106 protein-coding genes and 1 pseudogene (1 of these 107 running past the window's edge) are annotated in these 115343 nt (G+C 41.0%); 59 read left to right on the top strand and 48 right to left on the bottom strand.

Annotation, left to right across the window (positions count from 1 at the left end; genetic code table 11):
- Positions 1-232: 232 nt before the first annotated feature.
- Both CWB80_RS13775 and CWB80_RS13780 read right to left on the bottom strand, forming a co-directional pair.
- Positions 233-1270, bottom strand: a complete 1038-nt coding sequence (locus tag CWB80_RS13775; RefSeq protein WP_138602306.1) for a methionine synthase — start codon at positions 1268-1270, stop codon at positions 233-235.
- Positions 1271-1281: 11 nt separating this feature from the next.
- Positions 1282-2259: a DUF1852 domain-containing protein gene (locus CWB80_RS13780; protein ID WP_138602304.1), complete on the bottom strand. Its 978-nt coding sequence runs from the start codon at positions 2257-2259 to the stop codon at positions 1282-1284.
- Between the two features lie 642 nt (positions 2260-2901).
- On the opposite strand from CWB80_RS13780, the gene CWB80_RS13785 reads away from it, so the two are divergent.
- Positions 2902-3711, top strand: a complete 810-nt coding sequence (locus CWB80_RS13785) for a sulfite exporter TauE/SafE family protein (RefSeq protein WP_138602302.1) — start codon at positions 2902-2904, stop codon at positions 3709-3711.
- Positions 3712-3841: 130 nt separating this feature from the next.
- Positions 3842-4978, top strand: a complete 1137-nt coding sequence (locus tag CWB80_RS13790) for a serine hydrolase domain-containing protein (protein ID WP_138602300.1) — start codon at positions 3842-3844, stop codon at positions 4976-4978.
- Positions 4979-4992: 14 nt separating this feature from the next.
- On the opposite strand, the gene CWB80_RS13795 is transcribed toward CWB80_RS13790, so the two are convergent.
- Positions 4993-5991, bottom strand: coding sequence for an AraC family transcriptional regulator (locus CWB80_RS13795; protein ID WP_138602298.1), 999 nt, complete (start codon positions 5989-5991; stop codon positions 4993-4995).
- Between the two features lies 1 nt (position 5992).
- On the bottom strand, positions 5993-6775 hold the full coding sequence (locus CWB80_RS13800) for an SDR family NAD(P)-dependent oxidoreductase (protein WP_138602296.1): 783 nt from the start codon (positions 6773-6775) through the stop codon (positions 5993-5995).
- 176 nt (positions 6776-6951) lie between these two features.
- Between CWB80_RS13800 and CWB80_RS13805 the strand changes: the two genes are divergently transcribed.
- From CWB80_RS13805 to CWB80_RS13840, 8 genes are all read left to right on the top strand, one after another.
- A complete protein-coding gene (locus tag CWB80_RS13805) occupies positions 6952-7716 on the top strand; it encodes a metalloregulator ArsR/SmtB family transcription factor (RefSeq protein WP_054553499.1) in 765 nt (254 codons plus the stop codon).
- Between the two features lie 9 nt (positions 7717-7725).
- On the top strand, positions 7726-8748 hold the full coding sequence (gene arsB / locus CWB80_RS13810) for an ACR3 family arsenite efflux transporter (RefSeq protein ID WP_138602294.1): 1023 nt from the start codon (positions 7726-7728) through the stop codon (positions 8746-8748).
- 13 nt (positions 8749-8761) lie between these two features.
- Positions 8762-9262, top strand: coding sequence for a phosphatase domain-containing putative toxin (locus CWB80_RS13815; protein WP_138602292.1), 501 nt, complete (start codon positions 8762-8764; stop codon positions 9260-9262).
- 2 nt (positions 9263-9264) lie between these two features.
- Positions 9265-10275 (top strand): ArsJ-associated glyceraldehyde-3-phosphate dehydrogenase, encoded by a 1011-nt coding sequence (locus CWB80_RS13820; RefSeq protein ID WP_138602290.1) that lies wholly within the window; start codon positions 9265-9267, stop codon positions 10273-10275.
- 5 nt (positions 10276-10280) lie between these two features.
- Positions 10281-11489, top strand: a complete 1209-nt coding sequence (gene arsJ / locus CWB80_RS13825) for an organoarsenical effux MFS transporter ArsJ (RefSeq protein ID WP_138602288.1) — start codon at positions 10281-10283, stop codon at positions 11487-11489.
- A gap of 140 nt (positions 11490-11629) precedes the next feature.
- On the top strand, positions 11630-12811 hold the full coding sequence (locus tag CWB80_RS13830) for a MerR family transcriptional regulator (protein WP_138602286.1): 1182 nt from the start codon (positions 11630-11632) through the stop codon (positions 12809-12811).
- A complete protein-coding gene (locus CWB80_RS13835; RefSeq protein ID WP_138602284.1) occupies positions 12808-13347 on the top strand; it encodes a GNAT family N-acetyltransferase in 540 nt (179 codons plus the stop codon). Before CWB80_RS13830 ends, CWB80_RS13835 begins: the two co-directional genes overlap by 4 nt.
- A 5-nt stretch (positions 13348-13352) precedes the next feature.
- The gene (locus tag CWB80_RS13840; RefSeq protein WP_200909100.1) at positions 13353-13490 is read left to right on the top strand and encodes a hypothetical protein; all 138 of its coding nucleotides are present in this window, start codon (positions 13353-13355) and stop codon (positions 13488-13490) included.
- A 49-nt stretch (positions 13491-13539) separates the two neighbouring features.
- On the opposite strand, the gene CWB80_RS13845 is transcribed toward CWB80_RS13840, so the two are convergent.
- Together CWB80_RS13845 and CWB80_RS13850 are read right to left on the bottom strand one after the other, a co-directional pair.
- On the bottom strand, positions 13540-13941 hold the full coding sequence (locus CWB80_RS13845) for a hypothetical protein (protein ID WP_054553506.1): 402 nt from the start codon (positions 13939-13941) through the stop codon (positions 13540-13542).
- Positions 13916-14800 (bottom strand): alpha/beta hydrolase family protein, encoded by an 885-nt coding sequence (locus tag CWB80_RS13850; RefSeq protein WP_054553507.1) that lies wholly within the window; start codon positions 14798-14800, stop codon positions 13916-13918. The genes CWB80_RS13845 and CWB80_RS13850 overlap by 26 nt, the downstream gene beginning before the upstream one ends.
- A gap of 74 nt (positions 14801-14874) precedes the next feature.
- On the opposite strand from CWB80_RS13850, the gene CWB80_RS13855 reads away from it, so the two are divergent.
- Positions 14875-15237: a MerR family transcriptional regulator gene (locus tag CWB80_RS13855; RefSeq protein WP_054553508.1), complete on the top strand. Its 363-nt coding sequence runs from the start codon at positions 14875-14877 to the stop codon at positions 15235-15237.
- 127 nt (positions 15238-15364) lie between these two features.
- Here the strand turns inward: CWB80_RS13855 and CWB80_RS13860 are convergent, their stop codons facing one another.
- Positions 15365-16264: a LysR family transcriptional regulator gene (locus tag CWB80_RS13860; RefSeq protein ID WP_054553509.1), complete on the bottom strand. Its 900-nt coding sequence runs from the start codon at positions 16262-16264 to the stop codon at positions 15365-15367.
- Between the two features lie 101 nt (positions 16265-16365).
- Between CWB80_RS13860 and CWB80_RS13865 the strand changes: the two genes are divergently transcribed.
- The 4 genes from CWB80_RS13865 to CWB80_RS13880 all read left to right on the top strand — a co-directional run bounded on the left by CWB80_RS13865 (position 16366) and on the right by CWB80_RS13880 (position 20608).
- Positions 16366-17265 (top strand): EamA family transporter, encoded by a 900-nt coding sequence (locus CWB80_RS13865; RefSeq protein WP_138602282.1) that lies wholly within the window; start codon positions 16366-16368, stop codon positions 17263-17265.
- A 63-nt stretch (positions 17266-17328) separates the two neighbouring features.
- Positions 17329-18297, top strand: a complete 969-nt coding sequence (locus CWB80_RS13870) for a hypothetical protein (RefSeq protein ID WP_054553511.1) — start codon at positions 17329-17331, stop codon at positions 18295-18297.
- Between the two features lie 467 nt (positions 18298-18764).
- On the top strand, positions 18765-19736 hold the full coding sequence (locus CWB80_RS13875; RefSeq protein WP_138602280.1) for a calcium/sodium antiporter: 972 nt from the start codon (positions 18765-18767) through the stop codon (positions 19734-19736).
- A gap of 35 nt (positions 19737-19771) precedes the next feature.
- Entirely contained in the window at positions 19772-20608 is an 837-nt protein-coding gene (locus CWB80_RS13880) for a mechanosensitive ion channel family protein (RefSeq protein WP_138602278.1), read from the top strand.
- A gap of 54 nt (positions 20609-20662) precedes the next feature.
- Here the strand turns inward: CWB80_RS13880 and CWB80_RS13885 are convergent, their stop codons facing one another.
- Positions 20663-20998: a zinc ribbon domain-containing protein YjdM gene (locus CWB80_RS13885; RefSeq protein ID WP_054553514.1), complete on the bottom strand. Its 336-nt coding sequence runs from the start codon at positions 20996-20998 to the stop codon at positions 20663-20665.
- A 172-nt stretch (positions 20999-21170) separates the two neighbouring features.
- On the opposite strand from CWB80_RS13885, the gene CWB80_RS13890 reads away from it, so the two are divergent.
- The 5 genes from CWB80_RS13890 (at position 21171) to CWB80_RS13910 (ending at position 24380) form a co-directional block, all read left to right on the top strand.
- Complete coding sequence (locus tag CWB80_RS13890; RefSeq protein ID WP_054553515.1) at positions 21171-21623, top strand: TlpA family protein disulfide reductase; 453 nt, start codon at positions 21171-21173, stop codon at positions 21621-21623.
- Between the two features lie 82 nt (positions 21624-21705).
- Positions 21706-22293, top strand: a complete 588-nt coding sequence (locus CWB80_RS13895; RefSeq protein WP_138602276.1) for a DUF4202 domain-containing protein — start codon at positions 21706-21708, stop codon at positions 22291-22293.
- A 20-nt stretch (positions 22294-22313) separates the two neighbouring features.
- Positions 22314-22829: a TFIIB-type zinc ribbon-containing protein gene (locus CWB80_RS13900; RefSeq protein WP_054553516.1), complete on the top strand. Its 516-nt coding sequence runs from the start codon at positions 22314-22316 to the stop codon at positions 22827-22829.
- A gap of 65 nt (positions 22830-22894) precedes the next feature.
- Positions 22895-23638 carry a hypothetical protein gene (locus tag CWB80_RS13905; protein WP_054553517.1) on the top strand — a complete coding sequence of 248 codons (744 nt, stop codon included), beginning with the start codon at positions 22895-22897 and terminating at the stop codon, positions 23636-23638.
- Positions 23625-24380 carry a hypothetical protein gene (locus CWB80_RS13910; RefSeq protein WP_054553518.1) on the top strand — a complete coding sequence of 252 codons (756 nt, stop codon included), beginning with the start codon at positions 23625-23627 and terminating at the stop codon, positions 24378-24380. The genes CWB80_RS13905 and CWB80_RS13910 overlap by 14 nt, the downstream gene beginning before the upstream one ends.
- Positions 24381-24476: 96 nt before the next feature.
- On the opposite strand, the gene CWB80_RS13915 is transcribed toward CWB80_RS13910, so the two are convergent.
- The 11 genes from CWB80_RS13915 to ndk form a co-directional block, all read right to left on the bottom strand.
- Positions 24477-24776, bottom strand: a complete 300-nt coding sequence (locus CWB80_RS13915; RefSeq protein WP_054553519.1) for an MDR/zinc-dependent alcohol dehydrogenase-like family protein — start codon at positions 24774-24776, stop codon at positions 24477-24479.
- A gap of 148 nt (positions 24777-24924) precedes the next feature.
- The gene (locus CWB80_RS13920) at positions 24925-25305 is read right to left on the bottom strand and encodes a VOC family protein (RefSeq protein WP_054553520.1); all 381 of its coding nucleotides are present in this window, start codon (positions 25303-25305) and stop codon (positions 24925-24927) included.
- A gap of 115 nt (positions 25306-25420) precedes the next feature.
- Positions 25421-26890 carry a ribosome biogenesis GTPase Der gene (gene der / locus CWB80_RS13925; RefSeq protein ID WP_054553521.1) on the bottom strand — a complete coding sequence of 490 codons (1470 nt, stop codon included), beginning with the start codon at positions 26888-26890 and terminating at the stop codon, positions 25421-25423.
- A 75-nt stretch (positions 26891-26965) separates the two neighbouring features.
- Positions 26966-28144 carry an outer membrane protein assembly factor BamB gene (bamB, locus tag CWB80_RS13930; RefSeq protein WP_138601964.1) on the bottom strand — a complete coding sequence of 393 codons (1179 nt, stop codon included), beginning with the start codon at positions 28142-28144 and terminating at the stop codon, positions 26966-26968.
- Positions 28145-28153: 9 nt separating this feature from the next.
- Complete coding sequence (locus CWB80_RS13935; RefSeq protein ID WP_054553523.1) at positions 28154-28774, bottom strand: YfgM family protein; 621 nt, start codon at positions 28772-28774, stop codon at positions 28154-28156.
- Between the two features lie 24 nt (positions 28775-28798).
- Positions 28799-30073: a histidine--tRNA ligase gene (hisS, locus tag CWB80_RS13940; protein WP_138601962.1), complete on the bottom strand. Its 1275-nt coding sequence runs from the start codon at positions 30071-30073 to the stop codon at positions 28799-28801.
- A gap of 133 nt (positions 30074-30206) precedes the next feature.
- Complete coding sequence (gene ispG / locus CWB80_RS13945; protein WP_054553525.1) at positions 30207-31325, bottom strand: flavodoxin-dependent (E)-4-hydroxy-3-methylbut-2-enyl-diphosphate synthase; 1119 nt, start codon at positions 31323-31325, stop codon at positions 30207-30209.
- A 5-nt stretch (positions 31326-31330) separates the two neighbouring features.
- Positions 31331-32215, bottom strand: a complete 885-nt coding sequence (locus CWB80_RS13950; RefSeq protein ID WP_138601960.1) for a RodZ domain-containing protein — start codon at positions 32213-32215, stop codon at positions 31331-31333.
- Positions 32212-33987 carry a type IV pilus biogenesis/stability protein PilW gene (pilW, locus tag CWB80_RS13955; RefSeq protein ID WP_138601958.1) on the bottom strand — a complete coding sequence of 592 codons (1776 nt, stop codon included), beginning with the start codon at positions 33985-33987 and terminating at the stop codon, positions 32212-32214. The genes CWB80_RS13950 and pilW overlap by 4 nt, the downstream gene beginning before the upstream one ends.
- 114 nt (positions 33988-34101) lie before the next feature.
- Positions 34102-35232: a dual-specificity RNA methyltransferase RlmN gene (rlmN, locus tag CWB80_RS13960; RefSeq protein ID WP_054553528.1), complete on the bottom strand. Its 1131-nt coding sequence runs from the start codon at positions 35230-35232 to the stop codon at positions 34102-34104.
- 170 nt (positions 35233-35402) lie between these two features.
- Complete coding sequence (ndk, locus tag CWB80_RS13965) at positions 35403-35834, bottom strand: nucleoside-diphosphate kinase (RefSeq protein WP_036972405.1); 432 nt, start codon at positions 35832-35834, stop codon at positions 35403-35405.
- 761 nt (positions 35835-36595) lie between these two features.
- Here ndk and trhP point away from each other — a divergent pair.
- Complete coding sequence (trhP, locus tag CWB80_RS13970; protein WP_138601956.1) at positions 36596-37981, top strand: prephenate-dependent tRNA uridine(34) hydroxylase TrhP; 1386 nt, start codon at positions 36596-36598, stop codon at positions 37979-37981.
- A gap of 38 nt (positions 37982-38019) precedes the next feature.
- Here the strand turns inward: trhP and CWB80_RS13975 are convergent, their stop codons facing one another.
- From CWB80_RS13975 to CWB80_RS14020, 10 genes are all read right to left on the bottom strand, one after another.
- Entirely contained in the window at positions 38020-38925 is a 906-nt protein-coding gene (locus CWB80_RS13975; RefSeq protein ID WP_138601954.1) for an AraC family transcriptional regulator, read from the bottom strand.
- A 15-nt stretch (positions 38926-38940) separates the two neighbouring features.
- On the bottom strand, positions 38941-39561 hold the full coding sequence (locus tag CWB80_RS13980; protein ID WP_138601952.1) for a flavodoxin family protein: 621 nt from the start codon (positions 39559-39561) through the stop codon (positions 38941-38943).
- Positions 39562-39669: 108 nt separating this feature from the next.
- Positions 39670-40605: an alpha/beta hydrolase gene (locus CWB80_RS13985; RefSeq protein WP_138601950.1), complete on the bottom strand. Its 936-nt coding sequence runs from the start codon at positions 40603-40605 to the stop codon at positions 39670-39672.
- Between the two features lie 57 nt (positions 40606-40662).
- Positions 40663-41577, bottom strand: coding sequence for an alpha/beta hydrolase (locus CWB80_RS13990; protein ID WP_054553534.1), 915 nt, complete (start codon positions 41575-41577; stop codon positions 40663-40665).
- Positions 41578-41964: 387 nt separating this feature from the next.
- Positions 41965-42378, bottom strand: coding sequence for an Rrf2 family transcriptional regulator (locus CWB80_RS13995; RefSeq protein ID WP_054562624.1), 414 nt, complete (start codon positions 42376-42378; stop codon positions 41965-41967).
- Position 42379: 1 nt separating this feature from the next.
- Complete coding sequence (locus CWB80_RS14000; protein WP_138601948.1) at positions 42380-43300, bottom strand: DMT family transporter; 921 nt, start codon at positions 43298-43300, stop codon at positions 42380-42382.
- A 98-nt stretch (positions 43301-43398) separates the two neighbouring features.
- Positions 43399-44109 (bottom strand): helix-turn-helix domain-containing protein, encoded by a 711-nt coding sequence (locus tag CWB80_RS14005; protein ID WP_349304225.1) that lies wholly within the window; start codon positions 44107-44109, stop codon positions 43399-43401.
- 59 nt (positions 44110-44168) lie between these two features.
- Entirely contained in the window at positions 44169-44771 is a 603-nt protein-coding gene (locus CWB80_RS14010) for a LysE family translocator (protein ID WP_138601946.1), read from the bottom strand.
- Positions 44772-44797: 26 nt separating this feature from the next.
- On the bottom strand, positions 44798-45628 hold the full coding sequence (locus CWB80_RS14015; protein WP_138601944.1) for an AraC family transcriptional regulator: 831 nt from the start codon (positions 45626-45628) through the stop codon (positions 44798-44800).
- Between the two features lie 94 nt (positions 45629-45722).
- On the bottom strand, positions 45723-46499 hold the full coding sequence (locus CWB80_RS14020) for a DeoR/GlpR family DNA-binding transcription regulator (protein WP_138601942.1): 777 nt from the start codon (positions 46497-46499) through the stop codon (positions 45723-45725).
- Positions 46500-46699: 200 nt separating this feature from the next.
- Here CWB80_RS14020 and CWB80_RS14025 point away from each other — a divergent pair, with 200 nt between their 5' ends.
- Positions 46700-47848, top strand: a complete 1149-nt coding sequence (locus CWB80_RS14025; RefSeq protein ID WP_054553540.1) for an MFS transporter — start codon at positions 46700-46702, stop codon at positions 47846-47848.
- Positions 47849-47975: 127 nt separating this feature from the next.
- Positions 47976-48830 (top strand): DUF417 family protein, encoded by an 855-nt coding sequence (locus CWB80_RS14030; RefSeq protein WP_138601940.1) that lies wholly within the window; start codon positions 47976-47978, stop codon positions 48828-48830.
- 37 nt (positions 48831-48867) lie between these two features.
- Here CWB80_RS14030 and CWB80_RS14035 read toward each other — a convergent pair whose 3' ends face one another.
- From CWB80_RS14035 to CWB80_RS14060, 7 genes and pseudogenes are all read right to left on the bottom strand, one after another.
- Entirely contained in the window at positions 48868-49752 is an 885-nt protein-coding gene (locus tag CWB80_RS14035) for an alcohol dehydrogenase catalytic domain-containing protein (RefSeq protein WP_249362587.1), read from the bottom strand.
- Positions 49753-49812: 60 nt separating this feature from the next.
- A pseudogene (dkgB, locus tag CWB80_RS22945) lies at positions 49813-50619 on the bottom strand (2,5-didehydrogluconate reductase DkgB); the annotation flags it as partial.
- A gap of 9 nt (positions 50620-50628) precedes the next feature.
- The gene (locus CWB80_RS14040) at positions 50629-51531 is read right to left on the bottom strand and encodes a TIGR03571 family LLM class oxidoreductase (protein WP_054553542.1); all 903 of its coding nucleotides are present in this window, start codon (positions 51529-51531) and stop codon (positions 50629-50631) included.
- Between the two features lie 169 nt (positions 51532-51700).
- Complete coding sequence (locus tag CWB80_RS14045; RefSeq protein WP_054553543.1) at positions 51701-52903, bottom strand: low temperature requirement protein A; 1203 nt, start codon at positions 52901-52903, stop codon at positions 51701-51703.
- A 12-nt stretch (positions 52904-52915) separates the two neighbouring features.
- A complete protein-coding gene (locus CWB80_RS14050; RefSeq protein WP_228482482.1) occupies positions 52916-53281 on the bottom strand; it encodes a cupin domain-containing protein in 366 nt (121 codons plus the stop codon).
- A 9-nt stretch (positions 53282-53290) separates the two neighbouring features.
- Positions 53291-53839: a redoxin domain-containing protein gene (locus tag CWB80_RS14055; protein ID WP_054553544.1), complete on the bottom strand. Its 549-nt coding sequence runs from the start codon at positions 53837-53839 to the stop codon at positions 53291-53293.
- A gap of 9 nt (positions 53840-53848) precedes the next feature.
- The gene (locus CWB80_RS14060; RefSeq protein WP_054553545.1) at positions 53849-54430 is read right to left on the bottom strand and encodes an NAD(P)H-dependent oxidoreductase; all 582 of its coding nucleotides are present in this window, start codon (positions 54428-54430) and stop codon (positions 53849-53851) included.
- 127 nt (positions 54431-54557) lie between these two features.
- Between CWB80_RS14060 and CWB80_RS14065 the strand changes: the two genes are divergently transcribed.
- Positions 54558-54914, top strand: a complete 357-nt coding sequence (locus CWB80_RS14065; RefSeq protein ID WP_054553546.1) for a winged helix-turn-helix transcriptional regulator — start codon at positions 54558-54560, stop codon at positions 54912-54914.
- Between the two features lie 21 nt (positions 54915-54935).
- Positions 54936-55388 (top strand): hypothetical protein, encoded by a 453-nt coding sequence (locus CWB80_RS14070; protein ID WP_138601938.1) that lies wholly within the window; start codon positions 54936-54938, stop codon positions 55386-55388.
- Positions 55389-55432: 44 nt separating this feature from the next.
- On the opposite strand, the gene CWB80_RS14075 is transcribed toward CWB80_RS14070, so the two are convergent.
- Together CWB80_RS14075 and CWB80_RS14080 are read right to left on the bottom strand one after the other, a co-directional pair.
- Positions 55433-56494 carry a fatty acid desaturase family protein gene (locus tag CWB80_RS14075; protein ID WP_138601936.1) on the bottom strand — a complete coding sequence of 354 codons (1062 nt, stop codon included), beginning with the start codon at positions 56492-56494 and terminating at the stop codon, positions 55433-55435.
- Positions 56491-57534: a flavin reductase family protein gene (locus CWB80_RS14080; protein WP_138601934.1), complete on the bottom strand. Its 1044-nt coding sequence runs from the start codon at positions 57532-57534 to the stop codon at positions 56491-56493. The genes CWB80_RS14075 and CWB80_RS14080 overlap by 4 nt, the downstream gene beginning before the upstream one ends.
- A 323-nt stretch (positions 57535-57857) precedes the next feature.
- On the opposite strand from CWB80_RS14080, the gene CWB80_RS14085 reads away from it, so the two are divergent.
- From CWB80_RS14085 to CWB80_RS14100, 4 genes are all read left to right on the top strand, one after another.
- On the top strand, positions 57858-59972 hold the full coding sequence (locus CWB80_RS14085; RefSeq protein WP_138601932.1) for an EAL domain-containing protein: 2115 nt from the start codon (positions 57858-57860) through the stop codon (positions 59970-59972).
- 87 nt (positions 59973-60059) lie between these two features.
- Positions 60060-61328 (top strand): ABC transporter substrate-binding protein, encoded by a 1269-nt coding sequence (locus tag CWB80_RS14090; protein ID WP_054553551.1) that lies wholly within the window; start codon positions 60060-60062, stop codon positions 61326-61328.
- Between the two features lie 9 nt (positions 61329-61337).
- Complete coding sequence (locus tag CWB80_RS14095) at positions 61338-63599, top strand: ATP-binding protein (protein ID WP_138601930.1); 2262 nt, start codon at positions 61338-61340, stop codon at positions 63597-63599.
- 17 nt (positions 63600-63616) lie between these two features.
- Positions 63617-67081 (top strand): ATP-binding protein, encoded by a 3465-nt coding sequence (locus tag CWB80_RS14100; RefSeq protein ID WP_138601928.1) that lies wholly within the window; start codon positions 63617-63619, stop codon positions 67079-67081.
- Between the two features lie 296 nt (positions 67082-67377).
- On the opposite strand, the gene CWB80_RS14105 is transcribed toward CWB80_RS14100, so the two are convergent.
- The 5 genes from CWB80_RS14105 to exbB are packed head-to-tail and all read right to left on the bottom strand — an operon-like array spanning position 67378 to position 70599.
- Positions 67378-67794, bottom strand: coding sequence for a YbaN family protein (locus CWB80_RS14105; protein ID WP_249362583.1), 417 nt, complete (start codon positions 67792-67794; stop codon positions 67378-67380).
- A 13-nt stretch (positions 67795-67807) separates the two neighbouring features.
- Positions 67808-68413, bottom strand: a complete 606-nt coding sequence (locus tag CWB80_RS14110) for a biliverdin-producing heme oxygenase (RefSeq protein ID WP_138599161.1) — start codon at positions 68411-68413, stop codon at positions 67808-67810.
- A 23-nt stretch (positions 68414-68436) separates the two neighbouring features.
- Positions 68437-69291 (bottom strand): energy transducer TonB family protein, encoded by an 855-nt coding sequence (locus CWB80_RS14115; protein WP_138599162.1) that lies wholly within the window; start codon positions 69289-69291, stop codon positions 68437-68439.
- Positions 69291-69722, bottom strand: coding sequence for a biopolymer transporter ExbD (locus CWB80_RS14120; protein ID WP_054553556.1), 432 nt, complete (start codon positions 69720-69722; stop codon positions 69291-69293). The genes CWB80_RS14115 and CWB80_RS14120 overlap by 1 nt, the downstream gene beginning before the upstream one ends.
- Before the next feature lie 4 nt (positions 69723-69726).
- The gene (gene exbB / locus CWB80_RS14125) at positions 69727-70599 is read right to left on the bottom strand and encodes a tonB-system energizer ExbB (RefSeq protein WP_138599163.1); all 873 of its coding nucleotides are present in this window, start codon (positions 70597-70599) and stop codon (positions 69727-69729) included.
- Between the two features lie 286 nt (positions 70600-70885).
- Here exbB and CWB80_RS14130 point away from each other — a divergent pair, with 286 nt between their 5' ends.
- From CWB80_RS14130 to CWB80_RS14250, 25 genes are all read left to right on the top strand, one after another.
- The gene (locus CWB80_RS14130; protein ID WP_200909101.1) at positions 70886-71389 is read left to right on the top strand and encodes a sigma-70 family RNA polymerase sigma factor; all 504 of its coding nucleotides are present in this window, start codon (positions 70886-70888) and stop codon (positions 71387-71389) included.
- 6 nt (positions 71390-71395) lie between these two features.
- The gene (locus tag CWB80_RS14135) at positions 71396-72361 is read left to right on the top strand and encodes a FecR family protein (RefSeq protein WP_138599164.1); all 966 of its coding nucleotides are present in this window, start codon (positions 71396-71398) and stop codon (positions 72359-72361) included.
- A gap of 101 nt (positions 72362-72462) precedes the next feature.
- Positions 72463-74967 carry a TonB-dependent receptor gene (locus CWB80_RS14140; RefSeq protein WP_138599165.1) on the top strand — a complete coding sequence of 835 codons (2505 nt, stop codon included), beginning with the start codon at positions 72463-72465 and terminating at the stop codon, positions 74965-74967.
- Positions 74968-74984: 17 nt separating this feature from the next.
- The gene (locus CWB80_RS14145; protein ID WP_138599166.1) at positions 74985-76931 is read left to right on the top strand and encodes a choice-of-anchor tandem repeat GloVer-containing protein; all 1947 of its coding nucleotides are present in this window, start codon (positions 74985-74987) and stop codon (positions 76929-76931) included.
- A gap of 106 nt (positions 76932-77037) precedes the next feature.
- Positions 77038-77676 carry a heme acquisition protein HasA gene (locus CWB80_RS14150; RefSeq protein WP_138599167.1) on the top strand — a complete coding sequence of 213 codons (639 nt, stop codon included), beginning with the start codon at positions 77038-77040 and terminating at the stop codon, positions 77674-77676.
- 54 nt (positions 77677-77730) lie between these two features.
- Positions 77731-79626, top strand: coding sequence for a hypothetical protein (locus CWB80_RS14155; protein ID WP_138599168.1), 1896 nt, complete (start codon positions 77731-77733; stop codon positions 79624-79626).
- Entirely contained in the window at positions 79623-81335 is a 1713-nt protein-coding gene (locus CWB80_RS14160) for a type I secretion system permease/ATPase (protein ID WP_138599169.1), read from the top strand. Before CWB80_RS14155 ends, CWB80_RS14160 begins: the two co-directional genes overlap by 4 nt.
- Positions 81332-82615 carry an HlyD family type I secretion periplasmic adaptor subunit gene (locus CWB80_RS14165; protein ID WP_138599170.1) on the top strand — a complete coding sequence of 428 codons (1284 nt, stop codon included), beginning with the start codon at positions 81332-81334 and terminating at the stop codon, positions 82613-82615. Before CWB80_RS14160 ends, CWB80_RS14165 begins: the two co-directional genes overlap by 4 nt.
- Before the next feature lie 112 nt (positions 82616-82727).
- Positions 82728-83243, top strand: coding sequence for a sigma-70 family RNA polymerase sigma factor (locus tag CWB80_RS14170; RefSeq protein WP_054553565.1), 516 nt, complete (start codon positions 82728-82730; stop codon positions 83241-83243).
- A gap of 5 nt (positions 83244-83248) precedes the next feature.
- Positions 83249-84229: a DUF4880 domain-containing protein gene (locus tag CWB80_RS14175; protein ID WP_138599171.1), complete on the top strand. Its 981-nt coding sequence runs from the start codon at positions 83249-83251 to the stop codon at positions 84227-84229.
- A gap of 77 nt (positions 84230-84306) precedes the next feature.
- Positions 84307-87009, top strand: coding sequence for a TonB-dependent receptor (locus tag CWB80_RS14180; RefSeq protein WP_138599172.1), 2703 nt, complete (start codon positions 84307-84309; stop codon positions 87007-87009).
- 29 nt (positions 87010-87038) lie between these two features.
- Complete coding sequence (locus CWB80_RS14185; protein ID WP_138599173.1) at positions 87039-89474, top strand: PKD domain-containing protein; 2436 nt, start codon at positions 87039-87041, stop codon at positions 89472-89474.
- Positions 89475-89874: 400 nt separating this feature from the next.
- Positions 89875-91173, top strand: coding sequence for a methyl-accepting chemotaxis protein (locus tag CWB80_RS14190; protein ID WP_138599174.1), 1299 nt, complete (start codon positions 89875-89877; stop codon positions 91171-91173).
- A gap of 515 nt (positions 91174-91688) precedes the next feature.
- Complete coding sequence (locus tag CWB80_RS14195; RefSeq protein WP_171041538.1) at positions 91689-92021, top strand: type IV pilin protein; 333 nt, start codon at positions 91689-91691, stop codon at positions 92019-92021.
- Positions 92015-92476, top strand: a complete 462-nt coding sequence (locus CWB80_RS14200; protein ID WP_171041539.1) for a pilus assembly FimT family protein — start codon at positions 92015-92017, stop codon at positions 92474-92476. The genes CWB80_RS14195 and CWB80_RS14200 overlap by 7 nt, the downstream gene beginning before the upstream one ends.
- Entirely contained in the window at positions 92460-92876 is a 417-nt protein-coding gene (locus CWB80_RS14205; protein WP_138599176.1) for a type IV pilus modification PilV family protein, read from the top strand. The genes CWB80_RS14200 and CWB80_RS14205 overlap by 17 nt, the downstream gene beginning before the upstream one ends.
- A complete protein-coding gene (locus CWB80_RS14210) occupies positions 92873-93478 on the top strand; it encodes a PilW family protein (protein WP_138599177.1) in 606 nt (201 codons plus the stop codon). The genes CWB80_RS14205 and CWB80_RS14210 overlap by 4 nt, the downstream gene beginning before the upstream one ends.
- A 13-nt stretch (positions 93479-93491) precedes the next feature.
- Positions 93492-95738 carry a hypothetical protein gene (locus CWB80_RS14215; RefSeq protein ID WP_138599178.1) on the top strand — a complete coding sequence of 749 codons (2247 nt, stop codon included), beginning with the start codon at positions 93492-93494 and terminating at the stop codon, positions 95736-95738.
- Between the two features lie 500 nt (positions 95739-96238).
- On the top strand, positions 96239-99589 hold the full coding sequence (locus CWB80_RS14220) for a glycosyltransferase family 2 protein (protein ID WP_171041540.1): 3351 nt from the start codon (positions 96239-96241) through the stop codon (positions 99587-99589).
- Positions 99590-99592: 3 nt separating this feature from the next.
- Positions 99593-100651, top strand: coding sequence for a riboflavin biosynthesis intermediates N-glycosidase (gene ybiA, locus CWB80_RS14225; RefSeq protein ID WP_118845496.1), 1059 nt, complete (start codon positions 99593-99595; stop codon positions 100649-100651).
- A complete protein-coding gene (locus CWB80_RS14230; RefSeq protein WP_138599180.1) occupies positions 100639-102075 on the top strand; it encodes an asparagine synthetase B family protein in 1437 nt (478 codons plus the stop codon). Before ybiA ends, CWB80_RS14230 begins: the two co-directional genes overlap by 13 nt.
- Positions 102072-102761: an arylamine N-acetyltransferase family protein gene (locus CWB80_RS14235; protein ID WP_118845500.1), complete on the top strand. Its 690-nt coding sequence runs from the start codon at positions 102072-102074 to the stop codon at positions 102759-102761. The genes CWB80_RS14230 and CWB80_RS14235 overlap by 4 nt, the downstream gene beginning before the upstream one ends.
- A gap of 506 nt (positions 102762-103267) precedes the next feature.
- The gene (locus CWB80_RS14240; protein WP_054553587.1) at positions 103268-103513 is read left to right on the top strand and encodes a YfhL family 4Fe-4S dicluster ferredoxin; all 246 of its coding nucleotides are present in this window, start codon (positions 103268-103270) and stop codon (positions 103511-103513) included.
- Positions 103514-103601: 88 nt separating this feature from the next.
- Positions 103602-104921 (top strand): methyl-accepting chemotaxis protein, encoded by a 1320-nt coding sequence (locus CWB80_RS14245; RefSeq protein WP_054553588.1) that lies wholly within the window; start codon positions 103602-103604, stop codon positions 104919-104921.
- Between the two features lie 276 nt (positions 104922-105197).
- Entirely contained in the window at positions 105198-106514 is a 1317-nt protein-coding gene (locus tag CWB80_RS14250; RefSeq protein ID WP_138599181.1) for a methyl-accepting chemotaxis protein, read from the top strand.
- A 2-nt stretch (positions 106515-106516) separates the two neighbouring features.
- On the opposite strand, the gene CWB80_RS14255 is transcribed toward CWB80_RS14250, so the two are convergent.
- Complete coding sequence (locus CWB80_RS14255) at positions 106517-106768, bottom strand: TIGR03643 family protein (protein ID WP_054553589.1); 252 nt, start codon at positions 106766-106768, stop codon at positions 106517-106519.
- 45 nt (positions 106769-106813) lie between these two features.
- Complete coding sequence (locus CWB80_RS14260) at positions 106814-107698, bottom strand: LysR family transcriptional regulator (RefSeq protein WP_138599182.1); 885 nt, start codon at positions 107696-107698, stop codon at positions 106814-106816.
- Between the two features lie 102 nt (positions 107699-107800).
- Between CWB80_RS14260 and CWB80_RS14265 the strand changes: the two genes are divergently transcribed.
- The 3 genes from CWB80_RS14265 (at position 107801) to CWB80_RS14275 (ending at position 110237) form a co-directional block, all read left to right on the top strand.
- A complete protein-coding gene (locus tag CWB80_RS14265; RefSeq protein ID WP_138599183.1) occupies positions 107801-108430 on the top strand; it encodes an NAD(P)-dependent oxidoreductase in 630 nt (209 codons plus the stop codon).
- 68 nt (positions 108431-108498) lie between these two features.
- Positions 108499-109521, top strand: coding sequence for a Kelch repeat-containing protein (locus CWB80_RS14270; protein ID WP_138599184.1), 1023 nt, complete (start codon positions 108499-108501; stop codon positions 109519-109521).
- Positions 109518-110237: an SIR2 family NAD-dependent protein deacylase gene (locus CWB80_RS14275; protein WP_119853140.1), complete on the top strand. Its 720-nt coding sequence runs from the start codon at positions 109518-109520 to the stop codon at positions 110235-110237. The genes CWB80_RS14270 and CWB80_RS14275 overlap by 4 nt, the downstream gene beginning before the upstream one ends.
- 35 nt (positions 110238-110272) lie before the next feature.
- Here CWB80_RS14275 and CWB80_RS14280 read toward each other — a convergent pair whose 3' ends face one another.
- Complete coding sequence (locus CWB80_RS14280; protein ID WP_138599185.1) at positions 110273-111865, bottom strand: carboxylesterase/lipase family protein; 1593 nt, start codon at positions 111863-111865, stop codon at positions 110273-110275.
- Between the two features lie 253 nt (positions 111866-112118).
- On the opposite strand from CWB80_RS14280, the gene CWB80_RS14285 reads away from it, so the two are divergent.
- Complete coding sequence (locus CWB80_RS14285; protein WP_054553595.1) at positions 112119-112730, top strand: MarC family protein; 612 nt, start codon at positions 112119-112121, stop codon at positions 112728-112730.
- Positions 112731-112770: 40 nt separating this feature from the next.
- On the opposite strand, the gene CWB80_RS14290 is transcribed toward CWB80_RS14285, so the two are convergent.
- Positions 112771-113769: a DUF4382 domain-containing protein gene (locus CWB80_RS14290; protein ID WP_138599217.1), complete on the bottom strand. Its 999-nt coding sequence runs from the start codon at positions 113767-113769 to the stop codon at positions 112771-112773.
- Between the two features lie 229 nt (positions 113770-113998).
- On the opposite strand from CWB80_RS14290, the gene CWB80_RS14295 reads away from it, so the two are divergent.
- The gene (locus tag CWB80_RS14295) at positions 113999-114439 is read left to right on the top strand and encodes a hypothetical protein (protein ID WP_054553598.1); all 441 of its coding nucleotides are present in this window, start codon (positions 113999-114001) and stop codon (positions 114437-114439) included.
- A gap of 37 nt (positions 114440-114476) precedes the next feature.
- Here CWB80_RS14295 and CWB80_RS14300 read toward each other — a convergent pair whose 3' ends face one another.
- A protein-coding gene (locus CWB80_RS14300) for a methyl-accepting chemotaxis protein (protein WP_138599186.1) crosses the window boundary here: on the bottom strand, positions 114477-115343 show its 3' portion. The gene runs 822 nt beyond the window's last position; the window shows 867 of its 1689 coding nt (coding positions 823-1689); its start codon lies beyond the right edge, outside the window — the gene reads right to left on this strand; its stop codon occupies positions 114477-114479.

Raw genomic sequence — 115343 nt, forward strand, 5'->3', positions numbered from 1 at the left:
AAACGATAAATTAGAAACTAGCATAATATTTACAGCAAAAACGCGATGTGAAATCGCTGCTACACAAGCAGGTTCAGACTAAATTTAAAATCTGACGGGCTAAAGCCCGACCTACCATGTAGGTCGCTATTTATGGCGACAAGGCTCGAGGGAGATGCGCACCTCGCCTCTCGAACCTCGCACCTCGCAACTTTCCTCTTTCACCTAGTAACTCGCTAACTACCTCTAGAACCTAGCTCCTCGCCCCTAAAACCTCGCCTCTTACAATCTCTGCACCTTTACTTAGCGCACTGAGTTTGGCGCTTGCTATCTGGCGAGGGAGGGGAGCCATACCGCAGTTTGTGCATGGGTAAAGCTTGTCGGCATCAACGTATTTCAGAGCTTCGCGTAATGTGTGTGCGACCTCTTCAGGGGTTTCAATTTCATTGCTCGCTACATCAATGGCGCCAACCATCACTTTTTTTCCGCGTATCAGTGCTAATAGCTCAATAGGTACGCGAGAGTTGTGGCACTCAAGTGAAATAATATCGATATTCGATTTTTGAAGTTTTGGGAATACTTCTTCATATTGACGCCATTCATTGCCCAGTGTTTGTTTCCAATCAGTGTTAGCTTTAATGCCGTAGCCGTAGCAAATGTGTACGGCGGTTTCGCACTTTAAGCCTTCAATTGCTCTTTCGAGGCACTTAATGCCCCAGTCATTAACATCATCGAAAAACACATTAAACGCAGGCTCATCAAATTGAATAATATCAACACCTGCAGCTTCGAGCTCTTTCGCTTCTTGATTGAGGATTTTGGCAAATTCCCATGCTAGTTTTTCACGGCTTTGATAGTGGGCGTCATACAAGGTATCGATCATGGTCATTGGCCCTGGCAATGCCCATTTTATAGGTTGCTTGGTTTGCGAACGTAAAAACTTGGCGTCTTCAACAAACACGGGTTTGCTGCGTGATACTGGGCCAATCACACTTGGTACACTGGCTTCGTAACGATTACGAATGGTCACTGTTTTACGGTTCTCAAAATCAACGCCATTTAAGTGTTCGATAAAGGTCGTTACAAAGTGCTGGCGGGTTTGCTCGCCGTCGCTCACGATATCAACACCAGCTTGTTGCTGCTCTTGTAAGGCAACACGCAGCGCGTCTTGTTTGCCGTCGATAAGTTCTGCACCTTGCAATTTCCAAGGTGACCATAAGGTTTCAGGCTCAGCAAGCCAAGCTGGTTTTGGTAAACTGCCTGCTGTTGATGTAGGTAATAACTTTTTCATTTTTAATCTCATTAAATTGCGTAGTTGGCAGACCATTTTTCAAGTACTGACTGATAAGGCTTAATAAAGTGCTGCTCAGTAAATTTACCTTGCGCAATCGCCAGTCGGCTGCGCTCTTCACGGTCGTAAACGATTTGCGTGATCGAGTGATCGGCGTTTCTTAAATTTGGTTGATAGCAACTACCCGCCACAGCATTGGCGTTATAAATTTCTGGACGGTAGATTTTTTGGAATGTTTCCATAGTGCTAATCGTGCTGATCAACTCTAAGTTGGTGTAATCGTTCAGCAAGTCACCAAAGAAATAAAACGCCAGCGGAGCAACTGTGTTTGGTGGCATAAAATAGCGCACCTGCAAGCCCATTTTTTTAAAGTATTGCTCGGTTAATGAGGACTCATTTGGTTGGTACTCAACACCTAAAATTGGGTGTTGGTTTTCTGTGCGGTGGTACGTTTTGTTATCAGACACGCTTAAACAAATAACCGGTGGCTTTTTAAAGTGCTGTTTGTAAGTTTCTGAGTCAATAAAGTATTTAAAGAGTTTACCGTGTAAGTCACCAAAGTTTTCGGGAATGCTGAATTCGCTTTTCGCTTTGTTATGATCAAGCAGCAGTACGCTAAAATCATAATCGCGCACGTAAGATGAAAAGTTATTACCAACAATACCTTCGATACGTTCATTAGTTTGGTGATCAATGATATTAGTTTTTAGTACTTCAATTGACGGGAATGCCTCTGTGCTTTGTGCAATTTCTAGATCAACAGAGATGATCTCAAGCTCAACGGAGTAGCGGTCGCCTTGCGGGTTATCCCAGTTTGCTAGCGCATTAAAGCGACTATCAATCATTTTTAATGCATTACGTAAATTTTGTTGGCGACTTTCACCGCGAGCTAGGTTCGCAAAGTTTGTAGTCAGTCGTGTGCTATTTGACGGATGATAATTTTCGTCGAGGCTAATGCTTTTAATTGTAAATCTGAAGTCGTTGTTCATGGCAATGTATCCAAAAGTCCTGAGATAAATGATTGCTGCTCACCTTCCTTAAATCGCTAGGTCATTAACCTTAGGTTGCTCTGCAGCGTAAAATACCCAAACAACCTCAAGATGCGAGTTTCAGTTGGAATTAAAAGCGATTTAGACAAGGCATTGGTTGCAAGTAATAGTGGTTCTATTGTTAAAATCAATAACGCAGTATAAATCGCTTTTAAAACAACCCTTTGGGCGCTTCACAGGCACTCACTCTCATCGTTGTTACTTCTTAAAAGGGACTGCCATTCTTGCAAAGTAACGCCTTGATATTAAGCACCTGTGAAACGCTGAATTCTGCATCTTGAGGTGGCTTGGGTATCTATTTATACGTTCTTACTATCATGAAGAAAAACGTTTTTATTTCAGGTAAAACATGAGGCAGATTCATGCTGCTTTGTTGTCTTAGTTCTAAAAACAGCAACTGGGAATGAAAAAATGCTTTAAAGTTATTTTGGACGTCTAGATTTCTAAAGTTATATGTTGAAGTTGCAGTAATTTCATATAAAACGTGAGTAATATTCACTAGTTAACAGGACTTTTGAGAGCAACCCCGTACTTTATTGTTGTTATACTCGGTTTCACAAATCAACAACACAGACAAATACAATGAATGAATTAATCGTGCTTATTATCGCTTGCGCCATACTTGGTAGCGGGGTTGGCTTTTTAGCTGGGCTGTTAGGAATTGGTGGAGGCCTAGTGATCGTGCCTATATTAAGCATGATCTTGCTGTATTTTCAGGTGTTACCCGCAGAGCAAGTGGTGCTGGTGGCGATTGCTACATCGCTCGCCTCAATTCTTTTTACTTCAACGTCATCAGCTATCGCTCACCACAAAAATGGTAATGTGCCTTGGCAATTGGCTCCGTGGGTAATGACAGGGGTTGCACTAGGCGCACTTATCAGTGGCTTTTTGGCTTCGCTATTACCCGCAAATGTGGTGCGAATTGTATTCGCTGTGAGTGTGGTGCTTATTGCATTAAAAATGATTTTCAGCAGTAAAAACGACAGCCAAACATCACGAACGCTACCTAATAAAGGCCTTTTGACACTTTATACAACCATCACAGGGGGTCTATCTGCCATGATAGGTATTGGCGGTGGTGCGGTACTTGTGCCGCTACTGACGTTTTTCTCGGTTGATATGAAAAAAGCCATTGGCTGTGCTTCGGCGTGCGGTATTGTCATTGCGCTATTTGGCTCTGTGGGTTACATCAGCTCAGGCAGTCAGTACTTTACATTAAAAGAGGGCTTTGCTGGTTTTGTTTATTTGCCAGCCTTGTTTGGCATTGTGTGTACTTCGTGGTTTACTGCGCCATTAGGTGCAAAAGCAACGCATCATTTACCCGTCTCTACTATTAAAAAAATATTTGCTGGGCTGTTGGTTATTATGGCTGTGAATATGCTTACAAAATAGTGTTAACTTATTAATTCGACAACACGAAAGTCGTTTGTTAATGTCAGTTAAGTAGTAATTAGGCTGCTTAACTGCGCGCTTATTTTGGCTTTAGGCGCTAATAAAGGATTCATTTTTTAAGGAACCTGTTATGGATCGTCGGTGCTCTCTAGCAAGTAAAAAAACGCTAAGCTCTTTATTTGTTGCTCTATCAATGTTGGCTTTGCCAGTGACTGCTGAGCCTATAAAGCCACTCGAAACTCACCACGCTTTAATGGGCCAAGTTCTCAATGCACACCAACAAGCTCCCCTTACAGGTTTTGCACTTCATGTGATTGTTGATGATGGACATGCTTTTTCAACGGTAAAGCAAAGTAAAGAAAATGCGCCGCAAGTTATTAACCCCAACAGTTTATTTAGAATTGCCAGCGTGACTAAAACCTTCACTGCAGCAACGGTGCTACGTTTGCAGGAAGAAGGTAAATTAAACCTTGATACAACACTTGATAAGTTAATTTCTGACGACTTTTTTGCGCTTCTTGAAAGCGATGGCTATGTCCTTGATAAAATGACGCTTAAGCAAGTGCTGAGTCATACAGCAGGGCTATACGATCACGCTCAAAGCGATCAGTATTTAGCTGGCATAATGGCAAATCCGCAGCAAGATATTACGATGCGCGAGCAAATTAAAGGGTGTGTAGAGTGGGGCGACCCAGTTGGCAAACCTGGCGAGCTTTTTTCATATTCAGATACCGGATATGTGTTACTCGGCCATATTATTGAAAGAGTGACAGATTTACCCTTGCCTGAAGCGGTTCGTAAATACTTAAGTTTCGACAAAAATCATATCGAAAATGTGATCTGGGAACGGGGTGATTCGGTTGCTGTAGATGAGTCTCGTCGCGTACATCAATACTTGCACGGCACCGACACCTTTAATTGGAGCCCAACAGTCGATTTATATGGTGGCGGTGGGCTTGTGGCCAGCCCTATCGGTATGGCTAAATTTTATCAGGCTTTATTTTCAGGGAAGGTCTTTAAACACCCAGAAACGCTCAAACTCATGCTCTCTAATAAAGGCTTACCTGCAGGTAGCCCTTATCGTTTAGGTGTATTTGCAAAAGAATATAACGGCACTTTGGTTTATCAACATGGTGGCTTTTGGGGCACTTTGGTGATGTATGAGCCAACAACACAGGTGGTGGTCGCAGGAGCTGTTACTCAGCAGAAAGACTACGCCCAACTTGAAAAAGTGATGAGTGACTACCTCACCCTACAGGCAAATTAGCTTCACAAAGCTAATTAATGCTTTACTTGTATGCGCTTATGGGCGGGAGAAACACCCGTCCAGCTACTGTAAGCACGAACAAACGAATTTGTTTCGCTAAAACCGAGTAAAAAGGCGATTTCGATAATTGGTAACTCAGTTTGCATTAAGTAGTGCTGCGCAAGATCTTCTCGTACTTGTTGTAAGACTTTTTGATAACTTTGCTTTTCAGCTGTTAGTTTTCGTTGTAGAGAGCGTTTGCTTAGTGCCAGCTCTGAGGCAACATGCTCAATGTTACTTTGCCCTTGAGGTAGGGATTTAAACAAAATACTTGATACCTTGTCAGTAAGGCTTTGTTCGCTGATAACATCTTGCAGCTTACGTTTTAAATCTCCCTCAAAGCATGACAACATCACCTGATTACTGGTTAAAAATGGCGCTTTTGCATCTTCTGCTAAAAATGTCACGCTAGGGGTACTCCCCACTTTCAACGGGCAACCAAAGTAGGCTTCGTATTCCATAAGCTTTTCAGGTAGCTCTGGCACAATAACCGTAACAGGGTTAATTTGTTTTCGAGTAGCAAGGCGAGTTAATTGTGTAAAAAATACCAGTTCAGCCAAGCTGTAGCACTTGGGCAGCGTATCAATAAAACCATAACAGCTTACTTGGGCTTTTGTATGAGTATTGGTAATTTCAAGTGCTAGCTCCATAGGGCCAATTAGTGGTTTGTACTGTTGTAACCTCGCTAAAGCAGCATTTAAGTTTGGGCTACAAATCGCGGCAAAAATTGGTACGTCAAATGATTCTATTGTCATGACTTCGGCAAGTTTTAAGGGTAACTCAATGCCGTTTGCTGCTGTCTCTACACCCTGCCATAATTGGAAGTATTGAGCGGGCGTTAAGTATACTTTATCTTGAGAGAATAAACCTGAAGGCAACTGGGCATAAGCCAGTGCCTCTTCTAGGTTGATTTCTAAATCATTGAGTAATACTTGCCAGTTGGGAGGGATCAAAAACTTGCTGGCTCGTTTCATATTAGTTTCCGCTTTTTTCCATAAACTGACGAGAAATTTTTAACACAGTTTTGCGAGGCAATAAAGGGATCACCCAATTGAGCATAAATTTAAGCGGCGCTTCATTAAAAGCAATTAACTGACCTTTTTGCATTGCCTTGTAACCACACAGTGCCACAGAATGCGCTGATTTAGCATTCTTCCAAGCATCTACCCCTTGTAGATCACCTGCTTCAACAAAGCCTGTTGCTACTGTTCCTGGGCATAACGCGGTGACCGTAATGTTTTTATCTTTTACTTCTTCTGCAATTGCTTGACTGAATGAAGTCACAAACGCTTTCGTTGCATAATATACCGCTTGCAGTGGGCCTGGCATAAAGGAAGCTGTAGACGAAATATTTAAAATTTTGCCACGATTTCGCTCAACCATGCCTTGTAAGTAATAGTGGCTTAGGTTTGTTAATGTCACAATATTAAGTTGCATCATCGTTTGTTCTGCACTGAGATCACGCTCATGAAACTTGCCATGTCCGCCAATGCCTGCATTATTCACCAAAATATCTATGTGCAAACCAAGTGCCTCAGTACGTGTAAAAACATACTCAGCTGAATCTGGCTTAGATAAATCGGCAGCAATAACCGTAACCTTTACGTTGTGTTTTGATTCAAGCTGTTGCTTAAGATCATTCAGTTTGTCTTCTGAACGAGCTACCAGCACTAAATTATCGCCATGCTGTGCGTGAATATGCGCAAGTTCTAAACCAATCCCGTTTGAGGCGCCAGTGATCAATGCTGTTGCTGTCATATTTGTACTCCATTAATTTGAGCTGTTGTTTTGTTATATGCATGGTAGGCCATCTATTGGTGCCACATGACATCAGATCGCGCCATCGTTATTGCAAAACGCGCCATTTATAAAATTCAGCTTGCAAATGGTATATAACAAAAATATTATATAATGAAATTGTTATGGAGTAAGCCGTGAAAGTCCTCTTTTTATGTACAGAAAATTCAGCCCGTTCAATTATGGCTGAAGCATTGCTTAAACATCATGGTAAAGGTGAGTTTGAGGTATTTAGTGCGGGCACAGAACCTTATGCGGTAGACCCTCGTACGCTTGCTACGATTGAGCATTTTGGCCTAAAAACCGATGACTTACACTCAAAGCACTTAAATGATGTAACTAACCTGCATTTTGATTATGTCATTACATTGTGCGACAAGGCAGCTAAAGAATGTGCAAATCGTGTTGATGGCACACATTGTTTAGGCTGGGACTTTGTTGATCCAAAAACTCGCCCTGAACCTCATGCCTTTGAAAAAACCTTGCAAGAGATCAATGAGCGAATTAAGCAGTTTGTGCAATCCCATAACAAAGAAAAACCAGTATCGATTTCGCCAACTACATTTTATAAAGCGCTTGCAGATGATATTCGTTTAAAAAGCTTATTGCTTATCGCTGTTGAGCAAGAGGTTTGCGTATGCGAACTAATGACGGCACTTAACGAGCAGAGCCAACCAAAGGTTTCAAGGCATTTAGCGCAACTTAAAAAGCAGGGCATTTTGTCGGATAGAAAACACCAGCAGTGGGTGTTTTACTCTTTAAACCCGACTCTACCTATGTGGATGAAACAAACAATTACCTCGACCGTGGTAAACGAACCAAATTTCATAGAAAACGAGTTAGCAAGGCTAAATGCGATGGGCGATGATCGCCCAACCCGTGTTGCTCGTTGCTGCAATTAAGGACTAAAAATGGGTGTTTTTGAACGGTATTTATCTGTATGGGTTGCTGCTGCTATTGCCATTGGTGTGGCGCTTGGGGTGATGTTTCCACCTTTATTTGAGCTAATAGCGAAAGCCGAAGTGGCGCATGTAAACATTGTTGTTGCACTGTTTATTTGGGTAATGATCTACCCGATGATGGTGCAAGTTGATTTTTCAACGATTAAAGAAGTCGGTAAGAATCCAAAAGGGCTGATGCTCACTTTAATCATTAACTGGCTAATCAAACCGTTTTCAATGGCCGCATTAGGTTGGTTATTTTTTGAAGGGTTATTTGCTGATTTTGTTAGCCCTGAAACGGCGCAAGAATATATTGCAGGGATGATTTTACTCGGTGTTGCACCTTGTACGGCAATGGTGTTTGTGTGGTCACAACTAACCAAAGGCGATGCAAATTATACCTTAGTGCAAGTATCTGTGAACGACATCATTATGATTTTTGCTTTTGCACCTATTGCGGGGTTATTGCTGGGTGTATCTGATATTCATGTGCCTTGGCTTACACTAATGATTTCGGTTGTGTTGTATGTATTACTGCCACTTATTGCTGGTGTATTAACACGAAAAGCTCTTAATAATTCAGCGCAAAATGAAGCTGCTGTGCAGTCATTTTTAGAGAAAGTTAAACCTTACTCAGTTATTGGTTTACTGGCCACAGTGGTCTTGCTATTTGGGTTTCAGGCCAACACGATTTTAGCCCAACCGCTTAACATTGTACTGATTGCCATTCCGCTTGTTTTGCAAACCTACGGTATTTTTGCAATCACCTATTTCATTGCGTTAAAGCTTAGGCTTAAGCACAACATTGCAGGGCCAGCCTGTTTAATTGGTACCTCTAACTTTTTTGAGTTAGCGGTCGCAGTGGCTATTTCATTATTTGGTTTGCACTCGGGTGCAGCATTAGCAACCGTTGTTGGGGTGTTGGTCGAAGTACCTGTGATGCTGTCGTTGGTTGCAATCGTTAATAAAACAACACATTGGTTTAAAGAGTAATTGGGGAATCATAATGCAATCACATCCATTTGATATTTTACAGCTAGAAACTGGGGCATTTATTTTTACCCCTTGCCCTGGCACAAAAGGCGTTGGCTTATCACAGTCTGTTGCTGAGTTAAAAGCGGCAGGTGCAAAAGCCATTATTACGCTAATGTACGATGAAGAGCTTGTTAAAAATGGGGCGCAGCAGCTTGTAATCGAATGTGAGCAAGCCGGCCTTAGCTGGTTTCAGTTACCTATTTTGGATGATGACGCGCCAAACGAAGCGTTTAGTCTCGCTTTCAACAAACACCTCAACGACATTCTTGCCATCATAAAAAGTGGTGGTAGCGTGGCTGTACATTGTAAAGGCGGCTCAGGCCGTACAGGCTTAGTTATTGGTTTATTAATGCATGAGCTTGGCTATGCTAAAAACGACATAGTTACTCAAGTGCAGGCTATTCGCCCTAAATCGTTGCATAACCCAGTACAACGTTCATTTTTCGACAATTTTCAAAAAGTAGGAGCTTAACAATGGCAATTAAAGTAGGCATTAATGGTTTTGGCCGTATGGGTCGTTTATCGCTAAGAGCAGCGTTTGCATGGGACGACGTTGAGTTTGTGCAAATTAATGACCCAGCGGGTGATGCAGCTACACTGGCTCACTTACTAAAGTATGATTCGGTACACGGTATTTGGCCTCATGAGGTTGAAAGTAACGACAATGCTGTGATTATCGATGGCCACGAAATTAACGTTACGCAAAATAAAGCGATTGCAGACACTGATTGGTCTGGTTGCGATATCGTTATTGAAGCCTCAGGTAAAATGAAAAAAACCGAATTACTGCAAGCCTACCTTGATCAAGGTGTGAAAAAAGTTGTTGTCACTGCGCCTGTAAAAGAAGACGGCGTGTTGAACGTTGTAATGGGTGTAAACGATGATTTATATGATGTACAGCAGCACGATATTGTGACTGCAGCATCATGCACTACCAACTGTTTAGCGCCTGTGGTTAAAGTTCTGCAAGAAAAAATTGGTATCAAACATGGTTCAATGACGACCATTCACGATATTACTAACACGCAAACTATCTTAGATGCGCCCCATAAAGATTTACGCCGTGCTCGCGCATGTGGAATGAGCTTAATTCCAACTACAACCGGCTCTGCAACGGCGATCACACATATTTTCCCTGAACTTAAAGGCAAATTAAACGGCCACGCAGTTCGTGTGCCATTAGCAAATGCATCAATCACTGACTGTGTGTTTGAAGTTGAAAAGCCGACCACTGCTGAGCAAATTAACCAATGGATGCAAGAAGCTGCAGAGGGCGAGCTAAAAGGCATTTTGGGCTATGAAGAAAAGCCACTTGTTTCTATCGATTACAAAACTGATCCACGCTCAAGCATTGTTGATGCGTTATCAACCATGGTTGTCAACGAGACTCAAGTTAAGCTGTATGTTTGGTACGATAACGAATGGGGTTATGCAAACCGCACCGCCGAACTTGCCCGTAAAGTTGCGCGATCACTACAAGGTTAAAAGTAATGACGCGTTTGGCTAATCTTCCCGCTGATATAAAGCAGTACTTAATTGTCACCGGGAATTACTGGGCATTTACGCTAACAGATGGCGCATTGAGAATGTTGGTGGTACTGCATTTTCATGCGCTTGGCTACTCGCCTTTGAGTATTGCCATGCTGTTTTTGTTTTATGAGATTTTTGGTGTTGTCACTAACTTAGTGGGCGGCTATTTAGGCGCAAGGCTTGGTTTAAACAAGACCATGAACATTGGCCTTGCCATACAGGTTGCAGCCTTGTTCATGCTGGCAGTCCCTCCTGAATGGCTGAGTGTTGCCTATGTGATGATGGCGCAGGCGCTGTCGGGCATTGCCAAAGATCTCAATAAAATGAGCGCTAAAAGCTCAATTAAAATGCTGGTTGCCAGTGGCCAAGAAGGCACCTTGTTTAAATGGGTAGCGATACTAACAGGCTCTAAAAACGCCTTAAAAGGTGTGGGCTTCTTTTTAGGTGGCTTACTACTGACATTAATGTCGTTTAAAGGCGCAATGTTAACCATGGCTGCCACCTTGCTGGTGGTGTGGTGTTTTAGTATTTATGCACTTAAAAATGATTTAGGCAAAGCTAAAAACAAACCTAAGTTTAACGAGATATTTTCAAAGAGTAGTTCAATCAATATCTTGTCGGCCGCTAGGTTGTTTTTGTTTGGTGCGCGTGATGTTTGGTTTGTAGTTGCACTTCCGGTGTTTTTATCACAAGCCTTTGATTGGGATCACTGGACTGTGGGTGCCTTCTTAGCGAGTTGGGTCATTGGCTATGGAGCTGTGCAATCTTTTGCTCCCAAAATCATTAAGCTCAATAAGCAAACATCACCAAGCGCAGAAACAGTTAAGTGGGCATCCTTGCTTGCTGTAGTCACCTTAGCCATTGCCCTTGCTATTGGCTTTGAGTGGGCTGTAAAACCAATGCTGATAGGCGGGTTGATGTTATTTGGTGTGTTATTCGCGATTAACTCATCTTTGCACAGCTACTTGATTGTGAGCATGGCTGACGCCGATGGCGTATCACTTGATGTTGGGTTTTACTATATGGCTAATGCCATGGGTCGCTTAATTGGCACTGTGTTGTCGGGCTTAGTGTTTCAGCTTTATGGCTTAGCAGCTTGTTTAGCTATCTCACTGTTATTTATTGTAATTACCGCCCTTATATCGACTAAATTGCCAAAACAAATTTAGTTGAATCTAAACACGCCCTATAAAGGTAAGCTTTCTTGCTTACCTTATTTTCTTAAATTATTTTGCAAAAATATTTGACCTGTCTACAGCTTTACACTTCATACTTATTGTATTCAAAAGCCTTATAGGCCTATTTCATCATGTATTTAATTTCAGAGTTAGCTGCAAAGCTGGGTTTGTCGCGCACGGCTGTGTTGTATTACGAGAAGCTTAAAATCATTCAGGGCCGCAGGCTTGCAAATGGTTATCGCTATTACAGCGAGGCTGATTTACAACGCTTGGTTTTGATCCAGCAGTTACAAAGCGCGGGGTTAACCTTAAAAGAATGTCAGAGCTGTTTAGATGTAGAGCTAGATAAAGCGATTTTGCAACAGCGCTTAGCGCAACTTGAAGCTGAAATTACCGCTAAGTTACAAGCCAAAGATTTATTACTGAGTTTGCTTGGCGAACGCTCTCAAAAACACTTACATGATGAGCTGAATAAGCGTGCGCCAAGTGCGCATTTAAATTGGTTGTTAAAGCAAGGATACACAGAAAAAGAGGCATTGCGGCTTCGTTGGTTATCAAAAGATATGAGTGACCATGAAAGCTACATGCACGATTTTATGACTGTGTTTGAGCCATTAGAGCGATGGGGGCCTGGTAGCGAAGAAGCTACATTAAAAGCCATTGCTGCTGTTCCTAACAATGCCAACCAAATTTTAGAAATTGGCTGTGGTAAAGGCTCATCAACATTACTAATCGCCAAGCAAACTGATGCCAAGATCACAGCTTTAGATAATGAGTCATCGGCACTTGCTTATTTAGAGGAGCGATTGCACAAAGAGCAATTGGATGAGCTCGTGTCTTTGACGTGCGCATCGATGACAGCACTGCCTTTTAAAGCAAATTCATTCGATGTTATTTGGGCAGAAGGGTGCGTGTATGTCATGGGGATGCAAAGCGCATTATCAAGCTGGAAACCGTTTCTTCGCCGTGATGGGGTGATTGTGGTCAGTGATTTAGTTTGGCTTAACAGCCAGCCTGAAATGGCGGTTAAAGAGTACTGGCAAGCGAATTACCCAGATATGCAATCAATCGAAAGCCGCATAGCCTTATTTGATGAGCTTGGTTATGAGCTTATAGAGCAGTTTTCGCTGGATCAGCAAGCTTGGAAAAACTATTGGCAACCACTCAAGGCGCGCCTTGCTGAGTTAGCGCCATCGATAAGTGAGTCTCAAGCTGTGAAAGACATACAAACAGAAATTGCCCTTTACGAAAATGAAACCGGGCAAAACTTTACTTATCACTATTTTATTTTAAAACTTAAGGAGTCTAAGTGAATTTTTCAATTTACGAACAGAGCCAAAAAAACGAGATTATTGCGCTTTACTTGGCAACATTTAGTGCATCAGAGTCAAAACAAGAAGGCGAGCAAGTTGCCCGTTTAGTCACTGACTTTTTAGCTGAGCCATATCCATCAACTGATTTATATGTGTTTGTCGCGACAGATGAGCAACGGATCGTGGGCGCTATCGTGCTGTCGCGTTTACAGTTTGCGCACGCTAAAGAGGTGTTTTTACTCTCACCTGTTGCAGTGGCAACGAATTGGCAGGGACAAGGCATAGGACAAAAGCTGATCCAATTTGGCTGCGATAAGTTAGCTGAACAAAATGTCAGCCTAGTGATGACCTATGGTGACATCAACTTTTATGGAAAAGTCGGTTTTTCCGTTGTGAGTGAAGAAATTATTCAAGCTCCTCATAGCTTATCATACCCAAAAGGCTGGCTTGTTAAACCGGTTTTAGATGACGAAATTTTGCCAATTACTGGTAAGCCAAGTTGCCTAAAACCACTCGATAATCCACAGCTTTGGTAAACACTATGCAAACACCTTCACTGATAGAATTAGGCATGCGACCTTTCTTTCAACAACAGTTGAGTTTAGATGAGCTGGAAAACAGCCATTTAGGACGTGTTGTTGAGCATAACAAAACAGAGGTCGTTTTCAAAAATGGTTAATACTGTTCAAAAGCAAAATAGGTCAATTAAAAAGACTCAAGAGTGACCGCTAGTTGGATGTTGCTAAGCGTGTTTTTGCAACGAAAATAATGAGCCAAATAGCAACAACGGTTTCCAGCCAAATTAATACATGCATTGCGGTTGTCATAACGTTATCGCTATCAACCGCATAATGCAGTACCGATAACATGTTCATCGCAGCATAAAGATGGAGCAGCCACATGGCGTGTTTAATGCGTTGCTTAGCTAAACAGAGCAGCGCATATAAGCCAACAAAAGTCATGATAAACCAAAAGTAGTCGACCACGTTTGCTGCAAGCCAATCAGGTTCAGGATAGTGCTCAAAATACATAATATTGTGCACATAATGCAAAATACTGGCGATAAAGTTCGCGAGTACAATAAAGAGTAAACGAGCGTGTTGTTTAAATAGCACTGCTTTGTTTGGCATTATGAGTCTCATTTAACGCGGTTAATATGTCATGCCAAATTGCTTGATTATGTTTTCTGAAATAGCCAAAGTGGCCTACTTTTTTAGCGGGTAATTGTGCAGATTGATAACGCTTAAAAGCAATTGGGTGTTTGCTGGTTACATTGCGCCAAAAGTTATGCACGTTTTGCTCGGTACAGATTTCATCATCGTCAGCGGTAAAGACATAGGTAGGAATATCAAAGTTTTTATAGGTACCTTCGGCAATCGATTTACCGTAAAATTTATTCGAGAAAAACAACTGCTTTTCTCTACACCACGCTGACCATTCACGCGTAAAGCCAACGGGTAAGTCTTCCATAAAATTCATTTTTTTAGCAGGCACGTATTTAAATAATGCCCCCGTAATCGGCGAAAATAAACGAAAGAAGAAGTTAGCTTTAATACGGTAACCGGTTGGCATATAACCAAAGTATCCGGCAGAAACTGCAACCGCAACAAGGGCATCAAGCTTTTGGTAATTGGCAGCTAAACCTATTTGCTGACCGCCAGCACTATGACCAACGCAATAAAGTGGCAGAGAAGGATTGATGCTTTTAGCTTTATCAATCATGGCAGGCATATCAAAGCGGCCAATGTCTGAATATTGATAAATACAGCCTTTTAACTGGCTTGTTTTCGATTCGCAAAAGCCACGGTAATTCCAAACAACCACATCGAAACCTTGGCTGACTAAGAACTCCGCAAACGGTAAATAGTAGGTGGTTTTTGTTGCTGTACCTGGGTTTAATAGCACCGTTGCTTTAGGGTTGTTGGCCGCAAAATGAGTGCCATTTAAAGTGACGTTATCGGCTGTTTTAACACTAATCGATGTATTCATTTTTTTATTAGTATTGATAGAAGAATGCGTTGAGCATAAACTGTGGAGCTTACTCTACAGTCAAGCGTATTTTTATGAAAACCAAGCAAGTCACGCAATTAACCGGCCTCACAAAAGACACCATTCGTTTTTATGAAAAAGAGCAGTTGATCCCGCCACCTTCAAGAGATGTGAATGGCTATCGTATTTATAGTGAAAAAACAGTTGAGCAGCTCAACATGATCACAATGGCTAAAAACCTAGGCTTCACTTTAAAAGAGATTAAAGATCTCACACAGCTACTTGGCAAAAACAACTTAACTCAGCAAGCTATGGCCGCCAAATTGATTGAAAAAAGTAAAGAAATAGACGCCAAAATCACTGAGCTGACGAACATAAAAACCTTAATCGACCATGCGTTAAAAGGCATGTGTGAGTATAAAGATAAGTTAAGCTAATCACGTTTGGCATATAACTAGCTCTAAATAAAATAGTTTTGAATTGGTCTTTATTGCTGGTGCTATATAAATGATTCAATGTAAAGCAATCAATTCTACGCGATATAAAATCGTCGCTACAATTTTGCTAACTTGCTAAAAATTCATTTTTTAGCCATGCGATCAATTGTTGAATGCTGGTATGCTTTAATTTGTCAGCTTTGCAGGCATAGAAAAATGACTGCTGCGGATGGATTACTGCACTGCCTAGCTGCACTAATTCGCCATATTCGAGCTTTTCTAAAACAAATTGCTTATGGGTAACCAGTAGGCCAAGTTCTCTCGTTACAGCTTGCAATGCTTGAGCTGTGGTTTCAAAAGAGCGGTTTTTCTGTGCTTTAGGGCTGGCAATGTGGTTATGCTCTGCCCAAATCTGCCAGTTATTGTTTCTGCGTGCATTAAGCACTTGAATGGCGGGAAAGCGGTTTAATAGTTCATTGATGTTGTTTGTAGTTTCTGGCTTTAATAATGACGGGCTGCAAACTAAAACAAGTTCATCATCTGCTAATTTCTCACAGTGGTACTTTTGCCAATTTTGCGGATCGCCCTGAAAAATAGCCATATCGATATTGCGTCTTTCGAGATCAACATCACCTACAAAGTTTGATAAGCGAATATCTAACTCAGCATAACAATTTTGTAGCTTATCAACTCGTGGTATCCACCAATGTAATGCCAAAGAATTCACCATGTTGAGTGAAATTGAATGATGATCTTTGTCTTTATTTTTAACCTCTTCGCTTGCTGAAATGATGGCCTGAACGGCGGGCGAAACGCGCTGATAATAAAGTTTCCCAGCATCATTTAAATACACTTGTCTGCCAACCCTATCGAAAAGTTTTACCTCAAGCTGTTGCTCAAGAGACTTGATAGCTTGGCTGATAGCCGAGTGACTAACGTGAATTGAATCTGCGGCTTTAACCATGCTGCCAGTCTCTGCAACAGCAATGAAACTGTATAAGGATTTGAGCGGGATATTGTGTTTCATGTGTTAGTTTTTCTTACATATTAATGCGGTTTTATTCGCTTTTTTATAATTTCAGCAGAGCGTATCGTGAGTGTCATCTACTCGCTTTATAAACAATGTAAATGAATATTAGTCACCGCTCTAGTGCGTTAATGCTGCTATCTACCCTCACTCTAGCACTGAATGGACTGGTTACCCAGCTGTTAACCCCCATGCTGCCAATTATTTTACTGTTATTCTTAAGGTTGCTCTTACCTGGTTGTTTAATGTTAGCAACAGCGCGAGCACGGTTTTGGCATTATGTTAGTTTTTCTGCATTAAAAAATGTGATGCTACGCGCTGTTTTTATCACCTTGTGCCAAGGGTTTTTTATTTTAGCGCTTTACAAACTTACGTTAATTGAGGCGGTTGTGTTATTTAGCACCGGGCCTTTGTTTATCCCACTGCTTGAAAGTGTGGTGTATAAGCGAGAAATCGACTTGTTTGTCGTGCCGACTTTGTTGTTAATGATGATAGGGCTGATCATTCAAAGTATGACCGACCAAGGGATTACGTTACGTTGGGAGCTATTAATTGGTCTGGCGGCTGGCTTTTTTAATGCTTGCTCGCAATTGTGTTTATTTCAAATTAGTAAAGAGAAAACCCCGGTTCTGGTTGCCAATGGTTTTTGCTTTTTAATTGCAGCACTATTCAGTATGCTATTTTTCATTCTGCCGCTGTTTGTTGGAGGGCTAAATGCTGAACTCGCAGCAGGCAGCTTGGTGTTTGAGAGTGCTTGGTTATTATTAGGCTTATTAGTGTTATTAGCGGTATTTAGTAGTGCTACGCAATACTTTAGAAGCTCTGCATATAAACTAGTTACTACCGGCTCTGAACTAGCGCCGCTGATTTATACGTCAGTGGTGTTTTCATACCTTCTTCAGTTAACCATTCTAGATAGCCCGGTAAATGGGCAGCAATTAGTTGGGATTAGTTTTATTGTTATTGCTTGTTTAATGCAAACAAAGCGAAACCGCAGTTAAGTTTCGCTTTCATCACTGTTTTCTTGTAACTTACTGAGCAACAAAAATAATAAGTAGGTTGTTATGTCTGGGTATGCTTTTGTTAGGCAAGGAGTAAAGCCATTTTTAATTGTGGTATTGTTGTTCGTTATTTATATATATTCTTCACGAGAAGCTGCAATCTTTGCAACCAATTCAGAGTCATCAAATGATACAACAGCTTCGCAGCACGTTGAGGCACAAGTAAACATATCAGCCACAAAGCCTGATACGAGTTTGTTACCTGATGAATCTGCTGAGCAAGTGAGTGAAGCCAATGATAGCCGTGAATTTATTATCAAAAATGCACCGAAATGGCGTTTTGATGGTGTGTTTATTGACCATTTTACTGAGCTAAAGCAACGCGCTAAGCAAGGTGATGCTGAGGCTAACTATCTCATCGCACAAAATCTTAAGTATTGCTTTAATGCTCCTTTAGATGCTGAGGCGCTTGAGGCAACATTAGCCGAAAGCTATGAGTTTAGCGATGCTGGTGATACGCAAAACCGTGTTTTTGAAAAATATGAGTATTGCCAAGGGTTAGATTTAGCAACGCGGCGGTCTTTTTACCGTTATTTGGCAATGGCAGCAGAACAGGGCTCTGCCTTTGCGCAGCAAACGTTTGCTGGGCTAACTCCCGAATTTTACATGAAGTCGCAATTTCCTGAGAAGTTGTCACGTGCCGAGTTCATCAAAAATCGTGATGGTTTTAAAGAGCGTAAAACCGTATTTTTAGAGCAAGCAGCGAAGCAGGGCAGTGAACAAGCGCTGATGAGTTTAGCGAGCATGTATTACAGCGAACAAGTTGGTGAGCATAGTGCAGCAAAAGCCTACGCTATAAATCGACTCATTATGGAAATCACGCAAAATAACGATGTGTATAATCGTTATGCGTGGTTTGATCAAAGACAATACCCGACACTTTCAGATGAAGAGCTGAGTATCGCGAACAATTTGTTTGATCAATGGCTTTTGCAAATAAAGCAAAATGGTACATTATATCTAAAGCACTGAGTACCCAAAGAATTAATAACCCAAAGCAAGGATGGCAATGATGTTTGAACCAAACTATGCAAGTTACACTCTTGAAGAGTTGTGAACATTGTGAAGTTACAGGGATTGTTGTAGAACATTTGAGCTTCTAAATAACAAGTAAAAAAGGAACAATTAGAGCTTTAATTGTATGACTTTTAGTTATATAGTCTTTACCTAACCTTAGGGGAGTAGTCTCTTAGATTAAGATGAACGTCAACAGTCTCCGAACCAATGTTCGTGGCGTTCATGTCCGCAAGCCGGATTGACAAGACCTAAGGCACGTATTGGGTTCAATGGGCGACCTTGATGCGTGTCTTATTGTTCTTCGCCCTAAGGAACCGTCTCGTGCTTGTTACATTTCTAGACCATTTATATGGTTATTTCTGTCCTCTTAAATCGGTTTATTTATCACATTTTGCTTTGCAACGCTTCTGTTGGAGAGCACTATGACCTTGTTTATCCTTGCCATTTTAGTTGGTTTTGTATTGCTGATTTGGAGCGCTGATCGCTTTGTTGATGGTGCAGCTGTAAGCGCAAAATATGCAGGTATGCCTAGTTTACTCATTGGTATGATTGTGGTTGGGTTTGGTACGTCAGCTCCTGAGATGTTGGTATCGGCCATGGCTGCTGCTGATGGCAGCCCAGAGCTTGCTTTAGGTAATGCGCTGGGGTCAAACATTGTCAATATTGGGCTTATACTAGGAATAACAGCGCTGATTGCCCCGATTGCTGTTCACTCTAATATCGTTAAAAAAGAACTCCCATTATTGCTTGTGGTGAGTGTGCTATTTGCATTACTGATTGTTGATGGTGGCTTATCACGTTTTGACGCAGGTGTATTGTTACTTGGCTTTTGCAGTTTTATGGGGTGGAGTATTTATTCTGGCCTTAAAAGCAAAAATGACAGCTTAGCAACAGATGTTGAGCAAGAACTTAACGTGCAAACAATGTCACTTAAAGCGGCTATTATCTGGCTAATTGTTGGGCTTGTAGTTCTCATTGCAAGTTCAAGGTTATTGGTATGGGGGGCAGTCAGTATTGCTGAGATTATGGGCATTAGCGACCTCATAATAGGTCTCACAATCGTGGCACTTGGCACTTCGCTCCCTGAACTTGCAGCTTCAATTGCCGCAGCCAGAAAAGGTGAACACGACATTGCCATTGGTAATGTGATTGGCTCAAACATATTTAATATCTTGGCCGTCACAGGTATTGCAGGAATGATAGCGCCTGCTGTTAACCTTTCACCGGATCTATTATCGCGAGATTGGCTGGCGATGCTCTCTCTTTCAATTTTTTTATTAATTTTTGCTTATGGGCACCGAGGTATTGGCAGGGTAAATCGCGCTGAAGGTATTGGTTTATTGCTGATTTTTATTGCCTATAACGCATGGCTTTTCTTTTCAATTTATCAATAAATGCAATTTCGAATTTAAAAAAATCAAGGATCTTTATGAAACAAACCCTCAATGAATTTTGGCTCAATAACTCAGAAACAATCATAGCGCTAGGGTATAAATTGATACTCGCAATTGTTATTTTAATTGCCAGTGCAGTACTTGCTAAGTCAGTGAAAAAGGCTATCAAAAACTCCAACGCGACGCTTAAAAAAGTTGATAATACCCTGCTGCCTATTTTGTCGTCTGTGGCAGGCTATGCGGTGTATATTATTGGCGGGGTATTTATTTTAGATATCTTTGGCGTGAATACGGCAAGCCTTATTGCCCTAATGGGGGCGGCAGGTTTGGCGATAGGTTTAGCCCTTAAAGACACTTTAAGTAATATTGCAGCAGGCATGATGTTACTTATATTAAGGCCGTTTAAAGTTGGTGACTTTGTTGAAATAGGCTCGATGCAAGGTACTGTCTCTGAGGTAAACCTATTCACCAGTGTTTTTCAAACCATTGATGGTCTTTATATCGCATCACCTAATGGCATAGTGTGGGGAAATAATATTAAAAATTTCACCCGAAATGGCAAACGCCGAATGGATATTGTTGTGGGTATTTCATATGCCGATTCAATCGATGATGGCTTTGCGGTGCTAAAAGATATTGCCGCGAACGAAAGCCGTTTACTGAGTGAACCGGCGGCGCAAGTGATGGTGACAGCCATGGCTGAGAGCTCGGTGAATATTCAGCTAAGAGCATGGGCTAAAAATGAAGACTATTGGCAAACCTATTGGGATTTAAACAAACGTGTCAAAGAGTCAATCGAGAAAGCAGGCCTGACAATTCCTTTCCCGCAACGTACTTTACACATACCTGAAGGCGTGGTGACAAAGAAGTAACTTTACTAATGTTAGTAAGTAAATCTGGTTAGTCGATTTACTTACTATGCTTCTTTAAGCTTTTTTAACAAACTTAGCGGTCACCATCATTTCACCAACGCCATCGACTTTACAGTCTAATTCGTGGTCTTTTTTATCTAGCACACGGCGGATCACGGCTTTGGTGCCAATTTTAATAACTTGCGAGCTGCCTTTAATTTTTAAATCTTTAGCAACGGTCACTTTGTCGCCATCAGCCAATAAAGTGCCGTTAGCATCTTTCACATTGATCACATCATCGGTATCAACCGCATTGGGGTCCCACTCGTGAGCACACTCTGGGCAAACTAAATTGTTTTGATCTTCATACACGTATTCAGAGTTACATTGTGGGCAAGGAGGAAAAGACATAAATGGCACCATGGTTAATTATAAAAGCGTATTTTAATGGCTTATTCACAGCATTGCGAGTTTATCTAAAGCACCTCATAGAAAGTAAGTATGTGCAAACTCGCAATTGTAATGCTGGAGTGTTTTCGATAATTTGGTTATTGTGAGTTAATTAGAACAAAGAGCACTCACAATGAAAAAAGTTATTTATTTCGTTACCTTATTATTCTCATCATTCACATTTGCAACGACGTCGCCGTACAGTGGGGAAATTACCGCTGAGGATTTACTCGCACAGTATCCTGCTTTTGCTAAAGAGTATAAAAACTATTCACCATCTGAGGATGATTTAAACACAATTAAAACGCTCAGTGGTAAACAAGTATTAGTATTTTTAGGTACGTGGTGTCATGACTCTAAGCGTGAAGTGCCTCGTTTACTAAAGTTACTTGATGGTTCGGGTGTAAAGCTGAAATCACTCCAATTAATTGCGGTTGGTTACGATAAGCTTGACCCTGATGGTTTAGCTAAGCAGTACGACCTTCGTTATACCCCAACGTTTATTGTAAGCTCTAACGGCAAAGAGTTACTTCGAATGATTGAAAAGCCTAAGCACAGCATCGCGATGGACCTTACTCGTTTGTAATAGAGTTGTTTGCTAGAGCAAAGTAGCTAAAGTAGTTATTGCTCATTATAATCATGGCTATAAACCAACTAGAGAATGTTATATGTCTCAAACTGTTATAGAAGCCATAGATGCAGCGAATGCTGCAGATCCCAATCGTGTTAAGCATGCTGGGCAAGCGTTAGCTAAAGAATCTTTATATTCTATGCGTATGACCGATATGCTTAACCGTTTTAATCCGCAAGCCGATGAACTAATGCACATTGCTGCACGGGGCCAACATATTGAACGCTGGCGCTCTCCTCGCAGTGACTTCCCTATGGGTAAGCAAGGTTATTATCAATGGCGCACTGCTTTATATGATTTTCATGCCGAGCGTGTAACAGCCCTTATGAAAACCGCTGGTTACTCAACGGGTGAATGTGAGCGCGTATACGCAGCCGTGGCTAAAAAGAATATAAAGCGAAACCCTGATAGCCAATTAATTGAAGACATCGCAAGCCTTGTGTTTATCGAACATTACATGCTTGATTTTGCAACTAGCAAGCCTGATTACGATGAGCAAAAATGGTTGGGTATTATTCGTAAAACTTGGCAAAAAATGTCAAACGAAGCACATGAATTTGTGTTAGCTGGTAACATCAGCTTACCTGAGCCGCTTAAACCGATAATTACAAAAGCGCTAAGTTAAATTTAAAACAAGGAAGGTCTATGTTTTGCCCGCGTACTAAAACAGCACTTGAAGCAGTGAGCATTGGCGATGTTAACGTGTATTTATCAAAAAGCGGTGGTGTATTTTTTGATAATCGACAAATATTCCACTTTAGCGATCCAAGTTTAAAACCAGCGCAAGTGCTGGTGGCTCATTTACAAACTCTGCCAACAGAATGCGTTGATTTAGCAAAGCGAATTAATTGCCCGAAGTGCCCTGACGTGGTGATGATGCGACGCTTTTTCACGCCACTAAAAGTGGTTGAAATAGACGAATGTCCAAATTGTGCGGCTATTTGGCTTGATCATGGCGAACTTGAAAAGATCCATGAAAATCATTTAACGCCAAAAGAGCGTGAAATGCTGCGTATTGATATGGCCAATAATCATGGTTTTATTCAAGTTAAAATTCCCAAAAGGCGTTACTCGGTTCATGCTAAAAAGCCTGAGTCTAATGCAACGTCACCTTTAGAAAAACTAGCAGAACTTGCCTATTTATCGATTTTGAATGACTAGGAAGAGAATATTTAAAAGCTCCCATTATTAGCGCTAAATAATTTTTAAAATATAAGGTCAATAGTGTGAAAAAATTAGTGGTGTTTATGAGCGTGTTACTGGCCTGTTTGTTTACAACAAGTTGCACTACAGTACTCGATAAGGCCCATGGTTATCGCGGACCCATCGTTGTGACAATTAAAACAGAAGATGGCTCTGTGTCGGAGTTTCCTTTTTTAATAGAGTCTGTGTACACAGAGTCGTGTGGTCATAGTAGTTGTGGCATAGACTCTGGTTATAGATATCTAAAAACGAGCTATGCCAATGAGCCAATCACCTTCCCGCGAGAGCGGTTAGACCTATTGCAAGCTAATGCCTACGCAACAATTCTTTTTAAAGTTACTCATCCTAATTATCACTACAACGTCTTTACTCGAGGTTTTGCACCTACCGATGCTGATGACCCCATTTATGTAACGTTTACTGTTAAGCCGTTTGCTGAACAAATGAACAAAGTGGCTGGCTGGGCGGAAGGCCCTAAACAAGACATGCAAAAATTCGCACCAGATAGCAGAGAGTTTAAAAAAGCAGATATTAGGTATCGCCAAGCGCGTTTTAATTTAGGACAGATGATTGCAAGGCATATCACGTTGACTAAAACGGTTTACTTACCCCATTTTTCAGAAAGCATGCAACAACGTGTGATTGAAAAGTATCAACCTATTTTTAAAGCGTGGTATTACGGCGTACCTGAAACAGATTGTTGGGATATGGTTGACTGCAGAAAGCAAATTTTAAAACCAAGGGAAGCTAAATATGAAGGATTATAAGCGCAAGGTGGTGCAATTTTATTGCGTGTTACTGGCCTGTTTGTTTACAACAAGTTGCACTACAGTACTCGATAAGGCGCATGGGTATCGCGGGCCCATCGTTGTGACAATTAAAACAGAAGATGGCTCAGTGTCGGAGTTTCCTTTTTTAATAGAGTCTGTGTACACAGAGTCGTGTGGTCATAGTAGCTGTGGCATAGACTCCGGTTATAGATATCTAAAAACGAGCTATGCCAATGAGCCAATCACCTTCCCGCGAGAGCGGTTAGACCTATTGCAAGCTAATGCATACGCAACAATTCTTTTTAAAGTTACTCATCCTAATTATCACTACAACGTCTTTACTCGAGGTTTTCCGCCCACCGATGCTGATGACCCCATTTATGTAACGTTTACTGTTAAGCCCTTTGCTGAACAAATGAATAAAGTAGCTGGCTGGGCTGAACAGGGCAAAGTGATAATGCAAAATGCGGCGCCAGATAGTGATGAGCATTTCAATGGAAAAATGCTATTTTGGCAAGAGCGTTTTAATTTAGGACAGATGATTAAAAGGCACATTACGTTGACTAAAACGGTTTACTTACCCCATTTTTCAGAAAGCATGCAACAACGTGTGATTGAAAAGTATCAACCTATTTTTAAAGCGTGGTATTACGGCGTACCTGAAACAGATTGTTGGAATAAGATGACTTGTCAGGAGCAAATATTAAAACCAAGGGAAGCTGAATATGAAGGTTTGTAAGGGCAAGGGATGCTTGTTTCGGCAATCGTATTTTTTAAACTTGCTTAATAAGAAGCCTGTACCAACTCAGATACAGGCTTTATTGGTTATTAAGTGTTATAGCTTAACCAGCATTTTTCCTTTATTTTTACCTTCGAACAGACCAAGAAATGCATCAACGGCGTTTTCGATGCCGTGGTATACCGTTTCTTCAGATTTAACTTTGCCTTCGCTGATCCATTCGCTCATTTGCTCTACAAATTCAGAGAATTGAGAAAAATAATCAATCACGATAAAGCCTTTCATGGTGAGCTTTTTCGAGTTGATGTAAAAGAGGTTGCTCGGGCCTGGTTGTGCAGTGTCGTCATTATAACCTGAGATCATGCCACAAACAGGAATACGGCCGTAATCGTTCATTACATTGAGTGCAACTTAAAGTTGATGCTGAAGAATTAACAGCTAAGTTAATGGCACGCTCAAATATGAGTTTGGAGCGAATCGAGTTATTACGCGAGTTAACGCTTGAGCTGCATTCTGACCTAACAAAAGCGGACCTTACAAAAAGCTAATCTTCTACTAAACACACTAAAGTGCCCTCAATAGCCCGAACATACGCATAATGCTGGGCGTCTTTTTTAGTTGGCGGGCACAATGGCTCAGCGCCAGCAAGCACAGCTTTATCGTAACTTTCGACTAAATTATGGCAGCTGAATCTTAGCTCAAAACCAAGAGCAGGCTGCTTAGGATGGGCGCGAATATACCCTTGCTTGAAATATGCTTGCGCATGCGGGTGGGTCGCAAAGGCAAGTTTAACGGAACCTGTAACAAGCTCACCGTATTCGGCATCGTCACTGATATGGTTGGTATTTAAACCAAATGCTTGATAGTAAAAGTCGAGTACTTCTTCTACGTTATCGACGTAAATAACCTGACTTAAAAAGTCCATTTATGCTGCTCTATTTATTATTCGTTTATTAAATAAAGCATAGTTTCAGCAATAAAAAAACCTTGTAAGTCATACTTACAAGGTTTTTGCAATACTTAAAGCTTAGTCGTAGTAACTAAGACTTGTTGCGGTTTTCCTTCGCAAATGCACGAATCTTACGTTTTTGCGATAAAGTCACTTTATTAGTGCGACCCGCGTACGGGTTGTCGCCTTCTCTAAATTCAATTTTGATTGGCGTGCCCATAATACCTAATGCTTTACGGTAGTAGTTCATTAGGTAGCGCTTGTAGCTATCTGGTAAGTCATGAACTTGGTTACCGTGGATCACGATACGTGGAGGGTTATAACCACCTGCGTGAGCATATTTAAGTTTTACACGACGACCGCGAACAAGTGGCGGTTGGTGATCGGCCTGTGCCATATCCATGATACGACGCAGCATCGCTGTGCTAATACGTTTAGTGGCTGATTCGTACGCTTCGTCTACTGATTCAAATAAATGACCCACACCGGTGCCATGTAAAGCAGAGATAAAGTGTAAACGTGCGAAATCGATGAAACCTAAACGACGGTCAAGTTCTGACTTAATACGTTCTTTAACGTAATCGTCTAGGCCGTCCCATTTGTTAACAGCCACAACCAATGAACGACCTGCGTTTAAGGCAAAACCTAGTAAGCTCAAATCTTGATCAGAAATACCTTCGCGCGCATCAACCACAAGCAATACCACGTTAGCATCTTCAATCGCTTTAAGGGTTTTGATCACAGAGAATTTTTCTACAACATCGCTTACTTTCTTACGTTTACGAACACCTGCGGTATCAATAAGAATGTACTCTTTGTCGTTACGTGTCATCGGAATATAGATAGAATCACGGGTTGTACCCGGCATATCGTAAACGATTACACGTTCTTCGCCTAAGATACGGTTTGTAAGTGTTGACTTACCAACGTTAGGACGACCGATAATTGCAAGCTTTACTGGCTTATCAGCAAAGGCTTGCTGGTTGTCTTCGCCTTCTTCATCTTCGCTGTAAAGATCAACTAATTCGTCATCACTTTCTTCAAGCTCTTCAGCTTCGCCTGCAAGTTCGGCAATGACTGGCTGTAAAGTTGTTTCAAGTAGCTGCGTGATACCACGGCCGTGAGCCGCTGCAATGTGATGTACGTCACCTAAGCTTAACTGGTAGAACTCAGCACAGTACGAGTCTGCATCAATACCATCGACTTTGTTTGCCACAACAAAACATTTCTTTTGTTGTTTACGAAGGTGATTCGCAATTGCTTGGTCAGCGGCGGTCATACCTGCGCGGGCATCAACTAAAAATAACACGATATCGGCTTCTTCAATTGCCAGAAGCGATTGCTCAGCCATTTCAGTTTCGATACCTTGCTCAGAACCGTCAATACCACCCGTGTCTACCACGATAAATTCATAGCCATCGTAATCAGCTTGGCCATATTTTCTATCTCGTGTTAAGCCTGGAAAGTCGGCTACGAGGGCGTCACGAGTACGTGTTAAACGGTTAAATAATGTGGATTTGCCCACATTGGGTCGCCCAACAAGAGCGATCACGGGAAGCATAAACTACCTCTTAAAAAAACAACAAAAGGCTTCGCCAAGCGAAGCCTTAGAAAAATAACGTTTACTATTAGTAAGTTAGTTTGGAATTTTAACCGCGCTAACTTCACCATCTCGGGTGTATAAAATTAATTTGTCACCGGCAACAACAGGCTCAATAAAGAAACCTGAGCTGTCAAAGTCTTCGCGCGATACAAGCTCGCCCGTTTCTTTGTCTAACCAATGTAGGTTACCTTCTTGGTCACCTAGTGCTAAATATTTACCAGCCACAGTCGGGCCTGTTAAGTACCAGCCGCGCAGTGCTGGTTGGCTCCAGCGCTCAATACCTGATGTTTTATCTAGACCGTAAATAACACCATCGCTATCAACAACATAGATAGACTGGCTATCCATCGATAAATCACGGTAGCTGCTATATTCACGTTTCCAAACAACATTACCTGAACGAATATCAACGGCTGCTAAGTTACCATTATAAGCGATTGCATAGGCGTATGGGCCGCTAATTAATGCTTGTGTATCTACATCAACTAAACGTTCAAACTCAGATGCACCCTTTGGAGAGGCAATTTCAGCACTCCATGCAGAGTAGCCGTTTTCTGAAATTAATACGCTCAGTTTACCTGTTTCAAGACCTAGTAATACACCGCCGTTTGCCACAGTTGGTGAACTTTGACCACGTAATGTCAGTGGTGGTACTTCTTGTTCGAAGCGCCAACGTTCTTCACCTGTATCTGGGTGCACTGCTAATAATTTACCAGAGCCTAGGTTTACAAAGATTAAGCCGTCGCCTGCAGCAGGTTTAGCAAGTACTTCGCCAGGCATCGTTTTACGCCAAACAATTTCACCTGTTTCACGGTCTAGCGCGGTTAAGTAACCATGCTCAGAACCAACAAAAATTTTGCCGTAAGCTTGTAATATACCACCCGATAACTTGGCACTTTCTGTGGTTTCCCAAGGCCAAAAGGCAGGGTTTTCACGCACATCGGTTTGCCATAGCGTATCGCCATTTTCAAGCGAAAGGGCTTCAACTTCACCTTCGCGGTTTGCTACATACACAACATCGTTATGAATAGCCGGCGTTAAGCGCGAGAAATAATGCTGAACACCGTCACCAATTGATTCTTGCCATACTACGTCTGTCTCAAACTGATTAACAATTTCAGGCAGTACCAGTTCTTCTTCGTCATCACTTGACGAACACCCAGTTAGGGTTGCGATACACAGAGCAAGTGTTGCCGCTGTTAACTTCTTCATCTTAACCCCTTACGCCGCTGGGCTAGTTTGTGCTAAGTCATCAAGTTTAATTTGTAATAACGGGTTGTTTTCAAGGCCGCCATTATCCGCAGCAGCTTGGTATTGGCTGCGTGCTTGGTCTTTGTCGCCTTGTGCAGCATAAACATCGCCTTTTAATTCAGCGACTGCAGCAGTAAATGATGCAGGAAGCTGGGCGTTTAGCGTTGTTAGCGCTTGCTCATATTGCTTTTGCGCAAGGTGAACACGAGCAAGGCGCGTTGTTGCCGTTGCTTTAAGCTCAGGGTTTTGCTCGTTGGTGATGATCCAGTTAAGCTTTTCGCTTGCCGCATCAAGGTCATTTTTTTCTACGGCTTCTTTTGCCGCAACAAATGCTGTTAGCGTGCTGTAGCTTGACTCGTTATTTTCTTTAATAAACGTATCCGCTTTTTCTAGCACGGCACCGCTTTCAACAAGTTGTGTGAAAGAGTCAGATGCTTTCTCAGCTGTGGTGATTTGGTTTTGGTTATAAGCTTTCCAACCATATAAACCACCTAAACCTGCAACAATACCAATTGCAAGTGCTAAACCATTTTCACGGAAAAAGCGTTTGATCGCTTCTTCTTGTTGTTCTTCTGTTGAATAAATTTCCATGCTTACCTCTGTTGCTAGCTGGGCTTAAATAAGTTCAGCTAGTAGCGTTTTCGCTTCTTCTAGTTTTAAGGTGACTTGTTCTTTACGCTCACGTAAGTACTTAATAGTCACAACGCCTTGTTCTAATTCATCTTCGCCGATAATAACTGCGACTAGCGCATCGCTTTTATCTGCGCGTTTTAATTGCTTTTTAAAGTTGCCACCGCCTGCGTGCACCATAACACGAAGACCTGCAACATCTTTACGTAACTGAGCGGCAATGATAGGCGCTTGAATGCTGGCTTTATCGCCCATGGCTGCCAAATATACATCAGCACTACGGCGGATGTCACCTACACTTTCTAGTGCTTGAAGTAATAACACTAAACGCTCAAGACCCATTGCAAAACCTACCGCTGGTGTTGCTTTACCGCCAAGTTGTTCAACTAGGCCATCGTAACGACCACCGGCACAAACGGTTCCTTGTGCGCCTAGGCTATCGGTTACCCACTCAAAAACGGTGCGGTTGTAATAGTCAAGGCCACGTACAAGCTTTTCATTTACCGTGTATTCGACGCCAGCAGCGTCTAAACGTTCACATAAATTTTCAAAATGTTCTTTTGATTCAGCATCTAAGTGCTCAGATAGTTTAGGCGCATCAGTTAAAATGGCTTGTACATCAGGGTTTTTGCTATCTAACACACGTAAAGGGTTGCTGTGCATACGACGCTTAGAGTCTTCATCAAGTACATCGACGTGTTGCTCTAAGTAAGCAACAAGTGCATCACGGTAGTCTGCACGCGCTTCATTTGAACCCAATGAGTTAAGCTCAAGACGAACGTGCTCACTGATACCAAACTCTTTCCATAATTGGGCTGTCAGCAAAATAACTTCTGCATCAATATCAGCAGTGGCAATGCCGAATGTTTCTAAACCAAATTGGTGGAATTGACGGTAACGGCCTTTTTGTGGACGCTCGTGACGGAACATCGGGCCCATATACCATAAACGTTGTTCTTGGTTGTACAGTAAACCGTTTTGATTACCTGCACGTACACACACTGCGGTACCTTCAGGGCGAAGAGTTAAGTTATCGCCATTACGGTCTGCAAAGGTGTACATTTCTTTTTCGACGATATCGGTTACTTCACCGATAGAGCGTTTGAATAGGTCGGTTGATTCAACAATTGGAAAACGAATTTCTTGATAACCAAACGATGAAACTGTTTCACGTAAAATGTCTTCTACTTTCTGCCAAATTTGCGTATCGCCTGGCAGACAATCGTTCATACCACGAACTGCCTGAATTTGTTTTGCCACTGATAAATCCTAAATACTGTACGTGCGCTGAAAAAAGTCGCGCCTCAAGAAAAACTAAAAATTGACCCGCTATTATACCGTTTGGGCTCTAAAGGTAAACGGCAAACCCAAGGGTTTGCCGAGTATATGCGAATTATTCAACGATTTTGATGTCGATTGGCGTTTCTTTCTCTTTTTTAGCGATAAAGTCGCGCACATAGCCTTCAAGTTGGTCGACAATGTTATCGTTATCGATACGTGCTTTTTGACGCTCACCATTGATGTATAAGCCAGAGCGACGGTTCGCACCAGCAAGGCCGATATCACTAACCAGCGCTTCACCAGGGCCATTTACCACACAACCAATCACCGACACTGACATAGGCTCAACTACGTCTTCAAGGCGCTCTTCAAGTTGGTTCATGGTGCTTACCACATCAAACTCTTGGCGTGAGCAGCTCGGGCAGGCAATAAAGTTAATGCCGCGTGAGCGAATGCGTAATGATTTTAAAATATCAAAACCTACTTTGATCTCTTGTACCGGATCGGCAGCAAGTGATACGCGTAATGTGTCACCAATACCTTCGGCAAGTAGCATACCTAAGCCAACAGCTGATTTAACAGAACCTGAGCGCATACCGCCTGCTTCGGTAATACCTAAATGCAGTGGCTGGTCGATTTCTTTCGCAAGTAGACGATATGCACCAACCGCTAAAAATACATCTGACGCTTTTACGGATACTTTAAATTGATCAAAGTCTAAACGTTGTAAGATCTCAACATGGCGCATAGCTGATTCAAGCAGTGCTTCTGGTGTTGGTTCGCCGTATTTTTCTTGTAAATCACGCTCTAATGAACCGCCATTCACACCAATACGAATAGGAATATTATGCTCACGGGCTGAGTCTACAACGGCACGAATACGCTCTTCGCTACCTATGTTACCCGGGTTAATACGCAAACAATCCGCACCATACTGAGCCACTTTTAACGCAATACGGTAATCAAAGTGAATATCTGTTACTAGTGGAATTGTGACTTGTTCTTTAATGCTCTTAAATGCTTCAGCTGCTTCCATGGTTGGTACAGACACACGCACAATATCGGCGCCAGCATCTTGAATAGCTTGAATTTGTGCAACCGTTGCATCGATATCTAGGGTGTTGGTGTTAGTCATCGACTGAACGGCAATTGGTGCACCATCACCAATTGGCACATTACCTACGTTAATACGGGTCGATTTTCTGCGTTTAATAGGAGATTCTGAAAACATTGCGGTTACTCTGATAACGGTAAAGTAAATTTAGCTAAGCGATTTTTGGCAAAATGTGAGGTATCGACAGCTTGACCTTGAAAAGTAATATCGACTACTTGGTGTTTGCCGAGCACCACACTAAACGGCTGTGGGCCGGTTACTGTCATAACGTAACCAGCTTTTTTAACACCAAAAGCAATACGATCGCCGTTGCCATCGTGAATTTCTACCCAGCTATCTTCATTGAAGTGCATCACCACTTCGCTGTGCTCAGGATCAGCTTTTTTTGTTTGCGGCTGAGCAGTTAATTGGCTTTGTGACGCAGCCTGATTTGCTGCTTCGTTGTTAGTTATTGGCACAGTTTCTTGTGGCTCAATAACTTCTTTGTCTTCTGTAGGCAATTGAACTGTTTCTTCAACTGGCGCTTCGTCTGCTAAATTAGTGGTTAGCTCATTACTTTCAAGCTGATTTGGCATCGCCGTTGTTACCGGCTCTTCGATACTTTGATTACTATTTTGCCACCACCAAACGACCGATGAGCCTATAATGACAGCTAAAATAAAATAACTGAATAGCATTAAACGGCTATCGTTTGCTTCTTTTTCGGTGCGACGAGAGAAGCTCTGCATATTAGATTTTTTAGCTGGCTCAACATGCTCAGGTAACAATTCAAGCATGGCTTGGCTATCTATTTTTAGCTCGCGACAATAGCTTCTGATATAACCTTTTACGAAGGTTGCAGGGCCTAGTAATTCATGTTCGTCGTTTTCTAATCGTTGTAATTGTAAAACTGATAATTTTAATGCACCAGCAAGCTGCTCAAGGCTCATTCCTGCTTCTTCGCGGCGTTTTTTTAGCGCCTGGCCGAGCTTTTCTTGTGGTTGTTCTAAATTGTTTTCTTCATTCATAATGCGTATGAGTCTGGATCTACCAATAAAAGTCTATGCCCAGGCTTAAGGGCAACATCTGGGCTCAATTTGTTCCAGCGCATTAATTGATCGATTAATACGCTATGCTGCGTGGCAATGTCGTACAAAGTATCACCAGCATTAATGTCGTGATAAATATTCGGATCATTTAAATAGATGCGAGTACCGTTTTGTACGCGATCCGATTCTTTTAAGCCATTCCACAGCAAAATCTTCTGTAGTTTAACATTGTATCGCACTGAAATGCTAAATAGGTTTTCACCATTTTCAATAATATGGTAGGGGATATTCAGCGCAGGTACACGTGGGTTGAGCATGGGTAATTGTATTTGTTCAGAAGTCACTGAGTACGAGGTTTGACTCGTTTGGCCTGCATAGTTGGATTCTTCGCCAAAGACATTTTCATCTTTTTCAGGCTGATAAAATATCACTGTGCTTTCATTTTTGCTGACAGCTTTTGCAGAAGTTGAAGTTTGTTGCTTAATCTCAGGAGATGTGGGTGCCCCAAAAGATACAATAGTGACTTCATCGTTAGCAGCTTTAGGTGTTGATATACTTTTCTTTTGTTCTGGTGTTTTTATTGCAAGCGCATTAACAACAGCTTCAGTATCGACAGGCTCAGTTGCGGTTGATGCTACTTCAGTCTTAAAGCCTGAAGCTTCAGGCTGAGTCTTTGCTTGCTCAACAACTTGGGCTGGCATGTTTGCAACAGATTGGGTTGATTCGACAGTTTCTTGTTCATTAATTGCAGGCACTTCTGACTTTTGCTGATTCGTAGCATATACTTCTTTTGCATTAGAAGTTTGTACATCTGTCTTATCTACAATTACTGTTTCATTCGCCTTTGTTGGGGCTTTTCTTTTTACGATTCGGATCTTTGGTTGGTCTTTGCTAACCGATGAGTTATCGCTTGAAATCTGGAGCTCTTCGAGTTGAGCTTGACGATATTTTTCTCGTAATATTTCAAACTCTGAACGTTTAACCTGCCCAGAAGTAATGGCTTTAGCTTCGTTTGAGCCGGGGTAAGTTTGTAAAATGATACCTGCAGTTGCTTCGGCTTTTTCTATGTGTCCCATACGTTGCTGGATAAGATAGCTGAGCATAAGTGCACGAGGTGTTACGCGGCCTGTTGATTCGTATTTTTCAATAATATCTTCAGCTTTGTGTAGATCGCTTTTTGCGTAATACAAACCAGCTAAGCTTATCATTGAAGAAGGGCGCTGCGAGCTGTGATTAAGTGCTGATTTTAGGTATTTTTCCGCATTTTCGAAGTCATCAAATTCAATCGCACATAAAGCTAAGTTTTCGTAACTTTCAGCTACACGGATATAGCTAGGAATTGAAATCGCTTTAAGAAGCTCTTCTGCAGCGCGGTCATACTCACCAATACCACACAAAAATACACCATAATTGTTCAAGGTATTTGGATCATTAGGGGCAATTTTTAATGCGCGCTGATAGGCTTTATCGGCAAGTTCTGGTTCATCAACCTGTTGATAGTAATAAGCTAAAGAGTAATGAACTTCAGGGAGGTCAGGTGCAAAATCTGCGGCGCGTTCTAAATTATATTTTGCTTGTGAGTTATTGCCTGTTTTTAAGTACTGTAACGCAAGGGCGATACGGGTACGGGCAGCACCGGTATTGTTAACTTGTTTTTCAACAACGGGTCTGTCGCTACCTTCGTAGCTGTTTTCTGTAACACACCCTGTTAATGCAAATACACTAACAGTAATGGCAAGTATAGAACGCATTACCTAATCTCTTCTTTGATTCCGTATGCCTATCTTACCGAAAAGCCTTTGTGTTGCATCTATTATTTTAAAAATAACGAGTTTGCCACAAAGGCTTAACTTCAAAAGTTACGCTTATGCTTGGTGAATGTTTACCGCAATTGCGTTATCTTCGCGCATTTTCTTTTTCGCTAAACGTTTAGTACGGTCAACGACATCACCCACTAATTGACCACAAGCTGCATCAATATCATCACCACGAGTACGGCGAACGATACAGGTAATACCTGCTGCTTGTAATACTTTAGAGAAGCGGTCGATACGGCTGTTACTCGAACGGCCATATTCATTACCCGGGAATGGATTAAACGGGATCAGGTTCACTTTTGAAGGTGTACCTTTAAGTGTTTTAACCAATTCGTGGGCTTGATCGGTACTGTCGTTCACACCTTGTAGCATAACGTATTCGATAGTCACATCTTTGTTTGCTTTAGAACCATCGATATATCGACGACATGCGGCTAAAAACTCTTCAATTGGGTACTTTTTATTAATTGGTACTAGTACATCTCGCAGCTCATTGTTTGGCGCATGCAGTGAAATAGCCAATGCTACGTCAATTTTTTCTTTTAATAGATCAAGCGCAGGAACCACACCTGAGGTACTTAATGTAACGCGACGTTTTGATAAACCAAAACCCCAATCGTCCATCATAAGTTCCATTGCTGGTACGACGTTTTTAAGGTTAAGTAATGGCTCACCCATACCCATCATTACAACGTTAGTTACAGGGCGCTTAGTGCTGTCGCCGTCTAAACCAATATCTTTCGCGACACGCCAAACTTGGCCGATGATCTCAGACACCGCTAAGTTACGGTTAAAGCCTTGTTGAGCCGTAGAGCAGAAGGTACATTCAAGGGCACAACCTACCTGTGATGAAACACATAAAGTTGCACGGTCTTTTTCTGGGATCCAAACAGCTTCTACTTCTTGGCCACCTTGTAGCATCAGGGCGTATTTAATAGTGCCATCAGTCGCTACTTGTTTAACTGAGATCTCAGGAGCAACAATTTCACATTCAGCTTTTAGCTTTTCTTTCAGCTTTTTGTTGACGTTTGTCATGTCGTCAAAATTGTCTACGCCAAAATGATAAATCCATTTCATCACCTGATCGCCACGGAATGGCTTTTCACCGAATGATACAAAAAGCTCACGCATTGCATCTCGGTTTAAATCTAATAAATTAATCTTTTTTTCAGTGGTCATGAAACAACCTCAATCAGTGACGGTGGTAAGTAGTTTGGGTGCGCGATTGTACATTATTTAATCGACTTAGTCATTAGCTAAATAGATTAACAATAGGCTTAGCTAATGACTAAAAAAGGGCCCGAAAGCCCTTTTTCTTCTGCATCACAGACTTAGCTGTGAACTCGAAATTAACGAGTACGTGGGCAGATTTCTTCGTCAGCGAAGAAGTATGCGATTTCACGTGCAGCTGATTCAACAGCGTCAGAACCGTGAACAGCATTTTCGTCGATGCTGTCTGCGTAGTCAGCACGTAAAGTACCCGCTAGTGCTTCAGCAGGGTTAGTAGCACCCATGATTTCACGGTTTTTAAGTACTGCGTTCTCACCTTCAAGAACAGTAACCATTACTGGACCAGATGTCATGAACTCAACTAAAGCACCGAAGAAAGGACGCTCGCTGTGCTCAGCGTAGAAACCTTCAGCTTTTTCTTTTGAAAGGTGAACCATTTTAGCTGCAACGATTTTAAGACCCGCAGTTTCGAAACGGTTGTAGATAGCACCGATGTGGTTTTTAGCAACTGCATCAGGTTTTACGATTGAAAAAGTACGCTCTAAAGCCATCTTTATGCTCCAATAATTTTAAATTTAAAAGGTTAAATATTAACGGGCGCGAATTATACGCGCTTTACGTGAAAATTCCTAATTTAATTAAATAGTCATTTGATGGCATTTTCATGAATCTAAAAATGTTCAGCAAAATGAGTATAAAATGCGAACACCTTTTACAGTTAAGCACTTGTTTCCACAATGAACTCAGCGTGGTTACGAGTATACATAGCGTGTGTGATATCACAGAAGTGTTTGTTAATGATTTTGATTATTACAGTGATGGCAACTATGCCTGTGTAGAGGACTTCAAAAGCGTATTACCCATTACAGCCCCTATATTTATTGAACTAGACCAAACCAAGCTCCTGAAGTTGGAAGTAGTCATATTTTTTATATCGCTATTCGTTTTGCAAACGGCAAAACCTTTGCGCTTGAAACTGAAGAAGTGCTGTTGTTTTTGTAATCAAAAAATCACATTTAGCATATAATATAACTACATAATTATTAAAGAATATATGTTGTAGCTTTTTGGGCTGTTAACATTAACAAATCCAAACCAATTACCCTGGATAGTTAATTGAGTTTGATCAAAAAAGGTGGCCATTGGATTGGTCACCTTTTTTCTTTTTATAGGCTCACAGCTGGTTTGCTGAGTTTCTATCAAGCATGATCTAGATCAATAAAATTACTGGGCAGGTTATTATACTGCCGCGCTTCATTATCGTATTAATTCATGCAACCGACTTGTACTCGGTTCGATGTGTGGAGCTTTCATGTCGTCACCTATTTTGACCCCTCGTCCTTTTACGCCTGAGTTGTTATCACCTGCGGGTAGTTTAAAGAATATGCGTTATGCCTTTGCTTATGGTGCTGATGCTGTTTACGCTGGCCAACCTCGTTACAGCCTTCGTGTTCGTAACAATGAGTTTGACTTAGATAACCTGCAAATCGGTATTAACGAAGCCCATGCGCAAAATAAAAAGTTGTATGTGGTCTCGAACATTGCTCCTCATAATGCCAAGGTAAAATCGTACTTACGCGACATTGAGCCAGTTATTGAGATGCAGCCAGATGCGCTGATCATGTCTGATCCAGGCCTAATTATGCTAGTGCGTGAAAAATGGCCAGATATGCCTATTCACTTATCTGTGCAGGCCAATGCGGTAAACTATGCCACAGTGAACTTTTGGGCTCAGCAGGGTATTGAACGAGTCATTTTATCGCGCGAATTATCCCTTGAAGAAATCGCTGAAATTCGTGAACTATGTCCAAATACAGAGCTTGAAGTGTTTGTTCACGGTGCACTTTGCATGGCATATTCTGGCCGTTGTTTGTTATCGGGTTATATTAATAAACGCGATCCAAACCAAGGAACGTGCACTAATGCATGTCGTTGGAACTACGATGTGAAACCAGGCACCGAAAATGAAACCGGCGAAATGGTACATAAAATCGACCCTAAAGCGGTGATCCCAACCCTAGGTGATGGTGCTCCAAGTAACGAAGTATTCATGCTTGAAGAGCAGGGGCGCCCTGGTGAGTATATGCCTGCTTTTGAAGACGAGCATGGTACTTACATAATGAACTCAAAAGATTTACGTGCAGTTCAATATGTTGATCAACTAACGAAAATGGGCGTACATAGTTTAAAAATTGAAGGCCGCACCAAGTCTTTCTACTATGTTGCTCGTACTGCACAAGTGTATCGTAAAGCCATTGATGATGCCGTTGCTGGTCGTCCATTTGACGCAAACTTATTTAAAACGCTCGAAAACTTAGCGCACCGAGGCTATACCGAAGGGTTTTTAAAACGCCATGCACATCAAGACTATCAAAACTATGAGTATGGTCATTCGGTGTCAGATAAACAGCAGTTTGTGGGTGAAGTATTAGGCCGCAACGATAATGGCTTAGTTGAAATTGATGTGAAGAATAAGTTCTGTACTGGTCATTCACTTGAGCTTATGACGCCAAAAGGGAATATTAACTTCAAGCTAGATTTTATGGAAAACAAAAAAGGCGAAGCCATTAGCGATGCAAAAGGTTCGGGCCATATTGTTAAAATCCCTCTGCCAGAAGATATCGATTTAGGGCACGCAATCTTGATGCGGAATCTCGATGCCGACCAAGATACCCGTAACCCATTTAATAAAGCTTAATAGAAGGTGCGCTAAGTCATACTTAGCGCATTTATCTCTTATAACTGTTGTTGCCTTAACCTTTGCATATCTTTTTGCGGAGGCAGGCCAAATAAACGGCTGTACTCGCGACTAAATTGCGAAGGGCTTTCGTAACCAACCACACCACTTGCTTGACCAGCATCAAGACCATTGATCAGCATTTGATCGCGAGCCTCTTGCAGGCGTAAGGTTTTTAAATACTGCAATGGGCTGGTGCCAGTAATGGTTTTAAAGTGCTGGCGAAATGTTGATGAGCTCATATGCGCTTGTTTTGCTAACTCGTCAATTTGTACTGGGCGCATAAAGTTGGTTTTAAGCCAGCTCACAACTCTGACAATATGACTACTTGGTGACCCCTCTGATGCCAGTTTTCTAAGGTGAGGCCCGTGAGGTCCCTGTAAAAGACGAATAACAATTTCTTTTGTGAGTAATGGCTGTAAGCCGTCGCGAAGTGCAGGGTTATATTCAAGCTCAAATAACCGAGTGAGTGCATCAGTGAGTCCTGCATCGATATTATGAATAGAAATCGGCTCAAACGTTTCGTTGCGTGATTGTTTTGGCAGCTTAAGTTCTGCGGCTGTTTGCAAAATTAGGTTGTAATCAAGCTTTAGCACCATGGCAACAAATGGCTGGTGGCGTGTCGCTTCGGTCACATGGGATACCACAGGTAAGTCGAAAGTGGTTAACATGGTTTGCCCACCAGAGCAGGGCAGTACACTGTTTTCCACTGAAAGCAATTTTGCACCTTGCAGCACCACCGCAAGGCTTAATGTGTAAATACAATGCAAGGGGTCGGTTGGTGCATTACGAATGTGCAATGTGAGCTCTGGTGTATGAGAGGTAATATCACCCGCTTTATTAGCGAATAACATAATCTTTTGCGCGAGTGGTTTAGCAATCTCTTGATGGTTGGTGTCTATCATGTTTAAAACTCACGGTTAGTTATCTTGGCTGTCAAATTTATCAAGCATATCTTGGCTGCTTATTTGAGAGCCCATACGGCCACGATTCACGTACCTGTGAGAAAACGTTTTTGCGCCATTTTCCCGAACTAGCTTTTCAAAATCATCAATAAAATGCTGTTCGAACTTACTATTAAAGGTATTAAATAAAATCACATTTTTACCTGAAAAGTCATTATTTTTTGCAAACTGCCAAATCGGTGGGGCAGGGCTATAAAGCCAAATAGGCGAGCCTAAATAAATGGTTTGATACTTCTCAAGGTTTATATTGCTCGGGGTTATTGTTGCTACCTTGCTTCTGGCATCGTTTAGAGCGGCTATCCAACCAGGAATACCTAGTTCGTAATCGGTAGCCGTTATTTCAAACAGCTCCGCGTTATGCTTTTGTGCTATGTGATCTGCTAAAACCCCAGTATTACCAGAGCGAGAAAAAACCACGACGGCTGTTTTGGCATCAAGCGTGATTTTCGGCTCAGCGTTTTGTAGACGTAAGCTGTTTTTAGCATACTGTGATTTTTCGGTTTGTGTGACCCAAATGGCAACAGATAAAAGCCCTAATATTACAACTGCGAGTATTATAAATAGCCATTTAATCATTGTGTTAACTCCTAAAATCACAAATTCAAATCAACAACAAAAGTAAGTTAGGCCAAGCATGAGGCCTAACTTCTTTGCTTTATGCATGCTCAGCTTACAAGTGCCTTTTTATAAATGCTTGGTTAAAAAAGGCAGTATTTGCTGCATCGCTAACGCAACTGGTTCGGGCTTATCGTACAGGTCATAGTGCGACCAATCTTCTAGTTCAACGAGTTGTCTGTCTTTTGATGCAAATGATTTTCCGTAAATTTCTTTACCGTCACGGTACGCGCCAAAAGCCCCTACTTTTTGACCAATTACAGCCATCATAGGTTGAGTCATTAATGTTTCGGCAAACGCGAAAGCATCCCAAGTGAGGGTTTTTTGTGCATGAGAAAATAACATACGTGTTGCGCCACCTTCACTTTGACCACGCGGTGTTTTGTAGTAATCAGTCGCTTCGAAAACATCACGTTCAGTCAGGCCATTGTCGCGGGCAAACTCAATGCTTGGTGGGAGTAATTCGTTAACTTGTAAATCACCACCAAGTGCTTCAGCAGTTCGTTGTGCCGCCATCGCTTCAAGTGCGCCAAGCGGGTTAAATTCGGTGAATGCTTCTCTAAATAAACGACCTAAATTAACTGGTGTGATACCGACCACGGCTTTTACGCGTTTTTCAGTCAGTGCAGAGTTAAATACATAAGCACCCCCACCACATACCCCAATGCTACCAATACGCTCGTTATCGACATAAGGCAGTGTCACCGCATAATCAATAACATGGCTAATATCTTCAACGCGTTGTGATGGGTTTTCAATAAAGCGGGGTGTACCGCCAGATTGACCTTGATAGCTCGCATCGAAGGCAATAACCACATAACCTGCTTCAGCAAGTGCTTTACCATAAACACTACTTGAGGTTTGTTCTTTACAGCTACCAAATGGGTGAACACTGATCATGGTTGGGTAGGTTTTTGACTCATCAAAATTAGCAGGCGTTAAAACAAGTGCTGAGATTTCCCACGCCATATCGTGGTTTTGAATACTAACTGTTTGAATGTTCATGTTTGCTCCTAAATGCTTTTAGTAATGAGCCCTATTCGGGCTCATACAGATCAATAATTACAAGTTGCTTGTAAAGAAAGGTGCTAATACGCTGATTGCTTCAGTGATTTCACTTTCGCCATCGTATAGGTCCATGTGGTTTGCACCTTCAACGATGTACATGTTTTTGCTGCTTGATGCTGCGCGCGCCATTAGGTCATCGCTCATCCACTTGCTGCCTGCATTGCTGCCGACGACGGTCAGTAATGGTTGTGTTAAAAATGCTTCAGCTTTAAAGAATGCATCATAAGTGATGATTTGATTTAAGCTGCGTGCAGTCGCAAAACCCGGTGCAGTGCAATAAGCTGCGCGGTCTGTGTGGTAGTATTCCCACGCTTGGCGAAGTTCTTCGTTTGGTGCATCTTCTTCTTTCAGCGGTGCCATTGGAATAGTCGCAATCTCGTTACCACTTGCATCCGATGTGCGAGAATCAGAGCCAGCTTGGATATATGGGATAGCGTCGCTGTCTTTTACATTGTTATCCCAGCCATTACGGAACATTTGGCCAATATTTACCATGCTTACTGTGCCAACGGCTTTAATACGGCGGTCGTTAATTGCAGCATTTGCGGTGTAACCTGCCCCCGCACAGATACCCATGGCGCCAATGCGATCATTGTCTACATAAGGTAAGGTCGTTAAGTAATCGATTACTGCACTCACATCCTCGGTACGAACATGTGGGTTTTCAAGTTGGCGTGGCTCGCCTGTGCTTTCACCTTGGTAAGATGCATCGTATGCAATAGCGACAAAACCTTGCTCAGCTAGTTTACGTGCGTAAGTCCCTGCTGTTTGCTCTTTAACACCACCACCTGGGTGCGATACGACAACGGCTGGGTAGGTTTTTGTTTCATCAAAATCAGCTGGTAAATTTAATAAGCCAGCGATAGTAATATCTAAACCGTTAGTGTTTGGAAAAGTAACTTTGTTCATGAGCGTAAATCCTCTTTGGGTTAATGAGTAAGGACAGAGACTATTCTCGATTGCAGAGCTGTTTGCTTTGCGTCCTTGATTGAGATTAAGTATAGAAGTCGGCTGAAACGAATGTTTGCCTAAAATGACAGGGTGTTTGTCTAAAATGCCGAAAAAGCCCTATGGCAGGCAATCGGAAAATGACCAGAATAGATTAAGAATTTACTTAATTGCTTGAAATGCTAGGGTTTGCAGGGTGTTTAGAGTACTTGTTCTACATGATGATAATGATGAGATTTTATTTCTAAAATCGAAATGCCGCTTGCTTTATAAGTATAAGGCTCGCTATGAGGCTATTATTGCCTATTTTTATTGCTGTAAGCCAATTAATAGGCAGTGTAACGACATTTATTTTTTAAATTGACTGGCAAGCTCTGCAAGCGACACTTCAGCAAAACGTTTTAATAACAGTGCTTCTGCATCATCCATTGCGTTTTGCAGGGCACTGTTAACTGCATGCTCGATAGGGCAGTTGCTGTGCTCATCGGTTAGACCAATTACAAACAGGTTCTTTTCGCCAAGCGCTTGGTGAATATCAAATAAGGTTATGTCTGTTAAGGGAGTGGCCAGTAGCCAGCCGCCATTGTGACCTTTTATTGCCGACACATAACCTGCTTGACGCAGTAGTGCCATTGTACGACGCACAACCACAGGGTTGGTCATTAACATGTTTGCTAATGTCTCTGATGTAACAGGGTGGCTGTAACTGTTTAAATGGATCAGCACATGCAAAACCCGTGATAGTCGGCTGTCTTTTCTCATCTTAAATCGTCAATATGCGTTTTTTGCAGTGTATCACGAACTGCTTAATATTGACCGTTTGAATTACCAAGCTAATGCTCACTAAACCAATGCCAAGCCAGCCAATTTGCTGAAATTGCTCATTTAAAATCACAATAGCTAATACGGTGGCGATAATAGGCTCAAGTAACGTAATGAGCACAGCTTGGCTAGCCGCGATGGTTTTTAAACCAATACTAAATAGCCAATAACCTAAAAACATCGGCACAATGGCCATGTAAAGCGCCACGCTGGTATTGGTAACTGTGGCAAAAAGCGCATCTCCAGTGATTAATAACGAAGGCAAGAGTACACATGCAGCGCCACCAAATAGGCTTGCCATGGTCGCTCTTGAATGAATGCCGTAGCTAATTAAGCGTTTGGCAACCCATGAATAACCCGCATAGGTAAGCCCTGCAATTAAGCCAAGTATAATGCCGATGTTTTGGCTAAACAGCCCCTTAGCGGCAAGGTTATGCTCTTTACTTGACGCGATTAAGCCAATGCCTATTGCACCAAAGCAAAAGCTCACTAGCCAGCGAGTTGAAATGGGCTTTTTCTCAATTAAGTATTCTAATAAGACGGTAAATAAAGGGGCGCTGGCAATCGAAACAACGGTGCCAATTGCCACACCAGCGCTATTCATTGAGGTATAAAATGCCAGCGGATAAATAGCAACACAAGCTGAACCTAGTAGGGTTAGGCGGTAGTGCTTACGCAGTGCAGTGGCATTGTTTATTAGCTGAGTTAGTGAGGTTAGGCAAAGTAATACCCCGCCAAACCCCATCGCAAAGGCACCTATTGCAAAAGGGCTAATGTCTGGTGCAAAGCTTGCGGCTGTGCCTGTTGTGCCCCAAAACACACTGGCAACTAAAACGGCAATGGTCGCGATGGTATGGTTCATTGATGATTCGCTTTAAATTTAAGATATCAAAAGCATAATCAAAATTGATGTGCAGTTTTTGACAAAAAGGACGGTTTTGTTGGCGTTAAAAACTAAAGTTACTTTTTGAATTTACTCGGTGATAAGCCAAAGTACTTTGAAAAACTGCGGCTAAAAGATGAAAGCTCATTGTAACCAACTAACTCACTAATGCGTTGCAACGGGTAGTCGGTATGACTGAGTAAGGCTTGGGCTTTTTCCATTCGCTGTTTGGTTACATAGTTCATGACAGTCAATCCGGTTTGTTGCTTAAACAGCAGCTTAAATTGCGTTGGGCTTAAACAGGCAATGCTGGCAAGGTGTTTGATATGAAGAGGAGTGCTTAAGTGACTGTCAATATAAAGCAGTGCCTCGCTAATACGGCTGTCGACCTTAGGCTGCATAATTTGCTCAGCTAACAGCAAGTCGAAGGTGTTAAACATGGCAAGTTCTAATTCACGATTAACCGCTTGCTCAAGCTGCTTTGCCACAAACTGCAAAAATGCCCAAAGTGATTGATTAATAGCAAACACGCAGCGCTCAGCAGTGGCCAGGTTATCTGGTAACTTTGGCATATCGGCCACCACAAATCGCGCCTCTGGCATTGCGGTAAAAAGATGCGTTTGCGAGGCTTTGACAACCACGCATTCACCGGGGGCGACTTTACCTTGAAAATCACCGACACTAATGGCAATCACACCTTTTAAGGGCAGTACAAGTTGATGATAGTCATGGCTATGACTAACAGGCTTAGTACTGTATGAGCGGATAGATAGATTGCCTTGCATCATTTTGTGATAGCCGTTTGCTGAATAAGGCTATTATGCCTGTTTGCGAGGGATGGTCAATTTTAGGCCATTAACGGGGTTAGCACATGCTCGTAGGCAATCATCAGCGCAACATAAACCAACAAAATAGCCATCAGTTTATTAAACACATAAAAAACACCCGGCCGTGATACTTGTTTGCCAAGCACTAAGCCCGCTAACGAGTAACTTGTTGGCGCACCAAAGGCAAGGATGGCTAAAATAAAAGACCAAAATACGATTGCAGCGCCAGTAATATCGGCGCTTGGGAATTGAATCGTAGCAATTGGCAAAGTGGCCACCAAGGCTTTTGGATTTAATAGCTGCATAAACAGGCCATCGAAAAAGCTAAGTGAGGCATCTGCTGAGGTATCACTCACCTGTACATTTGCTTTTGCGACTTTCCAAGCAATATACAAAATATAGCCGCAACCAATTAAGCTCACATAAGGCAAAAACTGCGGATTGATCACTTGCAAGCCAAGGTAGCCAAGCAGCACAAATAAGATAAACATCGCGCTACCCACGCCGATAAAAAAACCAAGGTGTGAACGAGTTTGTTTATTTAAGCCGCTGCTTAAACCGAGTAAATTGATTGGCCCAGGGGTGTACATAATGCCAATAGCATATGCAAAGATATCTGCCATAACAGCTCCAAATCAGTAATTCAGCTCTATCTACGAGCCCATTGCAGTTGAAATTGTTTTGGTGTCATACCAAATGCTCGTTTGAAGTTACGATTGAGGTGGCTGGCATCAGCGAAGCCAGATTCAACCGCCACGCTGGTGGCATCACGGCCAACCTGTAACGCTTTACGGGCATAATTAATACGACAGTTCAAAACATATTGATGTGGAGTAATACCGAAGTGCTCGCGAAAGCGGCGGATAAAATGAAATTTCGACATGGTGGCAGCATGGGCAATGTCATCAATAGAAATGTCATTGTCGATATTTGCCAAAATGTAGTCTTTTGCACGCAGAAGCAAGCTATCAACTCGGGTGCTTAAAGTTGGCAAATCAAGACTGTCGTTGAGCCTGACTAAAGACTGCGCCATTTGCAACACTGCTGCTTCTCGCTCTATTTTGCTGGTGCTATTGGTTTGTAAAAGCCTTGATAAGTGAATCACTTGATTACGCAGTAATGGATCAGCATACAAGGTGTTTGCCATACGTAATGTGCAATCTTGCTTATACCCAAGTGCTTTGAACAACGGCTTAAATTCATCGGGATGAATGTACAGCATAAGATACTCTAGGTTTTGCTCAGTGCCAGAGTGACCATCGTGAATATCTTCAGGGTTAAACAAAATGACATTGCCAGGTACGCTTTTATAAAACGCATTACGACAAAAGAAATCTTGCCGCCCTTGTAGAGTAATACCAATTGAATACTCTTCGTGAGCATGTTTTGCATAGGTAAAATCACTCATAGTCGCAGTCAACATCGAGATGCTCTGATGCTGTTCGTTGTTAATGTACTTAAAGTGATTGTCTTTGCTCACAGGTGCTCCTGAAGGGTGTGCGCTTCGTTATTATTCCTACGCCAATATAGCGAAGCTGGTAACCTAAAAACTTGAACAAAATTGCTGTTTTAATTTATTCAGAGGTACAGACAAGTTCTAATTCAGTGTCTTTAAATTCAGCGAGTTTTATATCGTTTTTCTTGGCATCAGTAACTAAAACAGAAATAGCGTCTAACGCTGTCACTTTATGCCTTGCGACTGAAGACAGTTTTTCTTCAGTAACGGCGATTAATACATTATTGCTTTGTTTTACTATAGCGTGTTTAAACTGTGCATCTTCAACGTCAAACGCTGAAACACCCACCTCGGCATCGATTGCGCAAGCACCTAAAACTGCTAGGTCAAAATGCATTGTTTGTAATTGCTTTAACGAGCAACTACCAATTGCAGCGCCTTGTTGCTTACTTATTTTTCCACCTAACAGAATCACATCACATTGTTGATGTGATTGTAGTGCAATAGCAATTGCAGGCGTGTGGGTAACCACCGTTAAGGCAAGATCGTGTGGGATCATACTTGCAATGGCTAAATTGGTACTGCCAGAATCAATAAAAACAAATGCATGCTCTTTAAAGTAAGGAATACACGCTTTAGCTAAAAGCTGCTTACGGTCACTATTTAAAACCATTCGTTGCACTAAACTGCCATCATTTTGTGCATTAATGACAGCGCCGCCATACACTTTTTTACACACCCCTTGATTTGCTAATTCTTGCAGATCTCGGCGGATCGTATGTTCTGAGACATTAAGTTCTTTGGCTAATTGAACACACACAACTCGGCCGGTTTGTTGTAAATGATCTTTGATCAGTGCTTGCCTCTGATCTGGGAATGAAGCATAATCGAGCATAAATAATCACAATTGAGCAGTTTAAACTGAGTCTAATGTAGCATTGCATGCTCGTTTTAGCAATTTTGTGATTATTTAGAGTTAAATAGCTCAATAACTAAGCCTTAGTTTAGTTATAAACTGGAATGAGGGAAGGTGACGGGTTTTAACCTAGTCACTTACCCTGCTCGATTGTGATGTTTTATGTAAGCTTTTGTTTGATGTTGTTAGAAAGGTATCCGTTTAAAAAGCGCGAAGTACTCGTTACAAGGTTACTATTTTTGTGTGCAGGTTTAGCCACGGCTACGTGGGCATCGCTCATACCAGTAATTAAAGCGCATATTGGCATAGATGAGAGTACTTTAGGGTTGTTGCTTTTGTGTCTTGGTGCAGGTGCAATATTTGCTATGCCTGTATCAGGTGCGCTCGCAACTAAGTATGGTTGTAAACGTGTATTACAGCTCTCAACGATGATGATTATTTTTTGCCTACCATTTTTTGCTTTAGTAAATAGTGTGGCTAGCTTGGCAACTTTACTGGTGATTTTTGGCCTTTCTATCGGAGCAACTGATTGTGTTATGAACATTCAGGCTGTGTTGGTTGAAGAACGTTCTAAGCTTTCACTTATGTCTGGTTTTCATGGCTTTTACAGTTTAGGTGGTATTTTAGGGGCGGGTGCTGTAGCAATGCTGCTAATTGCTGGTTTTTCGGCATTCGAAATCTGTATGCTAATGGCGGCGATAGTATTACTGTGTTTGATCTTCGCAAAGAGAGACTTACTTCCTTTTGCAAGCCCCAATGAAGGTCCTGCATTTGCGCTCCCAAAAGGCCCGGTGATTTTAATTGGCATTATTTGCTTTGCAATGTTTCTCGCAGAGGGAACCGTTTTAGATTGGAGCGGAATATATTTAATTGATTATCAAAATGCATCAACAGGAATGGCGGCATTAGGGATTTTTAGCTTTTCAGTCACAATGACTTTAGGGCGCTTATTTGGCGATCGCATTATTGCAAAGCATGGGCAAAGGGCTGTTCTGACTATAAGTGGTTTAGTAGCAAGCCTTGGCTTGATAATCGCTATTGTATCAATGAGCTTTTATGTTGCGCTATTTGGTTATGTGTTAATGGGAATAGGTTGTGCCAACGTTGTACCAATTATGTTTTCTGCGGCAGGGAAGCAAACCTACATGTCGCAAGCTACGGCAATTCCTGCTGTAACGACATTTGGTTATTTAGGTGTATTAATGGGGCCTGCAAGTGTCGGTCAAATTGCACATTTTTCTTCACTTGCGTCTGCATTGGTCGTAATAGCGATGTTAATTGCTTTGGCGACTATCTTTTCACTCTTTGTGAAAGTTTCACAAGACTAACTTTATAATTGTTATTATTCAAAAGGTTATATGTATTTAACAGGAAAAGGTGATAGTAAATTATAAAATGGTGAATGTTTTTATCCCTAACTTAGGTCTTCTAATTGAGTTTTATAGAGGGGTTTAAATGAATTTACGTACATCAAATAATTTAGTGATTGCACTTATTACTATCAGTTTTTCTTTATTGGGTTTGTCTTTTATTTTGGGGGCAAACCCCAATGCTATTGGCAGTATATTTTCGTTTTATGGTTTAGAGACTCAGGTACCTGACCATCTCATGAGTATGATTGCAGGCTTTGCACTTTGTTTTGTAGGTATTACCAGCCTTCATTCTCATTTAGGATTTATTAATAGGGCGCTTCCCACCGTGACAGCTCTTATTATTGCACTTACCTGTTTACTTACATTGTTCAGTGCAAATCGTTGGCTTGCAAGTGAAGGGGGTTTTCCAGTAATTGGTTCGGGGCAGGGTATTATTAAGTATTTTGCTGTTATTCCTTTATTTTTATTTGTGTTTTACAAAGATGTTTTGAGTGATAAAGCGCATGTTGCTTTGAATTATGCATCGGTGGCATTAGTGTTGGTTTGGATTGGCGCAATGAAGTTTTTTGCTTTTGAAGCAAATGCGATTGTTAGCCTTGTTGAGTCTTCACCGTTTATGTCTTGGTTGTATATTGTTTTTAGCGTGCAAGGGGCATCAAATGCGATTGGCATATTTGATATTTTGAGTGTGGCGCTGTTAGGTGTTGGCTTGTATATCAGAAATGCGAAACTTATTTTACTTGCTGGACTAGCCTGTTGCTCGGTATTTATCATGACACAAACATTTTTAATTACCGCACCTAATGCGCTTAGCAGCGTTACAGTGTTTGAGCGATTAGGTCAGTTTGTAATTAAAGATCTGTGGTTTATAGCGAATTTAGTGATTATTTATCATTTAGCTGTATTCAACAATACACCTAAAGAAACAGCAGAATAAAATAAAAAGGCCTCAGAAGAGGCCTTTTAAATGATAACTAAACAACTACAACGGCTTTTTGCTTTTGAACTTTAGAAAACTCAAGGGCATCATTGAGATTGTTAAATTCAAAGTCAGTGGGTTCTTCAACATTTAAAGTACCCGACGCAATGTCATTAAGGAGCTTTTCGCCATCACTTACAAGACGTTGCCATTGCTGTGAATCACCATAATCGTGTAATGCACCAAGGGCAATTTCATGATAAGAAATAGTGCGCGTGAATGGTTCATCGACTGGGGTTTCAATGCGTCCTAAAATACTGATCACATGACCATTTGCCTGTAGAAGTGGCACTAACTTTTTAGCTTCTTCAGGGCCATTAGCATCAAAGAGTGCAAAGTAGCCACCTTCAGATGGTGCGTCGCGTAATATTAACTTAACGCCAAGCTTTTCGGCTTGCTCAGTCGTTAGGCTTTTTGATAAAGCATGTACTTCAAAGCCACTGTGATTCAGCATTTGTGTCAGCAGTTTATTAACAGCTCCCATGCCGGTTACTAATACTTTTTCGTCTTTGCGTAATGGTATTTTGCTAAAAGCTTGCCATGCAGTAAGCAGTGGGCAAGGTAATGCAGCAGCAACATTGACAGCTAACCCTTTTGGCACCTGCATAACACGGTCTGCATAAAGTACTGTGTGTTTAGCAAAGCTGCCGTTTTCACTCAAGCTATGATGATAAGCGACTGTTTTACCTATTAGTTTGGTATCGACGCCATCGCCTACCTGCTCAACAACCCCAGCACCGTCTACGCCAGGTGTATGTGTATCTGCCCAATTTATAGGGTCAGCTTGAATAAACTTCCAATCAACTGGATTAATACCAACCGCTAGGTTTCGGACCAAAATTTGCCCTGCTTTAAGTGCTGGTACAGCTTTCAATCCCAAAGCGAGTGCTTTATCAGCACCTTGAAACTGCCAAGCATGAGTTGTCTTTACTTCATCATGATCCCAGTCAGGAGCAAAATCCGGGTTTGCTTGCCTGTCGCCGCAACTAAGGGCATCAATTTGATTGATCTCGTCTTGGCTTAAGCTAAGCGAAAGGGCTTTTAAGTTGGTAGCCATATTTTCGCGTTTGGTAGATGACGGTATCGTCACCATGTCATGCGTTAACTCCCAAGCAATGACTACTTCAGCGGTGCTCACTTGGTGTTTGTCTGCAATCGCTTTGATGGTTGGATCTTTAAGTACTTTACCTACCGCAAATGGCATATAGCCGGTAACGAGAATGTCGTTTTGGGCACAAAAATCACGTACCTTTTGATTGGTTAGGTAGGGGTGAACTTCAACTTGATTGGTAAATAATGCGCCTTTTGGCAAAATACTTAAGGCTTCTTCCATTTGTGCAATGGTAAAGTTTGAAACACCAATTTCTTTCGTTAAACCAAGCTCTTTTGCTGATTGTAATTCACTCAAATACTCATGCATGCTTTCGCCATTGGCTGGGCTTGGCCAATGAATAAGCAGTAAGTCGACGTAATCTAGTTGTAGTTTAGTCAGGCTCTCTTTTACGCTGTTAATAAAGTCCGTTTTATTTAACTTATCATTCCATACTTTGGTGGTAATAAATAACTCACCACGTGCAACACCACTGTCTTTAATCGCTCGGCCAACAGCTTCTTCGTTACCGTAAATTTGCGCAGTGTCGATGTGTCTAAAGCCCTCTTCAATAGCTGTTAGCACACTTTGATATGCAACTTCGTCTTGTAATCTAAATGTACCAAAACCCAGTTTTGGCATAATTGATTGTGACATCATAACTCCTTAATTATGGAACGTGGGCAAAACATGTTCGCCGATGTGCTTTAATGCCCATTCAATGGGTAATTCGTTACGTCTAAAGTGCAGGCCAATGTGATTCACACCGGCATTTCTCATTGCCTTTAGCTCTGAGATGAGTCCGTTGACGCCTGTTTCAACCCCAAAACGGTGACGTTTTATAGGTGCATCAGGATCATCTAATAAATTTAAATGAATAAAACTAACGTACGGCTTATTTCCTGCGACCTCTCGCCACAAAGCGACACGCTTTTGCTGATCATCTGGTGTGCCTGGGTAAGCAAGCCAGCCGTCCATGTTTTCGCCAACCCATTGAGGGCTTTGCTGAGCAAGACCTGCTACATAAAGTGGGAAATCTTTCACTTCTGGTAGTAGCTTTTGACCCGCTTCTAAAGGTCGCTTAGGGGCGCCTTTAAGTAGCGAAACAGATTCACGTAGTTGCTCACCACGGCTTGCAAAATCAATATCGAATAAAGGGTATTCAATGGGTCTATCACCACTGGCAACACCTAAAATTAGCCGATCATTACTTAGCGCTTGCACAGTATTTGCTGCCTTTTTAACAAGCCAAGGTTGGCGCAATGGCAATACCACCGCTGCGGTGCCAAGTAATATATTCTTGGTTTTAGCTGCTAAGTAGCCAAGGTAACTGAAGGTTTCATAAACTTGGGCGGCATCACCAAATTGCGGGTCATAAATCGGTACGTCGCGAACCCATGCCGCTGCGTAGCCAAGCTCATCAGCAAGTTGAACACGTGATTCATGGTTAGCTAAATTAGGGATCCCAAATGATTGATTTGATTGTTGATTGAAATGTGCCCAATCATTATCAAGTGGAAGTTCAACCCCAATTGAGAATGGTTTTTGCGCTAATTTATCAAAACTCATTATGACTCCAAACTTTAAGGGACATAGCTAAGCAATACTTAACAATTTAATGCCGCCCTGAAAGTGATTTATGATTAAGTAATGAGGGTATTGTGGCGCTAAATTTATTTGCGAAAAACAGCAAGGATAACAAAACACCTTTGTCGTTTTTGCAAAGGTGTTTTAATCGTTATGAATTAGCTTCTTCTTTTGAAAGGGTAAAGTATGCGCGAGTGACTGGGTAGGCAATTTGTGAAATCAGTGCAGTGCCCCAAAGTAAGTTGCCAATGAGCGAAGGCACATGGGGTAAAATGGGAATGGTAACTAAAGCAAGTATGACGCCAAACATCCTTACTTTGGCTGTAGCAAAACGATGGGCTACGCGATGTTCGATCATTAGCTGGATCCACAATAAGCTTAATAAGTAGCCTGCTAACCCTACACAACCAATGACACCATATTTTAGGGGGTACGGCTGCCAGAACCCGGCTTTCACTTCGCCGGCGAGTGCAACGCCAACCATAACTGCACATAGCATTAAAAATAGGTGAGCTAACCACCAACTTACGAGTGTCCATTTGTGTTGATTTTTAGGTTTACCATTGCCAACAAAATCAAAGTAAATCCAGCATTGCACAAATACCGCAATACCACCAAACATAAAGTTAGCCAGTACAGTGGGGTCGACTTTATAAACTCCTTTTTCAGATAAAGTAATCACCAATTTAAAGAAACCTTCGCCTACGACAATAAGTAGTAAAAGGGCGAAGCGCTCAGACATATGCCCAAGGCGTGGTAAAAAGCGTTTATTTTCAAGTACACCAATTTTTGGAGCCATATATAAAACTTGGATAGCGGCAATCGCAGCGCCAAACACCCAATAACGATAGGGGGCAGGCATAAATGCTGTGGTAGCAAAAATGATGGCAAGAGCAAAGTAGTTACGGCTCACACTGCGTGCTAATTTTGTTGATTCGACCCCCAATTGATTGGTGCGATGAAATAAATAAGCTGTAATAAGGCGATTAGCAGCATAGGCTAATGCAAAATATGTCCAACCTTTATCAAGTACATGAGGGATCGAGGCAGCCATAACCATGGCGGTAACAATTTGGCAGGCCATGATCAGCCGGTGTTTTACATCAGTACTGACATAGAGTGAATTAAAAACGCTGGAGTCAGCCCACGCAAACCATACGGTGATGAACAAACCTGCAAATGTAAGAAAACCACTTAAATGTAAGTGGTCGCTCAAAAAATTACCTAGCAAAAAAATGATTACCACATGGATAAGGTCATAAAATAATTCAACCCAATGAACATGGTCATGTGAACTTTTTAAATCTAGGTGATGCTTAGGTAAGCGCCACATTGGGTGGTTTTCTAATGCCATAATTGATCCTACCTATTTCCTTTCGACAATAATTGCAGTGATGGTGGTTTCACCCTCATTTTTGACTTGATGAGTCCATGCGTCATGCCACATCACATAGCCATTAGGGATCTCAATTGTTGTTTGTGACTCTTTAGTACTGATGGTCGCTTTACCGCCTGTCTCAAAATAGACTGTTTCAGCATTATGCTTATGCCAATTATCTTGCTCACCTGGTGCTAAAGTCATACGTAAAACAAGTACTTCACTGTTATCTAGCAATACTTCATAGTGATTGGGTGAAGCAATATGTGCATGGGGAAGTTGTGCTGAAAAAGCATGTTGTGAGCACATAATTGTGCTCACCAAGCCAATCAGCAAAGCTGTCATTTTGCTCATGGCTACACTCTACTTATGCATACCGCGAATTGGGTAATTATTTTTTGGGTCGCGTATCCAATTAAGCCCGCTTACCAAAGTTGCTAAATCAGGTCTTACAAATGGATTATTAGAATAATCAACCACATGTACTTTACCTTGCTCGTTAACCACAAACAGTGCGGGCTCTGCGAAAGGGTGATCCGTTTCTTGTGGTGAACGGGGATCAGAAATGTAAGTACCTAATGCTTGCATTTGCTCTGTAGTCAAACCGTAAGCAAGTGGAAATGACACAGATAGCTGCTCTAAATGCGCTTCTAGCTGCTCTTTGCTATCACCTGAAACAGCAATTACATCAACACCCGTTTCTAATAGCGCCGCTTTGTACTGCTCGAGGCTATTTAAATAGCGGGTACATAAAGGGCAATGCTTACCACGATAAACAACAACAAGCTGCCAGCTTGCACCGTGTTGAGGTTGACCAAGAACAGCCTCTTCACCATTCAAAAGTGCAGCACTGATACTAGGAAATGCACTGCCCGGATGGAGTTTATTGCTATAAACAGATTCGTTACTCATGAGTGTTCCTTAAAAGTTCTCGTTTAAGTGTTTTTCAAAGCGCGCAAAGTCGCTGTCGATGTCTGCATTTTTCATCACGTCATAACAGGCGAAAGTTGGCATCGCTTGCATACCGAAAAACTTAAAGTTCATATGCATTGGGAAAACAAGGTCATCAACACTTTTACCTTCAAAAAAGTCAGCGGCATCTGCAAATGATTCTGCAGGCGCATTTAAAGTCAGCGACATCATATATTGAGTGTTAGTCAAGGTGCCGCCTTTACCGTAATTGGCTTTTGGATTGTCTTGATGACGACCATCACCATGGCAAAGCGCTCCCCCCATACCCGCTGTGTACACTTCATCCATGTATTTTTTGAATGACCATGTCATGCCCATCCAATTAATAGGTGATTGCAAAAAGACGATATCTGCCCATTGATGGTTCTCAAGTTCAGTTTCTACATCAAATTCGTCTTGTGTATTAACCACGCGAGTTTGATAGCCTTTTGCTTTAAAAAAAGCGTCAGCTTTTTCGATTAAAGCAGCATTTAACTTACCTTCAGAAAAAGGGTAATAGTGATGTGCGTTAAGAATTAATACGTTTTTCATAGTTGAGTATCCGTTTGTTAATTACTTTATCGTGTTCAAAATATATTCTGTGGTATATAATAGTAACCTAGATTATTAAATCAACCAGTCACCTTTTTGTAACTAGTCTGAAAAATGCGAGGATGTTTTGGAAAGTTCAGTAGAAACAGATAGTAAGGGTAGAAAAAAAGTTTTAAATGCTTGCATGGAACCGTGTGCAATTGAAAAAGGCATGCGTTTGATTGGCGGTAAATGGACGGGATCTATTATCTATCATTTAAAAGATGGCCCTGTGCGTTTTAATGATTTAACGCGCATGCTCGGTGGCGCAAGTAAAAAGATGATAGATCAACGTCTAAAAGAGCTTGAAAGTAGAGCGATGATCACCCGTCATGTTATTAGCACGCGCCCGATAGCGGTGACCTATGAGCTAACTGACTTTGGCCGCTCAGCACTGCATATACTCGATGAGTTACGGGTTTGGTCTGAATCGAATGAGATTTAATTAGCTTAGAGAGGGCAGGGAATGCATAAGGCACAATTTGGAGAAGTTGAATCAATTAAAAAGCCACCTCATTATGAGGCGATTCATCAACTTGCGCTTGATATTGTAAATGCTCCAAATAAACAACAAGAGTGGGCGGCGTACAATCAAATAAAAGAAATATGCGACAAGTTTGCAGGCACACCGCTTGATCATCCGTTTCAATGGGAAACGCTCGCTGACTTTACCTATCAAAGGCCAGAGGTTGCACTTAGCTATTATTTTAAAGCGCTAGAGTTAGCAATGTTACTCGAACTAGAGGATTATTTAGCGTCGATTAATTTTGCGATTGCAGAGAATTACCTAGAGAAAGCTGATAAGGCCCAAGCCCTAAACTTTGCCAATACAGCTTTAACTTTCGTGGAACAAGCAGCAGATGATGAATTACAGTCAGATATTAACGAGCTGATTCTCGCAGCTAATTCCTTGCCATAAAATTATTTATAAAAAAGCCAGCGTTATGCACTGGCGTTTATCAATTACGGAAAAGAGTAGCGCACAATTCGTTTTACGACAGAAAAGTACTGGCGAAAGAAGCCGTCGGTATTGTAGTGGATGCCGTGCTCTTTAAAGATAGCTTGCACCTTAGGGGCAATTTCGCGGTAGCGTTTTGCGGGTAAATCTGGGAATAAGTGATGTTCTATTTGATAGCTCAAGTGCCCAGTCATTACATGAAACAGGTTACCCCCTTTGATATTTGATGAGCCTAACGCTTGGCGGTAATACCATTGGCCTTGTGATTCATTTTCGCAGTCTTGTTGGTTAAATGTTTCAACTTCACCGGTAAAGTGCCCACAAAAGATAATGGTTGAGGTCCATAGGTTACGTAATAAATTAGCCGCTAGGTTGCCTGTTAAAACCCACAAAAATAAAGGCCCAGCAAGCATCGGAAAGAGCAGGTAGTCTTTCACTAGCTGGCGTGCACCCTTACTAAAAAAGCGCTTTTTCAGTTCGCTGTGCGATACCGTGTAATCTCGGTCATCTTTTTTCTTGCCAAAAAATACTCGCTCGGCTGCCATTTCATGGTACGACACCCCCCATTGAAACAGCACACTGAGCAATAGGTAAGTGACAAATTGCCACAGGTTTTTTATCCGCCAACGAAAGTCATTCGATAAGCGCAGTAATCCATAACCGAAGTCGCGATCTTTACCAATAATATTGGTATAGGTGTGGTGCTCGTAGTTGTGAACGCGGTTCCAGCTAGCCCCATCGCACGCTATATCCCACTCGTAAGACCTTGAATTTATGTATTTATCATTCATCCAATCGTATTGGCCATGCATCACATTGTGGCCAATTTCCATGTTATCGAGGATTTTTGCAGTGGCTAAACTAAGCACACCCACGAGCCATAAAACAGGCTGAATAAAGCCTAGTATTAATAGAATTCGGCCACTCCATTCAAACACTCGCTGGCAAACAATAACGCGGCGAATGTATTTCGCGTCTTGCTCACCGAGTTTTGATTTTACATCTGCTTTAACGCTATCGAGTTGAGCTGCTAATTTTTCATAATTGACTGTTTTTGTTGTGTTCATGCTGATAACTCCACGTCACTGACTGGTTGAGATATACAAAGTTGAATTAACTGCTCTGAGCTATCAGAGAGCTCACCGGTGCGAATATCACGTACGACGCCTTGCTTTTTAACGCATTGGCATTGATGGCAAATTCCCATACCACAGCCAACTGTTACAGGTTGCTTATTCGCTTGTAAGTGGGTCAGTAAGGTTTGTTGGTTATCAATCGTGAATGTTTTGCCCTGATGAGTGAGTGTTAATTCGTGCTTATCAGAGGTTGCTAAAACAGCAGGGACTGCACTGAAATGCTCACTGTCTATCGGCGTATTTAATTGCTTAGCTAAAGCGGCTGCTTGCTTATACAAAGCAGCAGGGCCGCACACTAACCAGTGTTTATGCGCATTTGTTGTCAGCCATGTCGTCGCATCACCGTCTTTGCCGCGCTCAAGTAAGTGATAATCAAAATTGCTCAGTGATTGCTTTAATTGCTCAAGCTCATCTTTAAGCCAGTGGCTGTTTGGCTTTGCATAATAAAGCAGGGTAATAGTTTGTTTGCTGTATGAAGGTAAAGATTTAAGCATGGCTATAAATGGCGTAATGCCTGAGCCACCGGCAAGCATGATTAAAGAACGCGCGGTATTTGGCATAACAAACTGGCCTTTAGGCTCAGAAATATTAAGCCATTGCCCTGGCCTCAACTTTGTTAGCTTTGATGTAAATGCGCCGAACTCTTGGCTGCGGATCAATAAACGAATTTGTCGCTGCTGCCTTGCTAATTGTGGTTCGCTTGCGATGGTAAATACACGCGTTAGCAATCGTCCATTCGTTTGGATTGTTAACGTAATGTGCTGGCCTGCTTGATGAACTGGCCATGTTTTTTCTGGCTCAATAATCAACTCAACGCTTTGTTCAGCAAACACCTGTACATGTTTTACTTGTGCACGAAAGTAGCCTTCGCGCCAGCCTGGTTTAAAGCACTGAACCACCGGCTCCCAGTATCCTGCCCATGACTGATGATGCAATAAATGTTTTGATAATGAATTTAATAACGCTCTCATTTTTCGCCTTTAGCTTACAAGTGTACGCCCATTTGGCGCACAAGTGTAAGCTGAAGTGTGATAATTGCAAGTCTAATTTGAGTAATTATTCTAAAAAGCAGTTGACCAAGGCTTTTAAAAGCGGCATCGAAGCAAGACTATTTAGAGTAAGGCCAAGCAAAGCGCTCCTTTAGCTAGTTAAAAGGAATTGGCTTTGGCTTAGAAAGTTAAAGCAGTTAATGAAAATGGATTTAATTTTAATTTTTCTAATGAAAAAGTGTTGCCGCTTTTTTGATTTTCGAACTATGTTTAATCAGGTACAAATACGTAGTAGAGGGAAAAAGATGGTCGATAATTGCACTATTCTTATCATTGATGATGAAGAGATTAACACTTTACAACTTGAACACGCACTAGAAGATGTTGGTAACATAATCACCTTAAACGACAGTACCCAAGCACTAGAGTTAATCCATAAAGCAAAACCTGATGTTTTGTTACTTGATTTAGAAATGCCAAAAATTAGTGGCTTTGATATTTTACAAGAACTTCAATTCAACCCAGAGTTTGAACAGCTACGAATTATTGTTATTACTTCACATGGTGATCCACAAATTGAAGAATCAGCATTGTCTTTAGGCGCAATTGATTTTATTTCTAAACCTCTGAACTTAAAGTTATGTCGATTGCGAATAGAAAATCACGTTAAAGTTAAAGCGCAAGAGAATATTTTACAAAATACCCAAGCTGCTTTATTTGCTGAAAAAGAGCATTTACGTATTACAATTGATTCGATAGCAGACGGCGTTATTTCAACGGATCAACATGCCCAAATTACTTATATGAACCCTGTAGCGCAAAGGCTTACGGGCTGGTCTCAAACTGCTGCAAAGGGTCGTCATATTGAAGAGGTGATGAAATTAACTGACTCCACAACAAAAACACCTTCAATAAATCCACTTACTATTGCTCTAAAGGAAAACCGCCCTGTGGCGATGGCAATAAACACGCAACTAACGAGTAAACAAGGGGTTGAACACCGAGTTGAAGATAGCGCAGCACCAATTTTAAATGAAAAAAAACAACAATGCGGTGCTGTTATGGTTTTTCAAGATGTTAGTGAAACGCTCGCTATGTCGGTTCAAATGACGTACTTGTCACATCATGATCAACTAACCTCACTACCAAACCGCGTATTACTGCATGATAGATTAACTCAAGGTATTGCCAGAGCCTCTTTTAATGACACTAAGCTAAGTTTATTACTGCTCGATTTGGACAAATTTAAGTTTATAAATGATGCGTTAGGCCATCATATTGGAGACGAAATTATTGCTCATATTGGCCACTCTTTAGATTGCTTTGCTTGTAACGATATTACAGTTGCACGTGTCGGGGGGGATGAATTTGCGCTTGTTGTCCCTCATGAGTCACATTCTTTGAGTCTAGAGCCTTTGATAAATCAAGTGCTTAATGTAATTAGTAAGCCATTTCGCTCTGGTGGCGAACAACATATTCTTTCTGCAAGCTTAGGCATAAGTGTTTACCCTGATGATGCTAATTGTGTTGAAGAAATGCTTCGCCATGCAGACTCCGCTATGTATAAGGCAAAGAACGAAGCGGCAAATAGTTATTGCTATTTCAGCACAGACTTACAGGTTGAAATGAATAAACGCCTTGATGTAGGTAATAAGTTAAGAAAAGCCCTCGAAAATAACGCCCTTGATGTGCACTATCAACCTAAATACGATTTACGTAGTGGCGAAATGGTTGGCGTAGAAAGTTTAGTTCGTTTAAGTGATGATGAGGGCGGGTTTATATCACCACTGAATTTTATTGAGTATGCTGAAGAAACGGGCTTAATTTTTAGGTTAGGCGAGCAAGTTTTAGAAAAAAGCTGTATTAGTGCAAAACGCTGGTTAGATGCAGGTGTGCCGACAAAAGTGGCCGTAAATATTTCCGCTAAACAGTTTACCGACTCAAAACTTGTAGACACAGTCGCGATGATTTTAGAGAAAACTCAGCTACCAAGTAAATATTTAGAGTTAGAAGTGACAGAGTCAGCGCTAATTGAAAACTATGAGTATGCGGTCAACCAACTTAAATTAATTGCCAAAATGAAAGTGAGTATTGCCCTTGATGATTTTGGTACAGGGTATTCTAGCTTGTCGTATCTAAGGCTGTTTCCTTTAAATGTATTGAAGATAGATCAGTCCTTTGTACGTGATATGCTAACTGATTCGCAAGCGCTTGATATTGTTTCAACGATTATTGAACTTGCGCACTCTCTTCATCTTCAAATTGTTGCTGAAGGAATAGAAACGGCTGAGCAAAAAAACAAACTAGATGAGTTGGGCTGTGCCACAGGGCAAGGCTACTTGCTTGGTAAGCCAATGAATTATGAAAGCCTAACGCAATTGCTTTTACCCTCGTTGCACAATAACGACCAGTATGTTTGAGCTTAAGTTTATCTTTTGTATGTCTTTTGAATCAATTTTTGAAATTTATTCTACACTTTAAAAACTATAAATTCGTTGGAACTTCAAATGACTAACTCAGTTGATCGTCGGCGTTTTCTTAAAGGTTTAGGAGCTGGCGCGGCCGTCTCTACTCTTGCATTTAAAGCACCTTATGTTTTTGCTAAAAATAAAGTCACATTAAGGGTGCTTGGCACACATGTTACATTGCAAGAAGAACTCAGAAGCAGGGCAATGCGTGAATTAGGCATTAACCTAGAGTTTACGCCAATGGGAAGCGCCGCCGTTTTACAAAAAGCAGCAGCAAATCCAAGTTCATTTGATTTGTACGAACAATGGTCAGACTCAATTAATATTTTATGGCAAGCGGGGGCAATTCAACCTATCGATATAGATAGGCTTGTTTATTGGGATGAAATAAACCCATTAACAAAAACCGGAAAAATAGTCCCTGAAGCTAAACTTGGCGCGGGCGACTCTCCTAATAAACTGCTTTATGTTCAAGACGACGGTACGCTATCGCAAACTCCGAGCAAAGCAATTAGCTTTATGCCTTATGTTCATAATGTTGACTCATTCGGATACAACACCCAAGTGATAGAGCAAGGGATCCCTTATCAAACTGAATCATGGGCTTGGTTACTTGATGAAAAACACAAAGGAAAAGTTGCGCTAGTAAACGCCCCTACAATAGGTATCTTTGATGCGGCCCTTGCTGCGCAGGGTCAGGGACTAATGACTTTTAATGACATGGGCGATATGAGTATTGCCGAAATTGATCAACTTTTTGCTATTTTATTAGAAAAAAAACGACAAGGGCATTTTTCTGGCTTTTGGACATCGGTTCCACAATCGGTGGACTTTATGAAAACAAAACGAGTAAACATCCAAAGTATGTTCTCGCCAGGGGTGAGTGCGTGTCGTGGAGCAGGCATTCCCGTGGTTTATGCATCTCCAAAAGAAGGCTACCGAGCTTGGCATGGTGTTATGTGCTTATCAGCCAATACACAAGGGCATGTAAAAGATGCAGCATACGATTATATGAATTGGTGGTTATCTGGTTATCCAGGAGCTTTTATCGCAAGGCAAGGGTACTACATTTCAAACCCAGAGCGAAGCCAGCCCTTAATGTCAAAGCCGGAGTGGAGTTATTGGTATGAGGGTAAAGAAGCCGTTGTAGATTTACGCGGTACCGATGAAAAGGTATCTGTAAAAGCGGGTCAAAAGCGTGATGGTGGTAGCTATATTCAGCGATTTTCAAATATCGCAGTATGGAATACTGTGATGCCTAATTACGATTACAGCTTAGATAAATGGTTTGAATTGTTAAATTCATAAGGGCTTAGATTGCTTAACATCTTTTCTAAATCAATTGCTGCAAAGATGTCGCTGGCGCTGCTGCTATTACTTTTAGCATTGAGTGCTAGTTTTTTTGTAATGGATAAGCGATTAAAAACCATAGAAACGGCATTTGTAGAGATTAGCCGTATCAGTAATTATGCGGTGAGTATCTTAAGAATAAATAAAGACATTGTAGAGATGCAGCGTGATATTTCTGTGTACGGCAACTCAGGGAGTAAGTCTGTTTTTAATAAAATAGAAGATAACTTTCAAAGTATAAAAAAACGTTTAGGTAATATAAATTTTAATCAAAATGAAGCAAACAGTCAGGTTTACTTAGATTCGATGTCTGAGCTTTTGAGTCGATACGATGAGAACCTAGCTGTACTTACAAAACGCTATGAGGCCAGGGCACATTTAACCTATCAGGTGTTACCAAGTATCTACACTAATGCGATAGCAGAACTTGAAACTTTGAAATCAAATAGCATCAATACAGAAGATAAATTAAGTATCGCAGAGCTCACTAATCTATGGCATTCAATGCATCACGATGCGTATCAATTTTTATCGAAGAAAGACTATTCAAAAAGGGCTAAAGTGAATACTACACTGCGCTTGCTTAATCAAAAACTACAAGTGCTTCAAGGTCCTGCGATAACACTCGATAAAATGTCCCAGTTTACTGCTAATTATCAGCAGCAATTCTCTAAAAGTATTCAAGCTAACCGTCATTACTTAAGTTTAGTCAATGTGGTTATGGCAGGTGATGCTATCGAATTTAGTACCTTATCAAACCAGCTAAGAGAGCTTTCTTTATCGAGATTAAAACAAATTAAATCGGAGGCTGAAAAAACAGTTTCAAATTCTGAGCGTATTTTAAAGCTCCTTGCGATCGGTGTTGTTATTTATATTGTGGCTTTTGCAATTGCGTTTCATTTGCAAATTTCGCATGCAATTAAGCGCCTTACCGTTAGTTTTAAATACTTTTTGAGTGGTGACCTTTCGGCCAAAATTTATGATTTAAATCGCAAAGATGAAATTGGTGTTTTAGCGAATGCAGCAGAACGATTCAGGGTTTTAAGTAAAGACCTTGCAGATGCAAAGCAATCAGCTGAGCGTACAGCGAAAGTAAAATCTGAATTCTTAGCAAATATGAGTCATGAGATCAGAACTCCTATGAATGGTGTTTTAGGTATGGCTCGGCAGCTAAGTCGCACACCATTATCGGCAGAGCAAGCAAAGATGCTCAATATCATTAAATCATCAGGTGCAAGTTTACTGGTTATTATTAACGATATTTTAGATTTGAGTAAAATTGAGGCTGCTAAAGTAGAGCTTGAGTCAGGTCCAATTGAATTAAGCTCCTTGTTGAACGAGTTAACGCATTTATTTTCGCAACAAGCTGAAAATAAAGGTATTGAGTTATTTATTACGACAACGCCAGAGCTCACCGACTTTATATTTTTAGGTGATGAAACTCGGCTCAAACAAGTACTCATTAATTTATTAGGCAATGCAATTAAGTTCACTCATCGTGGTAGCGTGTTACTCAACGTCATTATTGAAGAAGTAGTGAATGATGAGTTTAAAGTAACTTTTAGTGTATCTGACACGGGTATTGGTATTGCCAATGAACAGCTAGATTCTTTGTTTGACGCTTTCTCTCAAGCAGATGCTTCTATTACTCGTCGCTTCGGTGGCACTGGGCTTGGCCTGACTATCTCAAGCAAGTTGTTACATTTGATGAATTCGTCATTAAAAGTAGAAAGTGAACCAGATAAAGGCTCTATGTTTTATTTTGAGCTTAATGTTACCCGAACATTCATAACCCCTGCTATTAGTGAAAGCCTTCTTGAAGAGAGTAGTGAAAAGTCCGTTGATTTTTCCCATGTAACTGCACTGGTGGTTGAAGACAATGATATTAACCAAGTGGTAATCGAGTCTATGTTGGCTGAGTTTAATATAAAGTCGATCAGTTTAGCTGATGATGGGGAACAGGCCATAGCACAGTGTGAAATAGGGGCGTTTGATATTATTTTTATGGATATGCAAATGCCGGTATTGGGTGGCCCTGAGGCAACATTGAAAATTAGAAAACTACCTGCCTATAAGCACACACCCATAGTGGCATTAACCGCAAATGTGCTTGCAGCAGACAAACAGCGATGCTTTGAAGCGGGTATGAACGACTTTATTGGCAAGCCAATTAAGTTCGAAAACTTAAAACGTGTTTTGGTTAAGTGGTGTTCTCAGCATCACCAATAAACTAACAAGGAAGCAATGTGAACAGTCTCAATATAGATAATAAAAGCACAATGTCATCTAAAACGTTTTTGTTATTTGTTTCATTAATTTTTAGCGTTTTTGCTGCCATCGCTGTCTACTTTTTCGAGGGGCATGTTAAACGGGATGCGTTAAACTCAATTGATCAAGAGTTTACAGAAACAAACCAGCGTTTAAAGAAAATACTCACATCTTCAATATTGCAGTCGAAATCTGATTTACGATTTTTATATTCAACGCCCCCTATAGCTGGCCTACCTCGGGCTCATTTTAATGATGGAATTGACCCCTACGATGGTACAACCTATCAGCAATGGAAGGAGCGGCTTGAAACCATTTTTATAGGCTTTATGGAGAACAACCTTGCGGTTGAACAGCTGCGCATAATAGCTGTGAGCGCAGAAGGAAAAGAGTTAATTCGTGTGCAACGTGTTGGCGCTTCAGTAGAAGCTGTACCTGACTATTCTTTACAAGCGAAAAGCGCAGAACCTTATTTTTTGCCAAGTTCATTATTAGAAGTGAACCAAATATACATGTCGCCTATGTCGCTAAACAAAGAGTTTGGCGAGGTAGTGTTTCCTTACAAACCCATGTTGCGTTTTTCTATACCCATATACAGTGATAAAGGAAAGCGTTTTGCTTTTTTAATCATGAATGTAAATGCCACCCCATTAATACAGAAGCTAAAAGAAACTATTTTTGATTATTCTCAGTTAGTGATCAGCAGTTCAGAGGGAGATTTTATTTATCACCCTTATGAAGGGTATCAATTTACGAGAGACTTAGATCCGTCTATTACATGGCAGTCAGTGTACGATCAGCCTGTTCAGCACCAAAAGTTATATTTAGTCACTGCAACTTCACCAACAACTCGGCAGTTTTATGTTCATTCAGAAAAAGTACAAACAAGACCAGGTAAAAGTTATGGCTTTATCAATTTTAATCTTTTAGTGGCTAAGCAATACGTTGATAAAGTAATAAATGAAAAGCGGGTCATGACCTATAGCTTATTAATTTTGATAATTCTTTTTACGGGGGTATTACTGTTAACGTTTTACCGAAACGCAAACCGGAGCCAGTTACTAGCAGAGGCTAGAAGAGAAGCGTCTGCTATCGTTGAAGGGTCGATAGATGCCATTGTTGGTTTAAATCTAGAAGGTAAATTGACAAGTTTAAATAAAACAGCTGAAAACCTATTAATGTTGGCAAGTTCGATGTCGATAGGAAAAGCGAGTAAAGATATTGATTTTTTGGCCCGATTACCTATTCCTGATTACATTGCGGATATTCAAAACTCAAAAACACAAATCAAAGATGAATGCAGTATTTCTGAAAACGGTGTGGTGAATTATTTCGCCATTTCGGTCAGCCCTGTTTTTTCGGATCAGCGCGTTTTAATCGGGGTTGCATTGATTATTAGAGATATTAGCAAAGAACAAGAAGCTGCGAATAAAGTTAAACGTTTAAATTCGGAGCTTGAGGCAAAAGTAAGGCAAAGAACTCAAGCACTTGCTGAAGCTAAAGATGAAGCAATAAAGCACAGCGATATCAAAAGCGCATTTATATCTAATATCAGTCATGAACTACGCACGCCATTAAATGGAGTGATTGGCACGTTGAATATTTTAAAACGTCAAACATTGCCCGATAATGCCCGTAAGCTTGTAGATATGATGGAGTTAAGTGCTTCAAATTTAAGGCTATTAATAAATGATATTTTAGATTTATCTAAAATTGAGTCGGGTAAACTCGATTTAAACATTCAAAAAATCAAACCTCAATTACTGATCGAAAGTTTAGTCGAGTCATGCTCTGTGAGGGCTTTTGATAAAGGTCTTGATGTTTATTTAGATACGAGCGGGCTGGCTTGTTACGAAGTTAAGACTGATCCACTTAGGCTTACTCAGATCATTAATAATTTGATTAGTAATGCGATTAAGTTTACAGAGCAAGGCTTTATCAAAGTAACGGCATCATCTGAGCAGGTTTCTAATACGGAGCATACCTTAAAAATTACCGTGCAAGATACGGGGATAGGAATAGAGTTAAATACTCAACGTCATTTATTTGATGCATTTCAACAAGCTAATAGTTCTATAGCCGACAACTATGGCGGAACAGGGCTTGGTTTATCAATATGCAAACAGCTGTGTAATATAATGAATGGTGATATTGCAGTTAATTCTGCAATTAATGAAGGGAGCGCATTTAGCTTTTACATTAAAGTTGGGAGTAGCCAAGCCCCTAAACCAGATGTTTCAGACTATTATAATCATAAACGTATTTTATTGATTAGTAACAACTCGCAATGCCATGATGTGATGCAAAAGTTACTAAAAGTATATGGGGCTGATGTTAAAGTTAGCGACATAAACACACTTGCTGATGAACATACAAGCAATGTTGATTATGTTTTTATTGATTATGAAAGTATTCAAGCGATAAACCCTCAATCACTGGTAAATAGCCTCGCGAATACATTAGAACAAGGCCGTATAATTTTACTGCATCTACCAACTAACCCCCTTCCAAAGGCGCTCGTTACAAAAGTTACATCCCTTAATAAACCAATTACACAAACTAATTTATTGAGAGTTGCAGGTTTTGAAGTATCAGAAAATGAGCCACTTTATTTGCTGAGTGAAAACAGAACGACAGAAAATGACATAACAGCAGATGTTTTAACCCAACTTAAAGGCTGCCGAATATTAATTGTGGATGACAATGATATAAATATTGAAGTTGCACTTGGCGCCTTAGATGGATTGCCTATAGAGGTTATTACTGCTCAAAATGGTCAAGAAGCGCTGGAAATTTTATTAAATTCTAAAGTGAGTAACGAAGTTATTCATTGTATTTTAATGGACTGCCAAATGCCGGTTCTCAATGGTTATGAAGTGTGTGAAAAAATCCGAGCCGCAGAGGCTGGTCAATACTATGCACAAATTCCCATCATAGCAATGACGGCAAGTGCTATGGCTGGTGAGAAGGAAAAGTGTATTGCAGTTGGAATGAGTGATTATGTTAGTAAACCTATCCAAGCTCACGAAGTTCAGTCAAAAGTTGTTAAGTGGTCTTTATCGAATTACGAGGGAGATTCGCTTAGTACTGAACAAAGTAATTTAGAGCCTCTTTGGGATCGTGAGCAAGCATTGGTTAGACTTTTAAATAAAGAAGCCTTATTAATCAAAATATGCGAGATGTTCATTACTAAAGCGCCGCTAAGGCTTAAAGAATTGCAAAGCCAAATTAATGCTAAAGATAGTGAGCAAGTTCGTCAGGTTGCACATGCCTTAAAGGGGATGTGCGGAGAAATAAGTGCCAGTCACTTGAGAAGTTTATTCGCTGACGTTGAAAAAAAAGCGAGCCAAGGCAATTTAAACCTTGAGAAAACTATTACAGAAATAGAGCAAATACTTACCCAGCTTATTACTGATATCACTCAATGGTTAGAAGAAAATTAGTTTATGTTTCATTCAAAGAGCAATTTAAAAATAAACACAATTTTACGATATCGAATTATACCAATTCGCTTAATAAAGTGGTCTATTTTGAGGCAATAAAGCCTCGTTGATAACAAGGCAAAAATTTCTTTATTCAGTTGTGCTCGGCAATTGCCTCTTGATTGCTCTACCTTCTGCATCCATGCGCTCGTAAAGCAGAAATTTTTAACGCAGATCGTGGGTTTAATCCCTGAAAATGATTAAGTATTATTGCAGATTAGTATTAGCTGTAACTTTAAACAGCTAACGTGAGTTTCTTACTCAGCTGCAACCGGCCTTGATAAGACATACCAAGCTGACAATAGCATGAACAAAGCGACTGCTGTTGTAAGCGGCCATGATGGTGACGCACCAAGATAAAATAATATGAAGCCTATTGCCATCCCCACACAGGCAATACATTTAACTTTACGCGAAATCGCGCCATATTGTTGCCAGTTTCTTAATGTTGGTCCGTAATGGCGATGATTTAAAAGCCAGGCTTCGAACCGCGATGAAGAGCGCCCAAAGCAATAAACAGCAACAATTAAAAAAACAGTCGTAGGCATCACGGGTAGAATCGCACCTATAATTCCAAGACCTGTAAAAATTAAACCTGTGAGAAAGAATAGTGCCTTGAGTACTTTGGAACCTTCAGTCATTCCGTGTGTATTTTTTATTTTGTTGCTGCTCATTTTTATTTTTGGCTTATGCAAATGTTTTATCGACTAGCTCACGAACAAACGAAAATGCTTGTTGAGCAGCAGTAAGCGCATTTTTCCGTTGTAAATCATCAAGCTCTATTTTATTGATTGAATTAGAAAACTGTTGCCATGCAGCACCGCGGCCTTGCTCGGCTGGTGCTAAATGTCTAGCGCCAAATGTCTCTGATAAATCAATACGTTTGGCGGCTTTTAATAAATATTCTGCACCGAGGTTTGAGCCTTCAACTACATACAACCACGCTAAGCCTTGTTCAAATGAGAATGTGTGCTTATCAGCGTATTGCTTACGAATTTCATCGGCCTGCTGTTTAAATGATAAATCGCATAAATCATCGTACACAGCATCTAAGCGCTGCATACCTGCAAGCCCTGCAATGCAATCTTGAAACCTTTTATCATGATATAAAGGGGCGACCGTAATATGAAATGCTAGCTGTACTTGTAAAAACAATGCATAGCGTTCAATGCTTGAAAAAGGCCTTTTAGTCATAATCGCTTTATCTAAACCATCATGAATAGAAGATGTTTCTGCTTTAAACTGGGCTGTTAAAGTGTTCTCTTTAATTGTTTCCATATCCAATGAAGACATGATTAACTCCGTGTAGCTAATATTTAATTTATAAAAAATTCAACAGGTAAGGTGAGCGTTAATGTAGTACCTGCTATTTCGTCTGGGGGTAAGGGTAATGGTTCTGCGCGTTTGACCAGAGCAAGTACCTCTTCATCAAGGGATGACACACCGCTTGCTCTAAATAAAGAGACTGCAATTACTTGGCCTTCTCGATCCATTGTAAATTTGACCCAAGGCACGCCCTGCTGACGTTTCAGTTTTGCCATTCGAGGATAGCGTTTACGTCTTTCAAGGTGAGCTGATAATTGCATTTGCCAGCGCTGCTTAGCCTCAGCTTGTTGCTTGCTAAATACATTACTTACTGGGCCTGTACGCTGTTCTGCTGGTGCTGCATCAATTGATTTTGGTGCAGTTGTCTGTGCAACAGCGCTGTCGTTCTGGGAATTTTGTTTTGTCTGTTCAACTTTCTGTTTAACAGGCTTAGCGTCATCAACAGCTGTTTCTTGCACTTTTTCAACTTTAGCTACTTTGGGTTTTTTAGTTACTTTAGGCTTTGTAATTTTAATTTCAGACTGCTTGGCGATAAGCTCTGGTTGCTCGACTTTTGGTTGTTCTTTTGGTTTGGGTTTAGGCTTACTCTCAGCTGAGGATTGACTTGCCATCTGTTGTTCAGGCCCCTCAGGTAGTGCATTTTTGGGTACTTTAGGTGCGGCTACCATACTAATGACGACGGCATCAGGCATTGCGGCATTTGCCGTTTGTGTTATTGCAATTGCTGGGCTCATAATAAAGTAAGCTGCAACCAATAGATGAACAACTAATACTGTTGAAACACAGAGTAACTGTAATTTACGATAGCCTGTTCTAAGCGTTGGCTGGCCAGCTATCATGCTCATTACTGCTGACTCGCTTGTGTTTTTTCTAGCCCAACTAACGCAATGTTCTTATAGCCTGCTTTAGAAAGAATATTCAGCAAATCAACAAAGTCCCCGTAATCCACACTGCGATCTGCGCGGATCAAAATTGCGTGCTCATGAGTGATTTTTTGCTGCAATAACGCTTCAACTAGTTCTGTTTTCGCGACAGACTGCTTTTCACCAATAACCAAAGACAAATCTTTTTGTAATGTAAGGTAAGTTGGTTTTTGTTCAGAGGCTTTCGTTTCAGAATCAATACTGGGTAGTTCAACAGGCACGCTAACTGTTGCTAATGGTGCAGCAACCATAAAAATAATCAGTAAAACCAACATAACATCAATAAACGGCGTGACATTAATGTCATGTTGTTCAACTAGTTCTTCATCATCTTGTTGTAAGTTAAAAGACACGGCTTTATTTCCCTGCAGCTTTGATTTGCTGATAGTCAATTAACTGCTCTAGTGGTTTTGCTTGAGTATCTTTTGCTGATAAATCTCGGCTAAGGATTGTCATTATGACAGTCACTGTGTCTAACAATTGCGATTTATAGGCTGTTATAGAGCGTGAAAAATAGTTGTACATTACAACTGCGGGTATTGCTGCAACTAAACCAAGAGCTGTTGCAAGTAATGCTTCAGCTATGCCTGGCGCGACAACAGCAAGGTTGGTTGTTTGTGTTTTGGCGATGCTAATAAAGCTATTCATAATCCCCCAAACAGTACCAAACAAACCAACAAATGGAGCAACAGAACCAATGGTTGCTAAAACCCCCGTTCCTTTGTTCATATCTGCAGATAGCTCGGCTTTTACCCTATCTAATCGAGCTGCAACACGCTCTTTTAATGCATCACTTGTCGTTGCGTAATTACTACTTAAGTTAAGCTCATGTAGGCAAGCTTGAATTAATAGTTTTGCCGTACTTGGCTCTTGAGTTAAACCTTGTTCTGCCATTTTTAAGTTATGACTATTTAATAGTTTGACTAATAAAGCCCTGCCTTCACGTTTACTTTTATTAAGATAAATAAGCTTCGCGATAAAAATACCCCAACACACAATTGAAGCTAGTAGTAGGCCAATCATAACGGTTTTAACAATCACATCGGCCGCTAAATACATACCCCAAGGCGACAGATCATGACTAACAAAAGCTGCGCTATCGGCTAATTGTGGGTTATCTAATTTAGTTACTTGGCTTACTATTTCATTTACTGGGTCTTGCTCAGATGAATAACTATGCCCGGAAAAAAAGCCAACAAGAGCCACAAAAAGCACTACTCCAAATTTCATTAAATCTACTCCAGCCAACTGACAAAAATGGCGAAAAAAATAAACGTCATATTAGATAAGACGCACCAAAATCATTTTCCCGTAATAAAAATTAAAATTTTTTGTCGACGGCGGGCATTTGCCTTAAGCGATTCGTTGTAATTCTCTGATTGAATGGAATGTTTTGAAAAGAGATTAGCCAAAAGTAGTAATTATCATATTTTAAACAACAAACTTGCCTTGAAGAAATAACAATGATACGGTAATGATAATTGTTATCATTTGCCGTTGTTGGTAGGGAACCGCAGTGCTTAATTACACCGGTATGGATCTATTTGTTCGCGACAATCAATTTTGGTTATTAAGGTTTTTACAGAAGAAACTTAACCTTCATTGCCATCATGATGCACAAGACCTTTCACAAGACACATTTATTCGTGCTCTGACTTCGTCAATTGATTTATTTGAAGTGAAAGAACCCCGTGCTTACCTTGCTACAATTGCAAATCGTTTAATTATCGATAAAGCAAGACGTAAACGCATTGAGCAAGCCTACCTTGAAGCTCAGTTAGAGTCTTCACAAGAATATGCCCCTTCGTGTGAAGAAGTGCATGAAATGATTCAAAAACTAGAGGCGTTATCGCGCTTGCTTGAAGGGTTAGCAGATAAACCAAGGCGCGCATTCTTAATGGCAAGGTTAGATGGTCTGAAGTATCAAGAAATTGCTCAGGAACTGAATATATCGGTGAGTATGGTGCAAAAATATATCGCTCAAACATTGCTTCATTGTCACAGTCAATTACTCGATTAAGCCATAATGTCCGTACAGTACCCAGACTACAAATCTAAGCTTGAACAAGCCGCAAATTGGTGTGTCTTACTCAATTCTGACAACTTCACCGATGCCGATATTCAAGCCCATAGTCAGTGGCTCAAAGCCGATCCTGAAAATCAAAAAGCTTACTCAGAATTGCAAGCACTGTGGCGCGAATTTGACAGCACTGATAACAGCCATTTTGATTCGAAAATCCTCAATAGGGTACTAGATAAAGATAAGCCTAAGTCTAATCATTTTGCTAAATCGGTCGTTTTATCGGCACTTTTTGTCGGGTTTGGTCTCATAGCCAGTCATGTAGGTCTAACAGGAATCAGTTCTGATTATTACACTCTAAAAGGGGAGCAAAAAACTGTTGAGCTTAAAGATGGCTCCATACTGACTCTCAACGCGCAAACCCAAGTGGATATAGAATTTAGTTCTAAGCAACGATTGATTAAGTTGAATCAGGGAGAGATACATTTAGTGGCAAAAACTAATTCAAGTTGGCCATTAGTGGTGGAGACAGATAAAGCAACGGCAACAGCCTTGGGGACACAATTTACTGTTAAACGCCACGAACAAGATACCTTTGTCGTTGTGAGTGAATCAAAAGTAGAGCTGTGCTATTTACCTGCTCAAAAATGTGTCGTAGGTAAGGAAGGTCAAGCAATGTCAGTGGCTAATAGTCACCTCATTGGGCCAACAGCTGCAAACCCCGATATAGAATTAGCATGGTTAAATAATAGGTTAGTTGCTAATAATATGAGTTTAGCTAGGTTATTAAGTTTGCTTGAGCCTCATTATCAAGGCGTGTTTATTTACAACCAATCCGCACTTGAACATATCCGAGTTTCAGGTGTTTACCCAACAGACAATATTGCTATGGCGCTACAGATGATAGCGTCAGAACCCGCGGTGACCCATACCTCTGTCGCTAAGTATTTTGAATATATCTCATTGAAATAAAATAAGTTATAAAATTATTTTCATTAATTAATAAATTTTATTACTGCTTTTTGATTTTGCTGCGTCCTATTAATAGCTCTAAAAAATAATGAGAACTATTTATGTTAAAAGGCCGCTTATCGCGTTTAATTTTTACAGTCTTGCTATGCCTGCAATTTACATTTTCTGCAAAGGTGTTAGCGGATCAAGCCCACCAACTTGATATACCTCAAGGTAGTTTGGCTGAGGCACTTAATACATTTGCCCTCCAAACAGGCATCTTGCTGCAGTTTGATCCTAAGCAAGTTGGCGATCTGCAATCAACTGGTCTAAAAGGGGAATTCGAACTTGATACAGGATTCCAACAGCTTCTCTTAGGGACTGGCTTGTATGCCGAGAAAACGGCTAATGGAAGTTATGTTATACGTGTACTCTTAGCCCAATCAAATGGTGATATTTTACTCGATACCTTAGAGGTTCAGGCTACATCTAATAAGCGTATAGAAATTTATCAATCAGCCTCTTCAAATACTCAACTTGATCAAGCTCAGCTTCAACGTATTGCCCCACGTGATACATCAGATATTTTCTATAACGTTTCAGGTGTTACCACTTCCCAAACTCGGCAGGAGCCTGGGGTTGCAGTAAATGTTCGTGGCTTACAAGATTTTGGTCGAGTTAATGTGATGATTGACGGAGCTAGGCAGAACTTCAAACGAAGTGGTCATGGTGCTAATGGGATGGTTTATTTAGATCCTCAATTACTGTCGAGTGTCGAAATTGCAAAGGGACCAGTAGGCGAAAGTGGTGGTGCTGGCGCGATTGCTGGTGTTGTAAATTTTAAAACGCTTGAATTTGATGATTTGGCGGCTCCCGGTAAAGATCATGGTACTAAGCTAGCCATTTCATCTGGCAACAATGCCTATCACATGCAAGGCTTATTAGCGTCTACTGTGCGTGTGAGAAAAGATCTAGAACTTGTTGCTGCGGTAGGGCATAAGAATGTTGGCCGTTTTAAGCCAGGCCAACATGGTGGTAATGCTGATTCTAGTAATTACTTTAGCGCAATGAGTAACTTTACCGAGCAAGATAACTGGTCGTCATTACTCAAAGCTGATTACACAATAAATAAAGAGCAGTCAGTAAAACTTAGCTATATCGGCTTTTATGGCAACTTTGAAGAAGGCTCAACGACATCAGTAGATGCAGAGCCCGAAAGTAGCAGTTCACTTAATAACGATACGATTAAATTAGATTACACATGGGCTGCAAACTCAAATTACCTCAATCTTAATGCCAGTGTTTATTACAACCGCACTCAAATGCGTCAGCATGTTTATGAAATGGGAGAAAGCAGCAACCCCTACGGCGAGTTTAAATTGCAATATGAAACCAACACCCTAGGTATGGTTGTTGATAATCTTGCCTTTTTTAGTCTCAAGCATGATTGGTTAACTCAACATGAGTCATTGTTATTAGTTACTTTAGGCGGCGAGTATTTTAAAGACTGGACAGAGCCTCAAGCAATACAGCAAACGCCAGGAACTGGCGACCCATCTTGGTTTACAGGTGCAACCCCTGAAGGTGATCGCTCTCTAGGCAGTGCTTATATTCAAGCAGAATGGCAATACGGCGAGCATTTTTCTTTTGAATCAGGTTTGCGCTATGAGCAATTTTCACTGCAAGGAGGTGGAGAAATATACTCTGGTTACATTCTTAACCCTCCCGGAGTTTCGCCTAGTCGCACTTTGATCTATACCGACTTTGACGTTGACCGGCATGAAAATTACCTTTCACCAAATATGCGTTTAGCCTATCGCTTTAACGATAAAATACAAGGCTACTTAAGTTCAGCTCAGGCAGTCAGGCCGCCTGAAATCACAGAAACCTTATTATTTGGTGCTCATGTTGGTAACTCTTTCCCTTTTTACCCAAACCCTGGACTTGAAGCTGAAGAAGCTTGGAATAATGAAATTGGTCTTAATTTTGAGTTGCTTGATATAGCCAAAGGCCACGATTTATTCATTAAAACAGCATGGTTCGAAAATACCATCGATAACTTTATTGTCCAAGGTCGCGTGATGAGACCTACTTCTATTGATGACAATGGAATGACACTGAGTTATGTCAATTTACAAGATGAGATCCGTTTTCATGGCCTTGAACTGCAAGCTGATTATGAATCAAAAAGGCTATTTGCTGAGCTTAATTACACTAAAATGAATGTTGACCTTGGCAAGGGAGGCTATGATCCATTTCCTCTCGGCAGCCAAGTAGGTTATCCAGAAACAAGTATGGGTCAAGCTGGATCGGGAAGCTTGAACTATATCCCTCCACCTAAACATAGTGGTGCATTGACCCTAGGCTTAAAGTTATTTGAAGACACTTTAAAGTTAGGCGCTCGAATGCGTTACGAAGATAACGACGGTCGTGGTGGCAGCGCTTATGAAGACGTTGTTGACTGGCAAGTTTATGACTTTTGGTTGGAATATCAATTCACATCACAGTTTAAATTACGTATGTCGGTCGACAACCTGACCGATCTCAATTATGCCGAAGCAAATGGTACTTCATATTGGATTGCGCCTGGGCGCACCGCCACTGCTCAATTAACCGCAACATTTTAAATAATAAAGGAATAAAAATGCGACATACCTTTAAGCTAGCCCTTATTACCAGTGCATTATTTAGCGCAAATCTTGCAAGTGCAGCTGAAATTAACCTACAACAATTACATGCATTTGGTACACCGCCGACCATTATGATGGGCGGCGATAAAGGCATGATGCCTGCAAAACCTCCGACATTAAATACCCATAATGGTAAATTAATAGGTACTTTTCTTTCTGGTGGTGGTAGTGACTTTGCCACGCTAACGCAGTCGGGTATTTATAGCTTCACTCCCCAATTAACCGAAGGCGAGTTAACCGACTACACCACATATATAAACGAAGTTAATAACGACACGCTAGCCTTTGTAACGAATACCGTGGTTGATAGTCAGGGAGTTGTTTACGGTGGCGCAAACAGAACATTATTCAAATGGAGTGAAGGCGAAGTAATAGAGGATGCACTATCGCATTTGGATCTCTCTAGTATTAATGGGGGAGACTTCCGAGTACAAGGCTTGATGACAATAGATGCACAAGACAACTTCTATTTTGCCGCTTATGAACGAGGTAGTGATTATAGTGCATTACTGCGTCTTAATAGTGAAGGTGAAATCGCAGTACTGATTGACTTTAGCCGTGATGAATACAAACAGGGCAATATTTTTACTAAAGGTGAAGCGCCTGCCTCACTGATATACAGTGAGCAAGATAATGCGATTTATGGCCTTGCACATAAATCTTCAAAGTCTGATGGAGCAGGCAGTACCGAAGGCCTAGAAGATGGCGACTTCCCAAGCGGCACCTTGTTTAAGCTAGATTTAACTAATGCTAAAACGGATGGCAGCTCAGAAGTACAAATTTTAAAAACCTTTTCTAATAACCTACATGGTCTTATCGATGACCATACCTTAGCAACCAACTCGTTAGTAGAAAGCGGTGATTGGTTATATGGAACGTCAGCTAAAACAGTATGGCGTGCCCACAAAACCAATTTAGACGCATTTACCGTGTTACATACATTTGGTTCAGAACAAAATGAAGCAGAAACAAACCTAAATGGTAAAACGCCAGCGGGTCCACTTGTAGTTGCAGCAGATGGAAATATTTACGGTACAACAAGCGCCGGAGGCAGTGACGATAATTCAGGTGTGCTATTTCGTATTAATCTAAGTACAGATGCACGTGACCTTGATAAAGAGCAAGACAATTTTCAGCTTGTACTCCACTTTGCAGATCAAGCCTCACCTTTACCAGTAGGTTTAACTGCTGGTGCGCTAGTGAATGGCGAACAAATTATTTACGGTGCCACCAATGGCGACGCGGTAAACGACACAGGAAGCGTATATCAATTCACTGTAAAAGAGCATGCCTTGGAGTTTAATACTCAAACCACTGAAATAACTTTAGGAGAGAGTGTTGAAGTCAACTGGCAGTCAACCAACTTAAGCCAATGTACTGCCAGTGGCGATTGGCAAGGTGCAAAAGAAGCCAGTGGTACTGAATCAATTGAGCCAAGCTCTGAAGGTGAAAAATCTTATTTATTAAGTTGCCAAGACACTGACCAAAAAACACATGTTCAGTTAGTTAATGTGGTTGTAAATCCAAAACCAGAGCTGAACTTTACTTCTTCAGTTACCGAAATCACCTTAGGAGAAAGCGTAGAGTTGAATTGGCAAACATCTAACTTAAGCCAATGTACGGCTAGTGGTGACTGGGAAGGTACAAAAGAAACCAGTGGTACCGAAACTATCGAGCCAAGCACTGATGGCAACAAATCATACATTCTAACTTGCCAAGATAACGACCAAACTGACTATGTTCAAACTTTGGATATTTTAGTTAATCCTGCACCAGAACCAGAACCAGAGCCAGAGCCTGAACCAGAAGATAATAGCAGCAGTGGTGGGGCATTTGGCGGTCTAATCTTGGCTCTTGGCTTATTAGTTGGTAGACGCTTTCGTAACAAAATTAAAAGCTAAATTAGCAACCAGTTTTGCTAATTAACCCAGTCATATCAATCTGGCGCGCAATTGATATGACTATTTCAGACCTCTAGGTCATTACAAAAACAGAAAAGGAAATATTATGTCTATACAAGTTTCATATGGTGCAAATTATAGCTACGGCAGTTTAAATGACTTTTTCACCTACGCAAGTGAGTTTTTTACTGATACAACTTACGATGAAAGCATTGGTAGTTTCGCTGGTACTGAAAATCCAGATCCTATTGTAGATTTAGGTTTTTGGGGGAGCTTTGGCACATTCTCTGGCACGCAATTTGTGCAAGAGGGCACTTCAAGCGATGGCAGCCTAGGCTTTATCATTCAGGCTGCTGATGGCTCTTACTTAGATTACACCTTCTTCTCTAGCCCATCTCATACAATTTACGGTGAAATTGCCTCAATTTCCTTTGGTTACGGCATCACTCAAGATGCTAACGGTGAATACAGCTTCACTGATGAGTTAGTTAGTTTCGATGGTCTAGATACCATAGGCCTAAATGCCGGTATTGATACAAGCGGCAATGTGATTGACCGTACAACTGGTGACAATACCACCCATAACATTGTAGATGGCTTAAAAGATGCGGAGTTTGATTACTTCACTACTTTACTATCTGACAATGGAATTGACTTAACCCTAAACGACACTGGTGCTGCTAGCTTTGCATCACTTGAGACTATTGGTGTTTCAAGCTTTGTCGAATACGAACTCGTTGCATAATCTAACTGCACTGTAGCTTTGCTGCAGTGCTACTTAAAATTTATTGAGCTAGCTATGAAAACACTCTGCATTTTTTTATTCACTTTGCCGCTTTCTTGTTTTGCTACCACGGCGGTTGACGATGTTAGTGTAAATTACCTGACTTCACTTCATTATAGTGGCCCTGAAGGTTGGCCTACGGCAGGGAAACCCTATGCACCCCCTATCTATAATGCTGAGCGAGACCAACTACTGGGAATATCATCCACAGGACATGTAGATATTTTTGGTAACGACACTAGGGCAGCAAATATGTGGGGGCTGGCGCCGGTGCAAGGTCATTATTTTTCATTGGCTAAAGATATTAAATCATACGTGGGTTTTGCTGAGCATCCACAGCTCGATAGGCTTTATAGTATTGATTTAGATGGTAACATTTTTTATGTCCACTCAGATGGCAGTAATAAAAATATTGTTTTTGATAACAGTGAAGAAGAGCTTAGCAGTCAACCTAACGTTCAGCCCATTTTTGATCAGCAGGGGCGGCTACTGTTTATAGACACAGACGGCGAATCTTACTCGCGGTTAATGCGCTTAGACGCCGATAATACCCTGATTGAAATGCACCGTTTTAACAATAACCCGTATGGCTATTATACTGGTGCGGGAGGTATGTTATTGAGTGGTAATACATTATTTGGCTATTTGGCCTACCCCAGAGGCACACCATTTTTAGATACACTCTCGATTGATGATGATTTTATTGTCGGCGCCCTCTACGCAATGGACTTAAGTAACGACCCAGTACAAAGCCCTGAAATTATACACGAGTTTACCTTAGCCGAGGGAGAAGTTCCGTGGACAAGAGGTGAAGCTGCGCGTATAGCCACCTATTTGGTTGAAGACCAACAAGGTTATTTATACGGCACCACGTCGGTAGGTACGTGTAAAACAAAAGGAATAATCGTTCACAATCAGCAAGAGGCAAAATTTGATAATGGCATTTGTGGTGGTAGCTATGACTTATATTCTGTGACCGATAAAGAAAATCTCATCCATACAGAATATCCTCATTATGATGGCAGTAACCCTTTTGGCTCTGTATTTAGAGTAAAAAAAGATGGTTCTGATTTTGTGTTAGTGCATACATTTAGTGACCTAGATGGCAGTCAGCCCCGTGGACCAATGGCGATTACGGACAATGGCTACCTTTATGGTACAACGATGGGGGGCGGTGTCCATAAAGATGAAGTTATAAACGTAAAGCAAGGTAACCCATATCCTTCACAATTTGGGGAAGTAACCGGGAATGGCACCATTTATCGCATTCGCCTCGCAGATATTAAAGTTGAAAATGGCGTGGTCGTTGAAAGTGGTTTTGAACATGTACACTCTTTTAAAGCGGGGATAGATGTTGATGCCGACGGCAAAGTGCCAACCGGTATTATGTTAGCTGCAAACGGTAACTTATACGGCACCACCTTATATGGTGGCCGAGGGTACACCGATAATTCTGGTAATAAATACCTCAATGATAAATTCGGTACTGTATTTGAAGTAGATTTAAGTGCTCAACAGCCGACAGGCTCAGTGTCAATTAGCATAACTCCAGGGTCTATAAAGCAAGGAGAGCAAGCCGAAGTGACTTGGTCCAGTTTCAATGCAACAGACTGTAAAGCAACGGGGGAAACAGTGATTGGCGACTGGCAACCTGATTCGCCACTAGAGCCGCAAGGCAGTATGGTTATTTCGCCACAGACAGGGGTTTATACATTGACAGTTAATTGTAAGGATAGCGATGTGAATAGTCGTTTTGCTGCCCTAGCAACCTTGTATGTGGATGCAGAAGCCAAAGCAAAAGACAGTGAATCACTTAGCTATGGTAATGGCGGCAGTTTAGACTGGCGTTGGCTGTTTTTGTTTACTGCGGCAGCATTGTTTAAACCAGTTCGTACAACGAGGTTTAAATGAACGCTTCGCAAGCGCTGAGTAAACCACTTAAAGATGCTTTAAAGCTGCAAATGCGCAGTTTTTATCATGTTGCAGGGTTTAGTGCGGTCATTAATGTATTAATGCTGTTGCCTGCAATCTACATGTTGCAGGTTTATGATCGCGTTTTGAGCTCAGCAAATTTAGACACCTTATGGCTAATCTCTTCGATGGTTGCGGTATTTTTCTTATTAATGGGGGGGCTGGAGTGGATCCGGAGCCGAGTATTAATAAGCATTAGTCAACAATTTGATAAAACTTTACACAACCGTGTATTTAATGCGTTATATCAGCATCAACTTAAAACTGGTAACGCTAACTCAGGACTACTGATTAACGATCTTAATCAAGTTCGTCAGTTTATGACAGGGAGTAGCGTGTTTGCCTTTTTTGATGCGCCTTGGGCGCCTATTTTCTTAGTCATTCTGTTCTTTTTTCACCCTTTATTGGGCACGCTCGCATTGGTTGGTAGTTTAGTGTTATTTGCTTTAGCTTTAGCAAATGAATTATGGGCTAAACAGTCTCTAGTTTTAGCCTCACAAGCAACTACAAATGCTAACAGACTCGCCAGCGATATCATTAATAATGCCGAAGTTGCTCAAGCCATGGGTATGCAGCAAAATTTACAAGAACGATGGCAGTCAGAACACTGGGCTGGAATTTGCCATCAAAGTGAAGCGAGTAATTTTAGTTCTGTGCTTACTGCAACCAGTAAAGTTTTACGACTAGCATTACAGTCAATGATGCTAGGTGCAGGCGCATGGTTAGCTGTTGCGGGAGAAATAACAGCTGGAATGATGATTGCGGGCTCTATTTTGGCAGGACGCATGCTCTCACCAGTTGAGCAATTGGTTGGTGCTTTTAAACAATGGCAATCAGTAAAGCAATCACAACAACGTTTAAATGGCTTGTTATGTCAATATCCATCAGTAAAGGAAGGGCTTTGTTTACCTAAACCAAGCGGTAAATTAACCATTGAGAACGCCACTTTAATCCCACCAATGGCTCAGCATCCTGTTCTTAAAAATATTAGTTTTGAGCTTGAACCTGCAGAAATTTTGGCCATTATAGGCCCCTCAGGTGCTGGTAAATCATCAATTGCGAGAATGCTATGCGGTATTTGGGAGCCGCGTATAGGTAAAGTGCGTTTAGATGGCGCAGATGTATTTCAGTGGAATAAACAAAGCTTAGGCCCTTTTATTGGTTATTTACCACAGAATGTGAGCCTTTTTGCAGGCAATATCGCGCAAAATATTGCACGATTTGGCGAGGTGGATGATCACTTGGTGATTAAAGCCGCGAAGTTGGCTGGGGTCCATGACATGATACTCAAGTTAAGTAATGGTTATGAAACGCAACTAGGTGAAGCAGGAACCGGTTTATCGGGCGGCGAAAAACAGCGCATAGGTCTTGCAAGAGCAGTGTATGCTGATCCTAAGGTGGTTATTTTAGATGAAGCAAATGCGAATTTAGACGACAGCGGTGAGGCTGCGTTAGCAGCAACAATCAAAACGTTAAAGCAAGCTGGAAGTAGTGTGATATTCATAACTCACAGAGCGAATATTTTAGCTATGAGCGATAAAATATTGTTACTAAACAAAGGCCATGTTCAGGCATTTGGCGCTAAAGAAAACGTATTAAACGCCATGCAAAGAGCCAAACAAAGTCAACAAGGAGTGGCAATAGCATGAATGCTCAACACGGCATAGCAGGTCGTAAATACATTCTTTGGGGCTGGATTATGACGGCACTAAGTTTGGGTGTTTTTTTACTTTGGGGAGCCTTTGCACCACTCGATAAAGGTGCTGTGATTGAAGGTCAAGTTATTGTATCTGGAAGAAAAAAACAAATACAAGCTCCACAAAGTGGGGTGCTTGCCCAGTTGTTAGTGCAAAATGGTCAGTGGGTTGAGAAAAATCAGCCTTTAGTGACCCTCGATAACCGAGTCGCTAAAAGTCAGCTTGAGGCCGCAACAACTCAATATTATATGGCACTGGCGGAAAAAGAACGTTTATATGCTGAGTTTACACAAACGCCGAAGTTGCACTATTCATCAGCGCTAACCAAAATAGCATTACCACAAGCCGAAGAGGCTATGCGCTTGCATCAGCAATTGTTTGTACAAAGAAAAGCAACGCAGGATGCTAAACTCTTACTGTTAGAAAATAACAAACACACTACGCAATCGAGAATTTCAGGCCTACAAAATGTGGTTGCCAGTCAGCAACAGCAATTGTCGGTATATAAAAACTGGCTTAGAGACACACAAGCTTTAGTTGATAAAGGCTATCAATCACAAGAAAAACTTTATCAATTACAAGCACAAGCTGCGGAGATCAGCGCTGATTCAGCAAATTCACAAGCAGAACTAAAAGCACAACAGGCCAGATTATTAGAGCAAGACACTCAATTACTACAGACAATAAAAGCTTACAAACAAGATCTCAGTCAACAGATGGCTACCAATCAAGCAAGTATTAGTCATTTCAAACAGCAGATCATTACGTCTCAATTTAGCCTGGATAATAGTGAAGTTCGCGCACCAGCAGCGGGGCAAGTCGTAGGCCTTAATGCGTTTGGTGATGTAGTATCCCAATCACAATTATTAATGGAAATAATGCCTAAAGGCCAAACTCTTATTGTCGATGCGAAAGTACCAGTTCATCTAATTGATAGCATCTTACTTGGTCAAGAAGTTGATTTGCTATTTAATGCTTTTAATACCAGCACCACGCCAAAGGTAAAAGGCAATATAGATAGCCTGACACAAGATATTGTCAACGACCAACGAACTGGGCAACCTTATTATCAAGTAACTATTCGCGTCAATGAACAAGCGCTGCTAAAAGATTTGGTGTTACAGCCAGGGATGCCAGTTCAAGCATTTGTTAAAAATGGAGAGCGTTCGATGCTGAGTTATTTGTTTAAACCTTTAATTGATCGTATTCCTCATGCAATGGCTGATAATTAAAAAGAATTTCACTTCAATTAATAATTAAGAAGGTTTACCTAATAAATTAGCTTGAATGAGAATGATTATTGTTTATAATGTCCGCCTGCCACGCAACGGGACTTTGTAAATTTTGACTAGCAAGACTACTAACAGAACTGGGTTCAACTCGCTGTATCAAGAACACCACGAATGGTTAGTTCGTTGGATTGCTAAGCGAACAAGTAGTGCTGATAATGCCCAGGATCTGGCGCAAGATACGTTTATAAAATTGTTAAATAAGCCAATGCTTTATGATGATATGCGTAGCCCTCGTGCCTGGCTTACGAAAGTTGCTGGTAACTTGATGACAGATCAATTACGCAGGCAAGTGCTTGAACGTAATTATCAAAGCATGCTCGAATCAATGCCTGAGTCTGACTACTTTTCGCCCGAAGAGCAATTAGAGTTGCTTAACTTACTTGAGCAAATTGACAAGTTACTCACGGGTTTGAAAGCAAAAGAAAAAAAAGCTTTTTTAATGGTTAGATTGGATGGCATGAGTTATAAAGATGTCGCAAGCGAACTAAAAGTAAGTTTATCTTCAGTCGAAAAATATATCGCTAAAGCAACACTACAGTGCTACCAACTTGTTTATTTTGACAGCTAAATCTGATGAATTTTAGACTCAATCACAATCAAGCTCATATTCCAGAACACATAGTTCAACAAGCAATTCGATGGCAAATTAAAATTGAATCTGGCAGCATCAGTGAGGCAGAGCAGGCACATTTTGTGAAGTGGCGCAGTGCAGATCCATTGCATGAGCTGGCATGTGCTCGGTTACTACACCTTGATAAAGCATTTAGTGATGTTGCTGTTAAGTCCGCCGGGTATGCACGAGAAACGTTACAAAAAACAGACCATGAAATTGATAATCTGCAGCGTAGACGTTTGCTCAAAAGCGCGCTTGGTACGACACTAAGTGTAGCTGGTGTGGCTTTTTTAGCTGAGCAGCAAGGCGTTCGTCATTATTTAAGTGCCGATTTATCAACCAGAAATAGTCGCGAAGAATTTACCGTTTTCAAAAATAGCCAACTGTGGTTAAACCGCCATAGTACGGTAGAAATTGATGAGCACAAGAGTAATTCTATTACGCTCACGCAAGGTGAGTTATTTTTAAAAACCGCAGCTATTGATGCACCTGTTCAACTGCACACTGCTCATGGTGTATTTGCTACTCAAAACGCAGAAGTTTTTGTTCGTCATGAGGCAAGCCATGCGATTGTACAAGTAAACAAAGGCCTACTGCATTATAGTGCAGCGGCAGGTGAAAACAGTTTATCCCTACAAGCAGGCTCAACGTATCAACTCTTTTCCAATAAACAATTTTCGTTAAATTCTGGGGTTTTTGATTACAGTAGCTGGCGTCAAAATCTACTCACTGCCAGGGCCATGCCACTTGCCGATTTTTTACACGAGTTGGCTCGTTATCGAAGCGGTCATATTCGTTGTCATCCAAGTTTAAACGACACGCTAATTTCTGGTGTATTTCAGCTTTCAGATACAGATTTAATTTTATCAACTGTTGCACAATCAGTGGGTGCAAAGCTTAACTATCTGACCCGTTTCTGGGCTGAAATTTTGCCAAAGTAAAATAATTCTCATTTATTTTTACGGCTTTTCATTTTTCGTTCGGCTTTATAGGTATGTAACGAAAAAAGGAAACTCACATGCCGTCTCGTGTATTGCTTTCTAGCTGTGCCATATTTGTTTCGAGCCTGTTGTCTGTGGCCCCAATTTATGCGGCGCAATCATCAGCTAGTTCAGCTAATTTCACATTAGTTCAATTTGACTTACCTGCAGGTAATTTAGGTGATTCATTAACGCTTCTTTCACGACAAGCAGGGATCACACTGAGCTTTGATGAGCAAATCGTAAAAAATATCTCTGTATTAGAGCTTAAAGGACGCTACAGCACAGAAACTGCTTTAAATAAACTTTTACAATCAACCTCATTAGAAGCGTTTTTGATTGCTCAAAACGCTTGGATCATTAAAGCTAAGCCACAATCAGATGTGATTGCTCTTGATACTATTCAAGTTCAGGGACAACACAATAAACTAAAAAATAAAACCTATACCGAAGCAAAATCGGTAAACGTCATCACTCAGCAAGATATTGAACGATTTCGCGGTACCAGTGTTGGCGATATATTCCAAGGTACACCCGGGGTATTAGTCAGTGAGAACCGTAACTCAGGTGGTTTAGACATCAATATCCGCGGTATGCAAGGTCAAGGCCGTGTGCCAGTTACTATTGATGGAAGTCGCCAAGAAACAACTGTTTATCGAGGGTATTCAGGTGTCTCTAGCCGCAGTTATATTGACCCTGATTTAATTGGCTCAATGACGATTAGTAAAGGCCCTGTTATGGACGCGCAAGGGACCGGTGCGACGGGCGGATTAGTGAGTGTTAGCACTCTTAATGCAGACGATATTGTCAAAGAAGGGGAGCTGTCAGGTGTGCGTTTAAGAGCGAGTGCCATAGGTAATAGCTCAAGCGTACCTCAGCCTGGAACCTATGCAGGCTATTATCTACCTCGTAATGCCTATCGCTCAGATTGTCGCTTTTCAACATATTGTACTGAACAGTACTTGATGCCAGAGCATTTTGCCCCCGAAGAAGGAATGGACAGACCTAGTTTGTTAGAGTTTTCGAGTTACGCGGGGAGTGTTGCTGCAGCAAAACGCTTTAGTTGGGGTGACTTAGTTGGTGCTTACGCTAAGCGTGAACAAGGCAATTATTATGCAGGTAGCCATGGCCCTAAACCCGAATTGATTTATGGTGAGCCGGTTAAAATGGCTTGGTATACCGAGACTCCAGTCTCTATGGAAGGTGCGTCAAGATTTCGTGCTAATGAGCGTATACCAAATACAAATTTCAATAGTGAGTCGGTATTACTTAAAACGAACTTGGTGATGCCAAAAGATCATAGCTTAGAGATGAGTTATATCCTTTATAACAGCGAATATGGCGAAATGATGCCTTCGCAAATCCGCTCTTTTGGTCAAGCAAGACAATGGCTTGACAGCGAAGTAACAAACCATACCTATACATTAAAATACAAATGGCAACCGCTTACTTATGATTGGGCCGATTTTTCGGCTAATTTGTGGCACACAGATGCGATTACAGATCTTAATACACCTCGTCCCGGCTCAGTTGATATTGCCGACAACATAGCCCGAGAAGATGACTATCAGCGTTGGGGTGCTGAATTTAGTAATAAAATGATGTTCTACAATTATGGCGAACTTGCATTGAGCTATGGCATAGCCGGGCAGTGGGAAGATATGGATACCGATACGGTCCAAACAGATAATTCTTATGCAGGTTCACGAAGCGGTTGGCGTAAAGAGTTTAGTGCTTTTAGCGCTGTCGATTGGCAAATTACAAAGCAGTGGCAATTAGAAGCAGGGTTCCGCTTTAGTCATTTCTCTTCAAAAGATAATAACCCTTTAGAACTTAAGCCTAATAACCCTGCATGTACACCTGATGGGCAAGGAGGCTGTGTTCCTGTCAATTATCAGAATAGTCACTCAGGTGGTGCGCCGATTATAGCTTTAACGTGGCAAGCGTTAGACGGTCTTCAATTATACATTAGACACGCAGAAGCTTTACGTATGCCAAGCTTGTTTGAAAGTACCTCTGGTTTGTCTGCGAGCCCTGTGCTTGATATATCTCTGAAGCCTGAGCATGCCAAAAACCAAGAATTGGGTATTAATTATTTAAACGAAAAAATAGCGAATAACACAGAGAAACTGGCTATCAAGCTTGCCTATTTCGAGAATCATGTAGATGACTATCTGACTCGGACACAACCAAATGCGTGGGAGGAATCACAAGGCGGTTTGCTCGATTTATTTCGTATGCGCAATATCGACAGTTTAGATCTTAATGGTGTTGAGTTTAACTTTAGTTACACAGCACCTTTTTGGTTAGTTGAATTAAGTGGTACTAAATATTCTTATATTGAAGTGTGTAATGATGGTAGCTACGTGCGTTATGAATGTACTGATTGGGGGATCACACAGAGTTACATCAATAATATGATCCCGCCTAACTGGCATGCCAGCCTGCATTTAGGGTTACGTCTTTTTGATCAAAAATTCGAGACTGGTTTACGCGCTACCTTTATGGGCAAAAGAAACCCAGTTCCTCGATATAACGCACCAACAGGTTTTAATGAGCCTGTGCTATGGCACAGCTATAACCTTTTAGATTTCTACAGTTCATACCAATTTAACGATACGGCGACCCTTGATTTTACTATCGATAATATTACCGATCGTTACTACTTAGACGCATTGAGCTTAGGACTTGTGCCAGCCCCAGGGCGCACAGCCAAGCTTAGCTTAACTTTACAATTTTAATTGCCAGAAAAACCAGCAAGGAGACCCCGATGAAATTGATGCTACATACATTCACTGCTATAGGGCTAGCTTTAGCGCTAACCGCTTGTGGTGGAGGTGGTGGTAACGACGATAGCACCCCTGTTGTTGTTGAACAAAAACCGACGGCTGTCATCACAAGCAATACAGAACAAACAACGTTTTCACTTAAAGATGGTGCAGTACAAATTCAACTAAGTGCTGATCAAAGTAGTAGCGCTGATAACAAAGAACTTAGTTATCAATGGCAACTTATTTCTCGCCCAGAACAAAGTGAAGCAGCTTTAACCAGTAACGATAGTCTTAGCACCGATTTTGTGGCTGATCTTCCTGGTGAATATGTCATTAGTCTTATTGTTAATGATGGTGTTAATAACAGTGAAGCAACACGCATTACGTTTAATGCAACATCACCATATCCGACAGCAATCACTGAGCCTGTATACAGTGTAAGTTTGGGCACAACGAGTGTCGGCCTAGATGCAAGTGCCAGTTTACCTCCTACAGGCGAGACAGGCAGTTTAGATTATCAATGGAAGATTGTTGAAAAACCGGCTGAGAGTGCGGGTTATTTAAGCAATGAAACACTTAGTTTAGCTACTCTATTTGTTGATGTAGCTGGAGATTACAAACTAGAGTTGGTTGTTTATTACGGAAATATTGCCAGTGAACCAAAAACGGTTACCGTAACTGTTTCATCAGGTAATGCTCCACCTGTTGCGATTGCTGACGATGTGACGGTTAAGCTTGGGCAAACAGTCACGCTTGATGCATCACAAAGTAATGACCCTGAAGGAGCGTCTTTACAATACCGTTGGAAATGGGCTTACAGTCCTGTTGAACCAGATGCTATTCCATTACCTGAATTAACAGGAAGAACAACAGATACACTTACTTTTACGCCAGCTGCAGCGGGAGAGTATTCATTGGTACTGTTTGTGTTTGATGGTGCAAGAAAAAGCGAAGAGCGTGAAGTTCTTGTAACTGTAGAGAAAGATCCTGAGTCTAATGAAAACAAAGCACCCGTTGGCGAGTTACTCGCAACAGGCTATTTCCCTTCTTATAGTATTGGTGAACAAGAAGTTGGTTTACGCGCTGAGTTTAATTTTTCAGGCTATGATCCAGAAGGTGAAGCACTGCAAATAATCAGTGCGGAACTTATAGAAAAGCCAGAAACAAGTACTGTTGAGTTAGTTGATATTGGTTCTTGGAAGCCAATGGGTAAAAAGATCCAAAAGCTTGATGTTGAAGGCATGTATAAAGTACGAATGGTCGTATCTGATGGTGTTAATCAACTAACAACCAATGCAACAATGGAAGCTAAAATTGGTAATGTTAATGGGCAGCCTTCAACACGCGGTGTAGATGCTCAATCTAAATCAGTTATTGTAGGTGATGCACTTGTATTCGATGCATCAAGTGAAGACCCAAATGATGATCCAATGACATTCCATTGGGAACTTGTTGATCGTCCAGATGGCAGTAACGCGGTTATTGAGCCAGTTATTGAACCTGAAACCCAAGAGTATCGCCGTGCTCGCGTGGTAACTGATGTACCAGGCTCATATACTGCGCGCTTGATTGTTGAAGATGATCGCGGACTTTTTGCAAAAACTTATGCAGAAGATGATGGCCTTGCAAAACTTACCAATACTGCGCCTGAAATTCGTTCTGTTGTGTGGGCACGTAGCTGGGGAAGACTACAGCCAGGTGAAGATTACTATCAAATCTTACCGTGTATGTCATTATTACATCGCCCAGTTACGGTTGATGCTGATGGTGACGAAGTATTCACCCATGAAGAGTTAATTAGCACGCCTGAAGGAGGAGAATTCACAAGTTACCCTGATGAAGCTGATTGTCCTGCCACACGCGGTCAAGTGTTTACCAAACCAGGTACTTATACATTCCGTTATTCAGCGACTGATTTAATAGACGATGCACCACAATATGATTTTGTTGTTAAAGTTGATCCATTATCAGAAGCGAAAGGTGTTCGCTTACGAAGCATTAATGAAGATGGCGAAAGCTTATGGCACCCACTACCGTATGAAACAATTCCACCATTTGCAAATGGCTTTAGTGCAAGCTCGCGTCCATTCTTAGAAGAAGGCTATGTGCAGTGGGAGCTAAGTGCTATGGACAGTGCGTATACAGTTGAAAATGTTAAGGTGAGCCATATTAATGGTGGTCTTGCGAGTCTTACCCCTCGCTTTGAAAACCTGTATGAAGGACGTGTTATTCAACAAGGCGAAAGTTTAGCATTTCAAACCATAGTACCTGCAGTGCCTTGTATTCGTAATGACGATAAGTCTGAAGGCTTCCATTTCTCTTTCAATATTAGAGAAATCCCAGAAATTACTTATGTATACGAAATATGGCGCACAGCCGATGAAGACAGTCTTTTCAATGAGTGGGAAGAGTGTGAAGAAGGCCAGCTAAATTAAACAGCCAAATTAAAAACTTAAACAAGCGAACCTTCGGGTTCGCTTTCTTAATATTACCCCTTCCACGTTCCTTTAGACGATATCGTAAATCAAACAAACGCATTCAGAATTCACTCTGATAATACTAGTGAGGGAATTGTACGCAAATATACTTTCCCATTGTGATAATGCAAAAGCGTATTGCTAACGATAATTTAAGGCTCTGAAATAGAAAAAGTGATCTTTTATAATCCTTGAGCAGAAAATAAGCTCTTTGCAAACTATGCTTGGAGCTAACTTACATAGTTTCTAACCTCTCTTTGTACCCATTCATCTTAATATACTATTTAATAAGCTATTATATTTGTATGATAATAAAATCACTCAAATCTTGAGTTCATAATCCAAAGGAACATACCTAATGTGGTTTACTAATCGCAAACTTTTATCTGAAAATATTTATTTAAAAGAGCAGGTTGCAGAATACGAAAATATAAAGCATGAGCTCAAAGAAGAGATGTTGTATTTTTTACTGAACAAAAATAGCACCATTATTGAAGTAAATGAACGATTTGCAGCAGCGCTAGATTTCAAAGCAAATGATCTAATAGGTAAAACCCTAAATGATTTGCTCCTAAAAAAATCAATTAAAAAACCCCACACACAAAAATTACTCTCGGCAATAATTAAGTTAAACCATTGGCACGGCGCCTTACAATTACAAACTAATACAGGTCGTGAACTGTGGCTTAGAAGCATTTTACAGCCAATAAATGGCGAACTTGCCGTGTATTCAGCTGAACTTACAAGAACTATATCTCAATCTAGAGAGAAGGAAGATATGCTTATTGCTCTCAGTCGTTCTTCTGCGGTGATTGAATTTAGCCTAGATGGCGTAATACTCAACGCTAATGATAACTTTTTGAATGCCATGGGGTACTCTCAAAATCAAATTCTAGGAAAGCACCACAGTATGTTTTGTGATCGACATGAAGTTGAATCGAATGCCTATCAGCAGTTTTGGTCTGAACTTAAGCAAGGGCGCTTCATTTCAGACCGCTTTAAAAGGATTGATAGTCACGGTAATGAGGTATGGCTTGAAGCCTCATATAACCCAATTCATGATGACAATGGTGATTTATATAAAGTTGCTAAGTTTGCGACTGTCATTACAGATCAAATGAGAAGAGAACAAGCAATCTCACAAACTGCAGAGATTGCTTACGATATTTCAAAGCAAACAGACGCAGATGCAGAAAACGGTTTAGAAGTTGTAAAGCAAACAATATCAACGATGAATGCCTTGTCTAAGAAACTCGAAACAGCCAGTGAAGGTATCAATAAATTAGATGTACAGTCAGCTAAAGTAGCTCAACTGGTTGATAGTATAAAAGGTATTGCTGACCAAACTAATCTACTTGCTCTCAATGCTGCAATAGAAGCAGCAAGAGCAGGAGAGCAAGGACGCGGGTTCTCTGTTGTGGCTGATGAAGTAAGACAACTTGCTTCAAGAACGAGTGCCGCTACTGAGCAGATAATAGGTGTTGTGACGGAAAATAAAGTATTAACACAAGATGCTGTAACTCAAATTGAATCTAGCCTAATAGAAGCAAAAGATGCATTAGAGTTTTCTAATAGTGCAGGTAGTGTAATCGATGATATTCAAAAAGGTGCAAAAGAAGTGGTTGAGGCCGTTAGTCAATTTAAAACGAACCTTTAGTTAAGGGCTGCCGAACAAGGGAGTAGCGTGTTACTCCTTTTTATTTACTTATCTTTAATGTAAAAAGAAGCATGACTAGTATCCCCAAAATGCGTAAACGTAAATGCTCTAAAAGTTTGTGTTAGAGGTCTTGAGTGCCAAATTTTATATAATAGTATAATATTTTCTATGTATTGAATTTAGGTAAGTGATGGTGTACTTTAGTGCTGGTTTTGAGTTTTAACTCTAATTATATCCCTTGCTGTTATTTCTTTTAACTTTCTTAGTTAATAAAGGAATGGAAGCAATATGTTTTTTAAACCAAGGATGGGTATTCAATGACTACACAATTTTTTTATAGAAGTTGCTTTAAGACACAGTGTTCAAGAATCGCTGCTACCTCTTTACATTCGTAGCGCTACTCCATTTCTAAATAATATTACTATACCTCAATTTCTAATATGATTTGGCTTTTTATGTCTTGCGTTTATAAAAAATGCTCATTTAAGAGCGATGGTTTCACTCTTATTGAGCTTATGATTGTAATTTCAATTACAGCGATTCTTGCATCAATCGCATTTCCTGCATATCAAAATTATATTCTTCGTAGTCATGCACATGTAGCAGGAGCTGACTTAGTTGCACTATCTGTAAGTTTAGAAAACCGATTTCAACGCCGATTGAGTTACTCAGGTGCTACAGTTGATAATGTAAATTGGTATCAGTCATCTAAAAATTACACTATTAATATGAGTGTGACGGCAAACTCATACCTCCTCAAAGCAACTAATTCTGATTGCGTATTAACTTTATCCAACACCGGTTCACGAACACTGTCTGGTAATTGTGGTGGGTTGAAGTCTTGGTAAAAAAACAATCGGGTTTATCTCTCATTGAGCTGATGATAGTAATAACAATTATTGGTTTTTTGGTATTAGTAGTCGTTCCTTTTACTCAATCTTGGATATATGAAGCTCAAGTTAATAACGCAAGAAGTTTACTTGCGAATGGGTATAGTCAAGCCAAGGCATTGGCATTACGTAACCCACAAAATTCACAGGGGGATTTAGCATCATCTGCATGCGTTAAATTAGCAGATGGGGTGCTTCAGGTAAGAGAACCTGAAGGTTCCTTATGTTCTGGAAATATCGTTTGGCAGGGGGACTGGCCTGAAGGTGTTTCTTTACTTCGAAGTAATAATCGCCTTACGGTATTTTTTATTAATAATCGAGGCTTAATACTGAAAAATGATCAGCAGGTTGGTGATAATCTAACGTTTACTCTCAATAAAGGAGCTGTTTCTTACAATGGGGCTTTTTACTAAAGGATTAGTGCTTCAAAGAGGGTCCTCTTTGATCGAAGCGATGGTCGCTATGTTAATCTTGGCAATTTTATTTCTCGGTATTGCACAAGTTTTAGGTCGAGGTTTAGTGAGCCAACGCTATATGAATACATATAGTTTAGCGCTATTGGAAATGCGCGAACGCCTTCAACAACATAATGATGTAACTCTTTGTAGTAATCCTGGAAATCTCAGTTGGGTTGGGAATATTCAGTTAGTTGCAAGGTGTGATGAGAATGATGTAACTATTGGTGTTAATGGCGCCAATGTATCTGTAAAAACAAATGTTTTAACGCTATCAACGAATGGAGACGAAGAATCACAAGCATTTTTTGGAGCTGATGGCGTTATTCGAATATCGGAAAGTTCGAGTATAAAATGAAGAAACAAGGCGGTTTCACTTTAATTAGTTTACTAGTTGGCTTGCTAATCTCCTCATTCCTACTAATAGGAATGATGATGGTATATAGAAACACTATCCAAGTTGTTGTTCCAGCTTCTGAATCTTCTCGAAGTGATGGTGAGCGCGTTTCAGCTTTATTATCCACCAATATGATGTTACAAGCTGCAGGCTTTGGAATCGAGAATTCATCATATGGTTCTCATTTACGCATTTTCAAGAGCAGTGCTTTTGTTCCTTTGGCTACATCTGAAGGTTCTGTTGCTAGTGGTGATACTGTTTTATGGCTAAGTAAAGATTTTAATGGTACTCAATGTCGTGGGTTATCGGCAGATGGTGAAGGTGGTTTGTGGCAAGTATCATGTGACTTAGATATGCAAAATATAAAGCTTACTTCAAGACTTATTCTACCTTCCCAGTATGGAGCAGAGCAGGCCACCCCTATTACAATTATCGCTAAGAGAGTAACTTGCTATCCATTTAGTACAGATATTTCAGGTCGTTTAAAACTGGTTTTAGTATTTCATAACTCTGTTGCACGACAAATTGAAAGCTCAACATGTTTGCTGAACTTTGTTTCATAATACAAGGGATAGTATGAACAGAATTACTGTTAGGTCGCGTCAGTGTGGTGCAGCGACAATCACTATTTTACTCTTAGTGGGAGTGTCAATTTCCATTGCTGTTTTAGGTTCACTTCATTATATCCAAGGTTCTCAAAATCAGAGTTTAACCATGCATGCGCAAACACTAGCCCAACGAAAAGCTTGGGTTGGAGTAGATTTAACAAAAAAGTATTTAAATGCTCTTAACAGCTCTCAATTGGAAGAATTAATTGATTCATTACCACTTAAAGCAGAAGTTGGACAAACACAACTGACACTCAAGCCAAGCGTCAGTGACCCAAATATTCATCTCTCCCTATTTAAAGAGGAAGTGGATGATAAAACATATCTTTATGCTGAAGTGAATGCTGAAGCGGCAAAGGGGACAAAAGCTTACTCTAACTCATCAATTGAAGCTGTTTTTGAGCTTCAACATACAGGCACCAAGTCACCAATAAAATCATGTTCAATGGTTCGTACAGCTGTTCTCAGGGGAGCAACTGACTTAACAGGAGGTGGAACAGACTTCTTGTCAGGTGATGCTCTCTCAGATATCGCTGTTGAAGGCAACTTGACTCTCACAAACTCTTCAAAAAGTGGTATTTCTGGTTGTGTGAGCGGTGATGTTTATATGAATGGCGGGGGAATAAAACGTAATGCAAACCTGTATGTCGGTGGTCGCTTTACGCTTGAAAGCATGTCAACGCCTGAACATGTGGGCGTTTGGGCGCGTGATATTGATATTGGTAATAGCGGTAAAGGGGTCTATGAATACCTTCGAGCTGGTGCTTTTAGTGCAGAAGTGCTGGATGATACTGGTAATTTGATTGGAACGGCTGGTATAGGTGGTAAGCTACTTAACGATGCTGGGGCCGCAGGATCATCGAAGGATTTAGGAGTTTTATTACCGTCAAAGAATCTAAAATTTGTGGTTGAAATGACTTCTGGTGGGCGATTACTTGTTGACTTAAGCGATGCCAATATTGAGAACTCAACTGGATTTGTGAGCGGGTTTGCAAGTGAGGTTTTAGATGGTGATGATTCTTTACCTTCTGTAATACAGTTCGTCACTACTGGAGTCCTCGGGGGAAACATAGATATTTTCACCCTTACAGTTGGAGAACTATGGGGGCAAAAGATAGTAAGTGATGGATATGACGCTAATTATACAAATGTTTTCTCAAATGGTGATTTTAGCGTAGGCACTGGTAATATCGGTTCGCTGATTGGTGGTGGTAATCTACGAGCGAATAAAGGTGGATGTAGCAGTGATTCAAATTGTTGGAACTTACCTAAAATTCTTAACCCGAGCCAAATTGCTGGAGAGTTAAGTATTGGTGATTATCAAGGTAATGCAACGCTAAATAATCTAGTCCAAAAAATGACTGGAATTAACTCTAGCTTGCCTGGGGTGCCGTATTGCGACACAAGAGTAGCTAAAGTGGTTGCTGATGATTATAAGGCTTCAGCTAACTATATTTTTGAGGAGGTTGATGGTAAACGTCATCTAACGATTCAAAATGTAAGTTTAGCTGATGGAACAAGCCTTGATGGTGTTTATGATCTATTAAAAGATGAGCTTCGTTTTTTTGGAGAGCAGCCTTTTCTTTCATGTGGATGGGGAAGTGGGCATTGTTTTCGAAACAACGAAATTTGGGAATTAAATGGAATTTCTTCTTTTCCGCCAGGAATTGCATGGTTTGATAGGTCGTTAAAAATTAATGGTGTTGGCAGTAATGATGCCGTAAATAATGTAGGTAAAAATTTACTAAATACATTTGTTACAACAGGAGATCTAGAGCTAGCCTCTTCAGGGCATGGAAAACTCATAGCGCCAAACTTTAATCCTAGTGAGCTATGCAGTGGTGGAATTGTGCCAACAAACTTATGCACCCCTGACGGTAAATTGGTAGGAGATGAAGAGACTGGTTTAGCACTTGCTAATTCGTCAATTATCTCGCAAGGAGGTTTAAATGTACAAGGGTGGGTTATAGATGGTCATGTGACACTTGGTGGAGCTGTAACGACCTCGGGTTCCAAGGTTTTTATCAATGGTGGTTTAGTTGTTGGCTCGAATGCACCGGCGAGTGTGTCAGTAGGAGCAGGTGGTTTAGAGGTCAATACACAGGGTTTGTCGCAAGGTCAGCTTCAAAAAGATTGTAGTACTCAAACCGGCGGTAGCTCTGAAAGTGGGTGGCAACTGAAATACAATACGCCAATCTGGACACGATATTTATAACGAGCTGAACTATAATAAATATCAGAAAAACTAAAGCACTATATAAATTATCCTCAGGGCCTCAGCTTAAGAGCATTGGTATCATGGCTACTTCTTACAAATTTCGTCGAGTTTAGTATCAAATGTTAAGGGGCACGATTTAATCAGTTTTTATTAGGAAAGTGGGTTTTAAAAGGCAATTAAAGTATCAATAAGTGCCTCTCTTCTATTATCCCAAGAAGAATCTGCGTTTAACTCATTTTTGCCCCTTTATGAGTTTACGTAACAGAAAGGTGTTTTTGCTTAATAGAAAATTCCCCAATATTTCTTAATGACTGGTCATGCAAAACCGATGTATGGTTTATCCAAAAAGCGTTTACTTTTAACATTTCTAGTTTAGTCACACATTTGCATACCTATTCCTGAGCAGTTGAGATAAAATCCGGTTGATTTTATCAAGTTGTGGTAATTCATAAGGTCACTAGCATATTACTAGTTGTTCAGAAGTAACGGAGTATAGTTTGACGCACGCTTGGCAAGTAGCAGCAATTATTGCGACTAAAAACAGGTCTGACTTGTTGAAAAATAGAGCATTACATTCAATCTTGAACCAATCTAGATTGCCGGATTACCTTATTGTAGTAGATGACTCACCAGAAAATGTTCAACAACAGAATCGATACATTGTCGAATCTCTAGCATTAAGTAACTGCCACAAACAATATCTGATAAATCAGCGAACTCAAGGTGCTAGCGGGGCGTGGAATACAGCTGTAGACTACCTGTGTGCACAGCAAGGTAAATATTTTGACTCGTTGTTTCTGGCATTTCTTGACGACGATGATGAGTGGCATTCTGATTATTTGGAACGCTGTTTAGCGACAGCTAGTATGAAAAACTGCAATATGGTCGCCGCTGGATTTTATCGTTACGAAAGCAATGACCAACCGCCTATTGAGAGTTTACCCCCTACGTTTTTAGATGAAGACCTATTCCTGAGAGGAAACCCAGGTATTCAGGGTTCTAACTTGTTCCTGTCTCTTGATATTATGCTGATGGCCGGTTGCTTTGATGAGCATTTAGTCAGCAGTACAGACCGCGATTTGTGTATACGCCTTTGTGAGATAGGGTCTCTTCAATATCACAGTATAGATGAAGTGTTGCTAAATCATTATGCAGATAGCTGCCGCCAACGTTTAAGTACACCAAATTCACCATCTAAGCAAAACGGTTTGTCTGCATTTTGGCAGAAGTACAATGGGCGGATGAATAACACACAGCATGACGCATTTCTTAAGCGTGCCCAGAACCTGTTTAATTGGCAGCCCAAATCACCCTTACTACCACAAGCAACATCAACGTCCGCAGTTCAATTTGGACTAACACTTGGAGTTGATTTAGGAAATATCTCCTTTGGTCAACTAAAGAATCTCATCATTAAAATTCACCAAGTAGATCAGCAGAACTTAGTAGGTTTTAACCTGATCTTGACCGCAGTAACTGAAGTATTGAATCTGAATGATTTGAATACATTTCTTGAATTTTTGGGAAGTCAGGGTATCACGTATTACAACTTATGCGATCAGCAAACATGTGTTGAAACGGCTACTGCAATTGTTGCCCAAGAGAACGTCGGTCATAGCGCATGGGTCTTAAAAAATAGGTGGCATCAAGAACAACTAATGGATAAAGGTGATAACGATACTTTAACACTGTTACGCCGGCTAGGCGCTTATCAGTTGAACTGCGTTACCTTTGATGATCAATTTAAAAAACAACAAAAAGAACTCGTTCAAAGGATAAAACAGTGCCGTGTTGAGGTTGCGCAATCTCGAATCTCAAAGCTATTTTGTATCGATGATCTGAAATTGCTTGGCACCGGTTCGGAAGCCATTGTAATGACCGATGGTAAACGAGTTTTTAAGTACATCGATTACTGGAAAACTCGTATACCTACTAAGCAAATTAAGTTCCTACAACAGAGCTGCTCAAAATGGCATGACCTGCCCGGTTTATATGCTCTGAACGAAGTTTTTATCAATGGAACAAGCTTAGTCCTTACTTATCCTTACGAGGAAAGTATCCCATATCAAGGTGGTGACAGTGAACACGTTATTAACCTGCTTCACAGTTGCAGCAAAGCGGGTATTGTTTGTAATAATATCCATCCTAAAAACTTGATTAAAACCAAGTACGAGGTGAAGTTGATAGATTATGGCTCAGATATTCGACCATGGAATGAACTCGGTTTTGAACATATGGCACGGCGAGCATATCTAGCTATACATCATGCAGATAATCCTCGCCTTAAATCCTTAATGCGGCAGTCATTGCAAACTATAAACATGCCAGAAATGCAGGGTTATCAAGTTTTTCGCCAACGATTAGCTGGTATTGACTGCAATTTAGAGCAAGCAAATCGAGCGAGGCTCTCTCTGGCTCCGTCAGGGCCAGTAACTCCTTTTGTGCTGACCATTGGTGTCATTACCGGAGATGCCTATAAATTGTTACCCTTGCTTAACAGCATTGCTGAACTAGAACAATGTAGTTACTTGTCCGAGGTAAACACTATCGTACTGTGTAACGGTTGCTCAACCAGAACCGTTGAAGATGTTCTTATGCATAGCAAGCGTCCATTGAGCACCATAAGAATAATCAGCGAAACACAACAAATAGAAGATACGGAAAATGGCTTATTCGGTCGATGTTTCACTAGTCGTCAGGCTGGGCAGGTAGGTATTGCACATGCTCGCAGTATGCTACAAAAGTATGTTGGTTTAGAGTGTGAAACGAAGCCAGGTAGCGTTGCTTGGATCCTTGATGATGACATGCGTTTAGATGCACGTGCGAAACAATACCTCCCTTGGTTACCAAGATTTAGGCAAAATGGTATTGATGTTGTTATTGGGCAATATGAAGGTTCCTCACCTAATCCGCCATTAAATGGGTTACGTGGTCAGTTGTTGGATCTGCTACATAACTTACGTTGGTTAGAGACTTTATCGAACGATATTGAACTTCCAGATCGAAGCAGTGAGAATACTATTCTTCGCACCAAATACCCTGATTATTACTATGATCTATCACGCAAACACTCAGGTCATGTTGAAGCCCCATTTTGGATTGAACCTGCTTATGTTGGTGAAACTGTAGCGGAAGCACGTGCTCGTTTATTTGCTTTTGCACCAATGTTAGTCACCGGGTTCCCGCTTACTCGCGGTATCATCCCGTCATGCACTGAAAATCCATTAATGGCCGCGAAAGACACCGTTAATCGCGGGGGAAATACCTTTGTTTTAAACCCTAAAGCGTTAACACAAGTACCCAACTTGATACCAATAATAAATGATCGTGAGGCCCGCCGTTCAGATATGCTTTGGGCAATAGCCAACAAGCATCATAATCGGCTGAACATTAAAAGCGCACCATTCCCTGTACAACACACTGGCCGTGTGCAAAATGAGAAAATATTAGATTTGGAGAAAGTACAGGATGAAATTATGGGTTCAGCGTTGTATGCAGGTTTACAAGAATTCTTGTCAGCAAAAGAACAACATAACCTGGTTTTTAATCCTGATGAGATCTCTGACGTCTGGCAAGCAACCAGAAATGCACGCAATACCCGTCTTGCACGCTTAACACTCAGTTATTACAGGATTAATGGATTGGCACAGGCGTTGTCCAAGTATCCAGAGCTTACTGAACTGAGTGAATATCTTGCACGCTCTTTTAATTTCAGTGCAATTGAGAAACTAAAAAATCAGGTTGAGCAAATGAATGAGCATCATATTTGCGATTTTTTAAACCAAATAGTGCCGCAAAGTGCCCGCTTTGCGAATGCGCATAAGAACACTTTTGAGATAGTTGAATAAAAAATGCCTTATAAAATTTACTGTGAGCTCCCTACACTACACGGTACATTTCGAATGTATGACACTGGCAATGAGTTGTTAAGAGTGGTTACCTTTGGCGATATCAACAACCTAGGTAGCAAGCCTATGGTAAGAATACACTCTTCATGCCTTGCCTCAGAAGTATTTGAAGCTCGAGATTGCGACTGTGCAGACCAATTACGCGAAGCTATGAAAGCCATGGCTCATGATGGAAGTGGAATTATTTTTCATTTACATCAAGAAGGAAGGGGGCAAGGTCTATCTAAGAAAATTCAGGCAGTGTACAAAATGCAGGCGGAAGCCCTGGATACAGCTGAATCATTTCAAGCTATGGGCTTAGACCAAGATATTCGAGATTACGGGCCAGCGATTAGTGTACTAAAAAAAATGGCCATCGAAGAAGTGCGCCTAGTCTCAAATAATCCGCGAAAACGAAGTGCTTTAGAACAAGCTGGTATTGCGGTAGAAGTTGTAAATACACATCCGCAAGTACGCCCTGAAAACGCAGGCTATTTGCAGAGTAAGAATGATAAATTGGGGCACTACCTGCCGTTAAGTGTTGAGAATGATAATTCCAGTCCAATTCATTTTTATCATTCAGACCAAACATGGGGAGAGTTTTCCAACTTTTCACAACATGCCGTATATATACAAGGCAAAATTTGGCGAACAACCGAGCACTTTTATCAAGCACAAAAATTTACTGATCCAGTACTACAAGAACGTATCCGCACAGCTGCGAGCCCAATGTTAGCCAAAGAAATAGCCAGTCAGTTAGAAGTAAAACACCTGCAAGAAGACTGGTGTAACAAAAAAGAGAAGGCGATGTGGCAGGCAATAACAGCGAAGTTTACTCAACACCCTGAACTCAAAGAATTATTGTTATCGACAGAGCAACGTAACATAGCAGAACATACGAATAATGATAGTTATTGGGGGGATGCAGAAGATGGCTCTGGATTAAACCGGTTAGGTGAGTTATTGATGCAATTACGTAGTCAGTTACTGGATAGCCAAGAACAGAAATTATGTGCGGAATAGCGCTGCTCTACGGCGATACTGCAAAGGATAAGGTATCTACCACATTAACCAAACTTTCTCATCGAGGGCCGGATGATCGGCACTGTTGGATAAATGGACAACTAGCTATAGGGTTTGTCCGTTTGGCTATAAACGATGAAAGCACGTCTGGGCGACAACCATACAACGCTGGTGAAATGATTGGCGCAATTAATGGTGAAATATACAATGCTGATGCTCTTGCTAAACAATATCACCTCACGTTAAAAAGTGAGTGTGATACACATGTCGTCGTTCCTCTATTTTCTGAAATAGGTAATCAGGTCCTGGCCGAGTTAGATGGATTTTATTCAGGTGTAATCTACCAATCTGATACGCAGACTCTTTATCTATTGCGGGATCATATAGGGAAAAAGCCCCTATTTTATGGACGAGCAGATAATAACTTATTTGTTGTAAGCGAGCTCAAAGCACTGCAAGACATTGAATGGTTTGAGCAAGTCCCATTGGGAATTAGCCAGTTAGAGTTAACTTCTGGAAAGTTAACTCCAATAGCAGAGCACCCAGAATTAGTCACTACAAAGCTTAATCTTGCTATGGCAATGGAAAAAGCGGTGATTAAGCGTTTACCAAAGCAACCTGTCGGTATTTTTCTTAGTGGTGGTTTGGATAGTTCAATTATTGCAGCTTTAGCACATCAATATCATAAAAATATTACTTATTTTGTACTGGGAAATCCTGATAGCCCGGATGTAGTAATGGTTAAAAAGCTTGTTAATCACTTGGGAATAAAGCGGGTTAACTATATTCCACTGCCAACGGAACAAGAGTTACCTACTTTGATTGCCAAGATAGTACGCGCAACTGAAAGCTACAACCCATCGTTCATTAGCAATGGTTTAGCAACCTACTTATTAGCAGATTCAGCACATAAAGAAGGATTAAAAGTTGTCCTAACCGGAGAAGGTGCGGATGAGCTTTTTGCTGGGTATCACGAAATGCTATCAGAAGATGAATGGCAATCAATTCGTTCAAATCTGATAAATGATATGCGCTTTACTGAGCTACGTAGATTAGATAAATGCAGTATGGCGAATAGTATTGAAGCTCGTTGTCCATTTTTGGATCGGACGGTGAAGAGTATCGCTGATACCTTAGAGCACAAAAATTTTTATTCGTATGGCCAAAATAAGGTGGCACTTAGGGATACCTTTGGGCATTTATTACCAGTTGAAATTGCTGATCGCAAGAAAACTTCATTTGATGTTGGTAGTGGCATCCGCAAATTAGTCGTGGAGTACTTAACTCGTAACACTAATACAGAAATCGTCGAGCTAAAGAAAATTTGGAGTCAAACATTTACAAACAACGCTGACAATTCTTACTTTTTTAGTTACCCAACATTCGATAACGTTATTGCAAAACGTGGGGGGTTCCACAGATGACAGTACGGTTAGCCCAACAAATATTGCTCGAAAAGTTTCAACGAGAGCCGTTTCACAACTTCTATTTAATCAATGATATTCAGCCTACTACCGGGGTATACGGGGGGACCTGTTCAGATAAGACTCTGAGTTACTTAGAAGCAGTAAAAACTGCGGGGCTAGATGCGCACTTGCATTCTGCACGGATTGGAGGGAAAGAAATCCATCGACTGGTGAGACTTGAAATAGATAATCAGCGCTATTTTGCTGATATTGGAAATGGCTGGCCATCTATTCATCTCTTCCCTGTGGATACACCAATTGAGTATGAGTGTTACGGCATGACTTATAGAACAAAAATAAAAGATGGTGTTATCACTGTGTACCACAGAAAAAACGGCGTCGAAAAGCAACAGATGGATATAGATATTGCAGAAAAATCGGATGCGGAAATCCGTCAAAGAATAGCTAATCGTTTTTCAGCCAATATAAATTATCCATTTAGCAATCAGCTGAGATTTTCAATGATTGTTGGTCAACGTTTTGTGTTTATTCGTGACACTCAGCTAGAAATATACAGTAGTGATGGTTACGAGGAAGTAACCAATATCACTAAAAGTGACATAAAAACAGTGATAATGAAATATTTTAACTACGATATCTCACCACTTGAATCATTCATTTTTAATAAAAAAGTTAACATATAAACAACGAGTAGCCCTCTATTATGATTAGTAAAGTGAGACGGAGATAATGAATGTATCATCGATAAAGTTGCATAACTTTATAGTGTTAAGTAGGCTGTTTTATCTTCTGCTTTGCCATTTTCTTGAATCTCATGCTATGCGACAAGCGGTGCCTTATTGCATTATGGGATACCAAAAGTTATCGATAGACTGGAAATTGGCACGTTGTTGTAACTCGGAATTGTCCAGTAACGAGTTATTATCTTATTAATGCTATTCATACTTAAAACATACATAGTCACCAAACCTCTCACTTATCTCATCACATAACTTAGTTCGGTAGATAATCCCACTACATTACAGCTGTAATAATGCTCTCGGAGGATCTTAACTACTTTTAAGCTTGATCTAGATCAAAGAAACTTTATACGCTGCAATTTATAGTGCGCGGCTGCAATTTTCGTTGTTTTTAAAAACTAGATTAGATTTTAAAAACAATACCCATTTATAGTGCTTAAAGGTGTGTCATGGCATTACTCATCAATAACAAATGTATTAACTGCGACATGTGTGATCCTGAGTGCCCGAATGAAGCTATTTATATGGGTGCAAAAATCTATCAAATCGATCCTAATAAATGCACTGAGTGTGTTGGGCATTATGATAATCCTACCTGCGTTAGTGTATGTCCTATCGACTGTATTAAGCCCGATCCTAATCATCGTGAAACGTTAGATGAGCTTGCTGAAAAATATATTAAGCTGACTGAGTGAATTAATAATAAAATTTACAGCTTATTAGTACACCTTGATTCAAATGTTCTACACTTACTTTAATGCACGTTAATCTCTTGAGGATCCTATGTTTTTCAGTAAGTCAGTAAACTCTGAGCTTGTGTCGTTAAAGACTGAGTTATTTCATCTACAGCAGGTGCGTGATGGCTTGAATGAAGAAATGATTTCGCTTAATGTACTTGAAAGCGGCGAGGTATCCTATATAAATCAGAACTTTATCAAAGCACTTGGCTACGATAAAGATGCGTTCCCTGGCACGCACCTATTTGACATCATTACAAATGAGTCCAAATCTACTGAACAATTTAGCCAATTCTCTTCTGCTTTAGAGCATTGTAAGCACTGGGTTGGGGCGCTGCAGTTTTATCACAAAAGTGGTAAAACAGAGTGGCTTAGAATTATTTCGCACCCAGTAAAAGGGCCTCAAGATCAAATTCTATTTTTCGCAATTTATGCCACTTTACTAACCGATACAATTGCTACCGCAAGAGAGCATAAAGACATTATTAAAGCGTTACACCGTGCTATGGCGGTTATTGAATTTGATTTAGAGGGTCATGTTTTAAGTGCAAATAGTCATTTTTATAATGCGATGGGTTACTCCGAAAAAGAGATAAAAGGTAAACATCACAGAATGTTTTGCGAACCAGAAGAAGCAAACTCTACTGAGTATGAGCAATTTTGGCAGCGTTTAAAAAATGGTGAGTACATAGCGTCTCGCTTTAAACGTGTTGATAAGTTTGGTAATACCGTTTGGCTTGAGGCCTCTTACAATCCGATTTTTAATGATTTTGGGGATCTCTATAAAGTAATGAAATTTGCAACTGTGATCACTGAACAAGTGAATCGTGAGCATGCAATTTCTCAAGCGGCAGAGATTGCTTACGGTACCTCAACAGGAACTGACAAACTCGCTGTAAAAGGAGCTGAAGTACTTAAAAACACAGTGGCTGTTATGGATGAACTTGCTTTACAGATGGAGCAAGCGGCGCAAGAAATCGCAGCCTTAGATAAGCAGTCGCAACATATAGCAAGTATTGTACAAAGCATTAGTAGTATTGCTGATCAAACTAACTTATTAGCGCTTAACGCTGCAATTGAAGCTGCTCGTGCAGGTGAGCAAGGCCGTGGTTTTGCGGTGGTTGCAGATGAGGTTAGGCAATTAGCATCTCGGACATCTAAAGCAACTGAAGAGATTGTGGAAGTTGTTCAGCGAAATCAATCATTAACTCAAAATACAGTAAAGGTTATAGAACAAGGGAAAGTCAAAGCAGAGCAAGGTCTTGCTTTGTCGAATGAATCAGGACAAGTAATGGAAGATATTCAACATGGAGCACAGCAAGTTGTTGATGCGGTTGGCCAGTTTGCTAACCAGTTAAATAAGTGATTCTAATTTGCAATAAGCTTTAGACATCTGCATGGATGCAGGTACAGATTTTTATAAGCAACCTAATAACGAAATTTTGCTGTGTTATCAATGCGGTTCAATTTCCTTAAAGCTCCTCCTATTTTTTGCGAATTGGAAGGAATACCTTGTCTCACTTCTTGAAACTCCATATCATAGAAATATAGGGATATATTGTAATAGTTTAATATTCAGTAACTTTTTAAGTAAATGAGTTCACTGTTTGAATTTTAATTTAGCAATGAAGTGATGTACCCCATGTTTTCTACCAAGCCACTAAAAAATAAAATAACTAATCTTGAAGACGAATTATTTAGGGTTTCTCAAATAAAGCAAAATCTTGATGAGCTAATGCTTACATTAACGCTTGATAGCAAAGGCTGTGTTATTGATACTAATCCCCAAGTTCAAATTGAACTGGGTTTTAGCGCAAATCAACTTGATGGGATTGCATTACTTGATTTAGTGCCGCAATTGGCGCGAAAAACAGAACACTATCTGAACTTTAAACACGCACTACAAAACAAAAAGCCATGGGCAGGAGCCGTTCAGTTGGTCAATGCTAAAGGTGAAGAGGCTTGGCTAAGAGTGTTCGTTCATCCTGTGGTAAATAAGCAAAACCAATTTCTTCATTTTACATTGCATGCAAATGCACTAACACGCACGATTGAATCGTCACGCGAAAACCAGGACTTAGTAAAAGCAATTCATCGCTCTATGGCCGTAATCGAGTTTGATTTAACGGGTCATGTATTAAAAGCAAATCAGCAATTTTTACTGGGTGTCGGCTATAAAGAACACGAAATTATTGGTAAGCACCATAGTATGTTTTGTTCACCTGAAGAAGCAAGCTCATCAGAGTACGCGGCATTTTGGCAGAAACTTCAAAAAGGTGAGTTTGTTTCCTCTCGATTCAAACGTGTTAATAAGTATGGTGATCCCGTGTGGTTAGAAGCCACATATAATCCTGTGTTTAGTGAACAAGGGGAGCTTTATAAGGTTGTTAAGTTTGCAACGGTGATTACTGATCAAGTAAATCGTGAAATAGCTGTGTCTCAAGCAGCTGACATTGCTTATAGTACCTCGACTGAAACTGATCAAATCGCTCATCAAGGAGCTGAAGTACTCAGTAATATGGTTAGTGTTATGGATGAACTTGCAAATAAAATGGAACAAGCAGCAAATGAGATCACAGCACTTGATAAACAGTCTCAGCAAATCGCAAATATAGTTCAAAGTATCAGTAGTATTGCTGATCAGACAAACCTATTAGCGCTTAATGCAGCGATTGAAGCCGCCCGTGCTGGCGAACAAGGAAGGGGCTTTGCTGTTGTTGCTGATGAGGTAAGACAGCTCGCTTCACGTACTTCAAAAGCGACTGTTGAAATTGTTGATGTTGTACAGCAAAACAGGGCACTGACTCAAAATACAGTTGAAGTTATAGAACAAGGTAAGAGCAAAGCTGAACAAGGCTACAGCCTAGCAACTGAATCTGGCAAAGTTATGTCAGATATTCAAAATGGCGCACAAAAAGTGGTCGATGCGGTTGGTCAGTTCGCTGACCAACTTAAATAGTGTTACCTGTGCTTATATTGAGTTTTGCAATAACCTCTTAAAATATCGGGATGGCGAAGTTTAATATGTTTACTTTGTCTCCCTGATACGCGCTTTCGCCAGAGTTTAAAACTCGAGCTCGTTAATTGCTCACGCATCAGTGCAATAACGTTTTTTTCATTTAAACCAAACTGTTGGTTTATTGCTTCAAACGGGGTTCTGTCTTCCCACGCCATCTCTATGATGCGTGATACTTCATGATCTAAGTGCTGCATTACGGCTCCTTTTTGTAGCTTATACGTATTTGCAGCAGGTTTAGATTATAAAATATCGTGTTGCCAGTGCTCTGCTAAAAAGTCGATGAACGCTCTCACCACATTTTGTTGGAAGTTACGCGATAAATACACCGCCCATAAGTGAGAGCCCATAGTAGTATGCTCTGGCAGTACTTTTACAAGCTCACCCGATGCCAAATAGTCATTGGCGAGATCGCATGGTAGGTGAGCCACCCCGATTCCTTGTTTTGCTGCTTTTAGAAGCACCCCCATATCGTTGGCAACAATGTTGCCCTTCACGGTCACTTTTTGTGTGTTGTCGCCGTGTTGAAATTGCCAAATAGTGTGTTTGTTATGAACAAGGCAATTGTGAACAGATAAGTCACTCGGCTCAAAAATCTGTGGGTGCACAGCTAAATAATCGTTAGAGGCACATACGGCGGTTGCGATATACATTAGCTTACGGGCAATAAGACCTTCATCGGGCTGGTGGATGTAACGCAAAGCGATATCAACGCGGTCATCAACCAGCTGCGATAAACTATCTGAAAGTAACAGTTCAAAGCGCGTCTGCGGGTGGCGTTTGGTAAACTCTTCGATGGCATCAAATAGCTTATGTTGGCCAAGCCCAATCGGGGAGGCAACGCGAATGGTACCTACCAATTCGTTGTTATGACTGTGTGCTCGGCTTTGTAAATCAGACACTTGATTTAATATTTGCTGGCAATAGCTAAGGGCTTCTTCGCCTTGAAGGGTCAAACTTACTTTGCGTGTTGTGCGATGAAACAACCTTAAATTTAGCCACTTTTCAATGTCTTGAATATGCCTAGAAACTTGTAATCGGCTTAAACCTAAATTCTCTGCAGCCTGAGTAAAACTGCCTGTACGGGCAACTTCGACAAAGCTAGTAATTGAAGTGAGTTTATCCATTGGTATCTTAAAATGAAACAATGTGTATCTATATAGTGTATTTATCAGTAATTGGTGAACAAGTAAACTGCAATCATTGAAACAAACAACGGAGAATTCCTCATGAAATTAGCAGTTATTGGCGCAACAGGTTGGATTGGCAGCCACATTACTTCAGAAGCAATCGCACGTGGTCATCAAGTTAATGCATTAGTTAGAGACGCAAGTAAAGTAACCCAAGATAACGTCACTGTGACTGAATTTGATTTAACTAAAGACGATATCGCAACTGCAGCTGCAGGTAGTGATGTTGTTATTGCGGCAATTGGTGGTCGTGCTTTAGGGAATCATGAAATTGTTGCAAACACGGCAAAGCAATTACTAAACTCGCTTGCAGGTACTGGCACACGCATTTTATGGGTGGGCGGTGCAGGTAGCTTAGAAGTGGCACCCGGTGTAACTCTGGTATCAAGCCCAGATTTTCCTGCTGAATACAAAGCAGAAGCCATTGCTCAAGGTGAGGCACTTGATGTATTTAGAGCATCAGCAGCAGATACAGCTTGGACTTTTGTATCACCGGCAGCGGTCATTTACCCTGGGGAGTCAGAAGGTCCGTACCGTGTTGGTGGCGACAGCTTCTTTACTGATGCAAATGGCGAAAGCAAAATATCAGTTACTGATTATGCTAAAGCAATGCTTGATGAAGCACAGTCGGCAGCTCATTTAAATCAACGTATTAGTATTGCTTACTAATAGCGAGCCTTTCTTCAGGCTCATAAAATGGTATTCTTAAGCGATGTGTTAAGTTACCTATTTAATTTATGAGCCTGCTATTTTCTATTGCACTTGCAACCATCCCTGCCTTACCAGAAGCCGTCGCGAACAACGCTGTAGCCAAAGTTGTTATTGATGAACAAGCCTACTTTTTAAGCTTTATGGGCTTGAGCTCAGGCAAAGCACATACCGATGTTCACAACAAAGTGTGGGTCCTTAAAGTGGGCGATAACGCGTGGCAAGCGGCTAAAGCCGTGCCAAGTACATTGCCCCTTACTGGTCGTCTAGCGAGTACAGCAGTGGGTGTGGGTCAGCATGCCTATGTATTTGGTGGGTATACCGTTAGCGCCGATCATCAAGAAATCTCTACACCCGATGTATATCGCTATGATGTGCTCTCTAATTCATATACGCAACTGGCCAATATGCCTGTGCCGGTGGATGACAGTGTGGCGCTTTCGTATCAGCAGCGTTATATCTATTTAGTCAGTGGTTGGCATAACGATGGCAATGTTAACCTTGTACAAGTTTATGATACGCATACAGATACTTGGCAACAGGCTTCGCCATTTTTAGGTCAACCGGTGTTTGGCCAAGCGGCGGCAATTAGTGGAAACACTCTATTGGTGTGTGATGGCGTTAAAACACAGGCGAATGCTGATAAACGCCGTTCTTTCGCTGCGGTTGCACAGTGTTTAAAAGGTACGATTGATGCTGATAACCCATTAAAGATAGATTGGCGTACGGTACCGCATCCTACAGGTGTTGCCCATTACCGTATGGCAGCAACCAGTTTTAATGGCGACATTTATATGATGGGCGGCTCTGATAACCCATATAACTACAATGGTATGGGGTACGATGGTAAACCAGCGCCAGCGAGTGATCATGTTTGGCGTTTTGATGTTGATAAAAACACGTGGCAAGTGATGCCAAAAGCCGATACCGCGAGCATGGATCATCGAGGTTTATTAGAGCACCAAGGAAGTTTGTATCGTCTTGGTGGTATGGATAATAATCAACAAGTGACAGCCGATGCACTTGCTTACAAGGTAAAGTTATCTCTATGAATACACTCTATATTACTGGGGCGGGTGTGAGTGCCGCTAGCGGTATACCGACCTTTCGTGGCGAAGATGGCTTTTGGACCATTGGTAGCAAAAATTATACGCCGATGGAAATGGCAACGCGTGCTATGTACGAAAATAATCCCCGCGAATTTTTAGCTTGGTATTATCATCGCTTTGCAACGTATCGCCATCACGGTCCCAATGAAGTGCATCATTGGTTGAGTGATAAAAATCTCATTACGCAAAATATCGATGGTCTTGATGGCAAAGCTGGTAACACCGATTTTATTGCTATTCATGGTCGCTTAGATCAAATGACACTGTTTCACCATCAAGGTGACGATGTGATGGCTTTTAACGCACCGTGGGAGAAGGTTAACGAAGACAACCTGCACCACTCATTGCTTGAGGTGTTCAATATCAATAACGAAAGCCCCAAGCTAAACGAATCGTTTAAGCCTTACGTGTTGTTATTTGATGAATACTACACTGAGCTTTATCGAATCTCTGAGGCGCAACAGCGCATGCTTGATGCCGATAAAATCGTCTTTATCGGCACCTCGTTTAGCGTCAATATTACGCAAATGGCACTCGATATTGCACGTAGTCAAGGCACGCCAATTGAAGTGGTTGACCCAGATCCTACTCACGTATTTCATCCTAATGTGACATACCACAAGATGACTGCACTTGAGTATGTTCAGCAGCAAGGATAAAAATAAGGCGCTTATAATAAGCGCCTTATTTAATATTATTTTTCAGCTTTTGTAGCTGTGATGTTTAACCTTGCTTGTAAGGGATCCGGTAAAAACTCTGCAGTCCCTGATTTACTCATTTGCAGTATAAAAGATTCATCATTTTTATATGCTTGCCAAGTAGGTAACCCTGGGCCATTTGGTGTGCCTAACTTAATAAAGTTCGTCACATAACGGTGCATTATTTTAGCAGCTTGCTTATCTTGCTCAGTGGTTACATGGCCATATTTAGCAGCCACAGTATTAAAGAAGTACGGAATTTCGCTGGCGTGCTCTGCACCTGGTTTATCTAAGGTTTGCGCCACATAACCAAAACGATACAAAAAGGCATCGTTACCCATATCTGTCACACGTTTTGCAACGAACCTTGCTGGCTCTTGCATTAAAGCATCTTGCCCAACTTGGTAATTAAGTAAGGGTAACGGCATTTGGTCATTTGCATCGTAAGTCATTTTTGCTTGTGTACTGTGCGGGGCAAAACTTGCGAATAGCGCTTCTTTAGAAGCAAAATTAGCAAAGCCTAAATCCATATCTGTTGTGCCAACCATGGTCGCAACATGGCTAAATGTGCCTTTACTCAAGCGCGCTTCTGTCGCCGAATTGATGATAGTGCCATCAATAATTGGCCCGCCAACGTAAGTAGACTCATCATTATTTTGTCGATTTAATGTGCTCAAATCTAGGTTATCAACCACGTCTTCGGCAGATAACTCACGTAGTGCAGCAAGGGCATTTTCATCACTGCCTAAAATGGTGTGTTGTTTGGCAAAGTTTTCGCCAATTTTTTCGGCGCTTAACACGGTGTCATCATCACTATTAAGTGGCAACTGCTTAAATAGCTCTCGTCCGCCCGCTGACATAATAATCGCTTGCTGGAATAAGCCATTAGCTGCAGGGGTTTGCATCATCGCATGTACCGATGCGCCCCCTGCAGATTCACCCATAAGTGTCACTTTTGCAGCATCACCACCAAATTGAGCGATATTTTGTTTCACCCATTCAAGGGCCGCAATTTGATCCATCAAAGCGTAATTGCCCAGTGCATCGTTCTCAAAACGACTAAGAGCAGGGTGAGCAAAAAAGCCAAATCGGCCTAGGCGATAATTAAAGCTAACAAAAATAACCCCTTGTTTAGCAAAGCTTTCACCCGAGTAAACAGCGGGTGATGCGCCACCATTTACAAAGCCACCCCCGTGTATCCATACCACAACGGGATAAGGAGCATCGCTGTGTTTAGTGGGTTTAAATACATTTAAATAAAGGCAATCTTCCGAAGGGGTTGTGGTAAGCGGTGCAGCGTCGGCTGCAAACGGCTTTTGCATACAGTCAGGCGCGTAATCGTTAAGTACTTTTACATCTTGCCACTTAGGCACAGGTTGCGGTGCTCGCCAGCGTAACTCTCCTACCGGAGCTGCTGCATACGGAATACCTTTATAGGCAATAAAACGCCCTTCTTTTTGCCCTTGGATGAGCCCGCCAGTGACGGCAATATGATCAGATTGAGGTTGTTCTTGGCAGCCTTGCAAAAATACAGCAGAGCCTAATAGAAAAGATGAGTAAAAAATCGATTTGAGAATACGCGATGTCATAACAAAGCCTAGGCTGTTTGGGGAAGGCTTATAATATTAACATATTCAGATAGTAACAACGAGAAAACCAGCATAGCTACAAGGGGAGGCTATGCTGGTTTTAGTATTTGGCTAATAAAGAGTTTTCCTGTCATTAAATCGTTACAAAAAGGCTCTAAAAATCTGCAGCTCAATAACTTAAGGATCTGTGTAATACTTATTAGTGCAAAAAATTGCTAATGTAAAAGGAGTGTATTCTCATTTTAAGGTACATATGTTAGATAAAGTTTTGCATGATTTTTTAGTCATTTGGGCAACAATAGACCCTATCGGCACAATGGCGTTGTTTGCTGCTTTAACAGCTAAATTGCCTGCCGATAGGAGGCGAAAGACTGCTTTTAAAACGGTGGGTTATGCTGCCATTGTATTAATTGGAGCTATTGTCATAGGGCAGTTGCTGTTAACTGCAATGGGTATTAGTTTGTTGTCGTTCCAAGTTGCTGGTGGCATTATTTTATTTCTGTTCGGTCTACAAATGATTTTTGCTGAGGAGGCCCAGCAAGGTGATGTTGAGTCACAGCACGATATTTCTGTATTCCCTTTAGCAATTCCCGCAACAGCATCGCCGGGTGCAATTTTAGCGGTTATTCTAATTACCGATAACCATATTTATAGCGTTCAGGAACAAGTAATTTCGGCAATAACAATGCTGGTAGTGTTATTGATCACTTTATTATTGCTGTTGTTAAGTGAGCGAATTTTGAAAGTTATTGGGGTTGGCGGTGCATCGATACTAACGCGAATTATGGGGTTAATTTTAGCTGCATTGTCTGTTGAGTTTGTGATGGAAGCACTAGGAGTCGCTAAATGGGTGGCCAATAATTAAAAAGCCCGCAGTGCGGGCTTTTTAATGGGGTATGCCAATATTATTCAGAAACAGTGAAAGATACGTCTAAGTCTTCACCTGATGTTACTGTAATTGGTTTTACTTGATAAAGCGTAAATGCTTCGTCTTGCGTTTCAGCGTCATCGATGTGCGCTGCACAGGTATAAGCAAGTTGATAATCACCTGGTTGAATGAACGCAAGTTCAAATTCGAATTGGTTATCTTCGCTATCGAACACAACATCTGCCGTTGCAAGAGGTGCATCTAATGGTGTTTCATCTTCGTTAACTTCATAATTGTCCATTGGCATTTCAACATCGCTGCTATATAGGTAAACAGCATGACCGAATGAGCCATCTTCTAGTGCGATATCGATATTATCTGTTTCACAGTTAGCGATAAGTACGTCGCTTACAGTGCCTTCGATATCTTCAGATTCAGCAAGGTTTTCTAAGCGAACACCGCGTGGTTTTAAGAAGATCTCATCACTATTTTGTGGATCAACTAATGACTTTTTGAGGTCAAATTCAATAACAAAGTCGTTACCAGCTTGGTTAAGGGTAAAGCCATCAAGTTGAATTTCACCGATACCATCGTTGCCTTTACGTTTAACAACCAGTGGTGCAATGCTGTCATCTTCGTAAACAACATGCGAAGTCATGGTTAAATCGTTTGTGTCACCATTGATCACATCTGCACGGATCCATTGATATTCGCCAGCAGGCACTTCTTCATCTTCTAATAAAGAAAATACATCATCACCAGTGTAGTCTAATAAGTTAACCATTTCAGGCATGGTTTCATCATCATCTTCACGGGTCTCAAACGTGAATTCTTCACCACCTTGGGTTTTCAATGTGATTGAATCAAACACAACATTTACAGCTTTTAAACCTGTCACTGGTGCATCAGACACACCTAATGTGAACTGTGCAGTTTGCGGCTGAGGATCAACCGAGTCGTTCTTGTCGTTATCTGAGCCACAACCAACAAGTGCAAATAAAACGGCGCTGCTAAGTAATGTAGTTTTAAAGTTCATCATTTCTTCCCTTTGTGTTCTAAAAATTTATTAGCAGTGTAATAACTAAAACTTAATGTAACTTGAACTTCTAATGATAAGTTTCGATTAACACCTTTGTACCTTTTATGTAACAAGCTGAAAGTCAGAATAAAAAATAACTGCAAGTTTAGAATGCTTTTTAGGTAAATCCATTTTTCTTCCACATTTTGCTGACACCATGACAAAAAATAAGAACCTAGGAACGAAAATGAAGGTTATTGACTTGGAAAAGCGCTTTGAGCTTATGAGCTGGGCATTATTAAGTGCAGTAAATATGCTTTTACTAGTGGGGTTTATGAATAGTAAATCGGAGGTAAGTAATTTACTTTTTAGTTTTTTGTTGTGCTCTGTTTCATTACTATTAGCGGTACTTGTATTCAATTCAAAACGCAATTTAACGGTATGCCGCCACGGTGTGCATTACCGCAATTTATTCGGGCAATGCCGCCATATGCATGCAAGACAAGTGCAATTTATTCACCATTACTCGTTTTTTGGTTTGCGATTAGTGCTTGTTATGGGCGAAAAATATATTTGCTTTGCGCCTTTTTATAGCCTTAATGACAAACACCAACAACGCTTAAAGCGCTACGATAACGATTTGTTTGATTGGTTAAAGAACTTACAAAAGACCAATGATTTTTGTTAAGCAGGCACATTTACCTGCTTAACCATGGCGCTAGATATTAGGTTTTATAACGACTTACATTTTGTTCTAACTGAGTTGCTGTGTCTGTCAGCTCGTGCATGTACGATGTGGCTACATCGGTATCATTGGCGGTTTTATTCGCAATATCGACAATGGTCGTCATGTTTTGGTTAATCGCTTCAGACACTGATGTTTGCTCTTCAGCAGCTGTGGCTATTTGTGCATTTTGTGACGTGATAGTGTTAACCGAAAGCAATACTTCATTGAGTGCTTTTTCGACTTCGCCCGCTTCATTAACACTGGTTGCACTGCCTGATTTGATTGACTGCATAATGTTATTTACAGTTGTTGTTCCTTGTTGTACTTGCTCAATCATCGCCTCTATTTCATGAGTGCTATCTTGCGTGCGTTTTGCTAGCGTTCGCACTTCATCAGCCACCACCGCAAAGCCACGACCAGCTTCACCAGCTCGGGCAGATTCAATTGCCGCATTTAGTGCTAGTAGGTTTGTTTGCTCGGCAATGTTTCTGATCACATCAAGCACACTACCAATTTGACTCGATTGTTGATTAAGCTGATCGACCGCATTCGCCCCTTCATCAACTTGTTTAGCAAGGCCGTTAATCACCTTTATGGCAATGAGCAACTGGTTGTTAGCCTGTTTGACTAAATGATCGGCATGCTCAGCAGCCGTTGAGGCCTCTTGCGCACTGCGTGCAACTTCCATTGACGCCGCCGACATTTCGTTTATTGCGGTTGCAACTTGTTCACTTTCTTCATGTTGGCGATTAATACCTGCATGCATATTGGCAAGTAGCTCGTTGAGCTTATGTGACGCTTGATTCATTGATTGCGATGATTGGCGAATATCAATAACCATTTTACCAACGTCATCGGCAAAGCG

It is taken from the genome of Pseudoalteromonas sp. S1650, assembly GCF_005887195.1.
In the GTDB taxonomy this organism is placed as follows: Bacteria; Pseudomonadota; Gammaproteobacteria; order Enterobacterales; family Alteromonadaceae; genus Pseudoalteromonas; species Pseudoalteromonas simplex.

Bases quoted from the DNA above. Each gene is read 5' to 3' on its own strand.
- CWB80_RS13775 (WP_138602306.1), bottom strand. From the start codon at position 1,270: ATGAAAAAGTTATTACCTACATCAACAGCAGGCAGTTTACCAAAACCA.
- CWB80_RS13780 (WP_138602304.1), bottom strand. From the start codon at position 2,259: ATGAACAACGACTTCAGATTTACAATTAAAAGCATTAGCCTCGACGAA.
- CWB80_RS13785 (WP_138602302.1), top strand. From the start codon at position 2,902: ATGAATGAATTAATCGTGCTTATTATCGCTTGCGCCATACTTGGTAGC.
- CWB80_RS13790 (WP_138602300.1), top strand. From the start codon at position 3,842: ATGGATCGTCGGTGCTCTCTAGCAAGTAAAAAAACGCTAAGCTCTTTA.
- CWB80_RS13795 (WP_138602298.1), bottom strand. From the start codon at position 5,991: ATGAAACGAGCCAGCAAGTTTTTGATCCCTCCCAACTGGCAAGTATTA.
- CWB80_RS13800 (WP_138602296.1), bottom strand. From the start codon at position 6,775: ATGACAGCAACAGCATTGATCACTGGCGCCTCAAACGGGATTGGTTTA.
- arsB (WP_138602294.1), top strand. From the start codon at position 7,726: ATGGGTGTTTTTGAACGGTATTTATCTGTATGGGTTGCTGCTGCTATT.
- CWB80_RS13815 (WP_138602292.1), top strand. From the start codon at position 8,762: ATGCAATCACATCCATTTGATATTTTACAGCTAGAAACTGGGGCATTT.
- CWB80_RS13820 (WP_138602290.1), top strand. From the start codon at position 9,265: ATGGCAATTAAAGTAGGCATTAATGGTTTTGGCCGTATGGGTCGTTTA.
- arsJ (WP_138602288.1), top strand. From the start codon at position 10,281: ATGACGCGTTTGGCTAATCTTCCCGCTGATATAAAGCAGTACTTAATT.
- CWB80_RS13830 (WP_138602286.1), top strand. From the start codon at position 11,630: ATGTATTTAATTTCAGAGTTAGCTGCAAAGCTGGGTTTGTCGCGCACG.
- CWB80_RS13840 (WP_200909100.1), top strand. From the start codon at position 13,353: ATGCAAACACCTTCACTGATAGAATTAGGCATGCGACCTTTCTTTCAA.
- CWB80_RS13845 (WP_054553506.1), bottom strand. From the start codon at position 13,941: ATGCCAAACAAAGCAGTGCTATTTAAACAACACGCTCGTTTACTCTTT.
- CWB80_RS13850 (WP_054553507.1), bottom strand. From the start codon at position 14,800: ATGAATACATCGATTAGTGTTAAAACAGCCGATAACGTCACTTTAAAT.
- CWB80_RS13855 (WP_054553508.1), top strand. From the start codon at position 14,875: ATGAAAACCAAGCAAGTCACGCAATTAACCGGCCTCACAAAAGACACC.
- CWB80_RS13860 (WP_054553509.1), bottom strand. From the start codon at position 16,264: ATGAAACACAATATCCCGCTCAAATCCTTATACAGTTTCATTGCTGTT.
- CWB80_RS13865 (WP_138602282.1), top strand. From the start codon at position 16,366: ATGAATATTAGTCACCGCTCTAGTGCGTTAATGCTGCTATCTACCCTC.
- CWB80_RS13870 (WP_054553511.1), top strand. From the start codon at position 17,329: ATGTCTGGGTATGCTTTTGTTAGGCAAGGAGTAAAGCCATTTTTAATT.
- CWB80_RS13875 (WP_138602280.1), top strand. From the start codon at position 18,765: ATGACCTTGTTTATCCTTGCCATTTTAGTTGGTTTTGTATTGCTGATT.
- CWB80_RS13880 (WP_138602278.1), top strand. From the start codon at position 19,772: ATGAAACAAACCCTCAATGAATTTTGGCTCAATAACTCAGAAACAATC.
- CWB80_RS13885 (WP_054553514.1), bottom strand. From the start codon at position 20,998: ATGTCTTTTCCTCCTTGCCCACAATGTAACTCTGAATACGTGTATGAA.
- CWB80_RS13890 (WP_054553515.1), top strand. From the start codon at position 21,171: ATGAAAAAAGTTATTTATTTCGTTACCTTATTATTCTCATCATTCACA.
- CWB80_RS13895 (WP_138602276.1), top strand. From the start codon at position 21,706: ATGTCTCAAACTGTTATAGAAGCCATAGATGCAGCGAATGCTGCAGAT.
- CWB80_RS13900 (WP_054553516.1), top strand. From the start codon at position 22,314: ATGTTTTGCCCGCGTACTAAAACAGCACTTGAAGCAGTGAGCATTGGC.
- CWB80_RS13910 (WP_054553518.1), top strand. From the start codon at position 23,625: ATGAAGGATTATAAGCGCAAGGTGGTGCAATTTTATTGCGTGTTACTG.
- CWB80_RS13915 (WP_054553519.1), bottom strand. From the start codon at position 24,776: ATGAACGATTACGGCCGTATTCCTGTTTGTGGCATGATCTCAGGTTAT.
- CWB80_RS13920 (WP_054553520.1), bottom strand. From the start codon at position 25,305: ATGGACTTTTTAAGTCAGGTTATTTACGTCGATAACGTAGAAGAAGTA.
- der (WP_054553521.1), bottom strand. From the start codon at position 26,890: ATGCTTCCCGTGATCGCTCTTGTTGGGCGACCCAATGTGGGCAAATCC.
- bamB (WP_138601964.1), bottom strand. From the start codon at position 28,144: ATGAAGAAGTTAACAGCGGCAACACTTGCTCTGTGTATCGCAACCCTA.
- CWB80_RS13935 (WP_054553523.1), bottom strand. From the start codon at position 28,774: ATGGAAATTTATTCAACAGAAGAACAACAAGAAGAAGCGATCAAACGC.
- ispG (WP_054553525.1), bottom strand. From the start codon at position 31,325: ATGTTTTCAGAATCTCCTATTAAACGCAGAAAATCGACCCGTATTAAC.
- CWB80_RS13950 (WP_138601960.1), bottom strand. From the start codon at position 32,215: ATGAATGAAGAAAACAATTTAGAACAACCACAAGAAAAGCTCGGCCAG.
- pilW (WP_138601958.1), bottom strand. From the start codon at position 33,987: ATGCGTTCTATACTTGCCATTACTGTTAGTGTATTTGCATTAACAGGG.
- rlmN (WP_054553528.1), bottom strand. From the start codon at position 35,232: ATGACCACTGAAAAAAAGATTAATTTATTAGATTTAAACCGAGATGCA.
- ndk (WP_036972405.1), bottom strand. From the start codon at position 35,834: ATGGCTTTAGAGCGTACTTTTTCAATCGTAAAACCTGATGCAGTTGCT.
- trhP (WP_138601956.1), top strand. From the start codon at position 36,596: ATGTCGTCACCTATTTTGACCCCTCGTCCTTTTACGCCTGAGTTGTTA.
- CWB80_RS13975 (WP_138601954.1), bottom strand. From the start codon at position 38,925: ATGATAGACACCAACCATCAAGAGATTGCTAAACCACTCGCGCAAAAG.
- CWB80_RS13980 (WP_138601952.1), bottom strand. From the start codon at position 39,561: ATGATTAAATGGCTATTTATAATACTCGCAGTTGTAATATTAGGGCTT.
- CWB80_RS13985 (WP_138601950.1), bottom strand. From the start codon at position 40,605: ATGAACATTCAAACAGTTAGTATTCAAAACCACGATATGGCGTGGGAA.
- CWB80_RS13990 (WP_054553534.1), bottom strand. From the start codon at position 41,577: ATGAACAAAGTTACTTTTCCAAACACTAACGGTTTAGATATTACTATC.
- CWB80_RS13995 (WP_054562624.1), bottom strand. From the start codon at position 42,378: ATGAGAAAAGACAGCCGACTATCACGGGTTTTGCATGTGCTGATCCAT.
- CWB80_RS14000 (WP_138601948.1), bottom strand. From the start codon at position 43,300: ATGAACCATACCATCGCGACCATTGCCGTTTTAGTTGCCAGTGTGTTT.
- CWB80_RS14005 (WP_349304225.1), bottom strand. From the start codon at position 44,109: ATGATGCAAGGCAATCTATCTATCCGCTCATACAGTACTAAGCCTGTT.
- CWB80_RS14010 (WP_138601946.1), bottom strand. From the start codon at position 44,771: ATGGCAGATATCTTTGCATATGCTATTGGCATTATGTACACCCCTGGG.
- CWB80_RS14020 (WP_138601942.1), bottom strand. From the start codon at position 46,499: ATGCTCGATTATGCTTCATTCCCAGATCAGAGGCAAGCACTGATCAAA.
- CWB80_RS14025 (WP_054553540.1), top strand. From the start codon at position 46,700: ATGTTGTTAGAAAGGTATCCGTTTAAAAAGCGCGAAGTACTCGTTACA.
- CWB80_RS14030 (WP_138601940.1), top strand. From the start codon at position 47,976: ATGAATTTACGTACATCAAATAATTTAGTGATTGCACTTATTACTATC.
- CWB80_RS14040 (WP_054553542.1), bottom strand. From the start codon at position 51,531: ATGAGTTTTGATAAATTAGCGCAAAAACCATTCTCAATTGGGGTTGAA.
- CWB80_RS14045 (WP_054553543.1), bottom strand. From the start codon at position 52,903: ATGGCATTAGAAAACCACCCAATGTGGCGCTTACCTAAGCATCACCTA.
- CWB80_RS14050 (WP_228482482.1), bottom strand. From the start codon at position 53,281: ATGAGCAAAATGACAGCTTTGCTGATTGGCTTGGTGAGCACAATTATG.
- CWB80_RS14055 (WP_054553544.1), bottom strand. From the start codon at position 53,839: ATGAGTAACGAATCTGTTTATAGCAATAAACTCCATCCGGGCAGTGCA.
- CWB80_RS14060 (WP_054553545.1), bottom strand. From the start codon at position 54,430: ATGAAAAACGTATTAATTCTTAACGCACATCACTATTACCCTTTTTCT.
- CWB80_RS14070 (WP_138601938.1), top strand. From the start codon at position 54,936: ATGCATAAGGCACAATTTGGAGAAGTTGAATCAATTAAAAAGCCACCT.
- CWB80_RS14075 (WP_138601936.1), bottom strand. From the start codon at position 56,494: ATGAACACAACAAAAACAGTCAATTATGAAAAATTAGCAGCTCAACTC.
- CWB80_RS14080 (WP_138601934.1), bottom strand. From the start codon at position 57,534: ATGAGAGCGTTATTAAATTCATTATCAAAACATTTATTGCATCATCAG.
- CWB80_RS14085 (WP_138601932.1), top strand. From the start codon at position 57,858: ATGGTCGATAATTGCACTATTCTTATCATTGATGATGAAGAGATTAAC.
- CWB80_RS14090 (WP_054553551.1), top strand. From the start codon at position 60,060: ATGACTAACTCAGTTGATCGTCGGCGTTTTCTTAAAGGTTTAGGAGCT.
- CWB80_RS14105 (WP_249362583.1), bottom strand. From the start codon at position 67,794: ATGAGCAGCAACAAAATAAAAAATACACACGGAATGACTGAAGGTTCC.
- CWB80_RS14110 (WP_138599161.1), bottom strand. From the start codon at position 68,413: ATGTCTTCATTGGATATGGAAACAATTAAAGAGAACACTTTAACAGCC.
- CWB80_RS14115 (WP_138599162.1), bottom strand. From the start codon at position 69,291: ATGAGCATGATAGCTGGCCAGCCAACGCTTAGAACAGGCTATCGTAAA.
- exbB (WP_138599163.1), bottom strand. From the start codon at position 70,599: ATGAAATTTGGAGTAGTGCTTTTTGTGGCTCTTGTTGGCTTTTTTTCC.
- CWB80_RS14135 (WP_138599164.1), top strand. From the start codon at position 71,396: ATGTCCGTACAGTACCCAGACTACAAATCTAAGCTTGAACAAGCCGCA.
- CWB80_RS14140 (WP_138599165.1), top strand. From the start codon at position 72,463: ATGTTAAAAGGCCGCTTATCGCGTTTAATTTTTACAGTCTTGCTATGC.
- CWB80_RS14145 (WP_138599166.1), top strand. From the start codon at position 74,985: ATGCGACATACCTTTAAGCTAGCCCTTATTACCAGTGCATTATTTAGC.
- CWB80_RS14150 (WP_138599167.1), top strand. From the start codon at position 77,038: ATGTCTATACAAGTTTCATATGGTGCAAATTATAGCTACGGCAGTTTA.
- CWB80_RS14155 (WP_138599168.1), top strand. From the start codon at position 77,731: ATGAAAACACTCTGCATTTTTTTATTCACTTTGCCGCTTTCTTGTTTT.
- CWB80_RS14160 (WP_138599169.1), top strand. From the start codon at position 79,623: ATGAACGCTTCGCAAGCGCTGAGTAAACCACTTAAAGATGCTTTAAAG.
- CWB80_RS14165 (WP_138599170.1), top strand. From the start codon at position 81,332: ATGAATGCTCAACACGGCATAGCAGGTCGTAAATACATTCTTTGGGGC.
- CWB80_RS14175 (WP_138599171.1), top strand. From the start codon at position 83,249: ATGAATTTTAGACTCAATCACAATCAAGCTCATATTCCAGAACACATA.
- CWB80_RS14180 (WP_138599172.1), top strand. From the start codon at position 84,307: ATGCCGTCTCGTGTATTGCTTTCTAGCTGTGCCATATTTGTTTCGAGC.
- CWB80_RS14185 (WP_138599173.1), top strand. From the start codon at position 87,039: ATGAAATTGATGCTACATACATTCACTGCTATAGGGCTAGCTTTAGCG.
- CWB80_RS14190 (WP_138599174.1), top strand. From the start codon at position 89,875: ATGTGGTTTACTAATCGCAAACTTTTATCTGAAAATATTTATTTAAAA.
- CWB80_RS14195 (WP_171041538.1), top strand. From the start codon at position 91,689: ATGATTGTAATTTCAATTACAGCGATTCTTGCATCAATCGCATTTCCT.
- CWB80_RS14205 (WP_138599176.1), top strand. From the start codon at position 92,460: ATGGGGCTTTTTACTAAAGGATTAGTGCTTCAAAGAGGGTCCTCTTTG.
- CWB80_RS14210 (WP_138599177.1), top strand. From the start codon at position 92,873: ATGAAGAAACAAGGCGGTTTCACTTTAATTAGTTTACTAGTTGGCTTG.
- CWB80_RS14215 (WP_138599178.1), top strand. From the start codon at position 93,492: ATGAACAGAATTACTGTTAGGTCGCGTCAGTGTGGTGCAGCGACAATC.
- ybiA (WP_118845496.1), top strand. From the start codon at position 99,593: ATGCCTTATAAAATTTACTGTGAGCTCCCTACACTACACGGTACATTT.
- CWB80_RS14230 (WP_138599180.1), top strand. From the start codon at position 100,639: ATGTGCGGAATAGCGCTGCTCTACGGCGATACTGCAAAGGATAAGGTA.
- CWB80_RS14235 (WP_118845500.1), top strand. From the start codon at position 102,072: ATGACAGTACGGTTAGCCCAACAAATATTGCTCGAAAAGTTTCAACGA.
- CWB80_RS14240 (WP_054553587.1), top strand. From the start codon at position 103,268: ATGGCATTACTCATCAATAACAAATGTATTAACTGCGACATGTGTGAT.
- CWB80_RS14245 (WP_054553588.1), top strand. From the start codon at position 103,602: ATGTTTTTCAGTAAGTCAGTAAACTCTGAGCTTGTGTCGTTAAAGACT.
- CWB80_RS14250 (WP_138599181.1), top strand. From the start codon at position 105,198: ATGTTTTCTACCAAGCCACTAAAAAATAAAATAACTAATCTTGAAGAC.
- CWB80_RS14255 (WP_054553589.1), bottom strand. From the start codon at position 106,768: ATGCAGCACTTAGATCATGAAGTATCACGCATCATAGAGATGGCGTGG.
- CWB80_RS14260 (WP_138599182.1), bottom strand. From the start codon at position 107,698: ATGGATAAACTCACTTCAATTACTAGCTTTGTCGAAGTTGCCCGTACA.
- CWB80_RS14265 (WP_138599183.1), top strand. From the start codon at position 107,801: ATGAAATTAGCAGTTATTGGCGCAACAGGTTGGATTGGCAGCCACATT.
- CWB80_RS14270 (WP_138599184.1), top strand. From the start codon at position 108,499: ATGAGCCTGCTATTTTCTATTGCACTTGCAACCATCCCTGCCTTACCA.
- CWB80_RS14275 (WP_119853140.1), top strand. From the start codon at position 109,518: ATGAATACACTCTATATTACTGGGGCGGGTGTGAGTGCCGCTAGCGGT.
- CWB80_RS14280 (WP_138599185.1), bottom strand. From the start codon at position 111,865: ATGACATCGCGTATTCTCAAATCGATTTTTTACTCATCTTTTCTATTA.
- CWB80_RS14285 (WP_054553595.1), top strand. From the start codon at position 112,119: ATGTTAGATAAAGTTTTGCATGATTTTTTAGTCATTTGGGCAACAATA.
- CWB80_RS14290 (WP_138599217.1), bottom strand. From the start codon at position 113,769: ATGAACTTTAAAACTACATTACTTAGCAGCGCCGTTTTATTTGCACTT.
- CWB80_RS14295 (WP_054553598.1), top strand. From the start codon at position 113,999: ATGAAGGTTATTGACTTGGAAAAGCGCTTTGAGCTTATGAGCTGGGCA.